The sequence below is a fragment of the Streptomyces sp. NPDC051662 genome, assembly GCF_040681655.1.
In the GTDB taxonomy this organism is placed as follows: Bacteria; Actinomycetota; Actinomycetes; order Streptomycetales; family Streptomycetaceae; genus Streptomyces.
Genome location: NZ_JBFAZD010000002.1, coordinates 1 through 110,709 on the forward strand (window position 1 = coordinate 1; position 110,709 = coordinate 110,709).

The window sequence follows — 110,709 nt, forward strand, 5'->3', positions numbered from 1 at the left end:
CTAATCCACCCCGAAAGGCTTCATCGTTCGACTTGCATGTGTTAAGCACGCCGCCAGCGTTCGTCCTGAGCCAGGATCAAACTCTCCGTGAATGTCTACCGGGTAGTGCTTAATTAAAAGCGCCGGTATCACCACGAGAGCGGAACAGTCGGGAGGAATAATCCCGACCGTTCACAGCGTCCTCGCTGTGTTTACTACAAAGGAACCTCAACCCACCGGATGATCCAGCAGGTCGAGGTATCAACATATCTGGCGTTGACTTTTGGCACGCTGTTGAGTTCTCAAGGAACGGACGCTTCCTTTGTACTCACCCTCTCGGGCTTTCCTCCGGGCTTTTCCCTTCGGTCTTGCGTTTCCGACTCTATCAGATTCATTCGGCGTGTTCCGCCTCAAGAATTCCGATGGCCTTTGGATTGGCCTTTTGCCTTTCGGCTGTTCACTACTTTAACCGAATCCCTGCCCGGCTCATAATCGAGCCATTGAGCCCGGATTTCGGCATGCCGAAATCCGTACCCGTCAGGGTGTTGTCGAAAGTAGTGGGTGGCCGCTTCGGGGACTGCTGAACAGCAGGACCCGTTGAAAGCGGCTCGGGCTACGTTAGGCGGATGAACAGCACGAGTCAAGTTCGACGTTTACGTGGTGCGTGAGCGCGATAGGGGCTCACCGAGGGGTCTCCGTCGATCCAGAAGCGCCAGGGGTGGACCGCGCCGTCGCCGCCGACTCCGGTGCGCGGGCCACTGCGGACCTGGTCAGCCAGGACAGGGGTACCGGTGAGTATCGACAGGGGGGCGCCGGGGCCGGCGCAGACGTCCGCTCCGTTCAGGGAGCGGTCGACATCGAGGGCGGTGGCCAGGCGGGCCGGACCTTTGGCCAGTTCCCTGTCGTGACGGGCCGAGATTCGACGTTTGCGGGCCAGTTCGGCGCCCACGCCGATCTCGCCGGCCCGCAGCAGGACCCCGCTCGCCATGCCCTCGGGGCCGCAGACCAGGTTGAGGCAGTGCCACATCCCGTAGGTGAAGTAGACATACGCGTGGCCGGGCGGGCCGAACATCACCTCGTTGCGCGCCGTGCGACCGCGGAAGGCGTGCGAGCCCGGGTCGACCGCGCCGGCGTACGCCTCTACTTCAGTCAACCGGAGTTCGATGGGACCGTCGTCCGTGTCCCGTATCAGCGTTCGGCCCAGCAGGTCCGGTGCGACCTCAAGGACCGGCCGGTCGAAGAAGTCGCGGGGCAGCGGCCTGTGGTCGGGGCTCTCGGTCATGGCGTATGAGCCTACCGGGGAACCGAATACGGTCGAGGCGCGTATGTACTGGTCAGGACTAGAAGGAGTGAACATGGGGTTCAAGAAGCTGCTCGCGAGCCTGGGCGCCGGTGGCGCGTCCGTCGAGACGGAGCTGACCGAGCTGAACGTCGTCCCCGGCGGGGTCGTCCAGGGTGAGGTACGGCTCCAGGGCGGGTCCGTGAACCAGCGGATCGAAGGGCTCAACGTCGGGCTCCAGGCGCGCGTCGAGGTCGAGGGCGGCGACCAGGAGACCAAGCAGAACATCGAGTTCACCAAGCAGAACATCGGCGGCGCCTTCGAGGTGCAGGCCGGGGCCGTCCATGTGGTGCCGTTCGGTCTGGAGATCCCCTGGGAGACCCCGATCACGACGATCGACGGTCAGTCGCTGCGGGGGATGAACATCGGTGTGACCACGGAGCTGGAGATCGCGCGGGCGCTGGACTCCGGCGACCTCGACCCGATCAATGTCCACCCGCTGCCGGCGCAGCAGGCGATCCTGGACGCCTTCATCCGGCTGGGCTTCCGTTTCAAGTCCGCGGACATGGAACGCGGCCACATCCGCGGGACGCGTCAGCGGCTGCCGTTCTACCAGGAGATCGAGTTCTTCGCGCCGCAGCAGTACCGCGGTCTGAACCAGGTCGAGCTGTCCTTCGTCGCGGACGACCGCGAGATGGACGTCATCCTGGAGATGGACAAGAAGCCGGGGCTGTTCACCGAGGGCAGCGACTCGTTCCGGGCGTTCCAGGTGGGGCTCAACGACTTCCACGGCACCGACTGGTCCGCGTATCTCAATCAGTGGCTCTCCGAGGTCGGTGGCCGTCGTAACTGGTTCTGAGCGCAGGCTCTAGGCTCGGCCCCGGCCCCGGCCGCCCTTTGACCGTTTACCTTTTGTTTGCCCTGCCCTGGTCTTGGAGAGATCAGGGCAGGGCATTTTTTATTGTGTTGTCCCTCTCGGCGTGCCCGGCCAGAGTTGATCCAGGCCCGACGCCTCCCGATGGGGCTCGGGCCGGCACACGGGAGGTGGGCGGGATGCGGGACACGCTGGTACTGAATGCGAGCTTCGAGCCGCTGTCGACGGTGACACTCAACCGTGCGGTGGTGCTGGTGCTGCAGGACAAGGCCGTTGTCGAGCACGCTCATCCCGATCTCCGTGTGCGTGCCGCCGCGGTGGAGCTGCCGGTGCCCCGGGTGATCAGGCTCTGCCGTTACGTACGGGTGCCGTTCCGAAGACAGGCTCCGTGGTCGAGGCGGGGGGTGCTGGTCAGGGACCAGCATCGGTGCGCGTACTGCGGCAGGCGCGCGACGACGGTGGACCATGTGGTGCCGCGCTCCCGGGGTGGTTCGGACAGCTGGCTGAATACGGTCGCTTCCTGTGCGGAGGACAATCACCGCAAGGCCGACCGTACGCCGGAGCAGGCGGGGATGCCGCTGCTGTACCAGCCGTTCGTACCGTCCCCGGCGGACGCCATGCTGCTGGCCCTGCGGGCCGGTGAGCGTTCGGAGCTGCCGCACTGGCTGGTCTCGGTGCCGTCCGCCGCGTAACGCGTGAGAGAGCGTGTCAGAGGAAGCCCGCCGCCCCTCGGGGAGCGGGCTTTCCGGCTGTCCGCGGCCCAGGCCCGTACCACCCGTCTCGTCGCCCCGTGCCGACCCCGTACGGCCCGTGCCGTCTGTGTCAGCCGTACCGGCGGACGAGCAGCTGGACGATGGCGACCACGCCGACCGCCACGACCAGCCCGCGCAGCGCGGCTGGGGGCAGTTTGCGGCCGACCTTGGCTCCGAGCTGGCCGCCGATCGCCGAGCCGACGGCGATGAGGACGACCGCTGTCCAGTCGAACTCGGCGACGAAGAGGAAGAAGACCGCGGCGACGGTGTTGACGACGGCGGCGAGGATGTTCTTGACCGCGTTCAGCCGCTGCATGGTGTCGTCGAGCAGCATGCCCATCAGCGAGAGATAGATGATGCCCTGGGCCGCCGTGAAGTAGCCGCCGTAGACGCTGGCGAGCAGGATTCCGGTGAACAGGAGCGGGCCGCCGTTGGGGCGGGCGGTGGTGCCCTTCCGGGCACGGCGGGCCTGGACGGCTCTGGCCAGCCGGGGCTGGAGGATGATCAGGACGAGAGCGAGGGTGACCAGGACGGGCACGATCGTCTCGAACGCCGTCGACGGCAGTGCCAGCAGCAGTGCGGCCCCGGCGAACCCGCCGACGAGCGCGGCGGCGCTCAGGCGCAGTACGCGGCGGCGCTGGCCGGTGAGTTCGGCGCGGTAGCCGATGGCTCCGCTGATGGCACCGGGTATCAGGCCGAGGGCGTTGGAGACGGTGGCGGTGACCGGTGGGAGGCCCGTCGCGAGCAGGACGGGGAAAGTGATCAACGTGCCGGAACCGACAATGGTGTTGATGGTTCCGGCGCTGATGCCCGCGACGAATACGGCGAGCATCTCCCAGGTGGTCACGGTGCGCTGCCCTCCGGTGATCGGTGCTGGATGCACCGATCATGCACGAAGGGGTCGGACGCTCAGTCCAGCGGGGGGTCCTGCCTGCGCTCCTTGCCGGTGTCGAAGCCCGGCATGCCACCGCCCAGGTTGCCGAAGGCGCCGCTGAGTCCCTTGAGCGCGTCGCCGATCTCGCTGGGCACGATCCAGAGCTTGTTGGCGTCTCCCTCGGCGATCTTGGGGAGCATCTGGAGGTACTGGTACGAGAGCAGCTTCTGGTCGGGGTCGCCCGCGTGGATCGACTCGAAGACCGTACGGATCGCCTGGGCCTCGCCCTCGGCGCGCAGGGCGGCGGCCTTGGCCTCACCTTCGGCGCGCAGGATCGCGGACTGCTTCTCGCCCTCGGCGGTGAGGATCTGCGACTGGCGGATGCCCTCCGCGGTGAGGATCGCGGCGCGCTTGTCACGGTCGGCGCGCATCTGCTTCTCCATCGAGTCCTGGATGGAGGTCGGCGGCTCGATCGCCTTCAGCTCGACGCGGTTGACGCGGATGCCCCACTTGCCGGTGGCCTCGTCGAGGACGCCGCGCAGGGCCGCGTTGATCTCCTCGCGGGAGGTGAGGGTCCGCTCCAGGTCCATGCCACCGATGATGTTGCGCAGGGTGGTGACGGTGAGCTGTTCGATCGCCTGGATGTAGCTGGCGACTTCGTAGGTCGCGGCGCGGGCGTCGGTCACCTGGTAGTAGATGACGGTGTCGATGTTGACGACCAGGTTGTCCTGGGTGATCACCGGTTGGGGCGGGAAAGGGACGACCTGTTCACGCAGGTCGATCCGGTTACGGATCGAGTCGATGAACGGGACGACAATGTTCAGGCCCGCGTTGAGAGTTCGTGTGTAGCGGCCGAACCGCTCCACGATGGCGGCGCTTGCCTGCGGGATGACCTGGATCGTCTTGATCAGGGCGATGAATACAAGCACCACCAGGATGACCAGGACGATGATGATTGATGGCATCGCGTTCCTCGGGCCCTTCGCTGCCGGATGTTCTGATGATCGAGTTTCTCAGACCACGGGCGTACTTGCTTACCGTTCCGCCGGGTTGGCTCACATCACCACGGCTGTGGCTCCGTCGATCTCGACCACATCGACCTGTTGACCGGGTTCGAACGCGGCTCGCTCGTCGTAGGCGCGGGCCGACCAGACCTCACCGGCCAGCTTGATCCGGCCACCTCTGCCGTCGACCCGTTCCAGTACTTCGGCCTGACGGCCTCTCAGCGCGTCGATGCCGGTGGCCGAGCCGGGGTTCGCGCCGCGTTGGCGGGCCGCGTAGGGACGTACGACGGCGACCAGGGCGACGGACACTACGACGAATACGAGGACTTGGGCCACGATTCCGCCGCCGAGCGCCGCGGTGACGGCTCCGGCGACCGCTCCGGCCGAGAACATGCCGAATTCGGGCATCGCCGTTATGACGAGCGGAATGCCCAGTCCGACAGCGCCGATCAGCCACCACACCCATGCGTCGATTTCCACATGGTCATGGTAGGGGCGGGGGTCCCTGTCCCGACAGGGGCGATATCCGGTCAACTGTGGGCCGTTGACCGGCCGGACGTCAGCCGAGGGGCAGGCCCTGCGCGGTCCAGCGGTCGCCGTTGCGCTCGACGACGAGCGGGAGGCCGAAGCAGAGCGAGAGGTTGCGCGAGGTGAGTTCGGTCTCCACGGGGCCGGCGGCGAGCACCTTGCCCTGACGGATCATGAGGACATGGGTGAAGCCCGGCGCGATCTCCTCGACATGGTGCGTGACCATGATCATGGAGGGGGCGTACGGATCGCGGGCGAGGCGGCCGAGTCTGCGCACCAGGTCCTCGCGGCCACCGAGGTCGAGACCGGCCGCGGGCTCGTCCAGGAGCAGCAGTTCGGGGTCGGTCATCATCGCGCGGGCGATCAGGGTGCGCTTGCGCTCGCCCTCGGAGAGCGTGCCGAACCTGCGGTCCAGGTATTCGGTCATGCCGAGGCGGTCGAGGAAGGCGCGGGCGCGCTGCTCGTCGACCTCGTCGTAGTCCTCGTGCCAGGTCGCGGTCATGCCGTACGCGGCGGTGAGGACGGTCTCCAGGACCGTCTGGCGCTTGGGCAGCTTCTCGGCCATGGCGATGCCCGCCACGCCGATACGGGGGCGGAGCTCGAAGACATCGACCTTGCCGAGCCGCTCGCCGAGGATCCGTACCTTGCCCGAGGTCGGGAAGAGATAGCTGGAGGCGAGGTTGAGCAGGGTGGTCTTGCCGGCGCCGTTGGGGCCGAGGATCACCCAGCGCTCCCCCTCCTTGACCGACCAGGAGACATCGTCCACCAGAGCGCGTCCGTCGCGGACCACGGATACGTCCACCAGCTCCAGTACATCGCTCATGAGCGCGTTGTCTCCCCATGCAATCGTCTTGAGGTTTCAGGTACGCCTGTAGGCGCGTCACCCAAGGAAAACCTACGCCACCCATCGGTGGGTCCCGCCGTGAGGTCCGTTCCCTACGCTGGTGCCATGCTTTCGCAACCACGCTCAGGACTGCTGGCCGCTTGGGGAAACGCCCTTCTGGCCGGGTTTGTATCGCCGGACGACGCCGTGACCGCCGTGGTGGGCGACGACGCCGTGCACCGGGTGGAAGGGCTGCCCGGTGAGGCCGGTCCTGTCGGGCTCACGCTGGCGCTGGGCCGGCTGCGGGCGCTCGGGGTGACCGGGTACCGGATCGCGCTGCCCGCGCCGGGCCATCCGCTGGGGCTCAGCGGCCCGCCGGAGTTCAATGCCCGCGCGCTGGAGGCCGAGGAGGCGGTGATCGCCGCCGGGGCGCCGTACGGACTGATCCCCGAGGTCTCCGCGGTGGGGCCGGACGGGGACCAGCATGTCGAGGTCGTGTGGCACTGTCTGCCGGTACGGGAGGCGCCGCCTGCGGACGTGCCCTCGCTGAGCGAGGCGGAGCGCGAACTGGCTGAGGCGCTGCGGGAGGCGACGGACGTGCTCTCGCGGCTTGATGTGGCGGCGTCGGGGCCGGTGGCCGAGGCGGCGCTCGACGCGTACCGGGCACGGTCGGAGCGGGGGCGCGAGGTGCTGGCGCCCGGCTATCCGCCCCGGGCCGTACGGGTGCTCGAACTGGCGCAGCGGATCGCGCTGCTGGTCTCGCTGGCGTACGAGCACGGCCACGGCGGCGCGGTGAGCGCGTCGGAGATGGCGGCGCGGGGCGAGGCGCTGCGGCCGGTGGAGCGGTGTGCGCGGCGGGCGCTCGTGGCGTCCTACAACGCGTATGTCGAGGAGCGGGAGCGGGGCATGCCGCCCGTTTCCTGAGGTCAGGGGGGCGTGAGGGCCCGGCGAACCGGGTGCTGAGGGACCGGCGAAAGGGCCGCCGAGGCCCCGGTACCCACCCGCCAGGGGGTCACCGGGCCTCGGCGGCGCGTGACGCGCTGCGTCAGTGGTTGACCGAGGCGTTGCCCAGCGCCGGGTTCAGCAGGCCGATCACGTTCACGGTGTTGCCGGTGAGGTTCACCGGGATGTGCACCGGGACCTGGACCGCGTTGCCGGAGCCGACACCCGGGGAGTGCTGCGCCACGCCGTTGGCGTGGGCGCCGCCCTCGGTGGCGGACGCGGCTCCGGCGGTGGCACCCGCGGCGAGACCGGCGGTGACGATGACCAGAGCGGCCTTCTTGGCAACCTTCATGGGATGTTCCTTAATCGTGTGATCAACAACAGCGGCGGTACGCCCGCCGCACGCCATGAAGAACGCGCGAAGGACGATCAGGATGCGCCGTGTGGGTGACATACACCCGACGGTATGAATACTCAGACCGGAGTGCGATCATCCGATTCGTTCGGCCGCGTGTGCGCTCAGCCCGTCACCCCATGTCGCACGGCCCAGAGGGCCGCCTGCGTACGGTCCGAGAGATCCAGCTTCATCAGGATGTTCGAGACATGTGTCTTGACAGTCTTCTCGGAGAGCACCAGCGCACGGGCGATCTCCCGGTTGGAGCGCCCGTCGGCGATCAGGCCGAGCACCTCGCGCTCGCGTTCGGTGAGTGAGGTGCCCCTCCCCTGGCCACTGCCCGGCTCGTCCTGGGCCAGCAGCGCTCCCGCGACCTCGGGCTGGAGCAGCACATGCCCGGCGTGCACGGAACGGATCGCGCCGGCCAGCGCCTCGGGATCGACGTCCTTGTATACGTAACCGGAGGCACCGGCACGCAGCGCGGGGACCACCGTGCGCTGCTCGGTGAAGCTGGTGACGATCAGGATCCTGGCCGGATTGTCGAGTTCACGGAGCTTGCGCAGCGCCTCGATACCGTCGGTGCCGGGCATCTTGATGTCCATCAGCACGACATCGGGGCGGAGTTCCTCGGCGCGGGCGATCCCCTCGGCGCCGTCGGACGCCTCGCCCACGACCTCGATGTCGTCCTGGATCTCCAGGAACGTCCGCAGTCCGCGCCTGACGACCTGGTGATCATCCACCAGCAGCACACGAATGGCCCGCCCGTCGGCGCGCTCCGCGCCGCCCATTTCCCGCTCAGCCACCGGGCACCTCCATCTCGATCGTGGTGCCCTGGCCGGGCGCCGAAATCACCCTGAGTCTGCCGCCCACACCGCTCGCCCGGTCGCGCATCGAGACCAGCCCCAGATGGCGGCCGGCCCGGCGCACCGCGCGGGGTTCGAAGCCCGTGCCGTTGTCGGTGATGCCGAGGACCGCGCCCTGGGCCCGGCGGGCGAGGGTGACCTCGACGCGGTCGCCCCCGGAGTGGCGCAGCGCGTTGTGCAGGGCCTCCTGCGCCACCCGTAGCAGCGCCTCCTCCTGAGCGGCCGGCAGCGCCCGTATCCCATGGGTGTCGAAGGTCACCCGGGCGGAGTGGGCCCGGTCCAGGACCTGGATATGCGTACGGAGCGTATTGACCAGGCCGTCCTCGTCAAGGGCGGCGGGGCGCAGCTCGACGACCGCGGCGCGCAGCTCGTCCGCGGCCTCGGCGGCGAGGGCGGCGACCTGCTGGAGCTCGCCCTTGGCCCGGTCCGGATCGCGGTCGACCAGGGCCGCCGCCGCCTGGGCCGTCAGCCGCAGCGAGAAGAGCTTCTGGCTGACGGCGTCGTGCAGCTCATGGGCGAGGCGCGAACGCTCCTCGGCGATGGTGAGTTCGCGGCTGCGCTCGTACAGACGGGCGTTGGTGAGGGCGATCGCGGCGTGCTGGGCGAGGATCGAGAGGAGTTCCTCGTCCTCCTCGGTGAATCCGCAGCGGCCCTCCTCTTTGGGGCAGCGCTTGTTGGCGAGGAAGAGCGTGGCGATGGTCTCGTCGCCGTCCCTGACCGGCAGTCCGAGGAAGTCCGACATCTCGGGGTGGGCGGCGGGCCAGCCCTCGAAGCGCGGATCCTTGCGTACGTCGGCGAGCCGCTCGGCCTTCTCCTCGTGGAGCATGGCGGCGAGGATCCCGTGCTGGCGCGGCAGCGGGCCGATCGCCTTCCACTGCTCATCGCTGACGCCGTCCACGACGAACTGGGCGAAGCCGCCGTGATCGTCCGGCACGCCCAGCGCCGCGTACTCGGCGTCGAGCAGTTCACGGGCCGAGACGACGATCGTCTTGAGGACGTCGCGCACCTCCAGATGCCTGCTCATCGCGAGGAGTGCGGTGCTCACGGCGGCGAGGCCGGAGCGTGGTCGATGGCTCATGGCTTCACCGTACCGGCGGGCGGGGCGGCCCGTATCGGTCCCGGGATCCGCTCCGACCAGGGCCGACGACCTAGGTCCACGGAGGCCGGGAGTAGGACGAAGTGCCCTGGTGGGACGGTCCCGGCGCACGAGGCGTCGGGGGCCGTCCCCTTCCTACGTTGGGCTCGTCGGGCGGGAACGGGCGCGTGCGGGAGAAGGAGCGGAGATCATGCCGGTAGCGATCATCACAGGGGCTTCCAAGGGGCTGGGGCGCGCGCTCGCCGACGCGCTGGCCCGGCGCGGCTGGGATCTGGTGCTGGACGCCAGGACCCCGCGCGTACTGGACGGGACGGCCGCCGAGGTCTCGGCGCACGGGACCCGGGTCACGGCGATCAGTGGCGATGTCACGGACGCCGGGCACCGCGCGGAGCTGGTGGCCGCGGCGGCGGAGCTGGGGGCGCTCGATCTGGTGGTGAGCAACGCCAGCGCGCTGGGCGCCGAGCCGCTGGTACGGCTGGACGCACTGCCGCTCGACGGGCTGCGGACGGCGCTGGAGACCAATGTGGTGGCGGCGCTGGGGCTGGTGCAGGAGGCGCTGCCGCTGTTGCGGGCGAGTGCGGCGGGCGCGGTGATCGCGGTGAGTTCCGACGCGGCGGCGGAGGCGTACGAGACCTGGGGCGGATACGGCGCGTCCAAGGCGGCGCTGGACCATCTCGCCGCCGTGCTCGCGGTCGAGGAACCGGGGCTGCGGGTGTGGACGGTGGATCCGGGCGACATGGGGACGGATCTGTACGCGGCGGCCGTGCCGGACGACCCGGACCCGCGCCCCGAGCCGGCGTCGGTGGTGCCCGGCTTCCTGCGGCTGCTGGAGCGGCGCCCGGTGAGCGGCCGGTACGCGGCCCCCGCGCTGCTGGAGCCGAGGTGAACGTCCTGCCGGCGCTCCGGGTGCCCGAGGAGCTGTCGGCGCGGGTCCCGGCGGAGCAGCGCGGGTCGGGCAGGGACGACGTACGGCTGCTGGTCTCCCGGGGTACGGGCGTCACGCACCACGCCTTCCGGGAGCTGCCCGGGCAGCTGCGGGCCGGGGACGTGCTGGTCGTCAATACGTCCGCGACGCTGCCCGCGGCCGTCAGCGGGCGGCTGGGGCCGGAGCCGGGTGGTGAACCGATCGTCGTGCACTTCTCGACGCGCGGTGACGACGGCCGGTGGGCGGTCGAGCTGCGTTCGCCGCGGCGGGACAGCGGCGGGGGGACCACGCTGCCGCGCGCCGGGGGTCCGGCGGGGGCGGTGGTCCGGCTGCCGGGCGGGGAGCACCTCGTACTGGACGAGCCGCTGGCCCCCGGCGGGTCCCGGCTCTGGTGGGCGCGGGTCTCGTACGCGGATGTACCGAGGCTGCTGAGCCGCCACGGCCGGCCGATCCGGTACGGGTACACGGACCGGGACCAGCCGCTCTCCGCCTATCAGACGGTTTTCGCGCGCCCCTCGCCCGACGGCGCCGGTTCCGCGGAGATGCCGAGCGCGGGGCGGCCCTTCACGGCGCGGCTGGTGGCGGAGCTGAGGAGCCGGGGGGTGCGGTTCGCGCCGATCACGCTGCATACGGGGGTGGCGTCGGCGGAGGCGCACGAGCCGCCGTACCCGGAGCGCTTCGAGGTACCGCGGAGTACGGCCCTGCTGGTGAACGCGGTGACGGCGGGCGAGGGCAGGATCATCGCGGTCGGGACGACGGCCGTACGGGCCCTGGAGTCCGCGGCGGGCCAGGACGGGGTGGTGCGGGCGGCCACCGGCTGGACGGATCTGGTGATCACGCCCCGGCGCGGGGTGCGGGTGGTGGACGGACTGCTGACCGGGCTGCACGAGCCCGAGGCCTCGCATCTGCTGATGCTCGCGGCCATCGCCGGGCGGGCGGCTCTGACCAGGGGATACGAGGAGGCCGTGCGCGGGCTCTACCTCTGGCACGAGTTCGGGGACGTCCATCTCCTCCTCCCGGCGGAGACCGTTCACGGTTCGCATTGCTGAAGCAACAAACGGTGACGTTGCCATGCCCTCGATGTGAGCCCCGGCATAGGACGCACATCACTTACGAACGTCGCTAGTCGACCAAAGAGAGGGGGTGTGAGCTTGACATAAGCGGGGAGCGGGGCGCCATCGAGGCGCCCCGCTCCACTATGCGGGGTCGTACGTCACACCTTTGCCAGAGCATTTTGCGACCGCTAAGAATTGCCGACGTCGCCGCCCGAGCAGGCTGGCCATCCGGCCTCCGCGACTCCCGCTACTCGAAGAGGTTCGTCTCTATGTTCTCGTCACGCACCCCTGGTCTCAGTCGCCTGAACAAGACCCAGAAGGCTTCCATGGCCGGCGTCGCCGCCGCCGGAGTCGCCGCGGTCACGTTCTCCCTGGTTCCCACGACGGCTGTCGCCGCCGAGTCCCAGGCCCCCGTCCAGTCCCGCACCACCTCCACGGTGTCGACGTCGGCGACGGACAGCGCCAAGACCCCCGCCGTGAGCGCGATCATCGCCAAGCAGTTCAGCAGCCCCGACACCGCGGCCAAGGTTCAGTCCGTGGTCCAGAAGACGGCGTCGGAGAAGACGAAGGCCGAAGAGGCCACCAAGAACGAGGCCGTCGCGAAGGCCAAGGCCGACGCGCAGAAGCGCGCCGACGAGGCCGCCAACCGCTCCACCGTCCGTAAGCCCGTCTACAAGAACAACCTGGACGGCTGGATCAAGGAGTCGCTGGCCATCATGAAGAAGCACAAGATCCCCGGCTCGTACGAGGGTCTGCACCGCAACATCATCCGTGAGTCGAGCGGTAACCCGAAGGCGATCAACCTCTGGGACATCAACGCCCGGAACGGCATCCCGTCGAAGGGCCTGCTCCAGGTCATCCCGCCGACGTTCAAGGCGTACCACGTCAAGGGCACCCCGTTCGACATCTACGACCCGGTCGCCAACATCGTGGCCGCGGCCAACTACGCCGCGGACCGGTACGGCTCGATGGACAACGTCAACAGCGCCTACTGAGCCCAGCCGGGCCCGGCGCGCTGAGGCGCACCACACGCGGAACGCCGGAGGGCGGCACCCCATACGCGGGGTGCCGCCCTCCGGCGTGCGTGTCGGACTATGTGTCGGACTACTTGCGCATGACCTCCGGTTCATGGCGGCGCAGCAGACGCGACACCGCGAAGCCGCAGACGACACCGATGAGCAGCAGGACCGAGACGTCGGTGACCCACTGGCCCGCCGTGTGTTCCCACAGCGGGTCCAGATTGGTGGGGTTGTCCGGGTCCCAGGGCGCCATCAGCGTGGAGAGGTTGAGTGTGGCGCCCGCGCCCGCGATGGCCCAGCGCGACGGCATCAGCCAGGCGAACTGCTCCAGGCCGGGTGAGTCGTAGATCTGGAAGATGACGCCGGTGAAGACGATCTGGACGATCGCGAACATGACCAGCAGAGGCATCGTCTTCTCGGCGGTCCTCACCAGCGAGGAGATGACCAGGCCGAACATCATCGAGGTGAGGCCGAGGGCGATCATCACGAGGCACATCTCGATGGCCGGCGGCATGAGCAGGCCCTCCGCGGGCAGCACCCGGGGCGCGAAGCCGATACCACAGATGATCACACCCTGGAGGGCGGTGATCACTCCGAGTGTGATGACCTTGGACATCAGATAGGCGGAGCGGGAGAGGCCGGTGGCCCGTTCCCGTTCGTAGATCACCCGTTCCTTGATCAGCTCACGGACGGAGTTGGCCGCGCCCGCGAAGCACATACCGACCGTGAGGATCAGCAGGATCGTGCCCGCGGCGCTGTTGAACCTGGCGGGCGCCTCGGGCGGGCCGAGGCCGAACTTCGCCGGGACGACGACACTGACCACGCCGAGCACGACGGGCAGTATCACCATCAGTGCCATGAAGCCCTTGTCGGACGCGATCACCGAGACATAGCGGCGTATCAGTGTCAGGAGCTGGGATCCCCAGCTCTGCGGCTTCGGCGGGCGCATCCGCTGCGCCGCAGGCATGGCCACGGACTGCGCGGCGACGGAGTCGATGTCGGCGGCGTACAGCTGGTAGTGCTGCGAGCCGCGCCAGCGGCCCGCCCAGTCGTAGTCGCGGTAGTTCTCGAAGGCCGAGAAGACATCGGCCCAGGTGTCGTAGCCGAAGAAGTTGAGCGCTTCCTCCGGCGGGCCGAAGTACGCCACGGAGCCGCCCGGCGCCATCACGAGCAGCTTGTCGCAGGTCGCCAGCTCGGCCACGGAGTGGGTGACGACCAGGACCGTACGGCCGTCGTCGGCGAGGCCGCGCAGCAGCTGCATGACATCACGGTCCATGCCCGGGTCGAGGCCGGAGGTCGGCTCGTCCAGGAAGATCAGCGACGGCTTGGTGAGCAGCTCCAGGGCCACGGACACGCGCTTGCGCTGGCCGCCGGAGAGCGAGGTGATCTTCTTGTCCTTGTGGATGTCGAGCTTCAGCTCGCCGAGGACCTCGCCGATCCTGGCCTCGCGCTCGGCCTCGGCGGTGTCACCGGGGAAGCGGAGCTTGGCGGCGTACTTGAGCGCCTTCTTCACGGTCAGTTCCTTGTGCAGGATGTCGTCCTGCGGGACCAGACCGATGCGCTGGCGCAGCTCGGCGAACTGCTTGTAGAGATTCCGGTTGTCGTAGAGGACATCGCCCTGGTCGGCGGGGCGGTAGCCGGTGAGCGCCTTGAGCAGGGTGGACTTTCCGGAACCCGACGGGCCGATGACCGCGATCAGCGACTTCTCGGGCACGCCGAAGGAAACGTCCTTGAGGATCTGCTTGCCACCGTCGACCGTCACCGTGAGATGACGGGCGGAGAAGGACACATCGCCGGTGTCGACGAACTCTTCGAGCCGGTCACCGACGATCCGGAAGGTCGAGTGGCCGACGCCGACGATGTCGTTCGGGCCGAGCAGTACGGTGCCGGACTTGGCGATCGGCTGGCCGTTGACGTAGGTGCCGTTGTGGGATCCGAGATCGCGGATCTCGAAGCGGCCGTCGGGCGCCGCCGTGAACTCGGCGTGCAGACGGGAGACCTGGAGGTCGGAGACGACCAACTCGTTCTCCAGGGCGCGGCCGATGCGCATGACCCGGCCGAGGGAGAACTGATGGAAGGTGGTCGGGCTGCGGTCGCCGTGCGCCGACGGGGCCCCCGCGCCCCGCTGGTGCGGTACCTGACCGTGCTGCCGCGGAGGTACGTACCCCTGCTCCTGAACGTGGGCCTGATGCTGTGCTTGGTGCTGTGGCTGTGCTTGGTGCTGGTGCTGTGCTTGGTGCTGGTGCTGTGCTTGGTGCTGTGGCTGTCCCTGGTACGGGTCCTGCTGCCAGCCCTGCTGCTGTGGGGGCTGCTGCTGAGGCTGTTGCTGCTGAGGCGCCCAACCGGGACCGCCCTGCTGCCGCGGCGCCTGCTGAGCCGGGACCTGCTGGGCCGCCGCGCCGGTGAGGCTCAGCCGGGGCCCGTCGGTGGCGTTGCCGAGATGGACGGCGGAACCGGGACCGATCTCCATCTGCTGAACGCGCCGGCCTTGTACATACGTACCGTTGGTACTGCCGTGGTCCTCGATGACCCAACCACGGCTCCCCCAGCTGATGGTGGCATGCCGCCACGAGACCCTGGCGTCATCGATCGCCAGGTCACCCTGCGGATCACGTCCCAGGGTGTATGTCCTGGACGGATCGAGCGTCCAGGTCCTTCCGTTCAATTCCAGTACGAGTTCCGGCACTCCATGCCCCACTTGTTGTCCCCCGATTTCCCCCGTGCAGGGAGTCTAGGGATGGCGAACATCGGGGGGAACTATTTCAGGCACGCAGCCAGGTTTGAAAGCCGGGCCTGGTGCGATACCGGCACAAGCTCGTAACAGCGCACACGGGGCGGCACGGGAAGGACCCGCAACAGGGACAAAGCCAGCGGGAACACCGATCGCGGCCTCGGTGACGGCGGGGTCCACGGTCCGGCCGCGCCGTTCGACGGCACCCCGTGTTCAGCCCTTATAGGTCGTACGGCCACCCGTCGTACGCCGACTTCACGCCACCGCCGGGGCCCCGCGGACGGTGCCGTTCCGGGCGGTGTCCGGTACGCGGGACAGACAGCGCGCACCGGCGATCCGCCCGATACGGTGGAAGCACCATGAGCGCATCTCAGCCCCCTCGGACCGCAGACGTCCCCACCCTCCTCGTCAAGATCTTCGGGAAGGACCGCCCCGGGATCACCGCCGGGCTCTTCGACACCCTCGCCGCCTACTCCGTCGATGTGATCGACATCGAGCAGGTCGTCACCCGTGGCCGGATCGTCCTGTGCGCGCTGATCACCGCGCCGACCGCGGGCGGCACCAGCGAGGGCGAACTGCGCGCGACCGTGCACAGCTGGACGGAATCGCTCAAGCTCCAGGCCGAGATCATCTCGGGCACCGGTGACAACCGGCCGCGCGGCAGCGGCCGTTCCCATGTCACGGTGCTCGGCAACCCACTGACCGCCGAGTCGACGGCGGTCATAGCGGCCACCATCACCGGGACCGGCGGCAATATCGACCGGATCTTCCGGCTGGCGAAATATCCGGTCACCGCCGTGGAGTTCGCGGTCTCCGGGGTGGAGACCGAACCACTGCGCACCGCACTGGCCACCACCGGATCCGAGATCGGCGTCGATGTCGCCGTCGTCTCGGCCGGGCTGCACCGCCGGGCGCAGCGGCTGGTGGTGATGGATGTCGACTCGACCCTGATCCAGGACGAGGTCATCGAACTCTTCGCGGCCCATGCCGGCTGCGAGGCCGAGGTCGCCGAGGTCACCTCCCGGGCGATGCTCGGGGAGCTGGACTTCGAGCAGTCCCTGCACGCCCGGGTGGCGCTGCTGGCCGGGCTGGACGCGTCGGTGGTGGAGAAGGTACGGGCCGAGGTCAGGCTCACCCCCGGCGCCCGCACCCTGATCCGTACGCTCAAGCGGCTCGGTTACCAAGTCGGGGTCGTCTCCGGTGGATTCACCCAGGTCACCGACGCCCTCCAGGAGCAGCTCGGGCTGGATTTCGCCGCCGCCAACACCCTGGAGATCGTGGACGGCAAGCTCACCGGACGCGTGGTGGGCGAGATCGTCGACCGCGCGGGCAAGGCCCGGCTGCTGCGCCGGTTCGCCGCCGAGGCGGGGGTGCCGCTGGCGCAGACCGTCGCGATCGGCGACGGCGCGAACGATCTCGACATGCTGAACGCGGCGGGGCTCGGCGTGGCCTTCAACGCCAAGCCCGTCGTCCGCGAGGCCGCCCACACGGCGGTGAATGTGCCGTTCCTGGACACCGTGCTCTATCTGCTGGGCATCACCCGGGAAGAGGTCGAGTCGGCGGACGGCGAGGACGTCTGACCGTACGCGGAAAGGCCCCGGCGCACGGTGCGTGTGCCGGGGCCTTCTCCATGAACGTGAACGGACAGATGGACGGGCGTACGGGTCGGCCGGTCCGGTCGGACCGGCCGCCGACCGTCGACCGGGTCGGTTCGCCGACCGGTCGGTCGCCGACCGGGTCAGTCGTGCGGGCTCCAGAAATCCACGAGCTTGCCCACGCCGTGCTCCACCGACTTCCAGCTGCCGTTGAGGACGATCACGGCGAAGGACGCGGTCGGGAAGCCGGTCCTGGTCATCCGGGCGATGGTGCCGCCCTCCCCCTCGCCCGAGAGCGCGTCGGCCAGTGCGTGCATACCCGGGTTGTGACCGACCAGTAGCAGATCGTTCACCTCGTCGGGCGTCTCGTTCAGCAGCGCGATCAGTTCACCGAGGCCGGCATCGTAGACCCGGTCCTCGTACACCGTCCTGGGACGCTGCGGCAGCTCCTGCACCGCCAGCTTCCAGGTCTCGCGGGTCCTGAGCGAGGTCGAGCAGAGAGCCAGGTCGACGGAGATACCGGTTTCGGCCAGCCGTCGGCCGGCCACGGAGGCATCCGCTCGGCCGCGATCGGCGAGCGGCCGTTCGTGATCGGACACGTCCGGCCAGTCGGCCTTCGCGTGCCGGAGTAGGACGATCCTGCGGGCTGTTTCGGCGCTCATGCATTCCAGCTTCGCATGAAACGCGCCATCGGGCGCAGGGTGTTGACGCACGGCCCCAGCACGGGTGAACGCTCCCCGCGACGGTCCCGCACTACCGCCCCAAGGTCAGATGAATGTGCTCCAGGATCCGGCCCACCGTGGCGTCGTCGGTCGCGGCGTGCGCCTGGCCGGGATCCGCCATCAGCAGGAACAACACGACGAAGGCGACGACGGGCAGCGCCACGGACCACCACGGCAGCCGGATCTCGACGCGGTCGGAGGAGGAGCGCGGGTGGAACCGGGAGCGGGTTCGGGCCGGCATGGCCGCCTCCGTAGGTCTGCGGTTGTCGAGGTACCTCAAACCTACGGATCATGGCTCCCGGATCCCATCCGGTGACCCACCCACTCGACCCTGACCCTGACCCCCTAGGGGACGGTGGTGCTAGCCCTACCTCTTTGCTTTTTGGGGGCTCGGTTCGCCTCCGGGCGCTTTATGCCCCTGTCGACGGTCGACCGTGCTCGCTCCCTCGTACCTCGGGGCCTGCGCGCGCTCTCCCTTTCGACAGCGGCGCGCCCTTCGGCTCACTCGCCACCGGAAAGACGGCACCCGGAACCGATTGGCACCCAAACCCCCGCCTTTGTGAGCCCCGGAGGCGAAGCGACCCTCGAAGGGATCACGGACTGGCGATGGAGGCGATGATGCTGATGATCACCATGATGCCGATGATCGTGCCGAAGACGAGGAGCAGCTTCCGCTGGCCGTTCTGAGGATTCGGGTCAAGGACTGGCATACGGTCAGTCTCGCATCCGGGCCTCGTCCTCTATCGTCCGGTCCCTGCCCGCCACGACGCCCGCCACCATCTGCGGCAGCAGGAACATCGCCATCAGCGCGATCGGCAGCCCCGAACCACCGGTGTGCTGGTACAACACGCCGACCAGCAGCGGGCCCGGGATCGAGATCAGATAGCCGGTGCTCTGGGCGAAGGCGGAGAGGCGTACGACGCCCGCGCCGGTCCTGGAGCGCATGCCGATCATGGTGAGGGCCAGCGGGAAGGAGCAGCCCGAGATCCCCAGCAGCACGGCCCAGACCCAGGCGCCCTCGGCCGGGGCGAAGTACAGGCCCGCGTAGGCGCCCAGTCCGCAGAGCCCCAGGGCGATGACGATCGGGCCCTGGTTCTTCATGCGCGCGGCCGTCCGGGGGATCACGAAGGCCAGTGGCACCCCCATCACCATGATGACGGCGAGCAGCAGCCCTGCCGTGCCCGCCGAGATCCCCGCGTCGCGGAAGATCTGTGGCATCCAGCCCATGATGATGTACGCGCCGGTGGCCTGGAGGCCGAAGAAACAGGCGAGCCCCCAGGCGGTACGGCTGCGCACGAGGCTCAGCTCCGAAGCCGGGGCCGGGGCCGGGGCCGACGCCGGCGCCGCGGCCGGGAGATCGGACGAGGGAGACGGTGATGTCGGAGCGGACGTCCGAGCGGCGGCGCCGCGAGCGCGGACGACGCCCAGCCAGGGCAGTACCGCGAGCGCGGCGAGTGCGGCCCACACCCCGAGCCCCGTACGCCAACTGCCACCCAGCGCCTCGGTCATGGGAACGGTCACGGCGGCAGCGAGGGCCGTGCCGAGCGCCAGGGCCATCGAGTACAGCCCGGTCATCGTGCCGACGCGGTCGGGGAAGTACCGCTTGACGATCACCGGCATCAGCACATTGCTGACGGCGATACCCATGAGCGCGAGCGCGCTCGCGGCGAGGAAGCCGACCGTGCCGCCGGCGAAGGGACGGATCAGCAGCCCTGCCGTGATCGCCACCATGCCCGCGCAGACGACCGCGCCGGGGCCGAAGCGCCGGGCCAGCCGGGGGGCCGCGAAGCCGAAGAGCGCGAAGCAGAACGGCGGTACGGAGGTGAGGACGCCCGCGACGCTGCCGCTCATGTGCAGCCCGTCCCGTACCTCTTCGAGCAGCGCGCCGAGGCTGGTGATGGCGGGACGGAGATTGAGGGCGGTGAGGACGAGTCCGACGACGAGAAGCCGGGTGAGCCAGGCTCCGGCCGACGGCCCCGGGGAGTCGGCGGACATGGACGGCGTCCGGCTCGGGGTTCTCACAGGCGCCTGAGACCCGGGGGGCGCTGGCGGCGGGAGCTGTATCTGCTGTATCTGTGTCTGCGGCTCGTCGGACATGGAGCCATCATAGAATCATGGGATGATTGGTTGTCCACACCAAGGAGCATCATGCCGCTGAACTCCCCCCGCCGCTCCGCGCTCTCCGACCAAGTGATCAGCGAGCTGCGGAATCAGATCACCTCGGGGGAATGGCCGGTGGGCTCACGTATCCCCACCGAACCCGAGCTGGTCGAGCTGCTCGGGGTGGCCCGTAACACCGTCCGTGAGGCGGTGCGCGCGCTCGCCCACAACGGTCTGCTGGACATCCGCCAGGGCTCGGGGACGTATGTCGTCGCGACCAGCGAACTGGCGGGGGTGATGCACCGCAGGTTCGCGACCGCCGATCCGAGACATGTCCTGGAGCTGCGTTCCACGCTGGAGTCATCGGCCGCGCGAATGGCGGCGGAGCGCCGTACGGAGCGGGATCTGCGGCAGTTGGACACGCTGCTCGCCCGGCGCGAGGAGGCATGGGACTCGGGCGACGCGGAGGTGTTCGTCGGGGCCGACGCGAGCCTGCACATGGCGGTCGTCGCGGCCTCGCACAACGATGTGCTGACGGCCGTCTACGCGGATCTGGGCCATCTGCTGCGCGACCACCTCCGCGACATCGTGGGGCGGGAGCTGCGGCCGGAGAACCATATGGACCACGCGCGGCTGGTGGCGGCGATCCGGGCGGGCGATGTGGAGACGGCGGGGGCCGAGGCCGCCGGCCATGGCCTCGGCTGCCTGGGGGAACGGGTCTGAGCCGGGCCCGGTACGGGCAGCGCGTCAGGGGTGAGCAGGTCAGGGCCGCTCATGGGTGATCCACACCTCGCGTATCTCCTTCCAGCACCGGTTGGTCAGCTCGGCGTACCCGGCCGGTTCGAGATCCACGGGCGCGCTGTCGGCGTCGATGTCCCACCAGCGCGCGCACTCCACGTGCAGCCGTATCCGGTCGGTCTCCGGGTACGGGTTGTGGCAGGACACGGTGGCGCGCGAGCCCTCCACCGTCGTACGGCAGGAGGCGTGGAAGCGGTCGGATTCGCCGGGGTTCGCGACGGCTCCGGCGCTCGGCCCACCGGTCAGGGTGACCGCGAGTCCCGTCGTGAGCAGAGCGGCTGTCGTGAGCGCTGTCGTACGGCGACGCAGCGGGCGCATGCGCACACACCTCCTGGCCCACGATGACCGGACGACCCCGGTTCGCTCAGTGTGCGGTGCGTCGCCGCTCTTTTCGACTCGGGGCGGACGCGGGCGGACGCGGGCGGTCGCGAACGGACGCGGGCTGACTCGGGCGGACGTCGACGTGGCCGGCACGTCCGGGCACGTCCGGGCGCGTCACGCGCGGAAGCCGCGCGCCGTCTCCTGGACGGTCGCGCGGCTTCCGGGGTCCGCGTACGCGGTACGGGCGTCAGGCACCCATCATGTGCACGCCACCGTCGACATGGACGATCTCGCCCGTGGTCTTCGGGAAGAAGTCCGACAGCAGACCGACGACACCGCGGCCGGCCGGCTCCGGGTCGGCCAGGTCCCAGCCGATCGGGGCGCGGTGGTTCCACACGTCCGCGAGCTCCTCGAAGCCCGGGATGGACTTGGCGGCCATCGACTTGATCGGACCGGCCGAGATCAGATTGCAGCGGACGTTCCGCGCGCCCAGGTCACGGGCGAGATAGCGGTTGGTGGATTCGAGCGCCGCCTTGGCGACACCCATCCAGTCGTACTTGGGCCAGGCCACCTGCGCGTCGAAGGTCAGCCCGACGACCGAGCCGCCGCGTCCCATCAGCGGCAGACAGGCCATGGTCAGCGACTTCAGCGAGTACGCCGAGACATGCACGGCCGTGCCGACGTCCTCCCATGAGCCCTCAAGGAAGTTGAAGGCGCCCTGCGGGCCGAAGGCGATCGAGTGCACGATGCCGTCGAGCCCGGCCCCGCCTTCGCCCTGGTACTCACGGATCCGGTCGGCCAGTCCGTCCAGGTGCTCCTGGTTGGTGACGTCCAGCTCGATGACCGGGGCGGGCTTGGGCAGCCGCTTCGCGATGCGCTCGACGAGCGTGAGCCGGCCGAAGCCGGTGAGGATGACCTCCGCGCCCTCCTCCTGCGCCACCTTGGCGGCGTGGAAGGCGATGGAGGACTCGGTGAGAACACCCGTGACGAGAATGCGCTTGCCGGCGAGGATTCCACTCATGTGATCAGTGACCCATGCCCAATCCGCCGTCAACGGGAATGACGGCTCCAGTGATGTACGAGGCGTCGTCGGAGGCGAGGAACCGCACCGTCGCGGCGATCTCCTCCGGCTGCGCATAGCGGCCGAGCGGTACCTGCGAGACGATGCCCGCGCGCTGCTCGTCCGTGAGCACCTTCGTCATATCGGTGTCGACGAAGCCGGGCGCGACGACATTGAAGGTGATGTTCCGCGAGCCCAGTTCGCGGGCGAGGGAGCGGGCGAAACCCACCAGACCGGCCTTGGAGGCGGCGTAGTTGGCCTGCCCCGCCGAGCCGAGCAGCCCGACCACCGAGGAGATCAGCACGACCCGGCCCTTCTTGGCGCGCAGCATGGCGCGGTTGGCGCGCTTGACGACCCGGAAGGTGCCGGTGAGGTTGGTGTCGAGCACGGAGGCGAAGTCCTCCTCGGACATCCGCATCAGCAACTGGTCCTTGGTGATACCGGCGTTGGCCACCAGCACCTCCACGGGACCGTGCTTCTCCTCGATCTCCTTGTAGGCCTGCTCCACCTGCTCGCTGTCGGTGATGTCGCAGCGGACCGCCAGGCAGCCCAGCTCCGTCAGGGCCCGCGGCGGCTCCCCGGACCGGTATGTGATGGCGACCTTGTCACCGTTGTCGGCGAAGGCGCGGGCGATGGCGAGGCCGATGCCCCGGTTTCCTCCGGTAACGAGAACCGAGCGGCTCAACGGATCAGCCTTTCCCTAGCGGTCTTCGAGCTGTCTGGTACATCGAAAACCTATCGGTACCGTGCCCGTCTCGGAGAAGCGACCCCTGACAGCGCCTTGGTGAGGACCCTGTTGGATCCCTACAGAAAATGGTGGGCAAGGAGCCGCCGACACGACATGATCGGGTCGACCAGTCTCGACGACAGGAGACATCAGTGCCTCATTCCATCGACGAAGCCTTCACGGCACTGCCGCTACGGGCGCTCGCCGACGCCGCGCTCGCCCGGGCCCGGGCGCTCGGCGCCGACCATGCCGACTTCCGCTTCGAGCGGGTACGCGGCGCGGCCCTGCGGCTGCGGGACGGCAAGCCCGCCGGCTCGTCGGACACCACGGATCTCGGCTACGCGGTCCGGGTGGTGCACGGGGGCGCCTGGGGTTTCGCGTCCGGGGTCGATCTCTCCATGGACGCCGCGGCGCGGGTCGCGGGACAGGCCGTGGCGATGGCCAAGCTGTCCGCGAAGGTGATCTCCGCCGCCGGTTCCGACGAGCGGGTCGAGCTGGCCGAGGAGCCGGTGCACGCCGAGAAGACCTGGGTGTCGGCGTACGAGATCAACCCGTTCGAGGTACCCGACGAGGAGAAGAGCGGGCTCCTGGCGGAGTGGAGCGGGCGGCTGCTGCGGGCCGAGGGCGTGGCGCATGTGGACGCCTCGCTGCTCACCGTCCATGAGAACAAGTTCTACGCGGACACGGCGGGTACGGTCACCACCCAGCAGCGCGTCAGGGTCCATCCGCAGCTCACCGCCGTGGCGGTCGACGGCGAGAGCGGCGAGTTCGACTCGATGCGCACGATCGCCCCGCCGGTCGGCCGGGGCTGGGAATACCTCACCGGGACCGGCTGGGACTGGGACGCCGAGTTGGAGCGCATCCCCGGGCTGCTCGCCGAGAAGATGCGCGCGCCGAGCGTCGACGCGGGCACCTACGACCTGGTCGTCGACCCGTCCAATCTGTGGCTGACGATTCACGAGTCGATCGGCCACGCCACCGAGCTGGACCGCGCCCTGGGGTACGAGGCGGCGTACGCCGGGACCTCGTTCGCCACGTTCGACCAGCTCGGGAAGTTGGCGTACGGCTCCTCGGTGATGAATGTGACGGGCGACAGGACCGCCGAGCACGGCCTTGCCACCATCGGCTACGACGACGAGGGCGTCGAGGCGCAGTCGTGGGACCTGGTCAAGGACGGCACGCTCGTCGGCTACCAGCTGGACCGCAGGATCGCGAAGCTCACCGGTCTCGGCCGCTCCAACGGCTGCGCGTACGCGGACTCGCCGGGCCATGTGCCCGTGCAGCGCATGGCGAATGTGTCGCTGCGGCCGGATCCGGGCGGGCTGAGTACGGAGGATCTGATCGGCGGGGTGGAGCGCGGGATCTATGTGGTCGGCGACCGGTCGTGGTCGATCGACATGCAGCGCTACAACTTCCAGTTCACCGGGCAGCGGTTCTTCCGTATCGAGAACGGCAAGCTGGCGGGCCAGCTGCGGGATGTCGCGTACCAGGCGACGACCACGGACTTCTGGGGCTCGATGGAGGCGGTCGGCGGACCGCAGACGTATGTGCTGGGCGGCGCCTTCAACTGCGGCAAGGCCCAGCCCGGGCAGGTGGCCGCGGTCTCCCACGGCTGCCCTTCCGCCCTCTTCCGCGGCGTCAACATCCTCAACACCACGCAGGAGGCCGGACGATGAGCGGGACGACCACCATCGGCCGGGGGTCCGGCCCGTGGCGCAGCCGCAATCTGGCGCCGTGCCCCCCGGGACAGCACAGTCTCAACACCACGCAGGAGGCCGGACGATGACCACCAGCCGTATCAGCAAGCCGCACGAGATCGTCGAGCGCGCCCTCGAACTGTCCACCGCCGACGGCTGCGTGGTCATCGCCGACGAGCAGTCCTCCGCCAATCTGCGCTGGGCGGGCAACGCGCTGACGACCAACGGCGTCACCCGGGGCAGGACGCTGACCGTCATCGCGACCGTCGACGGCTCGCAGGGCACCGCGTCCGGTGTCGTGTCGCGCTCCGCCGTCACCGCCGATGATCTGGAGCCGCTCGTACGGGCCGCCGAGGCCGCCGCGCGCGGGGCCGGGCCCGCCGAGGACGCGCGGCCGCTGGTCGACGCGGGGCAGGTGTCGGGAGACTTCACCGACGCGCCCGCCGAGACCACCTCCGCCGTCTTCACGGACTTCGCGCCCGCGCTCGGTGAGTCGTTCGCCCGTGCCCGGGCCGGCGGCCGGGAGCTGTACGGGTTCGCCAACCATGAGCTGACCTCGACCTATCTCGGTACGTCCACGGGCGTACGGCTGCGCCACGACCAGCCGAGCGGCACGCTGGAGCTGAACGCCAAGTCGCCCGACCGCACCCGCTCGGCCTGGGCGGGCCGGTCCACCCGTGACTTCAAGGATGTGGACCCGGCCTCCCTCGACACGGAGCTGGCGCGTCGGCTGGCGTGGGCCGAGCGGAAGACCGAGCTGCCCGCGGGCCGGTACGAGACGCTGCTGCCGCCGACCGCCGTGGCCGATCTGCTGATCTACCAGCTGTGGTCCTCGACCGCCCGTGACGCGGCCGAGGGCCGTACGGTCTTCTCCCGTCCCGGCGGCGGCACCCGGGTCGGCGAGAAGCTCTCCGAGCTGCCGCTGACCCTGCGCAGCGACCCGCACGAGCCCGGCCTGGAGTCGGCGCCGTTCGTGATCGCGCACTCTTCCGGAGATGACGCCTCCGTCTTCGACAACGGGCTGCCGCTGACGGCGACGGACTGGGTACGGGACGGCGAGCTGGCGCGTCTGATCACCACCCGGCACAGCGCGGCGCTGACCGGGCTGCCGGTCGCGCCCGGTATCGGCAATCTGATCCTGGACGGCGGGGGCGAGCGCTCGCTGGAGGAGATGGTCAGCGGCACCGAGCGCGGGCTGCTGCTGACCTGCCTCTGGTACATCCGCGAGGTCGATCCGGCGACGCTGCTGCTCACCGGGCTGACCAGGGACGGCGTCTATCTCGTCGAGAACGGCGAGGTCACCGGCGAGGTGAACAACTTCCGGTTCAACGAGTCGCCGGTCGATCTGCTGTCGCGGGCCTCGGAGGCCGGTCGTACGGAGAAGGCACTGCCGCGCGAGTGGGGCGACTGGTTCACCCGGGCCGCGATGCCCGCCCTGCGTATCCCCGATTTCAATATGAGCTCGGTCAGCCGGGGGGTATGACCCCCATACACTGGCCGGTAGTACATCCCAGTGAACCTGTGAACCGTTCGAGGAGAGAAACGACCGTGACGGACATCGTCGACGAGCTGAAGTGGCGCGGGCTGTTCGCCCAGTCCACTGACGAGGACGCTTTGCGTAAGGCGCTCGCGGACGGTCCCGTCACGTTCTATTGCGGTTTCGATCCCACGGCGCCCAGCCTGCATGTCGGACATCTCGTGCAGGTGCTGACCGTCCGCAGGCTCCAGCGGGCCGGGCACCGGCCGCTGGCGCTGGTCGGCGGGGCCACCGGTCAGATCGGTGATCCCCGGCCGACCGCCGAGCGGACGCTGAACGACCCGGAGACGGTCGCCGGCTGGGTGCGGCGGCTGCGGTCCCAGATCGAGCCGTTCCTGGACTTCGAGGGTCCGAACGCCGCGACCATGGTCAACAACCTGGACTGGACCGCGTCGCTGTCCGCGATCGAGTTCCTGCGGGACATCGGCAAGCACTTCCGGGTGAACAAGATGCTCACGAAGGACTCCATCGCCCGCCGGCTGGAGTCCGACGAGGGCATCAGCTACACCGAGTTCAGCTACCAGTTGCTGCAGAGCATGGACTTCCTGGAGCTGTACCGCCGTTACGGCTGTGTCCTCCAGCAGGGCGGCAGCGACCAGTGGGGCAATCTCACCGCGGGTCTCGATCTGATCCACCGCCTGGAGCCGGGCGCCACCGTGCACGCGCTGGCGACGCCGCTGATGACGAAGGCGGACGGGACCAAGTTCGGCAAGACCGAGGGCGGGGCCGTCTGGCTCGACCCGGAGATGACCACGCCGTACGCCTTCTACCAGTTCTGGCTGAACGTGGACGACCGTGACATCTCCGCGTACAGCCGCATCCTCAGCTTCAAGAACCAGGCGGAGCTGGAGGAGCTGGAGCGGGCGACCTCGGAGCGTCCGCAGGCCCGCGCGGCCCAGCGGGCGCTGGCGGAGGAGCTGACGACGCTCGTCCACGGCGCCGAGCAGTGCGCGGCGGTCGTCGCGGCGTCCCGGGCGCTGTTCGGTCAGGGTGAGCTGACGGGGCTCGACGAGGCGACGCTGAGCGCGGCGCTCTCCGAGCTGCCCCGCGCCGAGGTCACCGAGCCGGCGTCGGTGGTCGATCTGTTCGCCGAGACGGGTCTGGCGCCCAGCAAGTCGGCGGCTCGCCGTACGGTCAAGGAGGGCGGGGCGTACGTGAACAACGTCAAGGTCTCCGACGGGGACGCCGTGCCGGACCGTACGGAGCTGCTGCACGGCCGCTGGCTGGTGCTGCGCAGGGGCAAGAGGAACCTGGCCGCGGTGGAGGTCACCGCCTCCGTCTGAGGCCCGGGAGTCGGCTGCGGCCGGGAACGCGCACGCGTTCCCGGCCGTAACCGTCCCGCCCTGTCCGGACCGGCGCCCGTGTCCGGTGTCCGGTTCAGGCTCTCTGGCGACTGCCCCGTTTGTCCTTGTTGCCGCGAATCGCGTTCCAGAGCCTTTCGCCGAAGAAGACGACGATGACGGCCCCGATCAGCTGAAGCACATGGCGGGTCCAGTCCACTCCCCTGGTCTCCGCGACTCCGATCCAGCCCGCGACCGCGTTGCCGAGGAAGCTGCCCAGAATGCCGCACAGGATCGTCAGCCACAGGGGGATGTGCTGCTTGCCCGGGATGATGGCCCGGGCGATCAGGCCGAGCACCAGCCCCACAATGATGACCCACAACCAGCTCATGGTCGCCTCCTCACGCGGCGCTATCTGCGCGTGATCGCCAGTCTGGGACGTTCCACCATATGGCGCATGTCGGGCACGGCCGTACGTGGCGGGATGGGCGATATCGGCGAGGATGGGAGTGCCCCCGCTCTCGTGGGCGCCGGGGTCCCGGCGTACGGTTGACGGGGTCCGGTCCGGGGAGAGTCCGGCACAGAATCGGGTGGTGGAAACGTGGTGCGCAAGCGGGGCGGCACGGAGGTGTTCCGGATCACGGAGGCCCGGCGGGGGCTTGCCGAGGATGTGAGCGGCCGGCAGCGCCGGTATGTGATCTCGATGGTCGTACGGACGCTCGCGGTGATCGCGACCGTGGCTCTGTGGAATGTGCAGCGGCCGATCGCGATCGTGGCGCTCGTCCTGGGGATGCTGCTGCCGTACGTGGCCGTGGTGATCGCCAACGGGGGCCGGGAGAACGTCACTTCACTGCCTTCGACCCATCTCGACCCGCCGCCCCGTACAATGATCGCGGCCCCTGTGAAACCTGTCGTGGCGGAAACCGGCGCCACGGCCGCCGAGGGGGAGCGGCCAAGCGGTACATAACACTCCGCGAAGCTCAAGAAATGCTCAGATCAATCGTGAAGTTCCGGTGCACGGCACCCCGTTGCCCGTGACATACTTGAAGTGCGCTCCGCATCCCCCGTCGGAGCGACGGACCGACGCCGGGCAGCTCCCCCCGTGGCTGCCCGGCGTCGCCATTTCCGGTTACGGAATGTGTCCTGGGCCGCCGGACAGGGCCCGCGCCGGACACGGGCCGAGACGGGACTTCGGACTTGCTCGTCTAGGGTGGTCTGGTGAACTCCCCCGGCATTCCAGGCTTCCCCGACACTTCCGGCTCCGCCGACGACGCGGCCCCGATCTGTTCCGCGAAGGGGTGCCGCGCGCCCGCCGTCTGGGTCCTCGCCTGGAACAACCCCAAGCTGCACACGCCCGAGCGCCGCAAGACCTGGCTGGCCTGCGACGAACACCGCGAGCACCTCTCCTCGTTCCTGGGGATGCGCGGCTTTCTGAAGGACGTGGTGGAACTGACCGAGTGGGAGCGGAACTCAGCCACCGATCGCTGACATCGGCCGGTCGGGCTGGAGAAACGCCGACGGATCGTCCAGTCCGGATCCCGCCTTCTTGCCCCACATCGCCGTCTTCCAGAGCGCGGCGATCTCCTCGTCGGGCGCGTCGGAGCGCAGCGCGCCCCGCAGATCCGTCTCCTCCTGGGCGAACAGGCATGTACGCACCTGTCCGTCGGCGGTCAGCCGGGTGCGGTCGCAGGCCTGGCAGAACGGGCGGGTGACGGACGCGATCACGCCCACGCGGTGCGGACCGCCGTCGACGACCCAGCGCTCGGCGGGCGCCGAGCCCCGCACGGCGTCGTCCTCCTCGGTCAGCGCGAAGCGCGTACGCAACGAGTCGAGGACGTCACCCGCCGTGATCATGTCGTCGCGCTTCCAGCCGTGCTGCGCGTCGAGCGGCATCTGCTCGATGAAGCGCAGCTCGTAGCCGCGCTCCACGGCCCAGGCCAGCAGCTCGGGGGCCTCGTCGCCGTTGAGCCCCGGCATCAGGACGGTGTTGACCTTGACCGGGGTCAGCCCGGCGTCATGGGCCGCGCTCAGTCCGTCCAGCACGTCCCGGTGCCGGTCACGGCGGGTGAGGGTCTTGAAGACATCGGGGCGCAGCGTGTCGAGCGAGACATTGACCCGGTCGAGACCGGCCTCCCGCAGCGCGGCGGCCGTCCGCTTGAGCCCGATGCCATTGGTGGTAAGCGACATCCGGGGGCGCGGCTCCAGCGCCGCGCACCGCTCCACGATTCCGACGAGTCCGGGCCTGAGCAGCGGCTCACCGCCGGTGAAGCGGACTTCCTTGATCCCCAGCCGTGTCACGGCTATCCGGATCAGCCGGACGATCTCGTCGTCGCTGAGCAGATCCGATTTGGTGAGCCACTGCAACCCCTCTTCCGGCATGCAGTACGTGCACCTCAGATTGCACCGGTCGGTTAGTGATACGCGCAGGTCGGTGGCGACACGACCAAAGGTGTCGACAAGCACTCAGGCCCCCTCCCTGATCGGATCCAACACGATCGAGCCTACGTCAGACCGCTGACATCGCCAGGGCCCGTATGTCACGAGGAGCGGCAAGGCCGCATCGTAGGACTCTACGACGCGGCCTTGGATCTGTATACCGTCTACAGAATTCGGTGTGCTCAGTGCGCTCCCGTACCGGTGAGGGACTTGACCTCCAACTCGGCGTACTTGCCCTGGTCCGGCTCCTCCTTCGACAGCACGGTGCCCAGCCAGCCCAGCAGGAAGCCCAGCGGGATCGAGATCAGCCCCGGGTTCTCCAGCGGGAAGAAGTGGAAGTCGACCCCCGGGAACATCGAGGTCGGCTTGCCCGAGACGACCGGTGAGAACAGCACCAGCAGCACGGACGAGGCAAGACCGCCGTAGATCGACCACAGGGCGCCCTGAGTGGTGAACCGCTTCCAGAACAGGCTGTAGAGGATCGTCGGCAGATTGGCCGAGGCGGCGACGGCGAACGCGAGCGCGACCAGTCCGGCCACATTCAGATCACGGGCGAGTGCGCCGAGCGCGATCGAGACGATACCGATGGCGACGGTCGCCCAGCGGGCCGCGCGGACCTCTTCCTTGTCGGTGGCCTCTCCCTTGCGGATGACATTGGCGTAGATGTCGTGCGCGAACGACGACGAGGACGCCAGGGTCAGGCCCGCGACGACCGCGAGGATGGTGGCGAACGCGACCGCGGAGATCACCGCGAGCAGGATCGCGCCCCCGGTGGAGTCGGCTCCGCCGCCGATCTCCAGGGCGGCCAGCGGAGCCGCCGTATTGCCGGCCTTGTTGGAGGCGGTGATGTCGTCGGGCTTGAGCAGCGCGGCGGCGCCGAAGCCGAGCACGATGGTCATCAGATAGAAGGCGCCGATGATGCCGATGGCCCAGATGACGGACTTCCGCGCGGCTTTGGCGGTCGGCACGGTGTAGAAACGGATCAGGATGTGCGGCAGTCCCGCCGTACCGAGGACGAGCGCGATACCCAGCGAGATGAAGTCCAGCTTCGAGGTCGCGGTGGCGCCGTACTTGAGGCCGGGCTCCAGGAAGGCCGCGCCCTTGCCGCTGTTGCTCGCCGCCGTGCCCAGCAGGTCGGAGAGGTTGAAGTTGAACTTCCACAGGATCAGGAAGGTGATCAGCAGCGTGCCCGCGATGAGCAGCACGGCCTTCACCATCTGGACCCAGGTGGTGCCCTTCATCCCGCCGATCGTGACGTACACGATCATCAGCAGACCGACCAGCGCGACGATCGCGATCTTCCCGGCGTCACTGGTGATGCCGAGCAGCAGGGAGACGAGCACGCCCGCGCCGGCCATCTGCGCCAGCAGATAGAAGATCGAGACCACGATGGTGGAGGTGCCCGCGGCGGTACGGACGGGACGCTGGCGCATGCGGTACGCGAGCACGTCACCCATCGTGTACCGGCCGGAGTTGCGCAGCGGCTCGGCGACGAGCAGCAGCGCGACCAGCCAGGCGACGAGGAAGCCGATGGAGTAGAGGAAGCCGTCGTAGCCGAAGAGCGCGATGGCGCCCGCGATACCGAGGAAGGACGCGGCGGACATGTAGTCGCCGGAGACCGCGAGACCGTTCTGGAAGCCGGTGAACTGCCGGCCGCCCGCGTAGAAGTCCGACGCGTTCTTGGTCTGACGGCCGGCCCAGACGGTGATGACGAGGGTCGCCACGACGAAGAGGGCGAAGAGCGTGATGATCAGCGGCCGGTGCTCGCTGGCGTCCGTGGCGGCGGCGAGCTGCTGGACCGGGTGACTCATGAGTGGCAGCGACTGGCTCACGCGTCCGCCTCCATCCGGGACTTGATGACGTCCGCCTTCGGGTCGAGCTCACGCGACGCGTGCCGCGCGTAGAGCCAGGCGATGAGGAATGTGGTGGCGAACTGGGCGAGGCCGAGGATCAGGGCCACATTGATGTTGCCGAAGAGCTTGGTGCCCATGAAGCCGCCCGCGTAGTTGGACAGCAGGACGTACAGCAGGTACCAGGTGATGAAGGCGATGGTCAGCGGGAAGGCGAAGGAGCGGTACGTACGGCGCAGTTCGCCGAATTCCGCGCTCTCCTGCACCTCGACGTACTGGGCCGTCGTGGGCTGCGCCGTCGCGGACCGGTCCGGCGTTGGCTGGGCGGGGCTGGTGTCCGTACCGCCCTCGGGCGGCGGTGCATCGGTAGCCACGGAATCTCCTCGTGACGCGGGTGCGGTGGGGTGGGTCATCAGGGAAAACCTCACAGGGGGTGCGGATGTGCTGGTCCCCCTGACAACGGCACGGAAGGCGTGGCGACGCGGTTCAACACCGGCCTTTTTCTTCCAGTTTCTTCCAAAAATGATTCGGGAAGTGATTGATGACCGGGGATGATCAGCGATAACTTCACTGGTCATGTACCCGTCCACGCGCACGCCTGCGCGGGGACGGTTCTTTCACGGATGATGTGGAGAACCCATGGCTCATCTGGGATCCAGACGGCGGCGCGCGCTCGCTCTGCCCGCAGGTCTGGCGCTCACCGTCTCGCTCGGCTTCCTGCCGACCGGTACGGCCACGGCCGCGACGGCGGCGGGCAGCGTCCCCGCCGCCGCGGTCGCGACGGACGGCCCGAAGCTGTCGTACGTCGTCAACACCCGCGGTGGACGTTCCACCGCCACGTCGGTCAAGAAGGCGATCGGCGAGGCGGGCGGCACGATCGTGACCTCCTACGACCAGATAGGCGTCATAGTCGCCACCTCGCAGAACCCCGAGTTCGCGAGGACCGTACGCAAGGTCAGGGGCGTCGACTCGGCCGGTGCCACCCGCACCGCTCCGATGGCCGCCAAGTCCACGACGGACATCGGCGCCCCCCAGGTGCTGTCCGCCGAGGAGGTCGCCGCCGCCACGGCGAAGGCGAAGGCGAACAAGACCGCCGACCAGGACCCGCTGGAGCCGTTGCAGTGGGACCTGCCCGCCATCAAGGCGGACAAGGCACACCAGAAGACGCTCGGCAGCAGGAACGTCACTGTCGCCGTCATCGACACCGGTGTCGACGACACCCACCCGGACATCGCGCCGAACTTCGACCGCGCGGCCTCGGTCAACTGTGTCGGCGGCAAGCCGGACACGACCGAGGGCGCCTGGCGGCCGGGCACGGGCGAGAGCCCGCACGGCACCCATGTCGCCGGTGAGATAGCCGCGGCCAAGAACGGCATCGGCGTCACCGGTGTCGCGCCTGGCGTGAAGGTCTCCGGCATCAAGGTGTCCACCCCCGCCGGGTTCTTCTACACCGAGGCCGTCGTCTGCGGCTTCGTATGGGCCGCCAAGCACGGCGTCGATGTGACGAACAACAGCTATTACACCGACCCGTGGTACTTCAACTGCAAGAACGACCCGGACCAGAAGGCTCTGGTCGAGGCGATCTCGCGGGCCACGCGCTACGCGGAGAAGAAGGGCGCGGTCAACGTCGCGGCGGCGGGCAATGAGAACTACGATCTCGCCTCCGACTCGATCACCGACCCGACCAGCCCGAACGACACCACCCCGGGCGACCGGGTCATCGACCCGTCCGAATGCCTCGACATCCCCACCCAGCTCCCGGGTGTGGTGACCGTCGCGTCGACCGGCGCCAAGGGTCTGAAGTCCTCGTTCTCCAACTACGGTCTCGGTGTCGTCGACATCGCGGCCCCGGGCGGCGACTCCACGCGCTACCAGACCCCGGCCCCGCCGGCGGTCAGCGGTCTGATCCTCGGCCCGCTGCCGGGCGGCAACTACGGCTACATGGCCGGTACGTCGATGGCCTCCCCGCATGTCGCGGGCGTCGCGGCGCTGCTGAAGTCGACCCACCCGCACGCCTCGCCGCAGGCGATCAAGGCGCTCCTGTCGGTCCAGGCCGATGACACCGCCTGCCCGGCGCCGTACGACATCGACGGTGACGGAGAGGTCGACGCCGTCTGCGAGGGCGGCAAGCAGTACAACAGCTTCTACGGGGCGGGTCTGGTCGACGCCCTGGCGGCGGTGCGCGGATAAGCACCGCGGATAAGCACCTGGGTGCCTGAGCACCGACCGCTGTACCGAGCATGACCGCTGTACCGAGCGCGGGCCGTCCTCCGGGGCGGCCCGCGTTCGTGCGCCGTACGATTCTGTGCACCGGTCGGCATGGGGGAGGTACGGGCTCGGTGAGCACGGAAGTCGTGGTGGCACGTCTCGCGGGAACGGTGATGGGCGCGATCGCCAAGTCGGTACTGATCCCGAAACCGGGCGCGGGCCTCGTGGACGCCCCCGTACGTCCCCTCCCCAAACCCGCGTCGCCCGACCGGCTGGCGAAGGTACTGGCCCGCCGGCTCAAGGACTCCCACGCACGGCTGCCGGAGAACGAGCGGCTGGCGGCGGTCGAGGCGGTACGGTCCGCCTTCGCGGCGGCGGGCGAGATCGGCGCGGACCGGCTCTTCGCCCTGGAACTGGACCCGGTACGCCTGCGCGAGGAGTTACGGAGATCGCACCCGGGGGTGGGCGAGGATCTGTACGAGGAGCTGCTCGGCCTCTGCTGCGCGCATGTGGTGGAGCAGTTCACGGCACACCCCTCGTTCGCGGCACGGGCCGCGGTGGAGCAGACACGGGCGGCGGGCCGGACACGCGAGCTGGTGGAGGACGTACGGGACCGGGTCGGGCCGCGTCCGGAGGCGGCGGCGCTCGGCTTCGAGCAGCGGTACGCGGACTTCATCACGGCGACCCAGGGCCGGCTGGAACTCTTCGGACTGACGCTGGGCCGAACAGCCAACGACTGGCCGCTCGACACCGCCTACATCAGCCTCGCGGTCAGCGGCGGCGACCACCCCCAGCCCTACCGGGAGGACCTTGGCCTGCCCACGGCCCCGGGCCGGGGCCCGGTCAAGGCCGAGCAGGCCCTGACCGGCGCCCGGCGGGTGGTGCTGCGCGGCCCCGCGGGCTCCGGGAAGAGCACCCTGGTGCAGTGGCTGGCGCTCAACGCGGCCCGGCGCGGCTTCCCGCCCGAGCTGGCCGACTGGAACGCGTGCGTACCGTTCGTCCTGCGCCTGCGCGCGTTCACGACGGCCGACGAACTCCCCCTGCCGGAGGACTTCTTGCGCGCCTCGGGCGTGCCGCTGCACGGTTCCGCCCCGGCGGGATGGGCGGAACGGCTACTGACCGACGGCCGGGCACTGGTGCTCGTGGACGGCGTGGACGAGGTCCCGACGCGGTTGCGCGGCCGTACGGAGACCTGGCTCAGATCGCTCATCGCCGCGTTTCCCGAGGCGCGGTACGTGGTGACGACACGCCCCTCGGCGGTGCCGGAGGACTGGCTGACGGGGCACGGCTTCACGGCGCACTCACTGCTGCCGATGGAACGGGACGACATCCGCGCGTTCGTCGCCCACTGGCACGACGCGGCGCGCCAGGAGTGCCCTCGGGACGCCTCGCTCCTCGACACGTACGAACACTCCCTCAACCAGGCCGTCACGGGACGGCGGGACCTGGGCAGGCTGGCCACCAATCCACTGATGTGCGCGCTGCTGTGCGCACTGAACCGCGACCGCCGGATGCGACTGCCGCGAGCGCGCAAGGAGTTGTACGACGCGGCCCTGGACCTGCTGCTCGTACGCCGGGACACCGAGCGCGAGGTGGTGGGTGTCGAGGGAGTCGACCTGACGCGCGATGAGCAGACGGCGCTGCTCCAGCGGCTGGCGTACTGGCTGATCCGCAATGGCCAGGTGGAGGCGGGCCGTGACGAGACCGTGGAGATGGTGGGCGAATGGCTGGCCGCCATGCCCCAGGTGACGGGCGACGCGGAGCAGGTGTTCGCGCATCTGCTGATCCGCAGCGGGCTGCTGCGCGAACCGGTGCCGGGCGCGGTCGGCTTCGTCCACCGCACCTTCCAGGACTATCTGGGCGCGAAGGCGGCGATCGAGGCGCGCGACTTCGGCGTGCTGGTGCGCAACGCGCATGACGACCAGTGGGACGACGTGGTCCGGATGGCGGTCGGACACGCGCGGACGGACGAACGGGTGCGGCTGTTAAGGCAGTTGCTGCGCCGCGCCGACAAGGTACAGCGCCACCGGAACCGGCTGGTGCTGCTGGCGGCAGCCTCTCTGGAGCACGCGCCGGAGCTGGATCCGGCGATCAGGGCGGAGATCGAGGAGCGGACGGGCGAGCTGGTTCCGCCACGGGGGCTCGATGAGGCGGAGGAACTGGCGAAGGCCGGTGAGCTGGTGCTTGAGCTGCTGCCGGGGCCGGAGGGGCTGGACGAGATGAGTGCGGCGGGGGTGGTACGAGTCGCCGGGCGCGTGGGAGGCGACGCCGCGCTGGAGGTGATCTCCCGGTTCCGGGAGGACGAGAGGCGGGAGGTCCGCTCCCAGGTGTCGGACGCGTGGGGAGCGTTCGACGCTGAGCGTTACGCACGGTCGGTGCTGGCTGCCGGGGACTGGGCGAACTCATACCTGCACGTGCGGACGGACGAACAGTTGCGGGCCCTGCGACTGATTCCCGGAGCCGGTCTCACCCATCTCATCGGGCCCCTCACCGATCTGTCGCCCTTGTGCGCTCTGGATGCCCTCCGCACGCTGTATGTCGCGGACAATCCCTTGCTGACGGATCTCGCCGCGCTGACGGGCATTCCCTCGCTGCGTGGCCTGGTGCTGAGCGACTGCGCGGCGTTGCGGGACCTGTCCCCGCTGGCGGAGACAGGAGTGAGGATGCTCCTCCTCCAAGGTGAGCGCACCGACGTCGCTCTCGACCCACTGCGGCGGATGGATCGGATCACAGGCTTGATGCTCAACTACGCTGTCCCGGCCAGGAGCATTGGGGAACTCCCCCTCAATCCAAGCCTCGACGCACTGCTTCTGTTTCAGGGGGCAAGGCATCTGGCACTCGACGGAATCGACCGCTTGCCGGAACTCCGCAGCCTGACTCTTTCCAGCGAGCGTCAGACCCATGAACTGGCCGGCCTCCCGCGCCCTCTCCCGCTGAACTCGCTCAACCTGCAATGGCTGAGCGCCCTGCGTCTCGACTGGATCAGCAGCTGGGAATCGCTCACCAAGGTCGACTTGGCGGGATGCACTTTGGCCGGAGGCCTCGATCCGCTGGCACAACTCCCAGAGCTCAAGCGTCTCCGCCTATCGGCCTGTACCCACGAGGCAGGGCCGATCGATCTGTCCCCACTGGTCGGTCGGGAGGACCTGGTCATCGCGGTGGCGGACGACTCCCCGGTGCTCGGCGAGGAAGACTTCGCCCCCGGCCGGATCATCCGGGAGTAGCCTCCCCAGCGCCGTAAGGGTCTTGACGGAGCGACGGCCCGGACCCCGCTGTGGCCGGTCCCGGCCGACCGGGCTGCCGGAGTGTCAGTCGCGGCCCGTATTCTCTGTGACCATGCTCGACGACCATACGACTGCAGCGACATGGCCGACCGCCTACCCCGAGGGGTACGCGGTCGTCGACGTCGAGACCACCGGACTCGCCCGCGACGACCGGATAGTGTCTGCTGCCGTCTATCGCCTGGACGCCCGGGGCAATGTCGAGGACCACTGGTACACACTCGTCAATCCGGAGCGCGACCCCGGGCCCGTATGGATCCATGGACTGACGACCGACGTCCTGGAGAGCGCACCGCTCTTTCCCGAGGTCGCCGGTGAGCTGGCCGCGCGGCTCGACGGGCGGGTGCTCGTCGCGCACAACGCGATCTTCGACTGGTCCATGATCGCCAGGGAGTACGCGCGCGCGGAGCGGACCGCGCCCACCCGGCAGCGGCTGTGCACCATCGCGCTCTCCAAGGAGTTGGGCCTGCCGCTGCCCAATCACAAGCTGGAGTCGCTCGCCGCGCACTTCGGCGTCGTGCAGCAGCGCGCGCACCACGCGCTCGACGACGCGCGGGTGCTGGCCGAGGCGTTCCGCCCGAGTCTGCACGCGGCGGCCAGGGACGGCGTACGGCTGCCGCTGCTGGAGTGCCGGCCGCTCACGGAGTGGTCGGACGCCCCTGCGCTGCCCCGGGTCGGCTATCAGTCCTCGTACCGGCAGACGAGCTGGCGGCCCTCGCGCAAGCGGCCCGCGTGCCCGTATCCGAATCCGGGCCGGTATGTGCCGGGCGAGCAGTTGGTGCAGGGGATGCGGGTGGCGTTCTCCGGCGACACCTCCATCGACCGCGAGCTGCTGGAGGACCGGGCGGTGGAGGCGGGGCTGCATGTCGCGACGAGCCTGTCCCGGCTGACCAGCCTGCTGGTGACCAACGACCCGGAGTCCTCGACGTCCAAGACGGTCAAGGCCGCGTCGTACGGAACGCCGGTCATCGACGAGGCCGCGTTCACCCAGCTGCTGCGGGACGTGGCCCCCGCGCCCGGCGCGTCCGTCCCGGCGCCCGCGTCCCCCGCGCCGTCCACCTCCGTCCGCGCCGTCACCCCCGCGGACGGGTGATGGGCGCGCGGCACACCGGCGGGCGCCCGGGGGCCCGCCACCCACCCCCAGTCGGATCCGCCGAGACCCGCCGGGTACCGTCAAAGGCGTGTACCGCTTCCTGTTGTCCCGGCAGTGGGTGATCCTCACCCTCCTCGCCCTCGCCCTCATCCCCGCGATGATCGAGCTGGGTTTCTGGCAGTACCACCGCCATGAGAACAAAGTCGCCCAGAACTCGCTGATCTCCGGCAACCTCGCGGCGAAGCCCGTCCCGGTCACGGATCTGACGTCCCCCGGGCACACCGTCCCGCGCGCCGACTACTGGCGCCGTGTCACGGCCACCGGCACGTTCGACACCGCGCACGAGGTCGTCGTACGCCGCAGGACCTCCACCGACGACCGGGTCGGCTTCCATGTGCTGACCCCCCTCGTCCTGAAGGACGGCCGCGCGCTCATCGTGAACCGCGGCTGGATCCCCTTCGGCGAGGACCAGCGGGCCTTCCCCGACATCCCGGCGGCGCCCAAGGGCGAGGTCACCATCACGGGCCGGCTGAAGGCGGACGAGACGTCGGCGGCCAGCGGTATCAAGGACCTGCGGGATCTGCCGCCCCGCCAGGTCATGCTGATCAACAGCGGACAGCAGCGGGAAGAGCTGGGCCGTACCGTCCTCGGCGGCTATGTCGAGCAGATCTCGCCCGCGGCGGCCGGTGACAGCCCCGAGCAGATCCCGAGCCCCGACGACAGCTCGATCGGCCCCCATATGGCGTATGCGATCCAGTGGTGGCTGTTCGTCGCCGCCGTACCCGTCGGGTGGGTGATTCTCGTACGCCGGGAGCTTCGCGACCGCGCGGCGGCGAAGGCCGGGCGGAGCGCCGCCGAGGCGGAATCCGCGCAGGAACCCGCCGCCGTCTGACAACGCTGCTTAACGCCCGCGCCGTACGGGAACAGCCCTGGCGTGACCCAACGCATCGAGGACTACGCACTTATCGGCGATCTCCAGACCGCCGCTCTGGTCGGCCGGAACGGCTCCATCGACTGGCTGTGCCTTCCTCGCTTCGACTCGGCGGCCTGCTTCGCCGCGCTGCTCGGGGGCGAGGAGAACGGTCACTGGCGGCTCGCCCCCACCGGCGCGCGCGACTGCACACGGCGCGCCTACGTGGGTGACTCGCTGGTGCTGGAATCCGTGTGGGAGACCCGTACCGGCACCGTCAAGGTCATCGACTTCATGCCGCAGCGCGACAAGGCCCCCGAGATCATGCGGATCGTGGAGGGCGTCAGCGGCTCGGTCGACATGAGTGCCACGATGCGGCTGCGCTTCGACTTCGGCTCGGTGGTGCCCTGGATGCGTCGGGCGGAGGGCCAGCGGGTGGCGGTCGCGGGCCCCGACTCCGTCTGGCTGCGCAGTGAGCCCCCGGTCAAGACATGGGGTCAGCACTACAGCACGCGGTCGTCGTTCACCATCGGCGCGGGCGAGAAGGTGGCCTTCGTCCTCACCTGGCACCCCTCGCACAAGCCGCGCCCGCGGCGCGTCGATCCGCACAGGGCGCTGGCGCGCAGTCTGGAGGACTGGCAGAGCTGGGCGGAGCGCTGCCGCTACCAGGGTCCGCACCGCGCGGCCGTCCTGCGCTCGCTCATCACGCTCAAGGCGCTCACGTACGGCCCGACCGGCGGGATCGTCGCCGCCCCCACCACCTCCCTGCCGGAGGAGCTGGGCAGCGTACGCAACTGGGACTACCGCTACTGCTGGCTGCGTGACTCCACGCTGGTGCTCGGGGCGCTGCTGTCGGCCGGCTATCTGGAGGAGGCGGCGGCCTGGCGCGACTGGCTGCTGCGCGCGGTCGCGGGCGACCCGGCCGATCTCCAGATCATGTACGGACTCGGCGGCGAGCGCCGGCTGCCGGAGACCGAACTGCCGTGGCTGCGGGGGTACGCGGGCTCCGCGCCGGTCCGTACCGGCAACAACGCGGTCGACCAGCTCCAGCTGGATGTGTACGGCGAGGTGATGGACTCGCTCAATGTGGCACGGACGGCGGGTCTCCCCGCACAGCCGCACGCCTGGAACCTCCAGCTCAGCCTGTTGGGCTTCCTGGAGTCGAAGTGGCGCGAGCCGGACGAGGGGCTGTGGGAGGTGCGCGGGCCGCGCCAGCACTTCGTGCACTCCAAGGTGATGGCGTGGGTCGCCGCCGACCGTGCCGTGCGGACACTGGAGGACGATCCCTCGCTCAGGGGGGATGTGACGCGCTGGCGCGCGATGCGGGACGAGGTGCACCGGGAGGTGTGCGAACAGGGTTACGACCCCGAGCGGAACACCTTCACCCAGTCGTACGGCTCCGCCGAGCTGGACGCGGCGACGCTGCTGATCCCCCGGGTCGGCTTTCTGCCGCCGGACGATCCGCGGGTCGTCGGCACGGTCGACGCGGTACGGGCCGAGCTGGGGCACGGCGGTTTCCTGCGGCGCTACAGCACGACGGGGCCCTCGGTGGACGGGCTGCCGGGCGGTGAGGGAACGTTCCTGGTCTGCTCGTTCTGGCTGGCCGACGCCCTCCATATGACGGGGCGCACGGCGGAGGCGATGGAGCTGTTCGAGCGGCTGCTCGCGCTGCGCAATGACGTCGGGCTGCTGGCGGAGGAGTACGACCCGGTGACGCGGCGGCAACTCGGCAACTACCCGCAGGCGTTCAGCCATATCGGGCTGGTGGTGACCGCGTTGACCCTCTCCGGGGCCGACACGGCAGGATAGGACCATGGATCTTGGACTGAAGGACCGCGTATACGTTGTCACCGGTGGATCGCGGGGGCTGGGCCGCGCGGCGGCGGACGCGCTCGCCGCGGACGGGGCGAAGGTCGTCATCTCGGGCCGCGACGAGAGGAGCGTCGCCGCGGCGGCAGCGGAGATCGGCCCCGGCGCGTACGGGGTGGCCGCCGACAACGCCGATCCGGCGGTGGCGGCACGGCTGATCGCCACCGCCAAGGAACGGTTCGGCCGCTTCGACGGCGTCCTGATCAGCGTCGGCGGCCCGGCGCCGGGGTCCGCCGCGGACAACACGGACGAGCAGTGGGCGACGGCGTTCGAGTCTGTGTTCCTGGGCGCGGTACGACTCGCCCGCACGGCGGCGGCCGAACTGGGTGAGGGCGGTGTCATCGGGCTCGTGCTCTCCTCCTCGGTGCACGAGCCGGTCCCGGGCCTCACCATCTCCAACGGCCTGCGGCCGGGCCTGGCCGGCTTCGCGAAGTCCCTGGCGAACGAGGTCGGCCCGCGCGGGATCCGGGTGCTCGGCCTGCTGCCGTCCCGTATCGACACGGACCGGCTCCGTGAGCTCGACGCGCTGTCGGGCGACGCGGAGGCGGCGCGGGCGGCGAACGAGTCCCGGATTCCGCTGCGGCGGTACGGGAGGCCGGAGGAGTTCGGGAGGACGGCGGCGTTCTTCCTGTCGCCGGCGGCGTCATATCTGACGGGGGTGATGGTGCTGGTGGATGGCGGGGCGCGGCACGGGTTCTAGGGACGGCCGGGGCGGCGCGTCGGGGGCGGCTCGGCCGCTGCGCGGGGCGTTTCCCCACCCCGCCCCTTCCCGAAACCGGGGCTGCGCCCCGGACCCCGGGGTCTAGCGGCCGGGGGGCGCCGTTGCCGGGCGCACAGCGGCCCGGCACGCCGGGGGGCCGCTCCTACGGACCGCGCCCGCCGGCGACACCGGACCGTGGGGCACGGCGGTCGCCCCGGGCCGTCACGGCGACGCCGGACAGCGGGTCCGGGGCGCAGCCCCGGTTTCGGAAAAGGGCGGGGTGGGGGACACACCCCGCACGGGCGGCACCCGGCTCGGGCGGCACCCGGCTCGGACCGGAGCCCCGGCCGCAAGCCCCCCCCCGGGGTCCGGGGCAGAGCCCCGGTTTCGGGAAGGGGCGGGGCGGGGGGAACACCCCGCGCGGCAGGCCACGGCGTACGCCGTCAGCTCACCCTCTCCGCCCCATGCCGCACCGCCCGCAACCGCACCTCCGCCCCCAGCTCCCCCAGCCCCGCCGACCTCCGCGCACGCTCCAGCGCCTCCGCCGTCAGCACGTTCAGCGTCTCGCCCGGGGCCGCGTGGGGCTCCAGGAGGAGGCGTACGCGGGCGGCGGGGGCGGTGCGGCGGCCTGTGAGGCGTACGCGGGCGCGGGCCACGCCGTCCAGGGACTCCGCGTCGTCCTCGATCGCGCTCTCCAGCGCCCGCGCGCGGAGCAACGCGCCCTCGCCGTCACCGCTGTCGACCAGTATCTCCGCCATCCTGGCCCGGCGAAGCTGGGCGAAGAACCACCACAGGGCCAGCACGATCAGCACCGCGAGCACGGCGATCACGACCGGCCACCACCAGCCCTGATCGCGCCAGCGCTCGCGGGCGGCACGGCTCAGCAGCACATCGCGCTGCCCGCTGTACGGCCACCAGGACGGCACCGCCCAGTCCAGTCCGCGCGCCAGCACCGCGCCGCCCCCGCAGAGCAGCGCCAGACCGAGCAGAGCCAGCAGTACGCGGTTGACGACCCGGATCATCCCCGTCACCTCACCTCTTCTTGACGGGCCTGCGGACCCGCATCGTCAGCGCGGGCGCTCGGTCGAGGCCCAGTTCGCGGATGCCGGCGGTGAGCACCCGGTCCAAGTCGTTCCGTACGTCGGCCAGTTCGCGGAAGTGGGAGAGGGCCCGCACCTTCACCTTGGAGCGGCCCATCCGTACCCGCACGGACCGCACGCCCGAGACCTCCATGGCCCGGTCGCGCAGCGTCAGCGCGGCGGCGGCGCGGTCGATACCGGCCCGTACCAGCGGGGATTGGCGCCGCATGGGGAGCAGTCCACGCAGGCCGGGGGTGAGGGCGAGCGCGAGGAGCCACAGTCCGAGCGCCATCGCGACGCCCGCGGCGACCAGTACCCAGGGATTGTCCAGCGGCTGCCGGGCCAGTTGGACGGCCAGCTCGCGCCGCCAGTACATCGCGGGGCGGCCGGCCCGTACCGCCGCGATGTCGTACAGCAGCAGACCCGCAGCGCCGAGAACGACCAGCGCGGTCAGTGCCGCAGGGACGCGGCGCGTGGACCAGAAGCGCCCGGCACGCCGGCCGTCGTCGTCCGAGAGCGTGGGCCTGGGCTCGTCCCGTGTGGTGGGGTCCGGCGGGTCCCACTCCCCCACGCCGCCGCCCCGCTCCGTAGCCCCGGCTCCCCCCTCGGGCGCGGGTGCGCTCATTGGAGCCTCCCCCGCGCCGCGAGGCGCGACCGGTCGGAGTGCAGCCCCTCCACCCGCACCACCACCTCCGGCACGTCCATGTCCGCCAGCGCCTTCACCCGCTGGGCGACTCGGAGGCGTACGGCGCCGCACTGCCGGCCGATGTCGGTCGGATACTCCAGCTCGACACCGATCCGTACCCGCGCGCTGTCGTGGCGCACCGTGACGGTGGCGTGCGGCGCCGCGCCGCCCTCCGGTACGCGGTCCAGCGCCTCCCGGGCCGCCTGTGCGGCGATCTTCGCGACGACCCGGTCGGCGATCGTGGTCGCCCCGCGCTCGCCGGCCGCTACCCGCTCGACGGCCACGCGCGTCACCGCCGCCGGTCGTCGCGGTCGCGACTGCGGAAGAGGTCGCCGGGTTCCAGATCGCCGTCCAGGAAGCGCCCGGCCACGAACCCGATCACGCCCAGCGCGGCCACCAGCACAAAGGCTCCGAAGCCGCCGAAGTACCCGGCGAATCCGAGCGCCATACCGGCCAACAGACCGACCACCGCCATGCTCATGTGCCGCTCCTCATCCACTCCGCTGCCGGTCGCGTACGGTGCGATACCTCGCGTGGCGCCGGTTGACGCCGCGTACGGACGTTACTGGAGCCGGGTGTCCGACTCTTCGTCATCTTCCTCGTCCGGCAACTTGACGTCGATGACGGCGATGTTGACCTCGACGACCTCAAGTCCCGTCATCCGCTCGACCGCCGAGATGACGTTCTCCCGTACGGCGGCGGCGACTTCGGTGATCGAGACGCCGTAGTCGACGACGAGCTCCAGGTCGAGCGCCGTCTGTACCTCTCCGACCTCGGCCTTCACGCCCCGGCTGACGGACTTGGCGCTGCCGGGGACCCGGTCGCGCACGGCGCCGAAGGTACGGGACATCCCGCTGCCCAAGGCGTGCACACCGAGGACGTCGCGGGCCGCGAGGCCGGCGATCTTCTCCACCACACCGTCGGCGATGGTGGTACGGCCGCGGGAGGCCGGGGGCCCGCCGCCGCGTTTGGTGACAGGGCTGCTTCCCCCCTCGTCGGCCGGAGGCTTCCTGCCTGACGGCGCGGACTGGTTACGGGGTGCGGTGTCTGACATCGCCATTCATTCCTTCCCGGGCGGTGGTGGACTCCGCTGCCCACACTAGGTGCGCTTGCCCCGTCCCGCTCCATGGATGCGGCAGGCTGGAGGAATGACAACTGCGCACAGCTCGGATGGGCTCGGCAGCGGCGGATGGACGGCCGCGGTACGACAGCGGCTCGGCCTGGGCCGGCTGCTTCCGCTTGGCGGGGCGCGGGACGGTGCCTGGCTGTCGGAACGCGCGGCGACGGACGAACTGCGCCGGGCCTCGGCGGAGGTGACCGGCGCCGCGCTCGGCCGGCTGCGGCTCGCCCTGGCCGATCCGGAGGGGGCCGATCGGCCCGCCGTCCCGCCGCCGCCCAGCGCGCTGCCGCCCGGTCCGCTGCGGATCGAAGGCGAGTTCGCGGCGGGTTCGGCCGAGCCGCTGCCCGCCGTGGCGGAGCGGCTGCGCGGGGCGCTGTTCGCCTGTGCGACACAGCGTCTCGGGCTACGGGTCGAGGAGGTCGATCTACGGGTGACGGACCTGCTCGGTCCCTCCGGGGAATCCGAGGAGGCAGCCGCCGCGGGGCCGGACGGGGGACAGCCGGCCGATGTACGGGCCGCCACCCCGCGGGGTGAGCCGGAGCTGCTGGCGGCGGCGGTCCCCGGTGTCGCGTATCCGACCAGAACGCTGGGCGGCGCGGTGGTCACCACTCCGGGACATGTCCGGGTGGAGCTGGCGACGGCGGCCGGGCACCGCCCGCTGGAGGTGGCGCGGGCGGTACGGGCGAAGCTCACGGCGGAGCTGCCGGGCGCGCCTTCGGTGGCCGTGCTGATCACGGCGGTGGGTCGGGACGGCCGAGACAGCACCGCGCCGAAACCGTAGGCCGGCGAGGCAGGGCGCGCGGGGAGGCCCTCAATCCGCCGAACGAGTGGGGCCGAGCGCCGCCGAAGTCCCGTTCACCCGGGAACGGAACGGCCCCCCGTGCGGACGACGCCGCTTCGGAGCTACTCGTCCAGGCCGGCCAGATCGCGCAGCCGGCGTGCCTGTGCGGCGCGCTCGGCGACACGCTGGTTCTCGAAGGTACGACCGGCCGCGCCCTGAAGGAGCGCCTTGGTCTCGATCAACGCGTCCCGCGGCGCGGCCAGCAGGGCGCCCGCCAGATCGCCTACCGCCGCGTCGAGTTCGGCCGCGGGCACCACCAGATTGGCGAGCCCCGTACGCTCCGCCTCCTCGGCCCCGACGAAGCGGCCCGTGGCGCAGATCTCCAACGCGCGGGCGTAGCCGACCAGTCCGACGAGCGGATGGGTGCCGGTGAGGTCGGGGACCAGGCCGAGGCTGGTCTCGCGCATGGCGAACTGGACGTCGGACGCGACGACTCGGAGGTCACAGGCAAGAGCCAGCTGAAAGCCGGCCCCGATCGCATGCCCCTGCACGGCCGCGATCGACACGATGTCGGGGCGGCGCAGCCAGCTGAACCCGTCCTGGTACGCCGCGATCGCCGCATCGAGGTCCTGGTCGGATTCCCGTGCGAGATCCAGGAAGGACGGCTCGCCGTCGAACCCCTCGGGGGTGAACGCCTGCCGGTCGAGCCCCGCGGAGAAGGACTTCCCTTCGCCCCGCAGCACAACGACCCGCACGCTGCCAGGCAGTGACCTTCCGGCTTCTGTCAACGCCCGCCACAGAGCGGGAGACTGGGCGTTGCGCTTCGCCGGATTGGCCAGTGTGACCGTGGCAACCGCGTCCTCGATGGTGAGCCGTACGCCGTCCTTGTCGAGTACTGGTTCGAGCGAAGTCATGGGGCGCCTCCGGTTCGGGCAGTCAAGGAAACCAAGCTAAGTGACTGCACAGTAACCACCTGGGCGATCGTCCGATCGACCCGGGTGGCCACCATCCGAACCGGTGGCCAGGAGGAGTCGCGCTCGGTCGTCAGGCCGATGCGGCCTTCTTGCCTCGCGTCGCTCCGCCGCGTCCCCGCAGCGTGACTCCGGACTCGCTGAGCATCCGGTGGACGAATCCGTAGGAGCGGCCGGTTTCCTCGGCCAGCGCCCGGATGCTCGCACCGTTGTCGTATTTCTTCTTCAGGTCTGCCGCGAGCTTGTCGCGCGCGGCGCCGGTTACCCGGCTGCCCTTCTTCAGAGTCTCGGCCACCCGTGCCTCCTCATGGGAAGTGCGCTCTGGACTTCTCATGATCACCCCTCGCGGGCTTCCTGGCCACCCATTCGGCAAGGTCCGCACGACAAGCTTTACCCGGCTCCAGGGTTGAAGCACGACCGGAATCGCGTATTCCGTACGCGGTAGCCGTCACCTTTGCCCAAAGCTCCGGGCGAAGTGCCAGGTCAGCGCCTCCGCGTCGGAGACGGCGCGGATCATGGGGCGATCGGCCTGTTCCGTCGCGCACCACGCCGTGGTACGAGACGCACTCACACAGATGAGGGATCACGGCTGAGCCGAAATGATCCATATGGAGTCGATCACGCGCGTGGATCATGTGGCGACGGCTCATCACCGGGCCCCGGCACCCCCCGTCCACGAGGGTACTCAGGGCGTGCTCAGGCGAGCGCGACCAGATCCGCGTAGTCAGCTCCCCAGAGGTCCTCGACCCCGTCGGGCAGCAGAATGATCCGCTCCGGTTCCAGCGCGTGCACCGCGCCCTCGTCGTGGGTGACGAGGATGACCGCTCCCTTGTATGTGCGGAGCGCGCCGAGGATCTCCTCGCGGCTGGCCGGGTCCAGGTTGTTCGTCGGCTCGTCGAGCAGCAGCACATTCGCGGAGGAGACGACCAGGGTGGCCAGCGCCAGCCGGGTCTTCTCGCCACCGGAGAGCACGCCGGCCGGCTTGTCGACATCGTCCCCGGAGAAGAGGAAGGAGCCCAGCGTCTTGCGGACCTGGACCAGGTCGAGGTCGGGGGCCGAGGACCGCATGTTCTCCAGGACGGAGCGCTCCGGGTCGAGCGTCTCGTGCTCCTGCGCGTAATACCCGAGCTTGAGGCCGTGACCGGGGGTCACCTGTCCGGTGTCCGGCTTCTCGACCCCGGCCAGCAGCCGCAGAAGCGTGGTCTTGCCCGCGCCGTTGAGGCCGAGGATGACGACCCGGGAGCCCTTGTCGATGGCGAGGTCGACATCGGTGAAGATCTCCAGGGAGCCGTACGACTTGGACAGTCCCTCGGCCGTCAGCGGGGTCTTGCCACAGGGGGCGGGCTCGGGGAAGCGCAGCTTGGCGACCTTGTCGGACTGGCGCACTTCCTCAAGCCCGGACAGCAGCCGCTCGGCGCGGCGGGCCATGTTCTGCGCGGCGACGGTCTTGGTGGCCTTGGCGCGCATCTTGTCGGCCTGGGAGTTCAGGGCGGAGGCCTTCTTCTCCGCGTTGGCGCGCTCGCGCTTGCGGCGCTTCTCGTCGGCCTCGCGCTGCTGCTGGTAGAGCTTCCAGCCCATGTTGTAGACGTCGATGTGCGAGCGGTTGGCGTCCAGGTAGAAGACCTTGTTGACGACGGTCTCGACCAGTTCGACATCGTGGGAGATGACGATGAAACCGCCGCGGTACGTCTTGAGGTAGTCGCGCAGCCAGACGATCGAGTCCGCGTCGAGGTGGTTCGTGGGCTCGTCGAGCAGCAGGGTGTCGGCGTCCGAGAAGAGGATGCGGGCCAGCTCGACACGGCGGCGCTGACCGCCGGAGAGCGTATGGAGGGGCTGGCCGAGCACCCGGTCGGGCAGCCCGAGCGCGGCGGCGATGGTGGCGGCCTCGGCCTCGGCGGCGTACCCGCCCTTGGTGAGGAACTCCGTCTCCAGACGCTCGTACTTGCGCATCGCCTTCTCGCGGGTGGCGCCCTGACCGTTCGCCATCCGGTCCTCGTTCTCCCGCATCTTCTTCAGTACGGAGTCGAGGTCGCGCGCGGAGAGGATGCGGTCCCTGGCGAGGACGTCGAGGTCGCCGGTGCGCGGGTCCTGCGGCAGATAACCCACCTCGCCCGAGCGGGTGATGGTGCCCGCGGCGGGGACTCCCTCGCCCGCGAGGCACTTGGTGAGCGTGGTCTTGCCGGCGCCGTTGCGGCCGACCAGGCCGATGCGGTCGCCCTTGGCGATACGGAAGGAGGCGGACTCGATGAGGACACGGGCGCCGGCGCGCAGCTCTACACCGGTTGCGGTGATCACGGAAAGACTCCAGGGCGGTATGGACGGCGGAAGAGGGCAGGCGGAGGAGATTCTTCGACGCCGGCTAATGCACAAGGAGAAATGCCATACGGGTCAGTCTAACGGGGCCGCGCAACTGCTTTCTCTGGCCGGTCCCCCGGCAGCTGGTCAGGAAGCCGGCGGAAGCTAGTTCGAGACGCCGCTCGGGGGATCGTTCGGAGGAACGTTCGGACGGTCGTTACGGAGCGGGGTGCGGCCCGGCACGATCCGGCCGAGGTCGTCGACCGCCATCAGTTCGGCGGCCCAGTTCGTGTGCCCGGGGCAGGGCTGCGCGACCAGCAGGATCCCGGCCGTACGGACGTACCGGCCCGGCTCGAAGGCGCAGCCGCGGGCGGCGGGCAGCACCCAGCGCAGATCGCCGTCGACCGCCCGGAAGGTGGCGATGCGCTGCGGGGTCACGACGGCGAGCATGCGCGCCCCGGGGGTGAGGGGCTGGAGGACCCCGGCCGCACGGCCGGAGCCCGCGGCCAGCCAGTCGGCGAGACCGGGCAGGGCGCGATGCCAGCGGACGGCGGAGCCGGTGACGCGCTCGGTGTCGGTGACCAGGCCGTCGCTCCAGAGGGCGAAGGCGTGGCCGGGCCCCGAGGCGAGGGCGAGCGGGCGGCTGCCGGTGCGCTCATGGACCCAGCGGAGCGTGCCCGAGCGCGGGTCGCGCGCCTCGACGCGGGGGCCGACGGTGCGCAGGACGGGCTCCTGGGCGGCGGGGGGTCCGGGCGCCGCGGTGGTGTGCACCGTGAGGCGGTCGTCGAAGGGGAGGTGCCGTGACTGCTGGGCGGCGGTCACCAGCGGGACGGCGAGTACGGCGGAGAGGGCCGCGAGGAGGAGGCGGGTGCGCCGTCGTGGGCCGTACCGGGAGCGGCCCTGCCCACCGGACCGGAGGCCGCCCGACCGGGGGCCGCGACGCCCGGAACCGCCGGGCCGGAGGCCGTCGTGCGGGGAATCCGAGTGCGGGGAATCGGTCTGCGGGGAATCGGCGTCGTCCTGGGGACCGCCGCCCTCTCTGGCGCCCGGCAGCAGGTCCGGCGCCGTGGTCGTCGGCAGGGCCGTCACTGTTCTCCCTCGGTACCACTGGTGGGCCACTGGTCTCGATGCAGGCGCGAGCGTAGCCACGGGCCGCGCGGGCGCGGCGGGGGCGCCCCGCGACACGGCGGGCGCGGCAGGGCACATCCCCCGTTCGGCCTCGGACGGCGGCCGTGCGGGGCCGGGACGGCTCGAAGGCCGATTGTCAGTGGCCGGTGCGAGACTGAGATCCGCGTCACAGTCGAGCCCGCGAAGGGGTGATCCGCATGACCGGAGTACCGAGCATCTGCCCGACCATCCTGTACAGGGACGCGAGGGCGGCCATCGGGACGCTGAAGGACGCCTTCGGCTTTACCGAGCTGAGGGCGTACGAGGACGAGGACGGCATGGTGCTCCACGCCGAGCTGGCCTACGGCAACGGCCTGGTGATGCTGGGCTCGAAGGGCCGGGCGGGCGTCTTCGCCAAGACGATGGGCGACGCGGGCCCGGCGGGCGTCTATGTGGTCGTCGAGGACGTCGACGCGCATCACGCGCGGGCGGTGGAGCACGGCGTCGAGATCCTGATGGCGCCCGCGGACCAGGACTACGGCTCGCGGGACTATATGGCCCGCGACGCCGAGGGAAACATATGGAGCTTCGGGACGTACGCACCGGGCGCGGGCGGCTGAGGCTCCACGGGTCACGGGCCGCGGGGCGGCGTCGTCCCGGGCGGCCGGGGCAGGGCCGGCGGGGCCGGTCCCTGCCTCCGTCGCCCGGCGCGCGGCCGGCCGGGTCAGGCTCCTCCGGTGTGCACCTGGAAGGCCGCCCGGCGGACCGCCTTGGCGAGGGCCGGATCCGGATGCGCGGCAGCGAGGGCGACCAGGACCTGGACGGTTCGGGGGTGGCCGACGGCCCGGATCTCGTCGAGGAGCGTGGGCACATTGCCCTGCACCGCGGAGTCCAGATGACGGACCAGCAGATCGCTCTCGCCGTGGTCGGCGACGGCCGCCGCGGTGTCCACCCAGAGCCAGGTGGACTCCTCCCGGGTGAGGACTTCGGCTGCGTCCTCCGGATCGGCGCCCTCGTACTCCGCGAGCCAGAGCAGGGCATAGGGGCGCAGTGAGGAGTCCGTCGCCGCGGCCCGTACCTCACCCTCGGCGGGGGCGCCGACGACACGCAGCGCCTCGAAGGCGAGCCCGCGCAGCAGCGCGTCCTCTCCCCGGGCCACGGCGAGCAGTTCGGTGACCGCGCTGCCGACGGTGCGGGCGGCGAGCCAGGCGCGGTATTCGGCGCGGGCGGGGCCGGGGGTGAGCCGGGCGCAGCCGCGCAGCATGTGCTCGGCGGACTGCTCGATATTGCCCGCGGGGCTCTGGGCGGCGACACAGATCTGCTCCAGCTTGACCCAGACCGCCCAGTTGCCGAGCGGGGTGAGGGTGGCCTGGCCCTTCCCCAGGGTCAGCGCGCCCACGGCGGCGAGCCCTTCCAGGGCCCAGTCGAGGAGCGGGGGCAGGAGGGCGTCGGCGGGCGGCTCGGGCGCCGGGGGCTCGACGGGGGCGGGCCGCGGGCCGCAGGGCACCTCGCAGCGCTCCTCGTGGAGCTCGGCGACCCGCTGCTGGAGCAGGTCGAGCAGGGCCGGTACGAGCACGGGTCCGGCGGAGAGCTGGAGGAGGGAGAGCACCTGGGGGACGGCCTCGACGACCTCGGCGACCGTGGAGGCGGCGACATCCTCGGGGGCCGGGTGCACGAGCGACCAGGCGTCGAAGAGGGCCACCCAGCCGCGCTGGACGGCGCTGTCGTCGCGGTCCCAGGCCTGGAGCCGCCAGCCGGGCCGTACGGCGGTGCCGTGCAGCTCGATGAGTCCGGCCAGCCGGGCGCGGTCCCAGCCCGCGCGTACCTGCTCCGGTGTCAACTCCAGTGCGGTGGCGGCCCGTTCGGCCGTCGCCGCGTCGAGCGGACCCGCGCCGGGGTCCCGGTCGCCGGCCGCCCAGCGGGCGATCCGTACCGCGTCGGCGAGGACCGCTCTCGCCTGACGGGCCAGCTCCGCCGGGGGCGGAGTTCCCTCGGGCGGCCGGGGTGCCGGCCGGCTGCGCCCGTCGGTCACTGCCCGTCGGGCCGTGGTCAATGGCCGCGGGCGGACGAGTCGGAGTCTGGAGTTGCGCGCCAATTGCTCATCAGGCTTTCGGGACGTCACGGGGGCAGTCTTCCCGGTGACCGCCCGAAAGCCCAAACGGAACCTGTTCCGGCGGTACGGGAAGGGCGGAAGGGGCCTGTTCCACGGGGGTGCCGCAGGGCCTGGAAGGGAAGGAAGATGCCTGTTGGAAAGGTACGGGACAGCTGGTGGAGCGCTCTGTGACAGGAGGGCGCGGTGGGCCGCAAGGTGCGCGAAGGAAGCGAAGCGGAGCGTTCGGGGCCGCACCGGATTCCATCGCGGCGGCGCATGCCGGACAGATCCGTCAGACACCCGTAAGGCACCCCAGGGGCACGCGCCCGGTCAGGCGCTCCATCGGGGGCCACATCGGGGGCTACATCAGGGGGGTGAGGAAGCGGCGGAGCACCTCTTCGTAGCCGGCCGGGTCCGCGTTCCACATGGCGGCGTGCGGGGCGTGCGCGACGGCGTGCAGGCTGATCAGACCCGAGCGGTGGGCGGCGAGTTCGCGGGAGGGGTTCCAGGACGCGAGGGTGTCGTCGGGGCCGTGGAAGATCAGCGTCGGGATGTTCAGGTTGCCGGGGTCGGCGGCCTGGCGCAGCCGGTCACCGTCGAGACCGGCCCTGCCCTGGGCCGACCTGACCGCGAGCGGCAGCAGCGGCGCGGGGATCCGGCGGGCGGTGGCCAGCGCCCGCAGGGTGGCCGCCGAGTCCAGCACCGGCGAGTCGAGCACCAGCCCGGCGATCCGGGCGCGGAGCGCGGAGCCGGCCGCCGCGCCCAGGGCCATCGAGGCGCCGGTGGACCAGCCGTGCAGCACCACGCGCTCGGCGCCGTACCGGACCGCGTAGCGGAGCGCCGCGTCGAGGTCGCGCCATTCGGACTCGCCGAGGTGGCCGAGGCCGTCCGGGGAGCGGGGCGCCCCGGGATCGCCGCGATAGGCGAGGTCGAGTACCGGAAGTTCCTGTTCCGCCAGGAACTCCATGATGTTCATGGGGTGCTCGCGGGTGGTGCCGAGGCCATGCGCGGTGATCACCCAGGTGTCGCGCACCCCGGGCACGAACCAGGCGGGCAGCGGCCCGAGTTCGCCCGGGATCGTCACGTCCTTGTGGTCGAGGCCGAGCGCGGAGGTCGGATCGCCGCTGTGGACCTGCGGGGTGAGGCGTACGCGGGAGCCGGGGACGAGCGAGCCGTGGCTGACGCGCTCCAGCCGGCGCACCACGGTGTCCGCGGCGTGCTCGACCTCGTCGAGAACGGGCCCGACGACGGCGTGGACGCCGGGGCCCTCGATCCCGTACGTACCGGGGCGCAGGGAGGCGAGACAGCGGGTCAGCGTGATCTGTCCGGCGGCCGTGGCGTGCACGGTGAGCCGGGGGTCGCCCGGCAGCGGATGGCCCGGTGGCGTCTTGAGCGCGGCGTCGCTCGCGTACCGGCCGGCCGCGAACGCGGCCGCGCCGACGCCGATCAGTGTGGAGACGGCCGCTGCCGTCGCTTTGGCGGGGCGCACGTTCCCAGTGTGGTCACCCCCGCCGGGCTCGGCCAGTCGGCGGCGTCCGCCGGAGTGCCGGGGCCCTGCCGAACGCCCTGCCGAACGCGCTGGTCAGCCCCGCTGTCCATACCCCTTCAGCCGCTGTCCGACCTCGTCGAGCTGGGCCTCGGTCAGCAGCGTGGGGGTACGGCCGGGCAGCGCGCTCGCGGTGAGCCAGAGCCGGCACATCCACTCCAGCTGGGCCGTGCGGTCATAGGCCTGGGCGAGGCTGTCGCCGTAGGCGACCGTGCCGTGGTTCTGGAGCAGACAGGCGTTGCGGTCGCGCAGGGCGTGGAGCATCTGGGCGGCCAGTTCGTCCGAGCCGTAGAGCGCGTAGGGGGCGACCCGGACCGGGCCGCCGTGGGCCGCCGCCATGTAGTGGATCAGGGGCAGTTCGGTGACGAGGGTGGAGACGGCGGTGGCGTGCACCGCGTGGGTGTGCACCACGGCCTTCGCGGAGGTGTTCCGGTAAACGGCGAGGTGCAGCGGCAGCTCACTCGTAGGGATGAATTTTCCGAGTACCTGACGGCCGGCCAGATCGACACCGACGGTGTCCTCGGAAGTGAGCTGGTCATACGGGACACCGCTCGGCGTGACGAGGATCAGCTCGCCGATCCGTACCGACACATTGCCGGATGTGCCGACGACGAGCCCTTCACCTGCTGTTCTCCGGGCAGTCGTGATGAGTTCACGCCAGGCCCCGGCTATCGCGTCCTGGCTCTGCTGATCAGTCATAAGAGAATCCTGTCAGGCGGACATAGCGGCGCGCAGGGCGCTCCGGCAGAACGGGCGGGCGATTTCTCCACACATGGGGACACCGCGAAGACGAGCCCAGTTCATCTTCCGTTTACCCGGACTCCTTACGTTCACCGAGGCCACTGACGTCAAAAGATTGCCTGGGTCCTGGGTCAATGGAACACATCACGCTGCTGCTCGCGATCGTGATCGTGACGGCTCTCGTGTTCGATTTCACGAACGGCTTCCACGACACCGCGAACGCGATGGCGACCACCATCTCGACCGGGGCCCTCAAGCCCAAGGTCGCGGTGGGCATGTCCGCCGTCCTGAATCTCGTCGGCGCGTTCCTGTCCGTGGAGGTCGCCAAGACGATCTCCGGCGGACTCATCAACGAACAGGGCATCAGAACGGAAGTGATCTTCGCGGCGCTCGTCGGCGCCATCCTGTGGAATCTCTTCACCTGGCTGCTCGGCCTGCCGTCGAGCTCCTCCCACGCGCTCTTCGGCGGTCTGATCGGCGCCACGCTGATGTCGGTCGGCGCCTCCGGGGTCAACGGCGGCGTCGTCATCACCAAGGTGCTGATCCCCGCGCTCGCCGCGCCGGTCGTCGCCGGTCTCGCGGCGCTGCTCGCGACGAGGCTGACGTACCGCATCGGGCGCCGTACGGACGACAAGGCGACCGCCAAGGGCTACCGCGCCGGGCAGATCGCCTCCGCCGGGCTCGTCTCGCTCGCCCACGGCACCAACGACGCGCAGAAGACCATGGGTGTCATCACCCTCGCGCTCGTCACCGGCGGCGTCCTCGCCCCCGGCTCCAACCCCCCGATGTGGGTCATCGTCTCCGCGGGACTGGCGATCGCGCTCGGTACGTATCTCGGCGGCTGGCGCATCATCCGCACCATGGGCACCGGCCTCACCGATCTCCGTCCGCAGCAGGGCTTCGCCGCCCAGACCAGTGCCGCGACCGTCATCCTGGCCTCCTCGCACCTGGGCTTCTCGCTCTCCACCACCCAGTCGTGCTCCGGCGCCGTGATGGGCGCGGGCCTCGGCCGCAAGGGCGGTGTGGTCCGCTGGTCGACCGCGACCCGGATGTTCATCGCCTGGGGGCTGACGCTGCCCGCCGCGGGCCTGGTCGCCGCCGGGGCCGAGTTCCTCACCGGCCAGGGCACCTGGGGCATCGCGGTCGTCGCCGTCCTGCTCGTCGGGATCTCCGGGGCGATCTGGCTCGCCTCGCGCCGCCGCCCCGTCGACCACACCAATGTCAACGAGAGCGGGGCCGGAGCCGCCGGCGCGACGGAGGACGCCGGGACCGGCGAGCCCGCGGGCGTCGTCACCAGCGCCATCGCGGCCGTCACCCCGCCGCCCACGGCCGCTGCCGCGCAGGAACTGTCGACCACCATCCCGGCCCCGGGCCCCCCGGACCCCGCGGGCGAGCCCGCGCGAACCGCCACGGTGTAAGTACCGCCACGGTGTAAGGAAGAGAAACCGCATGAACATCGACTGGGCAGCACTCGGTTCCGTCTTCGGGGTCAGTCTCGTGGCCACCGTCGCCCTCGTGGGCCTGTTCACCCTCGGCATCGTGGGCCTCGCCAAGCAGGAGTCGGCGAGCACGCGGGGCGCGACGGGCTCCGTGGCGCTGGCCCGTACGGGCGCGTACACCTGCTTCGCGCTCTGCGTGGCGGCCGTCGCGTACGGGATCTATCTGATCGTCGCCTGACCGGCGACCGGTGACCGGGCGACCGGAACACCCGGACCACCACACCCCCGGCCGGCCCGGGCGCGTCCGTCACGCGCCCGGGCCGGCTCCGTGCCGCCCACGGGACGGGCGTGCCGTGTGGGGCTCGGCACACTGTCCCGTCGCTGGTCAGGGATGAGTTGACGGGTGTTCGCGGGGCGTGGTGGACTTCCGGGGCCATTGAGGTCCTGTCCGGTAGGAGAGGGCCCAGGCGACGGCAGAAGAGGAAGCCGGTGCGAATCCGGCGCGGTCCCGCCACTGTCACTGCGAGCCCCGTCTCCAGGAGCCAGGAACTCTCGCCGCCGCATCACGTCGAGCCGGGGCGCGGACCCTGAGTGAGGACATTTCGCCATGCCTGGCCGCCGTTCGGCCGTCGTGCGCGGCCGGGGTCCGGCCGCCGAGCGTGATTTCGCCTACGGCGCCGCCGTGGGTCTCCTGGGCGACCGGTTGTTCGGCGATCCGCGCCGGGGCCATCCCGTCGCCGCGTTCGGCCGGGCGGCGAAGGCCGTCGAGCGGACGCTGTGGCGCGACCACCGGGGCTGGGGCGCGCTGCACACCGCGGTCTGCGCCGGAGGAGCCGCCGGGATCGCGGCGCTGGCCGCCCGGGGCGTACGGGACCACCGCACCGCCTCCGTGGCACTGACCGCCGCCGCCACCTGGGCCGTGGTCGGCGGCACTTCACTGGGGCGGGAGGCACGGGCCATCGGCGCGGCGCTCGCCGCCGGGGACGTCGAACGGGCCAGGGAGCGGCTGCCTCATCTGTGCGGCCGTGACCCGCAGGCGCTGGACGGACAGCAGATCGCGCGGGCCGTCGTGGAGTCGGTCGCGGAGAACACCTCCGACGCCGTCGTGGGCGCGCTGGTGTGGGGGGCGGTGGCGGGGGTGCCGGGGCTCGCCGGGTTCCGGGCCGTGAACACGCTGGACGCGATGGTGGGTCATCTCTCGCCCCGTTACCGCCGGTTCGGCTGGGCCTCGGCCCGGCTCGACGATGCCGTGGGATGGCCGGGCGCCCGGCTGACCGCCGTACTCGCCGGGGCGCTGGCCGGCGGAGTCGACGGCGATCCGCGCGCGGCCCTGCGGGCGGTACGGCGGGACGCCGGCAGGCATCCGAGTCCCAACGCGGGCCCGGTGGAGGCGTCGTTCGCCGGCGCGCTGGGCGTACGGCTGGGCGGGACACTCGCGTACGGCGGACGGGTGGAGCACCGGCCCGTACTGAACGGCGAGGGGCGGCCGGTCGAGGTCGCGGACATCGAGCGGGCCGTACGGCTGTCGCGCCGGGTGACCGGGGCCGCCCTCGCGGTCTGTGTGGCGGGCCGGTTCGGATTCGGCGCGATACGCCGTACGCCAGGCGCGATACGCCGTACGACAAGCGCGGGCCGTACGACAAGCGCGGGAAAGGGACGTGGATGAGCCGGGGCGGGCGCGGCGGGGGGCTGCTGATAGCCGGCACGACCTCCGACGCGGGCAAGAGCGTGGTCACGGCGGGGATCTGCCGCTGGCTGGTGCGCCGTGGGGTGAAGGTCGCGCCCTTCAAGGGGCAGAACATGTCGCTGAACTCGTTCGTGACCCGCGAGGGCGCGGAGATCGGACGGGCCCAGGCGATGCAGGCGCAGGCCGCCCGGGTCGAGCCGACGGCGCTGATGAACCCGGTCCTGCTGAAGCCCGGCGGTGACCGCACCAGCCAAGTGGTGCTGATGGGGCGGCCGGTGGGGGAGATGAGCGCCCGGGGTTACTTCGGGTCCGGGCCCTCGGCGGAGCCGCGACCGGGCGAGGCGTCCGCCGGAAGGACCCCGCACGGGCGGGAAGCCCTGCTCGGTCCCGTCCTGGAGTGTCTGGAGCGGCTGCGCGGCACCTACGACGCCGTGATCTGCGAAGGGGCGGGCAGTCCCGCGGAGATCAATCTGCGCCGTACCGACATCGTGAACATGGGCATCGCGCGGGCCGCGCGGCTGCCGGTGGTGGTGGTCGGGGACATCGACCGGGGCGGCGTCTTCGCCTCGTTCTTCGGGACGACCGCGCTGCTGTCCCCCGAGGACCAGGGGCTGATCGCGGGCTATCTGGTCAATAAGTTCCGGGGCGATGTCTCGCTGCTCGAACCGGGTCTTGAGATGCTCCGCGGGCTCACCGGGCGGTCCACCTTCGGCGTACTGCCGTTCCGGCACGGTCTGGGCATCGACGAGGAGGACGGGCTGCGCGTCTCGATGCGCGGCGCCGTACGCGAGTCGCCCGCGGCTCCCCCGTACGGCGAGGACGTGCTGCGGGTCGCGGTCTGCGCCGTACCGCTGATGTCGAACTTCACCGATGTGGACGCGCTGGCGGCGGAGCCGGGGGTCGTCGTGCGGTTCGTGGACCGGCCGGAGGAGCTGGCCGACGCCGATCTCGTGGTGGTGCCCGGCACACGCGGCACGGTCAAGGCGCTGGCGTGGCTGCGCGAGCGCGGGCTCGCCGACGCGCTCGCCCGGCGGGCCGCCGAGGGGCGTCCCGTGCTGGGGATCTGCGGCGGCTATCAGATCCTGGGCGAGCACATCGACGACGAGGTGGAGTCCCGGGCGGGCGCGGTGCCCGGCCTCGGACTGCTGCCCGTACGGGTGCGGTTCGCCCGCGAGAAGACCCTCGCCCGACCGGTGGGCCTGGCCCTCGGTGAGGCGGTGGAGGGGTACGAGATCCATCACGGCGTCGCGGAGGTACGGGGAGGCGACACCTTTGTCTCCGACGCGGACGGGCGCGCGCTGGACGGCTGCCGGGTGGGGGCCGTCACGGGCACGCACTGGCACGGGGCGCTGGAGAGCGACGCGTTCCGGAGGCGGTTCCTGACGGAGGTGGCGCGGACGGCGGGCCGGCGTTTCGTCCCCGCGCCCGGCACGAGCTTCGGCGCGCTGCGGGAAGAACAGCTCGATCTGCTCGGTGACCTCATCGAGGAGCACGCGGACACGGACGCGCTGATGCGCCTGATCGAGGAGGGCGCGCCCGAGGGGCTGCCCTTCATTCCGCCGGGAGCGCCATGACGACCATCTTCGAAGGAGCGATCAGCATATGAGCACCCCTTTTCCGTTCACCGCTGTGGTGGGGATGGACGATCTGCGGCTCGCCCTGTTGCTCAACGCGGTGAGCCCCGCCGTCGGCGGTGTGCTCGTCCGCGGTGAGAAGGGGACGGCCAAGTCCACGGCCGTACGCGCCCTTTCCGCGCTGCTGCCGGAGGTGCCGGTCGTCGCCGGCTGCCGGTTCAGCTGCGATCCCGTCGCACCCGATCAGCGGTGCCCGGACGGGCCGCACGGGACGGCGCCGGGTACGGCCAGGCCCGCCCGGATGGTCGAGCTGCCCGTGGGCGCCTCGGAGGACCGGCTCGTCGGCGCGCTGGACATCGAGCGGGCGCTGTCCGAGGGCGTGAAGGCCTTCGAGCCCGGTCTGCTCGCGGACGCCCACCGGGGGGTGCTCTATGTCGACGAGGTCAACCTCCTCCATGACCACCTGGTCGACCTGCTGCTGGACGCCGCCGCCATGGGTGCCTCGTACGTCGAGCGTGAGGGCGTCTCCGTACGGCACGCCGCGCGGTTCCTGCTCGTCGGAACGATGAACCCCGAGGAGGGCGAGCTGCGACCGCAGTTGCTCGACCGCTTCGGGCTGACCGTGGAGGTCGCGGCCTCGCGCGAGCCGGAGCTTCGGGTGGAGGTCGTACAGCGACGGCTGGCGTACGACGACGATCCGGCCGGGTTCGCGGCGCGCTGGGCCGAGGAGGAGACCGCGCTGCGGGACCGGATCGTCGCCGCGCGGGCGCTGCTGCCCGCGGTGCGGCTCGGGGACGGGGCGCTGCTCCGGATCGCCGCGACCTGCGCCGCGTTCGAGGTGGACGGAATGCGGGCGGACATCGTGATGGCGCGGACCGCGACGGCGCTGGCCGCCTGGGCGGGGCGTACGGACGTACTCGCCGAGGATGTACGACAGGCCGCGCTGCTCGCGCTCCCGCACCGGCGGCGCCGTAACCCCTTCGACGCGCCGGGGCTCGACGAGGACAAGCTCGACGACACGCTGGACGAGTTCACGGGTGAGGACGGCGACGGCGGGGACGACGACCCGGGTCCCGACGGGCCGGGCGGTGGCGGTGGTATCCCGCCGCAGCCCGGTCCGGAGGGATCCGAGGGCCCCGACACACCGCCCGAGTCCGGGTCCGGGCCGGACGACACGCCCGTCGAGCACGCCCCGGACGGGCCGGACGACACGCCCGCGGAGCCCGAGCCCCAGGGGCAGCCGCGCCGCGCCGGGGCCGCTGAGCAGTCCGCCGTACGGGCCACCGAGCCGTTCCGTACGAAGACGCTGAGCGTGCCGGGTCTGGGCGAGGGCGCGGCCGGCCGGCGCTCCCGGGCCCGTACCGAGCACGGCAGGACGACCGGGTCCCGGCAGCCCAGGGGCGCGCTCACCAAGCTGCATCTGGCGGCGACCGTCCAGGCGGCGGCGCCGCACCAGCGGGCGCGCGGGCGCAGCGGTCCGGGTCTGGTGGTGCGCAAGGACGATCTGCGGCAGGCGACCCGGGAGGGGCGCGAGGGGAATCTCGTGCTGTTCGTGGTCGACGCGTCGGGCTCGATGGCGGCCAGGCGGCGGATGAGCGCGGTGAAGGGCGCGGTGCTCTCGCTGCTGCTGGACGCCTACCAGCGGCGCGACAAGGTCGGTCTGATCACCTTCCGGGGCACGGAGGCGGCGGTCGCGCTGCCGCCCACCTCGTCGGTGGACGCGGCGGCGGCCCGGCTGGAGTCGCTGCCGACGGGCGGGCGTACGCCGCTCGCCGCCGGGCTGCTCAAGGCGCATGACGTATTGCGGGTGGAGCGGATGCGGGATCCGGCGCGCCGTCCGCTGCTGCTCGTGGTGACGGACGGCCGGGCGACCGGCGCGCGGACGGCGGGCGGCGCACGGGCGGCCGGGGGCGCCGACCCGGTGGCACTGGCGGCGCGCGCGGCGCGGCTGCACGCCTCGGAGGGAACGGCGTCCGTGGTCGTGGACTGCGAGTCGGGTCCGGTACGGCTCGGTCTGGCCGCGTCGCTCGCCGCGTCGCTGGAGGGTACGGCCATCACGCTCGACGACCTGCGCGCGGACAGCATCGCCGGTCTGGTCAGGGACGTACAGCGTGATGTACAGCGGGCACAGGCACACGACGGACGACCCAGGAGGGCCGCTTAATGCCACAGGGACAGCCGGAATCCGTACCGGACGACGGGCTCACCACCCGCCAGCGCCGTAACCGTCCGCTCGTCCTCGTCCATACGGGCACCGGCAAGGGCAAGTCGACGGCGGCGTTCGGGCTCGCGCTGCGCGCCTGGACACAGGGGTGGCCGGTCGGGGTGTTCCAGTTCGTGAAGTCCGCGAAGTGGAAGGTCGGTGAGGAACGGGCGCTGAAGGTGCTGGGGGCGAGCGGCGAGGGCGGTCCGGTCGCCTGGCACAAGATGGGCGAGGGCTGGTCCTGGGTGCAGCGCGACGCGCAGTACTCCAACGAGGAGGCGGCGCGCGAGGGCTGGGAGCAGGTCAAGCGCGATCTGGCGGCCGAGACGCACAAGCTGTACGTGCTGGACGAGTTCGCGTATCCGCTGCACTGGGGGTGGGTGGACACCGACGAGGTGATCGAGGTGCTGCGCGAGCGCCCCGGCACCCAGCATGTGGTGATCACCGGGCGCAACGCCCCGGCGAAACTCATGGACTTCGCGGATCTCGTGACGGAGATGACGAAGGTCAAGCATCCGATGGACGCGGGTCAGAAGGGCCAGAGGGGCATCGAGTGGTGAACGTCCCATGGTGAACGTCCCGCGTCTGGTCATCGCCGCACCCTCCTCGGGGAGCGGCAAGACCACGGTCGCGACAGGGCTGATGGCGGCCTTCTCGGAGCGCGGTCTGGCCGTGTCCCCGCACAAGGTCGGGCCCGACTACATCGATCCGGGCTATCACGCGCTGGCCGTGTCCCCGGGGGCGTCCGGCACCCCGGGAGGGGCCGGCGCGGCGGGGTCGGCCGCCCGTGCCAGGCCGGGCCGCAATCTCGACGCGTACATGTGCGGTCCCGCTCTGATCGGGCCGCTGTTCGCGCACGGCGCGGCGGGCTGTGACCTGGCGGTCGTCGAGGGCGTGATGGGGCTCTACGACGGCGCGTCGGGCCAGGGCGAACTGGCCTCCACCGCACAGGTGTCGAAGCTGCTGCGCGCGCCGGTGGTCCTGGTGGTGGACGCCTCGTCGCAGTCGCGTTCGGTGGCGGCGCTGGTGCATGGCTTCGCCTCGTGGGATCCGGAGGTACGGATCGGCGGGGTGATTCTCAACAAGGTCGCCACCGACCGGCATGAACGGCTGCTGCGCGACGCGCTGGACGAGTCGGGCGTGCCGGTCATGGGGGTGCTGCGGCGCGCCGACGGGGTGACCGCGCCCTCGCGCCATCTGGGTCTGGTGCCGGTCGCGGAGCGGCGCGCGGAGGCGGTCGGATCGATGCGGGAGCTGGCCGCGCGGGTGCGGGCGGGATGCGATCTGGAGGCGCTGCTGGCGCTCGCGCGCAGTGCGCCGGCGCTCGATGTGACGCCGTGGGAGCCGGCGGTCGAGCCGGTCGCTCCCGCGACGGGCGCGGGCCGGCCGGTGATCGCGATGGCCGGCGGGTCCGCCTTCACCTTCTCGTACGCGGAGCACACCGAGCTGCTGACGGCCGCGGGCGCGGACGTCGTCCCGTTCGATCCGCTGCGGGACGAGGAACTTCCGGAAGGCACCGCGGGTCTGGTGATCGGCGGCGGGTTCCCCGAGGTGTACGCGCCGGAGCTGTCCGCCAATGAGCCACTGCGCAAGGCCGTGGCGGAGCTGGCGCACTCCGGCGCTCCGGTGGCCGCCGAATGCGCCGGACTGCTGTATCTGGCGCGCTCCCTGGACGGGGCGCCGATGTGCGGGGTACTGGCGGCGGACGCCCGGATGTCGGGGCGGCTGACGCTGGGCTACCGGGAGGCGGTGGCGGTCGGCGACAGCGCGCTGGCGCGGGCCGGTACGCGCGTACGGGGGCATGAGTTCCACCGGACGGTGCTGGAGCCGGGCGCCGGGGCGGCTCCGGCGTGGGGGGTGGTGCACCCGGAGCGCCGCGTGGAGGGGTTCGTTCAGCAGGGCGTGCACGCGAGCTATCTGCATACGCACTGGGCGGCGGCGCCGGAGCTGGCGCGGCGGTTCGTGGAGCGATGTTCCGTGCAGAGCTGTTCGTGAAGAGCGTTTCGTGAAGAGCGTTTCGTGAAGAGAGGTACGGCGTGATGGACGGGCCCGGCGGGAACGCGTGCCGCGGGTCAGTCGGCCACGCCGACCACCACCCAGATGAAACCCACACCGAGGACCGTGCAGAGCAGCGTGGAGCGCGCCGGATGGTCGTGGTGCGCCTCGGGCAGGATCTCGGCGGCGGCGAGATAGAGCAGGACGCCGCCGAAGAAGCCGAGGTAGCTGCCGAGCGCTTCGGCCGGGAGGGTGAACAGCAGGGTGGACGCGGCGCCGAGCACCGGCGCGATCGCGTCCGCGACCAGCATCGTGATCGCCTTGCGCCGGTCGTTCCCGTACAGGCTGGTGATCGTGTACGTGTTGAAGCCGTCGGCGAAGTCATGGGCGATGACGGCGAGGGCGACGGCGGTGCCCATGCCGCCGCCGACCTGGAAGGCCGCGCCGAGCGCGATGCCGTCCATCAGGCTGTGCCCCACCATGGCGGCGGCGGCCGTCAGCCCCACCTGGGGCACCCGCTCGCCGGGCCGGAGGCCGGAGCCGTGCGGGTCGCCGCCGTGGGACGCGCGGCGCACGGCGAGCAGGCGTTCCACCAGATGGGCTACGAGAAAGCCGCCGACGAACAGCAGCAGCGCCTGGGGCACCCCCAGGAACTCGCCGCCCGCCGCGTGCATGGCCTCCGGCAGCAGATCCAGCCCGACCACGCCGAGCATCAGCCCCCCGGCCAGGCCCAGCACGAGATGGCGGCGGTCGGTGACGCGCTGCGCCGTCCAGCCGCCGAACAGCGTCATGAGGAACGCGCCGAGCGCGACGAACACCGCCATGGGCCCCTGCATAGCCGATCGGACGGGTACTTCGCACATCCGGGGAGCGGGCCGGGAGCTGCGGGGAGCGAGCCCGAACACGCGGGGAGCGAGCCGGAGCCGGAGCCCGCGCTCGGCGGACCCGGCGGGCTCGGCGGGCTCGTTGTCGGGGTGGGTGCGCGCTCCGGGGTGTCCGTGGCGGACGTGCTCTGGCTGATCGAGACCGTGCTGCGGGACGCCGGGCTCTCGCCGCGCTCCCTGGTCGAGGTGGCCACGGTCGACAGCAGGGCCGGCGAGGCGGGGATCGCCGGGGCGGCGGCGCGGCTCGGCGTCCCCCTGCGGGGATACCCGGCCGCGCTGCTGGCCACGGTCGCCGTACCGAACCCGTCCGGTGCGCCGCTGGCCGCGCTGGGGACGCCGTCCGTCGCCGAGGCCGCCGCGCTCGTGGGCGGGGGCGAACTCCTCGTACCGAAACGGAAGTCGGGCTCCGGCGCCGGGCCGGCGTCGGTCACCTGTGCCGTGGCGGATAGGAGCCAGTCGGAGTGGAACCGGCCCGGGCGGAAATGATGTCGGTGGTGACGGTAGAGTGCGGCGGCCTCGCGGCAGCGCCCGGACCGTGTGGTGACGTCCCGGGGCACCGGTGGCGGGAGAAGAGGAAAGGAGCCCGGTGATCCGCGTTGTCCAGCCCATCGAGAACGGTCGGGGAGTGATGCCCCGGCAGCGGGGGTCGGGGCCGCGTCCCTGGTTGGCGCTTCCCCGGTCGGCCCGGCCCCGGGTGGCGCTTTCCCTGCCGCCGTCGGCACCGCCGTACACGCCGGAGGCCATATCCGGCGACAACCTTCATGACTGCCATGTCTACGCGCGCTGACAACCATGATCTGCGCCATCACGGCGATGCCGAGGTGCGGGACGGAGCCGCCGGGCTGATCGATCTCGCCGTCAATGTCCGTACGGACACTCCCCCGGAGTGGCTGCGCGCGCGCATCGCCGACTCGCTGGCCGGGCTCGCCGCGTACCCCGACGGGCGGGCGGCCCGCGCGGCGGTCGCGGCGCGGCACGGACTGCCGGTCGAGCGGGTGCTGCTGACGGCGGGGGCGGCGGAGGCGTTCGTGCTGCTGGCCCGCGCGCTGCCGGCCCGTCGCCCCGTGGTGGTCCATCCGCAGTTCACCGAACCGGAGGCGGCGCTGCGGGACGCGGGGCACGAGGTGCGACGGGTGCTGCTGGGCGCGAGGGACGGCTTCCGGCTGGATCCGGAGGCCGTGCCCGACGACGCGGATCTGGTGGTGCTCGGGAACCCGACCAATCCGACGTCCGTGCTCCATCCGGCCGAGGCGATAGCGAAGCTGGCCCGGCCCGGCCGGACGCTGGTGGTGGACGAGGCGTTCATGGACGCGGTGCCGGGTGAACCGGAGGCGCTGGCCGGGCGTACGGACGTGCCGGGGCTCGTCGTACTGCGCAGCCTCACCAAGACCTGGGGCCTGGCGGGCCTGCGGATCGGCTATGTGCTGGCCGAGCCGGGCACGGTCGCGGCGCTGGAGCGCGCGCAGCCGCTGTGGCCGGTCTCGACGCCCGCGCTGGCGGCGGCGGAGGCGTGCATGTCCCCCGCCGCGCTCGCGGAGGCCGAGCAGGCGGCGTGCCGGATCGCGGTGGAGCGCGCGCATCTGCTGGCCGGGCTCGCGGAGTTCGAGGAGGTGCGGGCGGTGGAGGCGGCGGAGGGCCCGTTCGTGCTCATCCGGGTGAAGCGCGCGGACTCGGTGCGGGCCAGGCTCCGCACGCTGGGCTTCGCCGCCCGGCGCGGCGACACCTTCCCGGGGCTCGACCGCGACTGGCTGCGGCTCGCGGTCCGCGACCGGGCCACGACGAACCGTTTCCTCCAGGCCCTGGACCAGGCACTGACGGCGGTCGGCTGACGGGGGCTGTACCCGGAGCGGGAGCGCGCGCTGTGCGAGGCGTACGAGACGGTGCCCCCATCGACCACACCCACGTCCACACCCACGCCCGCGTCCACGCCCACGCCCGGGGGCCGGAAGCGCCTCCCGCTCCCGGCCCCCGGACCGCGGTCAGCGTCGGCGCGCGGCCCTCGCCAGCAGCAGCGCTCCGCCGCCCGCCCCGAGCAGCGCCACCGCGCCGCCCGCCAGATACGGCGTCGTGGAGTCGCCGCCCGTCTCCGCGAGGTTCTCCTCGGCCGGCTCCACCACGGTCTGCGGCTTCGTATCGGCCTTCGCGGGCGCGGACTTCTCCGGTTCCGGCGTCTCGGTGGCCGCGGGCGCCTTCGGCGACTCGCAGGTGGCCCCGGCGAGCGTGACGGTGCCCTCGACCTCGGCGACATTCAGCTTGAGCGGGTTGATCGACACACGCAGTTCGAGCGCGCTGGCCGCGGCCGTACGGGACGTGGTGTGCGTCTTCGACAGATCGAGCGTGACGGTACCCACACCGGGGACCTCGACACGGGTGGGACCGCCCGCGGAGAGCGTGACGCGCTTGCCGAGCACGGTCACCTGACCGAGCAGTTCCGACTCCGCGACCGGCCGCTTCCCGGCCACACAGACCGCCTTGGAGGTGACCTCCTGGATCTCGATGAGCGAGAGCAGCGGCAGTCCGGGCACATGCACCTTCGCGTGGGCGAGGTTGGTGTATCCCTCCGCCTTGCGCGCGTCGGCCGTCGCCCTCGCGGTGGCCACGTCGGCGCGCAGCACGGTGAAGGCCCTGCCCTGGTCGACCCCGTCCAACTGGACGCTCAGGGTCGTCTTGTCCGCGTTCGCGGGCGCCGACACCTCGTTCAGGGCGGCCCGCAGGGGCACGTTGAGGGTCTTGTTGAGCAGGGACACGTCGAGGCCGGTCCTGAGCACGACCGCGGTCGCCCGCCCGTCGCCCGCGCCCTCGGTGGCCTGCGCCGGAGCGGCGAGGGCCAGGGGGCCCGCCGTCAGTACGCCGGCGGCCATCAGGGCGGCGGCACGGCGTGCGGGCATGCGGAAGGTGTTGCTGTTCAAGATGTGGAACCCCCACAAGAGATTTGGTGTCGCCGGCCCGCCCAACGGGGACACGGGGCGGTGGCGACCGAGACACCGGAATCTTTACGCACGGAGAGTGAACCGGCAGACACCTGAGGTGAGTTCACTCCAAAGTGGGGTTTCCGGGTAGATATTCGATTCTTGTGGCACATGGGTTCCCCGGAGCCCCCGGATGACGGCGCGTCAGGGGCAGGAGCGGCACACCGCCCCTCAATGCCTTGAGCACGTAAGCGAGTTAAACGACCCCGGCCGCCCCGCGTCACGCCTCCGTCAACCGGGCGCCGCCCGGCCCGGCACGGTCACTGCCGCCCGGCCCGGCACGGTCACTGCCGCCCGGCACCGCGCTCCTGTCAGCCGACGATCCGACCGTTCAGCACGATCCGCCGCGGCGCCGCCAGGACCCGTACGTCCGCGCGCGGATCCTCGCCGTACACCACGAGATCCCCGGGGGCGCCTTCCTCCAGCGACGGGCGGCCCAGCCACTCACGCGCTCCCCATGTGGTGGCCGAGAGCGCCTCCACCGGCGGGATCCCGGCCTTCGTCAGCTCCTCGACCTCCCCCGCCACCAGACCATGGGCCAGACCGCCGCCCGCGTCCGTGCCGACGAAGACCGGGACGCCCGCGTCGTACGCCGCGCGCACGGTGTCGTAGCGGCGCTCGTACAGCCGGTTCATATGCGCCGACCAGCGCGGGAACTTGCTCTGCCCGCCCGCCGCGAGCCGGGGGAACGTGGCGATGTTGACCAGTGTCGGGACGATCGCGACACCACGTTCCGCGAAGAGCGGGACGGTGTCCTCGGTGAGCCCGGTCGCGTGCTCGATACAGTCGATGCCCGCCTCGACGAGATCGCGGAGGGAGTCCTCGGCGAAGCAGTGCGCGGTGACCCTGGCCCCGAGCCGGTGCGCCTCCGCGATGGCCTCCTCGACCTCGGCCCGCGGCCAGCAGGCGGTCAGATCGCCCGCGTCGCGGTCGATCCAGTCACCGACGAGCTTCACCCAGCCGTCGCCGCGCCGGGCCTCCCCGGCCACATACGCGACCAGGTCCTCCGGCTCGATCTCATACGCGTAGTCGCGGATGTAGCGGCGGGTACGGGCGATATGGCGGCCCGCCCTGATGATCTTCGGCAGATCCTCGCGGTCGTCGATCCAGTGCGTGTCCACGGGCGATCCGGCGTCCCTGAGCAGCAGGGCGCCCACCTCGCGCTCGTCCAGCGCCTGCTTCTCGGTGGTCGCCTCGTCGACCGCCCCGTGATGGTCGAGGCCGACATGGCAGTGGGCGTCCACCAGACCGGGCAGCGCCCAGCCCTCGACCGTACGGACATCGCGGGCGCCGGCCGGCCGCTCGTAGCTGATCCTGCCGCCCACGACCCACAGTTCGTCCCTGACCTCCTCGGGGCCGACGAGCACCCGCCCCTTCACCCGCAGCACCGTGTGATCACTCATGAGCAGCACTGTACGAGGCCGTGAGTACCCTCGACCGGGGGGTTCCGCACACCGGTCCGATCCCGGCCCCGTACCTCCGCCTCCGGGTCCGACCCCCGGACCGAACCGCTCCGAACCGACCCCGGCCCCCTACCCGACCCGCTCCGGCCCACCCCGATCCGAGCGCCCCACCGAAGAGAGCACCGCCGTGACACACCCGCTGCTGGACCTGCCCCCGCTGACCGCCGCGCACTTCGCCGCCATCGAGCGCCGCGTGGCCTCGCTCCTCGCCACCCGGAACGATGTCGTGATCATGCAGGGTGAGGCCCTGCTGCCGCTGGAGGGCTGTATCCGCGGTGGCGCGGGTCCCGGTTCCACCGCGCTGAACGTCGTCACGGGGCCGTACGGGCAGACCTTCGGGAACTGGCTGCGCGACTGCGGCGCGGTAGTGGTGGATCTGGAGGTGCCGTTCCACACGGCCGTGACCGCGGCGGCGGTCGAACGGTCGCTCGCCGCGCATCCCGAGATCGACTTCGTCTCGCTGGTGCACGCGGAGGCGGCGACCGGCAACACCAACCCCGTCGCGGAGATCGGCGAGGTGGTACGGGCCCATGGCGCGCTGTTCATGGTGGACGCCGTGGCGTCGGTGGCCGCCGAGCCGCTGCTCACCGACGCCTGGGGGGTGGATCTGTGTGTGATCGGCGCGCAGAAGGCGATGGGCGGTCCCGCCGGGGTCTCCGCGGTGTCCGTGAGCGAGCGGGCCTGGGAGCGGTTCGCCGCCAACCCCCGGGCCCCGCGCCGCTCGTATCTCTCGCTCCTCGACTGGAAGGAACGCTGGATCGACGGCGAGCGCCGTGCGCTGCCGCACGCTCCGGCCCAGTTGGAGATGCTGGCGCTGGAAGCGTGTCTGGAGCGCATCGAGGCGGCCGGTCCTGCGACGGTCATGGCCCGGCACGCCTCGGCGGCGGCTGCCACCCGCGCGGGCGCGCTGGCGCTGGGCGGCGGTCTGACGCCGTTCGTCCACGAGGCCGCCGACGCCGCTCCGGTGGCCACCACGCTCCGGATGCCCGCCGGGGTGGACGCCACCGGCGTGGTGGCGAAGGCGCTGGCCGCCGATCCGGCGCTGCCGCTGGTCGCGGGCGGCGGGGCGCTCGCCGCGGAGATGATCCGGGTCAACCACTACGGCGCCGACGCGACCCCGGCCGCCGTACGGTCCTCGCTGCTCGCGCTGGGCGCGGCGCTCGACGGCTCCGGGAGCAGGGTCGACCCGGAGGCGGCGGTGCGGGCGGCCGACGAGGCGTGGCGGGGCTAGACACAGCGGGGCTGGACATACCCGTCCCATGGGGGCGCCGGCCCTGGAATCATATGTGGCCGCAGTATCCATAAATTGAAGAGGTCATTAATTCGCGAATACGGGAAGATGCTTTACCGCGAGCAGCTTCCCGTATTCGTCTGCCCCCGTTTCTCTGCCCTAAACGCCAAGATTTCATCAGGGCCTCCGGTGTGATTCCGGGCGGTCTCCCGAGCGTTACGGATATGTGACCGAGTCCACAAATCCGCCCGTTTCGCCCCAACATATAGCTACATTTTACCCCAGCTTCCGATCGGCGCATCAGGGCCCACATGCCCGCGCGATAACACAGCCCGGCCGCTCACCCAACCCCTGGCCCGGATGCATCTTTTGAATTTGCTGGGTAAATTCAATCCGTATGACCGCCGCACAAGCAGACCTTGCAGGCGCCCGAAGCGAATTCCCCCGATCCTTCACGACCGACGCCCCACGAGTGGAGGACGGAGCCGCGATCTGGCGCATTGCCCGCGACTCCCAGGTCCTGGACCTCAACTCCTCGTACAGCTACCTGCTCTGGTGTCGTGACTTCGCCGCCACCTCGCTCGTCGTCCGTGACGAGACGGGATCCCCGATCGCCTTCGTCACGGGGTACGTACGGCCGGAGCGCCCCGAGGCGCTGGTCGTCTGGCAGGTGGCCGTCGACGCGGCCCACCGCGGCCACGGTCTCGCGGGCACCCTGCTCGACGAGCTGACCGCCCGGGTGGCCGAGGAGCGGGGCATAACGGCCGTCGAGACGACCGTGACCCCCGACAACACCGCCTCGGACCGGCTGTTCACCGCGTACGCCGCACGTCACGGCGCCGCGCTTGAGCGCGAGGTCCTCTTCGACGGCGGACTGTTCCCCGAAGGGGTGCACCAACCGGAGGTGCTCTACCGCATCGGACCGCTCTCGCCCTGAGCACGCCCGCGCCGGAGCCCGACGAGGGCTCCCGCGCCGCCGCGCCCGGGTACGCCCGTGTCACGCCGCGCACGCCACGCAGAGGCGCGCGCCGCGCAGGAGCGTCCGAGCCCCGAGCACACTTCCGTCTCTCCCTCACCCGCACACCCCCATCGGCAGGAGACCCCCATGACCATCACCCCGCCCGCACTGAGCGTTTTCGAGACTCTCGAATCCGAGGTACGCAGCTACTGCCGCGGCTGGCCCGCCGTGTTCGACCGCGCGCGGGGCGCCCGCCTCACCGACGAGGACGGCCATGGCTACCTCGACTTCTTCGCCGGCGCCGGCTCACTCAACTACGGCCACAACAACCCGGTGCTGAAACGCGCGCTGATCGACTACATCGAACGTGACGGCATCACCCATGGTCTCGACATGGCGACGACCGCGAAACGCGCGTTCCTGGAGTCCTTCCAGAACGTGGTGCTCCGGCCGCGTGATCTGCCGTACAAGGTGATGTTCCCCGGGCCCACCGGCACCAACGCGGTGGAGTCCGCGCTCAAGCTCGCCCGCAAGGTGAAGGGCCGCGAGTCGATCGTCTCGTTCACCAACGCCTTCCACGGCATGTCGCTGGGCTCGCTCGCCGTCACCGGCAACGCGTTCAAGCGCGCCGGGGCCGGTATCCCGCTGGTGCACGGCACCCCGATGCCCTTCGACAACTACCTGGACGGCCAGACCCCCGACTTCCTCTGGTTCGAACGGCTGCTTGAGGACCAGGGCTCCGGGCTCAACAAGCCCGCCGCCGTCATCGTCGAGACCATCCAGGGCGAGGGCGGCATCAATGTCGCCAGGCCCGAGTGGCTGCGGGCGCTGGCCGATCTCTGCCACCGCCAGGACATGCTGCTGATCGTCGACGACATCCAGATGGGCTGCGGCCGTACCGGCGCCTTCTTCTCGTTCGAGGAAGCGGGCATCACCCCGGACATCGTCACGCTGTCGAAGTCCATCAGCGGGTACGGGCTTCCCATGTCGCTGTGCCTGTTCACGCCGGAGCTGGACGTCTGGGAGCCCGGCGAGCACAACGGCACCTTCCGGGGCAACAACCCGGCGTTCGTCACCGCCGCCGCGGCGCTCACCACGTACTGGGCCGACGGCCAGATGGAGAAGCAGACCATCGCCCGTGGTGAGCAGGTGGAGCAGGCGCTGTTCGCGATCCGCGCCGAGAGCAGCGGCGATGTCCCCGATGTCAGGGGCCGCGGGCTGGTCTGGGGCCTGGAGTTCGAGGACAAGGGCCGCGCGTCCGCCGTCTGCGCCCGCGCCTTCGAGCTGGGTCTGCTGCTGGAGACCTCGGGGCCGCAGAGCGAGGTGGTCAAGCTGCTGCCGCCGCTCACCATCACCGCGGAGGAGCTGGACGAGGGGCTGCGCACGGTGGAGCGCGCCGTACGCGAAACCGCCTGACCCGCGCGGCACCCGGCAGCCGGCACACCCCACAGGAAAGCGCGTAGCGCGTCCGCAGAAGGCAGCGCGTCCGCAGAAGAGAGAACAGCAGAAGAGAAAGGCGTCAAGGCACCGTGATCGTCCGATCGTTCAAGGACATCGAGAACACCGACCGCCATGTGAAGTCGGCCTCGGGCACCTGGGAGAGCAAGCGCATCGTGCTCGCCAAGGAGAAGGTCGGCTTCTCCCTCCACGAGACCGTCCTGTACGCGGGTACGGAGACCTCGATGTGGTACGCCAACCACATCGAGGCCGTGCTGTGCGTCGAGGGCGAGGCCGAACTCACCAACGACGAGACCGGCGAGACCCACTGGATCTCCCCCGGCACGATGTATCTGCTGGACGGGCACGAGCGCCATACGCTCCGTCCGAAGACCGACTTCCGCTGCGTCTGTGTGTTCAATCCCCCGGTGACCGGGCGGGAGGACCATGACGAGAACGGTGTCTACCCGCTGCTGACAGAGGAGGGCTGACCATGACCACCACCCCCGTACGGACCGATCTGTACCCCACGCGTGGCCTCGGCGAGGTGACCACCCCCCGGCAGGACCCCGTCGTCTGGTCCCCGCCCGACGCGCCGGGCCCGATCGCGCCGGCCGATCTCGGCCGCTTCGAACGGGACGGTTTCCTCGCGGTCGAGCAGCTGATCGGCCCGGACGAGGTGGCGCTCTACCGCGCCGAGCTGGAGCGGCTGATCACCGACCCGGCGGTACGGGCGGACGAGCGCTCGATCATCGAGCCCAAGTCCCAGGACGTACGGTCCGTCTTCGAGATCCACCGCATGAGCGAGATCTTCGCCGGGCTCGTACGCGACGAGCGGGTGGTGGGCCGCGCACGGCAGATCCTCGGCTCCGAGGTCTATGTGCACCAGTCCCGGATCAACGTCAAGCCGGGCTTCGGCGCCTCGGGCTTCTACTGGCACTCGGACTTCGAGACCTGGCACGCGGAGGACGGTCTGCCGAACATGCGGACCGTCTCGGTCTCCATCGCGCTGACCGAGAACTTCGACACCAACGGCGGCCTGATGATCATGCCAGGATCGCACAGGTCGTTCCTGGGGTGCGCGGGCGAGACCCCGCGCGACAACTACAAGCAGTCGCTGAGGATGCAGGACGCCGGTACGCCCTCGCACGAGGCGCTGACGGCCCTGGCCGACCAGCACGGGATCAAGCTCTTCACGGGCAAGGCCGGTTCGGCGACCTGGTTCGACTGCAACTGCATGCACGGCTCGGGCGACAACATCACGCCGTACCCGCGCAGCAATGTCTTCATCGTGTTCAACAGCGTGGAGAACGCTGCGGAGGAGCCGTTCGCGGCGCCGGTGCCGCGGCCTGACTTCATCGGGGCCAGGGACTTCACGCCCGTGCGCTGATTCAGCCGTTACACGCGGGTAGGTCCCCGGGGGCGCGGGGCCGGTCAGGACGACCGGCCCCGCGCCCCTTTCCGCGGGCCGCCGGTCCCGGTCAGCTCTCCAGGGCCGGGTAGTCGATGTAGCCCTTGTCGTCACCGCCGAAGAAGGACGCCGGGTCGGGGGTGTTGTACGGGCCACCCGCCTTGAGCCGGGCCGGCAGATCGGGGTTGGCGAGGAAGAGCGCGCCGAAGGAGAGCAGATCGGCGGTGCCGTCCTCGATCAGCGCCAGCTCGCCTGCGCCGGTGAAGCCCTCGGTGGCCGCGTTGAGGACGAGCGTCCCGGAGAACAGCTTGCGCAGGGTGACGGTCAGTTCGCGGTTGTTCTCGATCAGATGCAGATAGGCGAGGCCGATCGGCTCCAACTGCTTGACCAGCGCGGTGTACACGGGCTCCGGGTCGGGCTCCGACACCCCGTTGTAGGGGTTGCCGGGCGAGATCCGGATCGCGGTCCGCTCGGCCCCGATCTCGGCGGCGACCGCGCGGGTCACCTCGACCGCGAAGCGGACACGGGCCTCGTCGGAGCCACCCCACTCATCGGTGCGCAGATTGGAGTTGGGTGCCAGGAACTGATGGATCAGATAGCCGTTGGCGCCGTGCAGCTCGACCCCGTCGAAGCCGGCCTCGACCGCGTTGCGGGCCGCCTCGGCGAAGTCCGCGATGGTCTCCCGTACCTCGTCGGAGGTCAGCTCGCGCGGGACGATGAAGTCCTTGGGGCCGTCATGGGTGAAGACCTGCCCCGGCGCGGCGACGGCGGAGGCGCTGACCGGGACCAGGCCGTCCGGCAGCAGGACCGGGTGGCCGATCCGGCCGGCGTGCATGATCTGCGCGAAGATCTTGCCGCCCTTGGCGTGTACGGCGTCGGTGACCTTCCGCCAGGCCGCGATCTGCTCCGTGCTGTGCAGTCCGGGGGTGTCGGGGTAGCCCTGACCGACCACGGAGGGCTGGGTGCCCTCGGTGATGATCAGACCCGCCGAGGCCCGCTGCGCGTAGTACTCCACCGTCGAGTCGGTGGGCGAGTTACCGGCGCCGAAGGCGCGGCTGCGGGTCATCGGGGCCATGGCGATGCGGTTGGCGAGCTGCGTACCCGACAGGTCGATCGGGTCGAACGCGGTGGTCATGGGGGCTCCCATAGCGGTCGTGGGTTCGGAACGAGGGCAAGGTGAACGAGGGCAACGCGACATACGGCCGAAACATTATGTGGTCGGCCAAGTAATCAACCGCGAGTCACCCTAGTCCATTCCCCGGGTCGATTATTGGCCGACCAAGCTAAACTCGGAGGCATGACCTCGGACCCGCCCGCGACCGCCGACAACCCCGCCTGTCCCGTCGAACCGCCCGGCGCCGCGCGCGGCGGCCCGGTCAGCCACGCCCTCTCCCGGGTCGCCCGGCTGCATCGCATCGCCGCGGGGAAACTGCTGCGGCGCTCCGGCCTCTATCCGGGCCAGGAGTTTCTGATGATGCATCTGTGGGACGCGGACGCGGTACGCCAGTCCGAGCTGATCAAGTCGATGGATCTCGACCCCTCCACGGTCACCAAGATGCTCCAGCGGCTGGACCACGCGGGGTACGTGCGGCGCACCGCCGACCCCCAGGACCGGCGCGCCGTACTGGTGCGGGCCACCGGCGACAGCTGCGCGCTGCGCTCCGAGGTCGAGGGCGCCTGGACGGAGCTGGAGGAGCACACCCTCGCGGGCCTCGACGACACCGAACGCGCGGAGCTGGCCCGGCTGCTCGCCAAGGTCGAGGCCAATCTCTGCACCGAGACGGCGGACTGTCCGCGACAATCGCCCGGAGGGGAATGGTCTGCCGAGGGGGACGAACATGCCGTACGGGCCGCTGAACCGACTGGGTGAGTACTGCGCCGAGGCGTTGGCGGAGCACGGCTGTCCGTCGGTCTCGGTCGCCGTGGCCGAGCGCGGCGAGGTGGTGCTCGCCGAGGCGTACGGAGTGGCGGATGTGGCGCGGGGCCGCCCGGCCACGCCCGCCACGGCCTACGGACTGGCTTCCGTCACGAAGCCGGTGACGGCGACCGCCGTCTGTCTGGCGGCCGACGAGGGGCTGCTCGACCTGGACGCGCCCGTGCCCCTGCCGGGGGAGCACCGGTGGCCGGCGCCGACGGCTCGTCAGCTGCTGCGGCACCGGGGTGGTTTCGCGGCGTTCTACGCCTGGGACTACGGCGACGACGAGAGCCGGATCGACGCGTCCCGCTACGCGTCGCCGTACCGGGCGCCGGGCACGGGATTCGAGTACGCCAACCTCGGCTACCGGGCCCTGGGCCTGCTGCTGGAGGCGGCCACCGGGCAGGAGTTGAGCGCGTTCGTCCGGGAGCGGGTGTTCGAGCCGCTCGGGCTCACCGGCTGTCATGTCGGACCGGGCTACCCGGGCCCCGCGCCATCGGCGGTGCGGTACACACCCGACGGCCGCGCGTACCCGGACTACGACTGCGATCACCCCGGTGCCACCCTCGGCTGGGCCCCGGCCGATGAGCTGGCGCTGTTCGCGCAGTCCTGCGAACGCCTGCTGAAGCCGGAGACGGCCGCGGCCATGAACGACGCGGTGCCGGTCAACGCCCTGGTCGGCTATGGGCTCGGCTGGTGCGTGTCGTACGGCGACGGTCCCGTGGTGCGCAGCCATGGCGGCGGCGGGGGCGGGGTCGCCGCGATGACCGCGGCCGTGCCGGCGCGGGACCTCTCGGTCGCGGTGCTCACCAACTCCACGGACAAGGCCGCCCGCGACGCGATCGTCCACTACGTGCTGGACGCCCTGGTTCCCGGATACCGGCCCGAGCTGATCGACCCGGGGATCCAGGAGCCGGAGCGCCCCACGGATCTGCCGGAAGGTCTCTGGGCCGGCCGGATCGGGACGCCGGAGGGCGATGTCCCGGTGGAGCTGCGGACCCGGCCGGACGGCGGGGTCGAGCTGCTGCTCGACGGCGTGCGCACGGACTCCACGGCCATCGCTTCCGAGTCCTGGGATCTGCGGGCGGTCTTCTCCGCGCAGCTGCCGACCGCCGACGCGCGCGTCAACAGCCCCAGCCTGCTGCTGAGCCTCCGCCGGGAACGGGCTCTCGGCCGGGGACCGGGCGCGGAGCGGCTGACCGGCGTCGCCCACGCGTTCAAGGACGGCGGCGATCGCGAGGGGCGGCTCGGGAACTTCCTCTGCCACCCCTGCGAGCTGATCGCTCAGCCGGCGAGCACGTCCAGCGCCCGGTCCACGTCGGCCGTGGTGTTGTAGAGGTGGAACGCCGCCCGCACATACCCGGCGCGCACCGACACCGCCACCCGCGCCCGCCGCAGATCGGGGTGGCGGTGTGCCAGTCCGGGGACGGACACGATCGCCGACTCGCCGGGTACCGGTTCATGGCCGAGCCCGGTCAGTCCCGTCCGGAAGCGGGCCGCCAGCGCGGTGTCATGGGCGTGGATCGCGTCGATGCCGATCTCCTCCAGCAGCGCGAGGGACGGCTCGGCGCCGTGGTACGAGAGGAAGGCCGGGGGCTCGTCGAAGCGGCGCGCGGAAGCGGCCAGCCGCTCGACGGGACCGTACGTACTGCCCCATGTGTCCTCGGCGGCCACCCAGCCCGCGTGCCGCGGCGTCAGTGACCGCTGCGCGTCCTCGGTCACGGTGAGGAAGGACGTACCGCGCGGGCAGAGCAGGAACTTGAACCCGCCGGTGACGGTGTAGTCGTACGCCCCGGCGTCCAGCGGCAGCCAGCCGGCCGACTGGGTCGCGTCCAGCAGCGTACGGGCGCCGTGCGCCGCCGCGGCGGCCCGGATCGCGGGCAGATCGGCGACCCTGCCGTCCGCGGACTGGGCCACCGAGAAGGCCACCAGCGCGGTGCCCGCCCGTACCTCCCCGGCCAGTTCCGCCAGCGGCGCGTACCGGAGCACGAGGTCGCCGCGTACGGCGAAGGGGGTGATGACCGAACTGAACTCGCCCTCGGGGAAGAGGACTTCGTCGCCCGGCCGCAGGGAGGACGCGATCAGTCCGACATGCACCGCGACCGAGCCACCCACCGCGACCCGCTCGGCGGGGACCCCGGCCAGCCGGGCGAAGGAGTCGCGCACGGCGTCCACGGTCTCGAAACTGCCCGCGCCCTCACCGCCCCGGCCGGTCGCGTTCTCCCGCGCCAGCGCCTGTACGGCGGCGACCGACCTACGGGGCAGCAGACCGCAGCTGGACGTGTTCAGATATGTCATGTCCGGCGCGAATTCGGCGCCTCCCAGGGTGTCCATGAACCCACCCTGGAACCCGGCCACCTCGTAGTCAATCGCACATTGCTGAAGGGAACGCCCAAGCGATCCTTATGAATGGGCTCCGGCCTGCGGAATCTCGCACGAGCCGTCGGTGTCACAGACCGCGGCGTCCGGCGAGGAAGCCCGGACGGGCGTGATCGTACGGCCCTGCCACGCCTGCTCCAGCGCCTGCGTGAACACCTCGGCGGGCTGCCCGCCGGAAACGCCGTAGCGCCGGTCGAGTACGAAGAACGGCACCCCGTTCGCGCCCAGTTCGGCGGCCTCGCGCTCATCGGCCCGTACCTCGTCGGCGTACGCGTCCGCGTCGGCGAGCACCCCGCGGACCTCGGTCTCGTCCAGACCGGCCTCGACGGCGAGCGTCACCAGGGTCTCCTCGTCGTAGACGGAGCGTTCCTCGGCGAAGTTCGCCCGGTAGGCGAGGTTCAGCAGCTCGTCCTGGCGGCCCCGGGCCTTGGCGAGGTGCAGCAGCCGGTGGATGTCGAACGTACTGCCGTGATCGCGCCCCTCCAGCCGGTAGCCGAGCCCCTCGGAGCGCGCGTTCGCGGCGACGCCCTCCTCCATGGCGAGCGCCTCCGTACGACTGCGCCCGTACTTGGCCGCCAGCATGTCGACGACCAGCCCGGTCTCCCCCTTGGCATGCCCCGGATCCAGCTCGAACGACCGGTGCACCACCTCGACGTCGTCCCGGTGGGCGAAGGCCGCGAGCCCCTTCTCGAACCGGGCCTTGCCGATGTAGCACCAGGGGCAGGCGATATCGCTCCAGATCTCGACGCGCATGTTTCCGCTTCTCTCCAGGGTCGTGGAATGGGTGGGCCAGGATGACCGGAGGCAGCCTCCACCCTTCGACAACGACAACGCGTCCACGCCCCGTGGGATTCCCGGCCCTCACATGAGGTGGTGCGGCACCTGGTGGATGTAGAAGGCACCGCAGGCGTGGCAGAGGGGCAGCCCGGCGGGCGTGCCCCACGCGTCCGCCGTCTGTCTGACGGCGTCCGGAGCCAGCTCACGCCCGCACAGCGCGGTCGTCTCGCCCAGCCGTGTCATGTGCCATACCTCGAATCGGGGTTCCGGGTCACGGGGTGAGGTCCCCTCCGCGTACTCCGCGCGCATTTCGTATTCCATGCTGAGTCTCCTGATCGGCGTCATGGCCCACGGAACGTATTGGCCCACGGAACGACGCCGCATGATTGCCCGCTTTCCCGGACGGTTGAAACAGGGCTCTCCCCCTCCCCTCTTGAACAGAGAAATGCCCCGCCCGACTCGGGGAGCCGAACGGGGCGGGGCGGTGTCCTTCAGCAACGCTCAAGCGCGTTCGACAGCGTGCGGTCGCGTTCAGGCGAGTTCAGGTGCGTTCAGGCGCGTTCAGGAACGTTCGAAGAAAAGGACGGACCGCAGCTTGTGATGCTCGCTCGCCGAGCCGCCGGGGCGGAGGGTGTACTCCTCGCCGTCGCAGTCCGGTCCGGTGAAGACGAGCGCGGTGGCCTTCGTGTGGTTGCGCGGCGTGTGCGCGGGCGGTACGTATTCACCGGCCGCTTCGGGGATCGTGACGCAGACCCAGCTGTCGGGATCCACCAGTCCGCCCACCCGCGGCTTTCCCGCGATGTCCGTATAGACATAGGTGAATTCACCTTCCGCCGCCGAAGCCGAGCCGGGTACGGAGACAAGCAGGGCGAGGGCGCCGACGGCGGCGGCCAGAGTGCTGCGAAGACGCATGCGGATGACTCCTTTGTCGTGACGCCATGAGGCTCCACGACAGGGCCCGGACGCGGAGCCGCAAAGGCGGGTGCGTCACCCGAAAGCGGTCGGGGAATCGCTCTCCTGTCGGCTACAGGGAGCACACGTGCGACAGCCGGCGCGCTTTCCGGCGCGGTGGTCACCGTATTCCCTCTCTCCATTCACGGCTGAGCCCCTGGGTACCGGTAGCGGTGCCGGTACCGGTGCCGGTATCCACGGGGAGCCGGTCGAGCCGGCGCAGGCAGGTGCCGTGCCAGCTGAGCTCACCGAGGGGGACGGCGAGACTCAGCCCCGGGAAGCGGCGGAAGAGGCCGGTCAGCGCCTCGCGCACCAGCTGACGTCCGAGCGCCGCGCCGAGGCAGTAATGGGGGCCGTGCCCGAAGGAGAGATGACCGGGCGCGGTACGCCGGGGCCCGGCCACGCGCGGTGGATCGGCACGCGGTGGATCGGTTCGTAACGTTTCGGCCCGTAAGGGGTCGGATCGTAACGGATCGGCCCGTAACGGGTCGGCTCGTAGCGGATCCGGCCAGGTGGCGGAGTGGAGATTGGCGGCGAGTACGGACGTGACGACCACGGCGCCGCGCGGCAGCGGGACACCCGCGAGGGCGCAGTCGTCCCGGGTGAACCGCCAACCCGTGTGCTGGAAAGGCGGATTCAGCCGCAGGATCTCCTCGGTGACCGCCGTGGTGTACGCGGGGCCGCGGCCATGACCGTCGCCGAGGCCGTGCCGTACCTCGGGGCGCCGCAGGGCCATGAGGGCGCCCGCCGGGACGACGGTGGACAGCGAGTCGACCGTACCGATCAGCAGCATGCCGAGCATCCCGGCCAGTTCGGCGTTGCCGATCCGCCCGCTCTGCCGGGCGCCCAGCAGGGCCGTGGCGGCGGTGGGGACCGGGGAGCGACGCGCGGCGCCGATGATGTGCAGGACGGTCTGGGCGAAGACGCGGTGTGCCGACCGGGCCTCTTCGGTGCCCGGGACCGCCCCGCTGGCGGCGAGGGCGGCCGTCACCGCCGCGTCGCACCGCTCGGGCACGATGCCGAGGATCTCCCCGGCCGTCGCCCCGGCCAGGGGCAGCGCGAGATCGGTGACGAGGTCGATCCGGTCGCGTCCGGCCAGCGAGCCGATGATCCGGGCCATGACGTCCCGCAGCCGCGCGCCCGTACGCTCCGTCGCGGCGGCGGTGAAGTACGGGGCGACGATACGGCGCAGCCCGCGGTGGCGTTCCCCGGACGCGGAGAGCAGCTGTGGCGCGTGGGCGAAGAAGTCCTCGGGGTAGCGGCGGTCGGGGAAGCCCTGCACCGGCCCGCCCAGCTCACCGATGTCGTTGGTCAGTCGCGGGTCGGTGAGGACACCGCGCGCCAGGGCGGGGTCCGTGGCGGCCCACGCGCGCAGACCGCCGCCGAGCGTGACCGGGCGCAGGGCGGGCCCGTCCGGTGTGGTGAGGCGCCGCGCGGCGGCGGTGAATCCGTGCTCGTGCAGGGCCGGACAGGCCAGCGGGACCGAGGCCGGGACCGGAGCCTGAACGGGGACGGGGACGGGGACGGGGGCATGGGCCGGGACCGGGACCGGGACCGGCGACTGTGCGCCCGTCATGCGGTAGCGAGGACGACGGCGGTGTTCTGCCCGCCGAAGCCGATGGAGGTGCCGGCCACAGCGCTCATCCGGTGCCGCCGGGGCACTTCACCGACGCCGGCGGTGATCCGGTCTTCCATCGAATCGCTGATGGTCTCTCCTCGGGTCGATGGCCGCGTCAGCGAGCCATGAGGGGTGGGGTGAGTGCCGCGTCCAGGTACGGGTTGTCGACCGGGGCCGGCGGGCGGACCAGTCTGCGGCGCTCCAGCTCGCACAGGCTGGTGCGTTCATAGCGCCGCCGCAGCCCGAGATAGGCCGTGGCCTCGGCGCCGTACAGATCCACGGCACGCTCCAGCCCGCTGGGGCTGGGCCGTTCGGGGACCAGCGCGAGACGCAGCCAGGGGATGGACCGCTGAAGCGCCTCGTTCACCCGGGTCACCGATGTCTCGGTCGGGTGCACGATGTGGTGGACGCGCGCCCCGGGCGGTACGTCCGGCCCGTTCGCGGAGGACACCCGCGTGGCCGCCTCCTCGGCGATGCGCAGCATCGCGCGGGCCGCGGCGTCGACCTGAAGGAGGTTGATGCTGGCGTCCGGAGCACCCAGCAGCCGGACGGTCAGTCTCCCGGCGGCGTCCAGCGGAACGGAGGAGGCGTCGACGAGGGCCCGGGGGCCGTGCCTCAGAAAGAGGGCGAGCTTGGCCGCCAGTACGGCGTAGGTGTGCTGGGGCGCGCGTGGCAGGGCGGCCCGGTCGCTGATCAGCACACTGGGTCGGAAGACCGTGGCGCCCCGGCCCTGGGTACGCGCCCAGTCATGGACCAGCCGTTCGGCGTGGTGCTTGGACTCCTCGTACGGCGTGAGAAAGCCGTCGGCCTCCAACTGCCGCTCCGGTACGACGCCGTCGTGGCGCGCTCCGGCGACGAACGCGGTACTGACATGGAACAGATGCGGGGCGCGACGGCCGGCCGCGGCCAGCGCGAGAATCTGCCGGGTGCCCTCCACATTGGTGCGGTGCAGTTCCCGGGCGTCTCCGTGCAGTTTGGTCAGCGCGGCACAGTGCAGAACGGCGTCCACGCTGTCCGCGACGGCCTGGAACTCGCCCTCGGACAGGCCGAGTCGGGGGCGGTCGAGGGTGATCTGGACGGCGTGTACCTGACGCGCCACCCGCTGTACGGTCTCGGCCGGCGCCCCGGCCGAGCGCAGGGCCAGCGCGAGAGAGGCCATGGCCCGGTACGGGGGTTCGCGTACCAGCGCCACCACCCGGGTGCCCTGCGGCAGCAGACGCAGCAGCAGATACGAGGCGAGGAAACCGGTGGCTCCGCTGACGGCGATCGTGGAGTCGGCCAGGGCGGGGGTGGCCGAGTCGGCTCCGGGGCCCGGGACTTGAGGTGCGGGGGCGGCCTCTTGGCCTGCTGGGCCGGGCGCGTCGGACTCGGGTTCTGGTTCGGGGTCGGGCAATTCGGCGTCGGGCATGCCGTCTCTTCACATTCTTCGCGGGGAGCGTCCATTCGCTCGGAGACCCACTCATCGCCCCGGAGTTCACCGGAACCGGCTCACGAGGAGACCGAACTTATCCCGGCCGACCGGCTTTAACCGCTCCTTATGCGCGACACGAGGGCTATCCACCCCATCGAGTGACCCCCCGCTTTTCGTATCGCGGTCGGTCAGTGGAGGTCACGCCGCGGGCGCCGCGTCCTTCTTGTCGGCGTACCCCGGGGCGGCGTCCGCCGTGTCGGCGGGGCCCGGCGCCCGGAGGGAGCGGATCTGGGGCGAGAGCAGCGCCGCGCCCGTGGCGAGGATGACGAGGGCCCCGCAGCCGACCAGCGCGGGACCGGTGCCGACGCGCTCGGCGACGGGTCCCGCGACCAGCAGGCCGAGCGGGGCGAAGGCCAGGGATCCGAACAGGTCGTACGCGCTGACGCGGGACAGCGCCTCCTCGGGGACCTCCCGCTGGATGGTGGTGATCCACAGCACCCCGAAGATGTCATTGGCGAAGCCCGAGCAGAACATGGCGACGGCGATCGACCAGATGGGCGCGTGCACGCCGAGCAGGATCATGGGCGCGGCGAACGGGAAGGTGGCCAGCACCGCGACCAGCAGCGGTCTGCGCACCCGGATACGGGTGGCGAAGCCCGCGCCCGCGAGCATCCCCAGCGCCTGGGCGGCGACGATCAGCGACCAGGCACGCGCGCCACCCAGATGGTCGTTGGCCGCCAGCGGGCCGAAGACCCCGACCGTGGCATTGACCGCGGCGACGACCACCGTGTACTGCGCCACGACGACCCAGAGCCACTGCCGTGAGAAGAACTCGTGCCAGCCGTCCCGCAGATCGGCCCAGCCGGAGGACGCGGCGCGGGGCCGCCTCGCGAGCCGCAGACCGTTCACGAGCACCGCGCTGAGCACGAAGGAGAAGGCGTTCAACGCCAGGGCCCAGCCCGCCCCGACGAAGGCGACGGTCACCCCGGAGAGCGCCAGACCGAGGAGCGTCGCGCTGTTCGTGCCGATCCGCAGTATCCCGTTGGCGCGCTGCAACGCGCTCTCCGGAACGATGAGCGGTACGACCCCCTCCAGGGCCGGCATGAACAGCGCGGTGGCCGTTCCCGCCAGGACCGCCAGCGCGCACAGGGCCCACAGCGGCGCGTATCCCGTGAGGATCATCGCGGCCAGTCCCGCGTAGGCGGCGGCGCCGACGACATCGGCGAGCACCATCAGCCGCGAGCGCGACATCCGGTCGGCGATCACCCCGCCGACGAGAATGAACAGCAGCATCGGCAGCGCCTGGCAGGCCAGCACCAGCGACAACTGCCCCGGCCCGGCCCCGGGCAGGGCGAGAACGGCGAAGGCCAGGGCGACCCGGGCGAACGCGTTGCCCAGAACGGAGATGGTGCGTGCGGCGGCGAGCAGCAGAAACCGCCGGTCACGCAGGAGCGGCGGCGCCGCCGCCTGAGCTGCAGTCATGGCCCGTGACCCTAGGGCATGTCTTCAAAGTCCCGCCTGCCCGGCGACGCCCGGCACGCACGCTCGCCGCGTTGTCGGATCACCCCAGTACGTCCAGTACTGGGGAGACCCTCCGCCTTGCGATCGCACGCACCGGACGCCGCCGGGCCCGCCCTTCGGGCGGACGGCGCTACTTTGAAGACACGCCCTAGGCCCCGCTCCAATGACCGGTGTGCCTTTCAGGACGGGGACACACCCGGCGGGATCGCCCGGGTTCCGCGGCGCCACGCCCGCGCCGGGCGGCGGAATCTCAGCTACCGTCCCGCGTGTCCGTGAGTCCCTTCGGCCGGAAGACGATCCTGTCGTACGTCACCGCGCACCCCTCGCCGGTGGGTGACTGCGCGAGGAAGCCGACGCGCGCCGCCGCGGCCCGCGCGGGCGTGCCCAGGGTGAAGACGCGGACGAAGGTCCACCGCTCGCCGTCCGGGGAGGCGTGGAAGGCGAACGCCCGGCCGGTGCGGCTGATCCGCAGCCAGTAGCTGTCGCCCTCCATCACGAAGGAGTTGGCGTCGTCGGAGTGGCCGCGGGTGACGACCGTACAGATCGTCGGGCGCTCCGGCGACAGCTCAAGACAGAGCTTGGCCCAGTGCTGTTCGTCCGCCTCCAGAGTGAGCACCCCCGCGTCGAAGGCGGCGGCGAAGCCGACCGTGACACGGGCGATCAGCTGGAAGTCGCCCTCCGGGGTGCCGAGCAGGCGCGGCGCGTCGGAGGCCGGCTCCAGGGACGCGCCCGCCGGTGGTACGAAGCGGTCCTGCCGGGCACCCGCCCGGCCGGTGAGCGCTCCGTCCGTGTAGCGCCACGCGCCCTCGGGGCCGTACGGCCGCAGCGGGAACGGCAGTTCGGGGAGGTCGATCCGATCACTCATCAGCTCGGCTCGCCGTTCTTCCGTCTCGGGTCTCGGATCTCAGTTCTCCGGACGGCCGTCGACCCGGCGCGGCAGGTCCAGGGGGTTGTCGTCACGCAGCTCGGGCGGGAGCAGCGCGGCCGGGGTCGACTGGTACGAGACAGGGCGCAGCCAGCGCTCGATCGCCGTGGCGCCGACCGATGTGGAGGTGGAGGTGGTCGCCGGGTAGGGGCCGCCGTGGTGCTGTGCCGGGGCGACGGCGACACCGGTCGGCCAGCCGTTGACCAGGACGCGTCCGGCCAGCGGGGTCAGTTCCGCGAGCAGCCCGGCGGCGCCGGGCGCGGTCCCGTCCGTCTCTTCCTCGGCGAGCTGGAGGGTGGCGGTGAGATTGCCGGGGAGGCGGGAGAGTACGGCCGTGATCTCGGCCGGGGAGCTGTACCGCGCGACCACGGTCACCGGGCCGAAGCACTCCTCCAGCAGCAGATCGTGTGCGCCGTCGGCGGTCAGCAGCTCCGCGTCGAGGGTCAGGAAGCCCGCGCTGACGGTGTGTTCACCGCCCGCGCCGGGGGTGATCGGGGCGTCCACCCCGGGCAGCGCGGCCCGTTCGCGTACGCCCGCGACGAAGGCGTCCCGCATCCGGTGGTCCAGCATCACGCCGGGCTCGGTCTCGCTGACGGCCGCCGTCAGGGACTTCACCAGCCGGTCGCCCGGCTCACCGGCGGGGGCCAGTACGAAACCGGGCTTGGTGCAGAACTGCCCCTCCCCCAGCGTCATCGAGCCGGCCAGCCCCGCACCGATCTGCTCGGCGCGTTCGGCCGCGGCGGCCTCGGTGATCACGACGGGGTTGAGGGAGCCCAGCTCGCCGTGGAAGGGGATGGGCGTGGGCCGGGCGGCCGCGGCGTCGAAGAGCGCCCGTCCGCCCCGTACGGAACCGGTGAAGCCGGCCGCCGACACCAGCGGGTGCCGTACCAGCTCGACGCCGGCCTCGAAGCCGTGCACCAGATTCACCACGTCCTCGGGCAGCCCCACCGCCGCGGCGGCCCTGCGCAGCACGGAGGCGCACAGCTCGGAGGTGGCGGGGTGGTCCGGATGCGCCTTGACGACGACGGGGCAGCCCGCCGCGAGCGCGCTCGCGGTGTCACCGCCGGGCACGGAGAAGGCGAGCGGGAAGTTGCTCGCGGAGTAGACGGCGACGACGCCGAGCGGCACCTTCCAGCGGCGCAGATCGGGCCAGGGCGGGGTGCGGTCGGCGTCGGCGTGGTCGATCCGTACATCGAGGAAGGCTCCCTCCTCGACCACCTCGGCGAAGGCCCGCAGCTGGGCGGTGGTACGGGCCAGCTCGCCCGTGAGCCGGACGGGGCCGAGCGCGGTCTCCGCGTCCGCCGCCTCGATGACATGCTCGCCGGCCTCGTCGAGCAGATCGGCCGCCGTACGGAGCAGAGCGGCGCGCGCGGTACGGTCGGCGAGGGCGGCCCGTGCGGCGTGCGCACCGCGTACCGCGCGGTCGACCTCCTCCGCCGTCGCCTCATGCGCGACCTGCTCGCGCTGCTTCCCTGTTCGGGGGTCGACACTCCAGACTGGTGCTGCTGCCACAGCGACTTCCCTTCCCGACGTACCGACGTACCGACGTACCGACCGACCGAGCGAGCGACGTACCGACCGCTGACACCTCTCGGAACTTGTTCGGTATTCTGAACAGAGTTCCTGATAGTGAATCGCTAAGGACTCTATTTCCGCGCGTTCCGTGCGGTCAAGAGTGGTCAGGAGAGCAAGTCAAGTGGGCGAGAAGGGGCGAGGGACGATGTCGACCGCGGAGACCGGTGGCGCACAAGTGAAGTCCGCTGTGCGGACGGTGGAACTGCTGGAGTACTTCGCGGGACGCCCGGGCATGCACTCGCTCGCCGCCGTCCAGGAAGCGGTCGGGTACCCCAAGTCCAGCCTCTACATGCTGCTGCGCACGCTGGTTGAGCTGGGCTGGGTGGAGACGGACGCGACGGGCACGCGGTACGGCATCGGCGTACGGGCCCTGCTGGTCGGCACCTCGTACATCGACGGCGACGAGGTCGTCGCCGCCGCCCGCCCCACACTGGACCGGCTCTCCGACGACACCAGCGAGACCATCCACCTCGCGCGGCTCGACGGCACGAATGTCGTCTATCTCGCCACCCGCCAGTCCCAGCACTATCTGCGGCCCTTCACCCGGGTCGGCCGGCGGCTGCCCGCCCACTCCACCTCGCTCGGCAAGGCGCTGCTGGCGACCCACAGCGACGAGCAGGTGCGCAAGATGCTGCCGGAGACCCTGCCCGCCCTGACCGAGCACACCATCACCGACCGCGAGAAGCTCATCGAGGAGCTGCACACCGTACGCGAGCAGGGCTACGCGGTGGACCGCGAGGAGAACACGCTCGGGCTGCGCTGCTTCGGTATCGCCATCCCGTACCGGACACCGGCGCGTGACGCGATCAGCTGCTCGGTACCGGTGGCCCGGCTCACCCCCGGTCACGAGCAGATGATCAAGGACACGCTGTTCGACGCGCGCGACCGGCTCACCCTGGCCACGCGGCGGCTCTGACCGGACGGGGATGAGGAATTCCTGAGAAGCGAGCGGGGCGGGAACGCCGTCCGCGCCGCCGCTCGTCCCTCATATGGGATGAACAAGACGATCAGACACACGGCGGTCATCTGTCTGCTGCTGGTGCTCGCCCTGCTGGTGCGGGCCACCTGGGTGCAGGCGTACGAGGCCAGAGCCCTCGCGGACGACAAGCACAACCGGCGGAACATCATGGCGCAGTACGCGCAGCCGCTCGGTGACATCATCGTGGCCGGCTCGCCGGTCACGGGCTCCAGAAAGACGGCGAGCGGCGATCTGGCGTACGAGCGCACCTACACGGACGGCGCGCTCTACGCACCCGTCACCGGCTACAGCTCACAGGCGTACGGCTCGACCCAGCTGGAGGGCATCTACTCCGATGTCCTGGACGGGACGGACAGCCGGCTGAAGAACCCGCTGGACGCGATCATGGGCAAGCAGACCGCGCCCGGCGATGTCCTGACGACGATCGATCCCGCCGTGCAGGAGGCCGGATACCGCGCGCTGGGTGGCAAGAAGGGCGCCGCCGTGGCGATCGACCCGACGACCGGCCGGGTGCTCGGGGTGATCAGCACCCCCTCGTACGACCCCACGAGGATCAGCGGCACCACGGACGGCGACGCCTGGCAGCAGCTGACCGGGGACGCGGAGAAGCCGATGGTCAACCGCGCGCTGCGGCAGCCGTTGCCACCGGGCTCGACATTCAAGCTGGTGGTCGCCGCGGCGGCGCTTGAGGACGGTCTGTACGGCTCCGTCGACGAACGGACCGACAGCCCGGATCCGTACACCCTGCCGACCACGACCACCGTCCTGCGCAACGAGAACAGCTCCGCGCCCTGCGAGAACGCCACCATCCGCACCGCGCTCGAATACTCCTGCAACACGGTCTTCGCGAAGATGGCCGACGAACTCGGCCAGGACAAGGTCCGGGCGATGGCGGAGAAGTTCGGTTTCAACGACGCCACGCAGGAAATGCCGGTGCGCGCCTCGCAGAGCGTGTATCCGTCCGGCATGGACCGGGCGCAGACAGCGCTGACGGGGATCGGCCAGTTCGATGTGACCGCGACCCCGCTCCAGATGGCCATGGTCTCGGCGGCCCTGGCCAATGACGGGCTGCTCGCCGCGCCGCACATGGTGTCGAAGGTGGTCGACGCGAGCGGCGACACCCTCCAGTCGTACCAGGACGGCGATACGCGGCGGATCGTCTCCTCGTCGACGGCCGAGCAGCTGCGCAGCGCGATGGTGACGGTCGTGCGGGACGGTACGGGGACGAACGCGCGGATCGACGGCGCCGAGGTGGGCGGCAAGACGGGCACCGCGCAGCACGGCGTGGACAACGTCAACACGCCGTACGCGTGGTTCACCTCGTACGCGAAGGACTCGTCCACCGGCAAGGAGGTGGCGGTGGCGGTCGTCGTGGAGGACTCGGGCGCGGCGCGTTCGGAGGTCAGCGGGAACGGTCTGGCCGCGCCGATCGCGCAGAAGATGATGGCGGCGGCGCTGAGATGACCCGGCCGTCCCGCTGCCGGTGACCGGGGCGGCCGGGCTGCCCGACGCACTGACTCCGGCCGCCCCGCGTCACACGCGGAAGAGGATCCTCAGGCGACATCCGCCGGGGTCAGCCGCCGAGAGCTGACAGCGCCTTCGCGACGGCCTTCAGATCCGTGTCCGAGGCCAGTCCGGCGTGATACAGCCGCAGTTCGGTCGCCCCGAGCGCTTTCGCCCGCGCGGCGTCGTCGGCGAGGGCGGCCGGGTTGCCGCCCATGCCGGTGACGACCGTGAAGTTCGCGGCCAGCACGGAGGCTTCGGTGCCGTGGCCCGCGAACGGACTCAGCATCGCCTGTGCCGCGCCCCCGGTGCAGGGCAGGACGACCCCGTCCGCGACCCCGAGGATGTGCGCCGGGTCCACCCCGGCGTTGGCGCCGACGTGGTACGACACGGGGTCGGCGTGCAGCAGCACCTGGAAGCCGGGCCCGGCTTCCGCCCGTACGGCCGCGACCGCCCGCTCCTGGAGCGTACGGGCGACCGAGCCACGCCACTCGGCGGTGACGGCGGCGAGATCCGCGCCGAGGAGTTTCTCGACCGCGGACCAGCCCGCCTCGGCGGAGCCGGCGGCCCAGAGGGGTCCCAGCGCGCGCCGCACGGCGGCGGCCAGTTCGTCGGGCGGGGCCCCGAGGCCGGCGTACCCCTCCCGGCACACGGCGCAGAAGCAGACCGACATCAGATACTGCGCCGCGTCACCGAGGCCGACGCCCGCGATCTTGTCGTGGGCGTGCAGATGCGCGAGCCCGTACCAGCCGCAGGACTCCAGCTCGGTGCCGCGCGCGCCGGGCCGTACGGCGGCCTCGGCCGCCAGCTCCACCAGATACGCGCCGACCGCGGGCCGGGCGATACAGGGCGCCCAGGGGTAGCGGTCCCCGTAGGCGTTCACCACGGAGGTGTCGGGACGCTCGGCGCCGAGACGGGAGTTGTGCGCGAGGACCACCCAGCTGTGCACATCGAGACCGGCGTCCGCCAGCGCCGCCGCGGCCTCGCCGTACGCGTCGCCGGGTGCCCAGGACCCTGCGGTGTACGGACGCGCCTCGTGGCGCGCCCAGCGGGCGTCGTCCACCGGGTAGAGGACCGCGGCATGCTCGGCGGTGACCACGCGGTGGCGCGGATGGCGCGGGGTCAGCGCGCGGGTGGAGTGGTAGGCGGAGGCGAGGGTGACCTGCCGGACGCCGAGGTCCGCGATCCTGGCGGGGGCGTCCGGGTCGCCCACCACGTCCCAGGGGTAGAGGAAGGCCGAGGTCTTCACGCGGCGCCACCCTCCGTACCGGTCCCGGCGCCCGCGCCGTCCCGGTCGTCGTCCCCGTCGTCGCTCCGCAGCACGGCCCGGCCCCGCTCGATGATCTCGGCCAGCTCCTTGATGTGCGCGGGCCCCGGCTCGCTCAGCGGCGGCCGTACCTCCCCGACGTCCAGTCCGCCCAGCCGGACGCCCGCCTTGACGAGCGAGACGGCGTATCCACGTCCCTTGCCGCGCAGTTCGACCAGGGGGCGGTAGAAGCCGTCCAGCAGACGGTTCACGGTCGTGTCGTCGCCGGTGGCCAGGGCCCGGTGGAAGGCGAGGGCGATCTCGGGGACGAAGCAGAAGACGGCGGAGGAGTAGAGGGTGACGCCGATGCCCCGGTAGGCGAGACCGGTGAGCTCGGCGGTGGGCAGGCCGTTGAAGTAGAGGAAGTCGCGGTCCGGCTCCTCGCTCCGTACGGCGCTGATGATCCGCTGCATCAGTTCGAGGTCGCCGTATCCGTCCTTGAGGCCGACGATGCCGTCCACGCGGGCCAGTTCCACGACGGTCTCGGGGGTGAAGACGGCGTTGTCGCGCTGGTAGACGATCGTCTCCAGCGAAGTGGCGCCCGCCAGCGCGGTGTAGTGGCGCAGCAGGCCCTCCTGGTCGGCGACGACCAGATAGGGCGGCATCGCGAGCAGTCCGTCCGCGCCGGCCTGCTCGGCCAGCCTGGCGTACTGGACGGCGAGCGCGGTGCCGTAGCCGGCGCCGGCCACGACCGGGACACGGCCCGCGGTCACCTCGACGGCCGTGGCCACGCAGACGAGGAACTCCTCCGGGGTGAGGGCGTGGAACTCGCCGGTGCCGCAGCAGGCGAAGACAGCGGCGGCTCCCGCGGCGACGCCTTCGCGGACATGCGCGCGGTACGCGTCGAGGTCGAGCGCGCCATCGGGCCCGTACGCGGTGACGGGGAAGAACAGCGGCCCGGCCACATGAGTCAGGCGGGCGGCGAGCGGGGCTGAGGTCACGGGCGCTCCCTGGGCCATGCGTCGAGCGACGACCGCTCGTGCACAATTATGATCGATGTCCATATCCCTGAACGACGCCACGCTAGGGCAGCCGCGCACCACGGGTCAAGACGGAAAACCGCAACCCAGAGACGGATTTCCGCACTCCGGGCGACACTTGACGCGACTTCGGCACACTCTCTAGGTTGTCCACGCATGTGAATTGTATCTACGGATCTGAGTCTGCATCCGTGCGCCCGGTTCCGAGCCGCGAGGAGATCTCCCCCATGCCCGCACCCCGTACCGTCCTGCTCACCGGCGCCGCCGGCGGCCTCGGCACCCTGATGCGGGGCCTGCTGCCCGCGTACGGCTACGAGCTGCGGCTCTTCGACGCCACCCCCATCGAGGGCGAACCCGACGCCATCACCGCCGATCTCGCGGACAGGGAGGCGCTGCGCGAGGCGGTCCGGGGGGTCGACGCGATCATCCATCTCGCGGGCATCTCGCTGGAATCCACCTTCGACAAGATCCTGCGCGCGAACATCGAGGGGACGTACAACCTGTACGAGGCGGCCCGCGCCGAGGGCGTCGGACGGACACTCTTCGCCTCCAGCAACCACGCGGTCGGCTTCACGCCGCGCCCGCGGGGGGACGACCCGCTGATCCCGGTCGACACCCCGCGCCGCCCCGACACGTTCTACGGACTCTCCAAGTGCTTCGGCGAGGACCTGGCGCAGCTCTACTGGGATCTGCACGGCATGGAGACCGTCTCCGTACGGATCGGTTCCTGCTTCCTGGAGCCGAGCACGGTCCGCATGCTCTCCGTCTGGCTGAGCCCCGGCGACTGCGCGCGGCTCTTCCACGCCGCCCTCACCGCCGAGGACGTCGGCCACAGCGTGGTCTACGGCTCCTCCGCCAACACCCGGCTGTGGTGGGACCTCACGAGCGCGCGGGCGCTCGGCTACGAGCCGCGTGACGACTCGGAGCAGTACGCCGCGAAGCTCATCGCGGAGCAGGGCGAACTCGACCCGGACAACCGGGACCACGCCTTCCTGGGCGGCACGTTCGCCACCGACCCGCCGCGCTGGCCGCACTGAGACGCGCCGGACCCGATCGGCGGAAGGTAAGGGAACGGCAAAGCGGGGTCGTTCGTTACGTCTGTCATGACAGCTATGACCCCCGGCTCGAACATCCCTCTTCCCACCGCCCATGTGACGGTGGACGTCGCCGCTCCCGTGCGGCTCGACGTATCGGGCCTGCTGCTCACCGCCGACGGCAAGGTGCGCTCAGACGACGACTTCATCTTCTACAACCAGCCGACGGGCCCCGGCGTGAGCTACCGCTCCGGCGGCGGCACGGCACCCGACGCGATCGTCGTCGACACCAGCGCCGTGCCCGCCGGTATCGAGAAGATCGTCGTCACGGCGAGCCCGGACGCGGCGGGGCAGAGCTTCCAGGGCATCGAGCCCACGGCCACCATCCGCGACGCGGGCAGCGGCGGCGCGCTGGCAACCTTCACCCCGCCGCGGCTCGGTACCGAGACCGCCCTGGTGATCGTGGAGATCTATCTGCGCAACGGCGCGTGGAAGGTCCGCGCGGTGGGCCAGGGGTACGCCAATGGACTGGCCGGGATCGCCACCGACTTCGGTGTCTCCGTGGAGGAGCCCGCCCCGGCCGCGGCCCCCGTCGCGCCTCCGGCGCCCGTGGCGGCCCCTGAGCCCGCCCGTGCCCGCGCGGGGGCCGACCCGCGGATCCCCGCTCCGCCGGTCCCCGCCACGCCGCCGGCCGCTCCCCCGGCCCCCGCCGCCGCACCCGGCAGCGGCAAGATCAATCTGGACAAGGGCAAGGTCAGCCTCCAGAAGAACCAGACGGTGTCCCTGGTCAAGGGCGGCCGTCCGCTGCTCACCCAGGTCAAGATGGGCCTCGGCTGGGAGCCCGCGTACCGCGGCAAGGACATCGACCTCGACGCGTCCGTGATCGCCTACGGCCCGAACCGCAACCATCTGGACAGCTGCTACTTCGGCAAGCTCTCGATCCTCAACGGGGCGATCAAGCACTCCGGCGACAACCTCACGGGCGAGGGCGCCGGCGACGACGAGGTGATCATGGTGGACCTCGGCCGGATCCCCGCCGAGGCGAGCGGTCTGGTCTTCACGGTCAACTCCTTCACCGGTCAGAAGTTCACCGAGGTCGCCAAGGCGTACTGCCGGCTGATCGACGCGGCCACGGACGAGGAGCTGGTGCGCTTCGATCTGACCAGCGCCGAGCCGCAGACCGGCGTGATGATGGCGAAGCTGATCCGGCAGTTCTCCGGCGAGTGGGAAATGACCGGTCTGGGCGAGTTCGTCAAGTCCCGTACGGTCCGGGGCATGGTCAAGCCCGCCGCGAAGGTCCTCTGACCGGCGCCCGGGGCCGCCCCAGGAGGGCGGCGCGTGGGCGGATGGCACGATGCCCCCGCACCGCCGCGGGTCCTGAAGGTCCGCGACGGCCCGGGGGCCGTGTCCGCAAGCTGCCGGTTCGGGACCTCAGAGCTTGGTCAGCTTGGCGAAGGGGCTCAGGATCCTCCCCTGTCGCCCCGAGAAATCGATGAGCACGGCATGGTCGCCCTCGACTCCGATGACTCTTCCCAACCCGAACTGATCATGGGAGACACGGTCTCCCACATCGAACTGCTCGGGCGGGGGTGAGGCCGGGGCCTGGCGGTTGAAGGGACTGGACGGCAGGTGGCGCCGGGATCCGGCTGACTTTGTCATTACTTGGAGTATGGGCCCAAGAAGCCCCGACGCGCCATGCCCGACCACCGACGGACGCCCGGATCACCCCTGCCAGGGCCAGCGAGCGTCCCGTCCCGCCTCCAGCAGCGGGACCATCCTGAAGGCCGCGTCGGTCAGCCCGCCGAACGTGTGCCGGCCGGCCTCGCCGGACGGGCCGTGCCCGGCGCGGTACCCCGCGAGGTTCCAGGTATAGACCGGGACACCGGCCGGAACCTGTGCCGTCGGGCCACCGCGGGAGCTGTACGCGGCCTGCTCGTCGGTGACGATCAGCACCCGGTCGTGGTCCCGGTAGTGGGTACGGACCGCCTCGGCCGTGTTCGTACCACCGAGGTCGCCGAAGCGTTCCAGCACCTTCAGCACGGACTCGCCCCGCCGGTACCTCACCGGAGCGCTGCGGGTACCGAACTCCACCAGATCCGCGTCCGCCGCCCGCATCGCCACGGCCGTTCCGAAGATCGCCGCGGCGTCGGCGCGGTTCAGCTCGGAGCGGTCGGAGAGCGGGGACCACATCGAACCCGAACGGTCGACCAGGATCAGCGACCGGCCGCGCAGCGAGGGCACGTTGGCCAGCGAGTGGCCGAGCGCCCGCTCCAGCGGATACGACCAGCGCAGCGACGGCGCGTGCTGGTACGCGGCGAGATAGCGGAACGGGAACTGCCGCGCCTTCGCCACCGCTTCGGGATCCGCGATCCTCTCGGCCACCCGGGCCGCGGCCTCGTCGCTGACACCCGCCTGATCGAAGTTCCGCAGATTGCGCAGCAGGGCCATCGCGCCCATCGACGGAATGACGGCCTCCCAGCCAGCCGCGTCCATCGGCCCCTGGAGCCAGCCGGCCAGCGCCTCCCAGGTCATCCCCGCCTCGGCGAGCCGCGCCGCCCCGTCGGGCGCGGTGAGCACCGCGCGCCGCCGCTCGACCGGCACCTCCATCAGGGCCCGGTGGGCGATGAGCGTACGGTTCGACCGCGGCGGAACAGCCGCCTCCGGGTGGTGCCTGCGATCGAGCGCGTACCGGAACAGCTCGCCCTGCCACGCCTTCGCCGGGTCGGGCGAGGCATGCACCAGATTGAGGATGTCGCCGAATCGATAACCCTTCGCGGCGGTGTCGTACTTCAGCAGCGACTTTCCGTTGTAGAGCCGCCGGACGGCGTCCGCGACTCCGCGCTTGACGGGCTTGGGCACATTGCGGCCGTATCGCGAGATCCAGTAACCGAGCAGTTCACCGGGCTCGTCCGCGCGCAGCAGAACGGAATCGACGACCATCCGGTTCGCCGGACCGTCCGTGGCGCCCGCGTCGAGCCGTGCCTTGACGTATTCGGCGGCGCCCACGATCGACGCGGTACGCAGCTGCCCCTCACCGCGCAGCCAGCCGAGCAGCCCGGCGGTCCACTCCGGCTCAGCGACCGCGAGCTTCCGCACGAGCGCGCGGAACCGCCCGTCGCGCGCCTCGCCCGACTCGTACGCCGTCTGCTGGGAAACGAAATTGGCGACCGCGAGCAGGAACAGCTCCGACTTCGCGTCGCGCAGGACACCCACGCCGCCCTCATGGGTACGGGTGACGGCGACCGACCGCACGGGCGAGGCCGGACGGGCCTTGGCCGCACGCGTATTGAAACGGGACATCAGAATTCCCCCGAATTCCGGAAATGGATTCCAGGGAGGGCACGACGGAACAGCGGCGGCCTCGCCTCCGCACGCCGCGCCTCCCGAGATCAGAATCGGCGGCGGCATGAATTCACCAAAGAAGTAGCCGCTGCCCGCGCACCGGGAGGTGCGAAGTGGTGTGTCCAGAGATCAAGGCCGGCGGAACCAACAGATGGTGCTCTGCCACTGAGCTACACCGGCATGAGTACCGATGGCGGGATTCGAACCCGCGGCCTCCCCATTATGAGTGGAAGTAGGTCCTGCCTGTCGCACCTGGACACGCATGACTCTAGGGAGGCAACGGGCCCGTCCGCCACAGGTTTTCAGTCCCGGGGAGAGCGCCGCCACGGGCCGGTGATGGCCAGCATGATGCCCGGCTCCTGGATATTGGCGAACAGGGTGCGGCCGTCCGGCGAGAACACGACACCCGTGAACTCGCTGTCGTTCAGGTCGTTGCGCGCGATGGGGTACGTACGTCCGCGCTCCGTCGCCCCGAAGAGATGCTGGAGGCCCTCGCCGTCCTCCGCGATGACCAGACCGCCGTACGGCGAGACCGTGATGTTGTCCGGTCCGTCGAAGGCGCCGTCCTTGCCCGGGTCGGCGTTGACGCCCAGCAGCACCTTCAGCGTCAGCGTGCGGCGGCGCGGGTGGTAGAACCACACCTGACCGTCGTGCGGCACGCCGGGGCTCTCGTCACGGGCGTACGAGGAGACGATGTACGCGCCGCCGTCCGCCCACCACATGCCCTCCAGCTTCCTGGCGCGGGTGACGTCCTCGCCGTCGAACTGCTTCCGTACGGGCACGGTCTTCCCGTCCCGGTCCGGTACGTCCACCCAGTCCACGCCGTAGACCGTGCCGATCTTCGTGGCGCGCGAGAGGTCGTCCACGAACCGGCCGCCCGCGTCGAAGCAGCGGGGCGCCTGGAGCACACCCGCGTCGTCCGCGAGCCTGCGCAGCTGCCCCCGCCCGTGCTTGAAGCCGTGCGGCGGGACCCAGCGGTAGAGGAGCCCGTTGGGCTCGGAGTCGTCCTCCGTCAGATAGGCGTAGCCGGTACGGGGGTCGATGACCACGGCCTCGTGGTCATAGCGGCCGAACGCCTTGATGGGCTTGGGGTTCCGGTTGGCCCGGCGGTCGTACGGGTCGACCTCGAAGACATAGCCGTGGTCCTTGGTCATCCCGTTCTGCCCGGCCCGGTCGGAGTTCTCCTCGCAGGTGAGCCAGGTGCCCCACGGGGTGCGTCCGCCCGCGCAGTTGGTGGAGGTACCGGCGATACCGACCCACTCCGCGGTACGGCCGTCGCGGTGCGTCTCGACGACCGTGCAGCCGCCGGCCGCGGCGGGGTCGTAGACCAGCCCCTCGGTGAGCGGCACCGGGAACTCGTAGTCGCCCCTGGGACCGTCCAGCTCATGGTTGTTGACGAGCAGCGTCACCCCGCGCGGCCCCTCGAACGTGGCGGTGCCGTCGTGGTTGGACGGGGTGTCCTCACCGGACTCCAGCTTGGTCACACCACTGTGCGTGATGACCCGGTACGAGAAGCCGGCCGGCAGCGCGAGCATGCCCCGCGGGTCGGGCACGAGCGGCCCGTAACCGGGCGCCGGCACGGGCCCGGAGGCGACCTCGGGAGCGTCCTCCGCCGCCAGCGCGCCGGGCGCGGTGGCGAGCGCTCCGGCCGCGCCGGTGAGGACGAGTCCCGCCCCTGTCAGTGCGGATCTTCCGGTGAATTCCCTGCGGCTCAGCGGCATCGCGGTCTCCTGAAGGGGCACGTGTGTCGGGGGTACGCTCCCGACGCTCCCGCCCGCGGACAAACAGCGCCTGAACACCGCCCGACATCGAGAGGCCCGCTTTCCATGAATCTGCCGCCCACCGGCCGCCGCGTCCTCGTCACCGGCGCCTCCCGCGGCCTCGGCCGCGCCGTCTCCCGCGCCTTCGCGGCGCAGGGCGACCACGTCGCCGTCCACTACGGCAGCCGCGCCGCGGATGCCCGCCACACCCTGGAGTCACTGGCCGGCACCGGCCACACGCTGGTGGGCGGCGACATCTCCGACCCGGCGGGCGCGGCACGGGTCGCGGACGAGGCGGCCGATGCCCTCGGCGGGATCGACGTCCTCGTCAACAACGCGGCGGTCAACGAACCCCACCCGCTGCCCACCACGTCGTACGACGACTGGGCGGCGGCCTGGCAGCGCCATCTGTCCGTCAACCTCCTGGGCACGGCCCTGCTCAGCCATCGCGCCGCCCGCTCCATGATCGACCGCTCGACGCCCGGCCGGATCATCAACATCGGCTCCTGCGGCGCCTACCGCGGCGAGCCCGACCACCCGGCCTACGGCGCGACGAAGGCGGCGGTCCACGCCCTGGGCCAGTCCCTGGCGGTCTCCCTGGCCCCGCACGGCATCGCCGTCGCGTCCGTGGCCCCGGGCTTCTTCACCACGGAACGCGTGGCGTCCCGCCTCACGGGCGAGGAGGGCGAGTCGATCCGCGCGCAGAGCCCGTTCGGGCGGGTGGGGACGGCGGAGGAGATCGCGGGGGCGGTGGTGTGGCTGGCTTCGCCGGGGGCGGAGTGGTCGTCGGGAACGATCCTGGACCTCAACGGAGCGTCGCACCTGCGGTGAGCAGACGGGGTTACGGTCCGTTTCGGCTCGGGCCGGTTTTCGTGTGCGGGTGCGTCGTGGTGCCGGGTGCCGGGGCCTCCGGAGGTCCGTGTCCGGACTGCTTTCCTCACCGTGCTTCGCACGAGCTGCGACGCTTTACGTCCGGACACGCACCTCCTCCGACCCCGACCCCCTCGCGTCACCGACCACGCGGCCGTGCCCGGGGCGGGCGAATCCTCACCCACTCACCCCGCCGGGACGGCGAATGGCCGGGGCCACCGGGCCGCACCCGCCCCCAACACCCCGCCGAGGCGGCGCTTGGAGGCGACCACCGGGGGGAGGGGGTCGGGGTCGTAGGAGGTGCGTGTCCGGACACTAAAGCGTGATTTGTGGCGCGCGTACGCCCGAACCAACGACAGGGCAGAGTCGCGCCGTAAATCATGCCGTCCGGACATGTACCTCCGGAGGCCCCGACCCCCGGCACCACAACGCACCCCGCGCCACGACCCCCCGCCGGAGGCGCACCGCACCCCCGCTACCGCGACCTCGCCTTGAACGCCGCCTTGCGCGCGTCCTTCGACGCCGTCCTGTCCCGATGCAGCCGCCCCATCGCCTCCAGCACCTCCGCCGTCGCCGGGTGCTCCACCCGCCACGCCGCCTCGAAGAACCCGCTGTGCTGCCCCACCAGGCCCTCGACCAGCTCCTGGAGCTCGTCCGGCTCCCCCTCCGCGTCCAGCTGCGCGGCGATCGTGTCGATGGCCAGCCAGAAGATCATCGACTCGGGCGGCGGCGGCACATCACCCGCGCCCAGCTCGGCGAGCCAGACACGTGCCAGGCCGCCCAGTTCGGCGTCGTCCAGGACCTCGCGCACCGCCGACTCCGCCTCCGCGCCGACCAGGGACAGCGCCTGCTGGCAGTGCAGGCGGCGCAGTGGCGCGCCCGGGTCCGTGCCGCGCGCGGCGGCCAGGAGTTCGCGCGCCGCGTCGGCCGGCGCGCGCCGGGTCAGCCACTGTTCCGTCTCCACGCGCGCGGACAGCTCGGGGAAGTGCGCCACGCCGTCCAGCAGCGCGTGCGCGTCCTTGTCCGCGAGATCGCCCACCGCGGGCGCGTCGACCCCGGCCTCCAGCATCCGGGACCTGATCCCGTAGAGCCCGAGCGGCGTCAGCCGGACCATCCCGTACCGGGTGACGTCCTCCTCGTCGACGGGCAGCGACGCCTCGGGCGTGTCCTCCGCGTCCTCCATCATCAGCGCCTCGTCGACCGGTACGTACGAGACGAGCCCGATGGGCTCCAGCAGCCGGAACTGGTCGTCCAGCCGCATCATCGCCTCGGACACCTGCTCCAGGACGTCGTCGGTGGGCTCGCCCATGTCGTCGGGCACGATCATCGACGCGGCGAGGACGGGCAGCGGGACCGGCCCTTCGCCGCCGCCCTCCGCGAGGGTGAGGATGTAGAGGTTGCCGAGGACGCCCTCCAGGAACTCCGCCTCCAGCTCCGGGTCCCAGTCCAGCGATTCGAGATCGATCTCGCCGTCGTCGCCGATGGCCGCGGCAAGATCGTCCAGTACGGGCGCGGTCGCGTCGGCGAAGACGACGTCCAGGGCGTCCAGCCAGAGCGACAGGATGTCCTGCGGGCTGCCGGAGGTGAGCACTCCGAGCTGTTCGCCGGTGGTGACGTGGCCCTCCTCGTCGGGAGCGGCATCGTCCGGGTCGTCGACCTCGACGAGGCCCGTGTCGACCGCGACCCGCCATGCCTCGCTGGCGTACGCCTCGCCGTCGCCCTCGGAGAGCTCGTCACCGAGGTCGAGGAGTTCCGCGGCGGCGGGCAGCTGCTCGTCGACCAGCTCGCCGCCGGGTCCCACCCGCGTCGCCGGCCCGGCCCAGCGGGCGAGGCGGACCGCGCGGGTGAGCAGTGGCGCGGCGAGGGCGTCCCGCGCCAGCTCCGCTTCCGAGGGCAGTCGCACCGGCGGCAGGGTGGGGCGGTCTCCGGGCATCTGGTGGTTCTCCTTGTGGCGTACGCGGTCGATGCGGCCTCCCAGCGTAGACGTATTTGGACCCATGCCACCCGGTTCATGTACTCGACAACCGACGGACGCCCAGGGGCTCTTGACAACTGACCGCCGCAGCCAAGAGATTGACGCGCGTAGAACACCCCCTCCCTCATCACCGGAGTGCCTTCATGCCTTCATCCGTACCGAGAACGGCCGCTGTCCCGGCGCTCGTCGCCCTCGCCATGGCCTCCGGGCTGCTCGCGGGCGCGGGTGCCCCCGCCTCCGCCGCCTCCGGGATCCGGATCCATGGCATCCAGGGAACCGGCCGGATATCCCCGCTGGTGGGCACCCCGGTGGCGGACGTGCCCGGCATCGTCACCGGCGTACGGACCACCGGTTCCCGGGGGTTCTGGATCCAGGACCCGAAGCCCGATCATGACGCCGCCACGAGCGAGGGCGTCTTCGTCTTCACCAACTCCGTGCCGACCGTCGCCGTGGGCGACTCGGTGAAGGTCTCCGGCACGGTCGGCGAGTACATCCCGGGCGGCGCCGCCTCGGGCAATCAGTCGGTCACCCAGATCGCCTCGCCGACGGTGACGGTCGTCTCCTCCGGCAACCCGCTGCCCGCGCCGGTCGTGATCTCGGAGAAGTCGGTGCCCTCGGCGTACGCCCCGAAGGGTGACCCGGCGGCGGGCAACAGCGTCAACGGCCTGCGGCTGAAGCCCCGCGACTACGCGCTGGACCTCTACGAGTCGCTGGAGGGGATGAACGTCCGGATCGGCGGGGCACGGGTGGTCGGCGCGACCGATCCGTACGCGGAGCTGTGGGTGACGGTGAAGCCGCGGGAGAACGACAACCGCCGCGGTGGCACGGTCTACGGTTCGTACACCTCGCAGAACACCGGCCGGCTCCAGATCCAGCAGCTCGCGCCCGTCGCGCAGCACCCGTTCCCGGCGGCGAACGTCGGCGACACGCTGACCGGTATCACCGAAGGTCCCCTGGATTACAACCAGTTCGGCGGCTACACACTCGTCGCCCGGACGCTGGGGACGGTCACGGACAAGAAGCTGAGGCCCGAGACCACCCGCCCGCAGCGCGAGAGCGAGCTGGCCGTCGCCACGTACAACGTCGAGAACCTCGACCCCTTCGACCCCCAGGAGAAGTTCGACGCGCTCGCGGGCGCGGTCGTACGGAACCTCGCCTCGCCGGACATCCTGGCGCTGGAGGAGATCCAGGACAGTACGGGCGCCGAGGACGACGGCACGGTCTCCGCCGAGGAGACCATCGCGAAGTTCACGGCGGCGATCAGCGCGGCCGGCGGTCCCTCCTACGCCTGGCGCACGATCGACCCGGAGGACAAGAAGGACGGCGGTGAGCCCGGCGGCAATATCCGCCAGGTCTTCCTCTACAACCCGGCGCGGGTCTCCTTCACCGACCGTCCGGGCGGGGACGCGACGACGGCGACGGATGTCGTCCGTACGCAGGGCCGCGCGGCCCTGACGCTCTCCCCGGGCCGGGTGGACCCCGCCAACGCGGCCTGGACCAACAGCCGCAAGCCGCTCGCCGGGGAGTTCACCTTCCGCGGCCGTACGGTCTTCGTCATCGCGAACCACTTCGCCTCGAAGGGCGGGGACGAGAGCCTGACCTCGCACCACCAGCCGGTGAACCGCTCCTCCGAGGTCCAGCCGCTCCAGCAGGCCCGCTCGGTGAACGCGTTCGTCAAGGACATCCTCGCGGCGCAGCGCGACGCGGACGTACTCGTCGTCGGTGACATCAACGACTTCGAGTTCTCGGCCACGGCCAAGGCGCTGGCCGACGGCCGCGCGCTGTATCCGGCGATCAAGTCCCTGCCGGCCGCGGAGCGTTACTCGTATGTCTACCAGGGCAACTCGCAGGTCCTGGACCAGATCCTGACCAGCCCTTCGATCACCTCCGGTGCGTTCGACTACGACAGCGTGCACATCAACGCGGAGTTCGCCCGGCAGAACAGCGACCACGATCCGCAGGTCCTGCGGTTCCGCCCCTGAGAAGCCGCGGTGGTCCGGCCCGACCCCACACGCGGCCGGGCCACCGCACTCGGCGCCGCCGCGCTCACCCTCCGCTGAGGCTGATCGCGGGGGTGTACCACGTCACCGTGCTGTCCTTCACCCCGGGATAGGACTGCACCCGCTTCCACTGCTCGGTGGCCGAACCGACCCCGTTCCCCGGGGCGTTGAGGGCGTCGATATGCGCCTGCTCGCTCTCCCACTCCGCGTAGTTGAGTACGCGCGTGCCGTCGGTGCTGAGATGGAAGTGTGCGGAGATCCCGCCGGGGGGCGTGGCCGGGTCGGTACCGAGAGCCTCGAAGACCGCGTCGACCCAGCCCTTCTGACGGTCGGTGTCGGGCCCCTCGAACTCCACCTCCACGAGCACGACGCAGCCGGGCACCCGGGTTTCCGCCTCCGCCAGGGCCCCGCTGCGGTACAGCTCGTACGAGCGCAGCCCCACGCGCTCGATCCCGGGCACGGCGGCGTCGATCTCGGCGTTGCGCTCGTTCCGGAAGGTGCGCGCGAACGCGTCGTACGCCTCCCGGTCGCGCCACTGCGAGTAGTGCCGCAGGGTGTCTCCGTCGTTTCCGGTGGAGACGCTGTAGGAGAGCAGCCCGACGTCCGGCCACTCCCTGCTCCGCCAGGCCCGGCTGATGGCGTCGACCGTGGCCCGTTGCCGCTCGGGCGTGCCGACGCGCCAGGTGCTGATGAGGACGAGCCCCACGCCGGGGCGGGTGATCTCCGGCACGGTGCTGAGGCGCACGGACATGGTGGAACCTCCTTGTGGCGCACCCCCGCGGTGCACCCGTGACCACCATGCTCAAATATGAAGTGCGGTTGAGGTCAACAAGCCGTGGCCCCGCCGAGCCGCCGCCTCGTCACCCCGTCACCCCGTCACCCCGTCAGACCACGACGTCGAACCACGGCCGGCGCGTGGTGGCCCAGTGCGCCACCCAGCCCGCGAACCCCTCTTCCGCGGTGGTGTGTCCGAAGGCCACCCCGAACGGCGCCGCGCCCACATCGCTGATGTTCCAGATCCGCCCCCGGTGCGCGCCGCTGACGACCAGATGCCAGTACATGCCGCAGCCGTCCGTGCCCAGCACCACGCTCCCGTAGTTGTAGACCTCGTCGATGAGCGGCTCTATCTCCTCGTACGGACGGGGGTCGTCCTCCCACACCCAGGCCTCGGTGAGCGGGAACGGCTTCGCGAGATCCCGCTGTGTCTGGTCGCATCCCCAGTCGGCGGGCAGCGCCGCCAGAGGTATCAGCCCGTCGATATCGGCGGGCCCGTCGCTGCAGCCGTCACATATCTCCGCGACCAGCGTGCGGTACGGCTCGGGCAGGACGATGCCGTGCGCGCTCTCGAAGGCGCGTACCCCGTCCCAGCCCAGCGGCGGCAGGCAGCGCTCCGACGGGAAGGCGGCGCGCAACGCGTCGAGTTCGCCCCCGTCGGCGTCGCCCTGGTCGGCGTTCTCGGTGTCCATGCTCTCCATGCCCTCCATGTCCTCCATTGCACCAGTACCCACTGACAGTCCGGCCTCTGCTACCCCGAAGCACGCCATTCCGAACGGACCGCCGGTCAATCTTCGATGCCGATGTACGGGCTCCTCGCCCGTCCGTTCACGACGGGTCCGCGGTCCGCCCGGCCGCCCACGCGGTGACCCGCAGTTCGGCGTCCGTGCCGATGTCGACGAGCAGCGGGAATGTGTCGCGTTCCTCGCCAGGCGCCGCCGCGACGACCACGTGGGCGCCGGTCGAGTGGGCCCCGGACTCGGTGATCCGGTTGTTCCACTGCAATACCGACTCCACGGACTCCCCGGGCTCCATCGTCAGTTCGCGCGGGCCCTGGTCGTCGGCGGCGCCCGTGCTCTCGTTCCCCTGGACCAGCTTCAGGCCGACCGGCTCGCGGTCCTCGTCCAGGACGCCGATCTCCGGGTAGCCGTTGACGCGGTAGGGCTTGGTCCCGCAGTTCCGCAGGACGATCGATACGGCCCGGATCCCCATGGCGGCGTCCACCTCGCCATGGCTGACGGCCACACCCGAGGCGAGACAGCGGCCGGGACCGGTGGCGTCCACCCGCTCGGGGCCCTCGGGCCGGCCGGCGGGCGGCTCGCTCGGCAGCGCCGCCGACGGCTCGGAAGCCGTCGCGGCCGGCGTCCCCGCGCCCGCGCCCCGCGCGGCGTCGATCTCGTTCTGGATGTCGGAGCATCCGGTCGCTCCCGCCATCACGGCCAGCGAGCCCGCCATCAGCGCGGCCGTTCGGCGTACCCGTGCCATACGATTTCCTCCCCCGCCCGGCCCACTGCGGGGCACTCGCCGATCATGCCAGACGGCCCGGGACCACTGCTCTTTAGTGGTGCTTCATCCTCACCCGAAGCAGATCTAAGTAGACCTTCACAGTCGCTCGGCGGACACTGCCGGTATGAGCACTCCTCGCCCCTTCGGCCGCGCCCTCTGCGCGATGGTCACGCCCTTCACCGCCGAGGGAGAGCTGGATCTGCCCGGCGCCCGCGAACTCGCCGGCCGGCTGGTGGCCGAGGGGTGCGACGGGCTGGTGCTGAACGGCACCACCGGGGAGTCGCCCACCACCACGGACGCCGAGAAGACCGCTCTCGTGCGCGCGGTGTGCGACGAGGTGGGCGGTCGGGCGGCCGTCGTCGCGGGCGTCGGCAGCGCGGACACCCGGCATACCCTCGCCCTCGCGCGGGCGGCCGAAGAGGCCGGAGCCGACGGCCTGTTGGTGGTCACCCCGTACTACAGCCGCCCGCCGCAGTCCGCCGTGGAGGCGCATTTCCTGCGGATCGCCGACGCGTCGGGCATCCCGCTGATGCTGTACGACATCCCGGGCCGCACCGGCACCCGTGTCGAGCCCTCGACGCTGCTCCGCCTCGCCGCGCACCCACGCGTCGTCGCCGTGAAGGACTGCGCGTACGACCTGCTCGGCAGCTCCACAGTGATCGCCCGCACCTCGCTCGCGTACTACTCCGGCTGCGAGGAGCTGAATCTGCCGCTGTACGCGGTCGGCGCCGCGGGATTCGTCAGTACGGTCGCCAACGCCGCGCCCCGCCCGCTGCGCGCCGCGCTCGACGCGTATGACGCGGGCGCGGTCACCGAGTCCGTACGGCTCAACCAACTCACGCTTCCCCTGGCCGAGTTGATGATGGCCTCGGGGCTGCCCGGTACGGTCACCGCGAAGGCGCTGCTCGGCGCGCTCGGCCGGCCGGGCGGACCGGTGCGTGAACCGCTGCGGCCCGCCGGCCGGGAGACGGCCGACGGGCTGCTGAAGGCGTACGGAGAGCTTGTCGGAGCCACCGCCGCGCCGCTGTGATCAGCGGGTACCGACCAGCCGTGGGGCTGGGTCAGTTGTGGCTGTGGAGCACCTCGTTCAGACCGTCCCAGACCGCGTTGTTCGGGCGGGCCTCGACGGCGCCGGTGACCGAGTTGCGGCGGAAGAGGATATTGCTCGCACCGGACAGCTCACGGGCCTTGACGATCTGGCCGTCGGGCAGCGTGACGCGCGTACCGGCCGTGACATAGAGCCCCGCCTCCACGACACACTCGTCGCCCAGCGCGATCCCGATGCCCGCCTCGGCGCCGATCAGGCAGCGCTCGCCGATCACGATGCGCTCCTTGCCGCCACCGGAGAGGGTGCCCATGGTGGAGGCGCCGCCGCCGATGTCCGAGCCGTCACCGATGACGACGCCCGCCGAGATCCGGCCCTCGACCATGGAGGTACCGAGGGTGCCCGCGTTGAAGTTGACGAAGCCCTCGTGCATCACGGTGGTGCCCTCGGCGAGATGCGCGCCGAGCCGTACACGGTCCGCGTCGGCGATCCTGACCCCCTTGGGGGCGACGTAGTCGGTCATCCGCGGGAACTTGTCGACCGAGGTCACCTGGAGGTGCAGCCCCTCGGCACGGGCGTTGAGCCGTACGGTCTCCAGCGTGTCGACGGCGACCGGGCCGAGCGAGGTCCAGGCGACATTGGCGAGCAGACCGAAGATGCCGTCCAGGCTCTGGCCGTGCGGCTGGACCAGCCGGTGGCTGAGCAGATGCAGCCGCAGATATACGTCGTGCGTGTCCAGCGGCTTGTCGTCGAGCGAGGTGATGACCGTACGGACGGCGACGATCTCGACCCCGCGACGGGCGTCGGGGCCGATCGCCTTGGCCGCGCCTTCTCCGAGCAGTTCCACGGCCCGCTCGGCGGTCAGCCGCTCGGTGCCGGCCGGTCCGGGCTCGGCGGCGAGCGCGGGGGCGGGGAACCAGGTGTCGAGGACGGTGCCGTCCTCGGTGAGGGTGGCGAGGCCGGCGGCGACGGCGCCGGTGGTGCGGGGGGAACTGGGGGAAGACGTGTCGGTCATGCTCCGAACTTAACGGTCCCGGCGGGGCGCGGGCGAACCGGTCCCAGGTGACGGGCGCGGGGAAGGGATCAGCCGCGTCAGCATCGCGCGGGTGTTCTCGACGTCGTACACCGCGTCCGTGAGCAGCACGTGAAGACAGATCCCGTCCAGCAGCGCGACCACCGCCCGCGCGGTGTCGGGATCGGTGCGCCTGGTCACCTCGTCCCCGAGCGCGGCGCACCACTCCCCGGCGACCGGGCGCAGCGCGGGCCGCCGCAGCGCCGCGAGATACAGCTCGTACTCCAGCGCCACCCCGGTACGGTCCCCGGCCAGCCACTCCCCGGTGATCCGGGCCAGCTCACCGGCGATGTCGCACCCCGGATCCGCGAGAGCGCCGCTCTCCCGCACGGCCGCCGCGAAGCTCTCGTTGGTCTGCCGCAGCGCGGCGATCAGCAGTTCGTCGAGCGAGGCGAAGTGGTACGTGGTGGAGCCGAGCGGCACATCGGCCTCGGCGGCGACGGTGCGATGGCTCAGTCCGGCGATACCACCGCGCCCGACCACCCGGATCGCGGCGTCGATGATCCGCTGGCGCCGTTCGGGGTCGTAACGACGGGTCATCAGTGGGCTCCTCCGAGGTTGAGCACGACGACGCCCGCGATCACGAGGGCGATACCGAGCAGCTTCGTCGGCGCCATCGACTCGTTCATGAAGACCATGCCGATGGCGGCGATGGCGGCCGTGCCGACGCCGGCCCAGATCGCGTAGGCGGTGCCGATGGAGATGGTCTTGAGGGTCTGCGCGAGCAGCGCGAAGGCGATGACATAGCCCACCACGGTCACCAGCGAGGGCCACAGCCGGGTGAAGCCCTCGCTGTACTTCATGGCCGACGTGGCGGCCACCTCCGCCGCGATCGCCGCGGCCAGCAGTCCGTATCCCATGCGTACGAGAGTACACATCGATGCGTACGGCCGTACATACCCGCTGCTCACACCCACCGGTTACGGTGTGCCGTCCGGATCGGAGCGACGGGGAGCGGAGCAGAGCGGTGGCGCACGGCACGACGGGGTGGGGCGGCGGTGGCGGGTACGGAGGCGGTCCCGGCGGGCCGCACGGAAGCGGGCCGTACGGGAGCGGGCCCTACGGCTGGGGCGGCTGGACGCCTCCCCCGTCACCCCCCAAGCCCGGGGTGATACCCCTCGGCCCGCTCGGCCTGGGCGAGATACTCAACGGCGCGTTCGCCACGATGGGCCGCTACTGGAAGCAGCTGTTCGGGGTGGCCGCGGTGGTGTACGGCGCGGCCACGGCAGTCGTCGCGATCGCGCTGGCCGTCGCCTACGCCATCGTCGGCGACCGGCTCCGCGCGGTCATCGACACTCCGCGGGGCGCGGATCCGTCCTGGGCCGAGGTCCGGCCGCTGCTGATCGCGTTCGGCTGTGTCTGGCTCTTCGGCATGCTGGTGCTGCCGACCGCCAACGCGTTCGTCCAGGCCGCCTGCCCCTCGGTCGTCCAGAGCGCCGTCCTGGGCCGCCCGACCACCTTCGGCGCGGTCTGGCGCCGGGCCCTCGCCCGGTTCCCCGCGGTCCTGGGCGCCGTCCTCCTCAGCGGGCTGATCGCCGTCCTGCCGGGGGCGCTGCTCCTCCTGGGCTTCGTCGCCACGCTGATCACCTACATCACCATGGACGGCTCCCCCGGCCATCTCTTCTGGCTGATCCCGCTCGGCTTCCTTGGCGCCCTGGCGCTCGTCCCGCCGGCGGTCTGGCTCTGGGTCCGCCTCAGCCTGGCCCCGGCGGTCGCCGTCATCGAATCCCGTGGCCCGCTCGCGTCCCTGCGCCGCTCGGCCGAGCTGGTACGGGGTGCCTGGTGGCGGATCTGCGGCATCTCACTGCTGGCCTTCGCCATGGCGGCCCTCGCGGGTCTCGTCCTCCAGCAGCTGGTCAACGCGCTGACGGCCGTCGGGAGCCTGCTGACCCCGTCCACCCTCGGCGGCGACCCGACAGCCGGTCAGATCCTGGTGGCCGTGAGCGGCTATCTGGTGCTGTTCATGGTCGCCCAGCTGATCATGCAGTTCATCACGACGACCTTCCCCCAGCTGGTGCTGAACCTCCTCTACGTCGACCGGCGCATCCGCACGGAGAATCTGGCCCCCACCCTCGCCGAGGCCGCCGCTGCACCGGCCTAGCGGCCTGCCCGGACGCCCCACGAGTAAGTCCCAAGTCCCGTGGAGACACGAGAGGGCCCCATGATCCGGCCGGGATCACGGGGCCCTCTCGCACGGTCCGACGCTCAGACGTTGAAGCCCAGCGCGCGCAGCTGCTCGCGGCCATCGTCGGTGATCTTGTCAGGACCCCACGGCGGCATCCAGACCCAGTTGATCTTGAGTTCGTTGACGATGCCGTCCGTCGCCGCCTTCGCCTGGTCCTCGATCACATCGGTCAGCGGACACGCCGCCGAGGTCAGGGTCATGTCCAGGGTGGCGATATTGGAATCGTCGATATGAATGCCGTAGATCAGACCGAGGTTGACGACATCGATGCCCAGCTCGGGGTCGACGACGTCGTACAGCGCCTCGCGGACCTCGTCCTCCGAGGCCGGCTTGATCGTCAGGGTCTCGTTCTCGCTCATGCCGTCTCCTTCGTCGCGCTGTCGCCCAGGGCCTGGGCCGTCGCGTCCTTCCACGCCATCCAGCTCAGCAGCGCGCACTTCACGCGGGCGGGGTATTTCGAGACGCCGGCGAACGCGACCGCGTCCTCCAGCACCTCTTCCATCGCGTCGTCGGGTTCGAGCTGACCCTTCGACTGCATCAGCTCCAGGAAGGTGCCCTGGATCTTCTGTGCCTCGGCCAGCTCCTTGCCGACGAGGAGGTCGTTCAGTACGGATGCGCTGGCCTGGCTGATCGAGCAGCCCTGGCCCTCGTACGACACATCCGCGATCCGCGAACCCTCGTACCGCACACGCAGCGTGATCTCGTCACCACACGTCGGATTGACGTGGTACACCTCGGCATCGCCGTCCCGGAGACCGCGCCCGTGCGGGTGCTTGTAGTGGTCCAGGATGACGTCCTGGTACATCGAATCCAGCTTCACGAACTGCCCTGCCCCTCAGGTCCTCATCCGAAGAAGTTACGGACGTGCTCAAGCCCTTCGGCCAGAGCGTCGACCTCGGCCGGAGTGGAGTACAGATAGAAAGACGCTCGCGTGGTCGCGGGAATTCCGTACCGCAGGCAGACCGGGCGCGCGCAGTGGTGGCCGACCCGGACCGCGATGCCCTGTTCGTCGAGGACCTGGCCCACATCGTGGGGGTGGATGTCGCCGAGCGTGAAGGAGATCGTGGCGCCACGGTCCTCGGCCGTCTCCGGGCCGATGATCCGCAGGTCGGGGACCTCAAGCAGCCGCTTCACCGCGTACTCGGTGATGGCGTGCTCATGCGCGGCGATCTTGTCCATGCCGATCGCGGTGAGATAGTCCACGGCCGCGCCGAGGCCGACGGCCTGGGCGATCGGGGGCGTACCCGCCTCGAACTTGTGCGGCGCCGGGGCGTAGGTCGACGAGTGCATCGACACGGTCTCGATCATCTCGCCGCCGCCCAGGAACGGCGGCAGGTCCTCCAGCAGCTCCTGGCGGCCCCAGAGCACGCCGATCCCGGTCGGGCCGACCATCTTGTGGCCGGTGAAGGCGACGAAGTCGGCCTGGAGCGCCTGTACGTCGAGTACCTGGTGCGGCGCCGCCTGGGAGGCGTCGACGCAGACCAGCGCGCCGACCTCCTGCGCGCGCCGGATGATCTTCTCGACCGGGTTCTGGGTGCCCAGGATGTTGGAGACCAGTACAAAGGAGACGATCTTCGTCTTCTCCGTGATGATCTCGTCGATGTTGGACAGATCGAGCCGGCCCTCGTCGGTGATGCCGAACCACTTCAGCTTCGCGCCCGTGCGCTGCGAGAGCAGCTGCCACGGCACGATGTTGGAGTGGTGCTCCATCTCCGTGATGACGATCTCGGTCTCGTGGTCCACCCGGTAGGGCTCGTCCGCCCAGCCGAGCATGTTCGCCACGAGGTTGAGCGACTCGGAGGCGTTCTTGGTGAAGATCACCTCGTCACGGCTCGGCGCGTTGATGAAAGCGGCGACCTTGTCACGGGCGCCCTCGTACAGCGCCGTGGCCTCCTCGGCGATGGTGTACACGCCGCGGTGGACATTCGCGTTGTGCCGCTCGTAGTACGCGTTGAGCGCGTCGAGCACCTGGCGCGGCTTCTGCGAGGTCGCCGCGGAGTCCAGGTACACGAGCTTCTTGCCGTCGTGGATCACCCGGTCGAGGATCGGGAAATCCTTACGGATCGCCTCGTCGAGCAGACGGTCCGATGGTGTGAGAAGGCCCGGCAGCTGTGTCACGCGACATCCTCCTCCGAGTTCACCCCGCTCACGGGGCCGCCCTTCGCGTATGCCTCGTAGCCCTCGTTCTCCAGCTTGTCCGCCAGCTCCGCACCGCCGGACTCGGCGATCCGGCCCTGTGCGAAGACATGCACGAAGTCGGGCTTGATGTAACGGAGAATCCGCGTGTAGTGCGTGATCAGCAGCGTGCCGACCTCG

The 110,709-nt window shown here is 71.0% G+C and carries 106 protein-coding genes, 1 rRNA gene, 1 pseudogene and 1 riboswitch (1 of these 109 only partly in view); of the genes and pseudogenes, 45 read left to right on the forward strand and 63 right to left on the reverse strand.

Annotated elements, in window-relative coordinates:
* Together AB0M67_RS02670 and AB0M67_RS02675 are read right to left on the reverse strand one after the other, a co-directional pair.
* Positions 1–92: ribosomal RNA gene (locus AB0M67_RS02670) — 16S ribosomal RNA — on the reverse strand; the annotation flags it as partial.
* 527 nt (positions 93–619) lie between these two features.
* Positions 620–1,261: a DNA-3-methyladenine glycosylase gene (locus AB0M67_RS02675; RefSeq protein WP_365741868.1), complete on the reverse strand. Its 642-nt coding sequence runs from the start codon at positions 1,259–1,261 to the stop codon at positions 620–622.
* Positions 1,262–1,334: 73 nt separating this feature from the next.
* Between AB0M67_RS02675 and AB0M67_RS02680 the strand changes: the two genes are divergently transcribed.
* Positions 1,335–2,117 carry a sporulation protein gene (locus tag AB0M67_RS02680; RefSeq protein ID WP_365741870.1) on the forward strand — a complete coding sequence of 261 codons (783 nt, stop codon included), beginning with the start codon at positions 1,335–1,337 and terminating at the stop codon, positions 2,115–2,117.
* A 194-nt stretch (positions 2,118–2,311) separates the two neighbouring features.
* Positions 2,312–2,824 (forward strand): HNH endonuclease, encoded by a 513-nt coding sequence (locus tag AB0M67_RS02685; RefSeq protein ID WP_365741872.1) that lies wholly within the window; start codon positions 2,312–2,314, stop codon positions 2,822–2,824.
* Between the two features lie 130 nt (positions 2,825–2,954).
* On the opposite strand, the gene AB0M67_RS02690 is transcribed toward AB0M67_RS02685, so the two are convergent.
* From AB0M67_RS02690 to AB0M67_RS02705, 4 genes are all read right to left on the reverse strand, one after another.
* Entirely contained in the window at positions 2,955–3,731 is a 777-nt protein-coding gene (locus tag AB0M67_RS02690) for a sulfite exporter TauE/SafE family protein (protein WP_365741874.1), read from the reverse strand.
* A gap of 62 nt (positions 3,732–3,793) precedes the next feature.
* On the reverse strand, positions 3,794–4,723 hold the full coding sequence (locus AB0M67_RS02695) for an SPFH domain-containing protein (RefSeq protein ID WP_129769718.1): 930 nt from the start codon (positions 4,721–4,723) through the stop codon (positions 3,794–3,796).
* A 90-nt stretch (positions 4,724–4,813) separates the two neighbouring features.
* Positions 4,814–5,242, reverse strand: coding sequence for an NfeD family protein (locus tag AB0M67_RS02700; RefSeq protein WP_365741877.1), 429 nt, complete (start codon positions 5,240–5,242; stop codon positions 4,814–4,816).
* 79 nt (positions 5,243–5,321) lie between these two features.
* Positions 5,322–6,113: an ABC transporter ATP-binding protein gene (locus tag AB0M67_RS02705; RefSeq protein WP_365741879.1), complete on the reverse strand. Its 792-nt coding sequence runs from the start codon at positions 6,111–6,113 to the stop codon at positions 5,322–5,324.
* Between the two features lie 126 nt (positions 6,114–6,239).
* On the opposite strand from AB0M67_RS02705, the gene AB0M67_RS02710 reads away from it, so the two are divergent.
* Positions 6,240–7,037: a hypothetical protein gene (locus AB0M67_RS02710; protein WP_365741881.1), complete on the forward strand. Its 798-nt coding sequence runs from the start codon at positions 6,240–6,242 to the stop codon at positions 7,035–7,037.
* A gap of 121 nt (positions 7,038–7,158) precedes the next feature.
* On the opposite strand, the gene AB0M67_RS02715 is transcribed toward AB0M67_RS02710, so the two are convergent.
* The 3 genes from AB0M67_RS02715 to AB0M67_RS02725 all read right to left on the reverse strand — a co-directional run bounded on the left by AB0M67_RS02715 (position 7,159) and on the right by AB0M67_RS02725 (position 9,390).
* Positions 7,159–7,407: a chaplin gene (locus AB0M67_RS02715; protein ID WP_249950544.1), complete on the reverse strand. Its 249-nt coding sequence runs from the start codon at positions 7,405–7,407 to the stop codon at positions 7,159–7,161.
* Positions 7,408–7,574: 167 nt separating this feature from the next.
* Complete coding sequence (locus AB0M67_RS02720; RefSeq protein ID WP_365742832.1) at positions 7,575–8,237, reverse strand: response regulator transcription factor; 663 nt, start codon at positions 8,235–8,237, stop codon at positions 7,575–7,577.
* A gap of 7 nt (positions 8,238–8,244) precedes the next feature.
* The gene (locus AB0M67_RS02725; protein WP_365741884.1) at positions 8,245–9,390 is read right to left on the reverse strand and encodes a GAF domain-containing sensor histidine kinase; all 1,146 of its coding nucleotides are present in this window, start codon (positions 9,388–9,390) and stop codon (positions 8,245–8,247) included.
* Between the two features lie 208 nt (positions 9,391–9,598).
* Between AB0M67_RS02725 and AB0M67_RS02730 the strand changes: the two genes are divergently transcribed.
* The 3 genes from AB0M67_RS02730 (at position 9,599) to AB0M67_RS02740 (ending at position 12,383) form a co-directional block, all read left to right on the forward strand.
* Positions 9,599–10,294 (forward strand): SDR family oxidoreductase, encoded by a 696-nt coding sequence (locus tag AB0M67_RS02730; RefSeq protein ID WP_365741886.1) that lies wholly within the window; start codon positions 9,599–9,601, stop codon positions 10,292–10,294.
* Entirely contained in the window at positions 10,291–11,382 is a 1,092-nt protein-coding gene (locus AB0M67_RS02735) for an S-adenosylmethionine:tRNA ribosyltransferase-isomerase (protein WP_365741888.1), read from the forward strand. The genes AB0M67_RS02730 and AB0M67_RS02735 overlap by 4 nt, the downstream gene beginning before the upstream one ends.
* Before the next feature lie 275 nt (positions 11,383–11,657).
* Positions 11,658–12,383 (forward strand): transglycosylase SLT domain-containing protein, encoded by a 726-nt coding sequence (locus AB0M67_RS02740; RefSeq protein ID WP_365741891.1) that lies wholly within the window; start codon positions 11,658–11,660, stop codon positions 12,381–12,383.
* A gap of 109 nt (positions 12,384–12,492) precedes the next feature.
* On the opposite strand, the gene AB0M67_RS02745 is transcribed toward AB0M67_RS02740, so the two are convergent.
* A complete protein-coding gene (locus AB0M67_RS02745; RefSeq protein WP_365741893.1) occupies positions 12,493–15,093 on the reverse strand; it encodes an FHA domain-containing protein in 2,601 nt (866 codons plus the stop codon).
* A gap of 404 nt (positions 15,094–15,497) precedes the next feature.
* On the opposite strand from AB0M67_RS02745, the gene serB reads away from it, so the two are divergent.
* Positions 15,498–16,718: a phosphoserine phosphatase SerB gene (gene serB / locus AB0M67_RS02750; protein ID WP_365741895.1), complete on the forward strand. Its 1,221-nt coding sequence runs from the start codon at positions 15,498–15,500 to the stop codon at positions 16,716–16,718.
* Positions 16,719–16,876: 158 nt separating this feature from the next.
* Here serB and AB0M67_RS02755 read toward each other — a convergent pair whose 3' ends face one another.
* From AB0M67_RS02755 to AB0M67_RS02770, 4 genes are all read right to left on the reverse strand, one after another.
* Positions 16,877–17,395, reverse strand: a complete 519-nt coding sequence (locus tag AB0M67_RS02755; RefSeq protein WP_365741897.1) for a histidine phosphatase family protein — start codon at positions 17,393–17,395, stop codon at positions 16,877–16,879.
* 91 nt (positions 17,396–17,486) lie between these two features.
* On the reverse strand, positions 17,487–17,696 hold the full coding sequence (locus tag AB0M67_RS02760; protein ID WP_365741899.1) for a hypothetical protein: 210 nt from the start codon (positions 17,694–17,696) through the stop codon (positions 17,487–17,489).
* Between the two features lie 352 nt (positions 17,697–18,048).
* On the reverse strand, positions 18,049–18,165 hold the full coding sequence (locus AB0M67_RS02765) for an SGM_5486 family transporter-associated protein (RefSeq protein ID WP_365741901.1): 117 nt from the start codon (positions 18,163–18,165) through the stop codon (positions 18,049–18,051).
* Positions 18,166–18,169: 4 nt separating this feature from the next.
* Positions 18,170–19,450: a CynX/NimT family MFS transporter gene (locus tag AB0M67_RS02770; RefSeq protein WP_365741903.1), complete on the reverse strand. Its 1,281-nt coding sequence runs from the start codon at positions 19,448–19,450 to the stop codon at positions 18,170–18,172.
* 153 nt (positions 19,451–19,603) lie between these two features.
* Between AB0M67_RS02770 and AB0M67_RS02775 the strand changes: the two genes are divergently transcribed.
* Positions 19,604–20,278 carry a FadR/GntR family transcriptional regulator gene (locus AB0M67_RS02775; protein WP_365741905.1) on the forward strand — a complete coding sequence of 225 codons (675 nt, stop codon included), beginning with the start codon at positions 19,604–19,606 and terminating at the stop codon, positions 20,276–20,278.
* Positions 20,279–20,317: 39 nt separating this feature from the next.
* Here the strand turns inward: AB0M67_RS02775 and AB0M67_RS02780 are convergent, their stop codons facing one another.
* The 3 genes from AB0M67_RS02780 to fabG form a co-directional block, all read right to left on the reverse strand.
* Positions 20,318–20,671 carry a hypothetical protein gene (locus AB0M67_RS02780; RefSeq protein ID WP_365741908.1) on the reverse strand — a complete coding sequence of 118 codons (354 nt, stop codon included), beginning with the start codon at positions 20,669–20,671 and terminating at the stop codon, positions 20,318–20,320.
* Positions 20,672–20,921: 250 nt separating this feature from the next.
* Entirely contained in the window at positions 20,922–21,695 is a 774-nt protein-coding gene (gene fabI, locus AB0M67_RS02785; protein WP_365741910.1) for an enoyl-ACP reductase FabI, read from the reverse strand.
* Between the two features lie 4 nt (positions 21,696–21,699).
* Positions 21,700–22,419, reverse strand: a complete 720-nt coding sequence (gene fabG / locus AB0M67_RS02790) for a 3-oxoacyl-[acyl-carrier-protein] reductase (protein ID WP_249950557.1) — start codon at positions 22,417–22,419, stop codon at positions 21,700–21,702.
* A gap of 194 nt (positions 22,420–22,613) precedes the next feature.
* Here fabG and AB0M67_RS02795 point away from each other — a divergent pair, with 194 nt between their 5' ends.
* From AB0M67_RS02795 to tyrS, 3 genes are all read left to right on the forward strand, one after another.
* Entirely contained in the window at positions 22,614–24,137 is a 1,524-nt protein-coding gene (locus AB0M67_RS02795; protein WP_365741913.1) for a TldD/PmbA family protein, read from the forward strand.
* A gap of 106 nt (positions 24,138–24,243) precedes the next feature.
* Positions 24,244–25,641, forward strand: coding sequence for a TldD/PmbA family protein (locus AB0M67_RS02800; protein WP_365741915.1), 1,398 nt, complete (start codon positions 24,244–24,246; stop codon positions 25,639–25,641).
* A 65-nt stretch (positions 25,642–25,706) separates the two neighbouring features.
* Positions 25,707–26,978, forward strand: a complete 1,272-nt coding sequence (gene tyrS / locus AB0M67_RS02805; RefSeq protein WP_365741917.1) for a tyrosine--tRNA ligase — start codon at positions 25,707–25,709, stop codon at positions 26,976–26,978.
* A 94-nt stretch (positions 26,979–27,072) separates the two neighbouring features.
* Here tyrS and AB0M67_RS02810 read toward each other — a convergent pair whose 3' ends face one another.
* Entirely contained in the window at positions 27,073–27,366 is a 294-nt protein-coding gene (locus tag AB0M67_RS02810; protein ID WP_365741918.1) for a GlsB/YeaQ/YmgE family stress response membrane protein, read from the reverse strand.
* 213 nt (positions 27,367–27,579) lie between these two features.
* Between AB0M67_RS02810 and AB0M67_RS02815 the strand changes: the two genes are divergently transcribed.
* On the forward strand, positions 27,580–27,942 hold the full coding sequence (locus tag AB0M67_RS02815) for a DUF3099 domain-containing protein (protein WP_365742834.1): 363 nt from the start codon (positions 27,580–27,582) through the stop codon (positions 27,940–27,942).
* Positions 27,943–28,193: 251 nt separating this feature from the next.
* On the forward strand, positions 28,194–28,463 hold the full coding sequence (locus AB0M67_RS02820; protein WP_365741920.1) for a hypothetical protein: 270 nt from the start codon (positions 28,194–28,196) through the stop codon (positions 28,461–28,463).
* Here the strand turns inward: AB0M67_RS02820 and moaA are convergent.
* The 3 genes from moaA to AB0M67_RS02835 all read right to left on the reverse strand — a co-directional run bounded on the left by moaA (position 28,446) and on the right by AB0M67_RS02835 (position 31,635).
* Positions 28,446–29,438 carry a GTP 3',8-cyclase MoaA gene (gene moaA / locus AB0M67_RS02825; RefSeq protein WP_365741922.1) on the reverse strand — a complete coding sequence of 331 codons (993 nt, stop codon included), beginning with the start codon at positions 29,436–29,438 and terminating at the stop codon, positions 28,446–28,448. The genes AB0M67_RS02820 and moaA overlap by 18 nt on opposite strands.
* A gap of 155 nt (positions 29,439–29,593) precedes the next feature.
* Positions 29,594–31,222, reverse strand: coding sequence for a cation acetate symporter (locus AB0M67_RS02830; protein ID WP_365742836.1), 1,629 nt, complete (start codon positions 31,220–31,222; stop codon positions 29,594–29,596).
* Positions 31,223–31,239: 17 nt separating this feature from the next.
* Positions 31,240–31,635, reverse strand: a complete 396-nt coding sequence (locus tag AB0M67_RS02835) for a DUF485 domain-containing protein (RefSeq protein ID WP_365741924.1) — start codon at positions 31,633–31,635, stop codon at positions 31,240–31,242.
* A 265-nt stretch (positions 31,636–31,900) separates the two neighbouring features.
* Between AB0M67_RS02835 and AB0M67_RS02840 the strand changes: the two genes are divergently transcribed.
* The 6 genes from AB0M67_RS02840 (at position 31,901) to AB0M67_RS02865 (ending at position 41,322) form a co-directional block, all read left to right on the forward strand.
* Positions 31,901–33,451, forward strand: a complete 1,551-nt coding sequence (locus AB0M67_RS02840; protein WP_365741926.1) for a S8 family serine peptidase — start codon at positions 31,901–31,903, stop codon at positions 33,449–33,451.
* 149 nt (positions 33,452–33,600) lie between these two features.
* Complete coding sequence (locus AB0M67_RS02845) at positions 33,601–36,693, forward strand: NACHT domain-containing protein (RefSeq protein ID WP_365741928.1); 3,093 nt, start codon at positions 33,601–33,603, stop codon at positions 36,691–36,693.
* Between the two features lie 106 nt (positions 36,694–36,799).
* Positions 36,800–37,843: a DEDDh family exonuclease gene (locus tag AB0M67_RS02850; RefSeq protein WP_365741931.1), complete on the forward strand. Its 1,044-nt coding sequence runs from the start codon at positions 36,800–36,802 to the stop codon at positions 37,841–37,843.
* A gap of 88 nt (positions 37,844–37,931) precedes the next feature.
* Positions 37,932–38,735, forward strand: coding sequence for an SURF1 family protein (locus tag AB0M67_RS02855; protein ID WP_365741933.1), 804 nt, complete (start codon positions 37,932–37,934; stop codon positions 38,733–38,735).
* Between the two features lie 42 nt (positions 38,736–38,777).
* Complete coding sequence (locus tag AB0M67_RS02860; protein ID WP_365741935.1) at positions 38,778–40,562, forward strand: glycoside hydrolase family 15 protein; 1,785 nt, start codon at positions 38,778–38,780, stop codon at positions 40,560–40,562.
* Between the two features lie 4 nt (positions 40,563–40,566).
* Positions 40,567–41,322, forward strand: coding sequence for an SDR family oxidoreductase (locus tag AB0M67_RS02865; protein WP_365741937.1), 756 nt, complete (start codon positions 40,567–40,569; stop codon positions 41,320–41,322).
* Positions 41,323–41,765: 443 nt separating this feature from the next.
* Here the strand turns inward: AB0M67_RS02865 and amaP are convergent, their stop codons facing one another.
* From amaP to AB0M67_RS02890, 5 genes are all read right to left on the reverse strand, one after another.
* A complete protein-coding gene (gene amaP, locus AB0M67_RS02870; RefSeq protein WP_365742838.1) occupies positions 41,766–42,344 on the reverse strand; it encodes an alkaline shock response membrane anchor protein AmaP in 579 nt (192 codons plus the stop codon).
* A gap of 10 nt (positions 42,345–42,354) precedes the next feature.
* On the reverse strand, positions 42,355–43,026 hold the full coding sequence (locus AB0M67_RS02875) for a DUF6286 domain-containing protein (RefSeq protein ID WP_365741939.1): 672 nt from the start codon (positions 43,024–43,026) through the stop codon (positions 42,355–42,357).
* Positions 43,023–43,370 (reverse strand): hypothetical protein, encoded by a 348-nt coding sequence (locus tag AB0M67_RS02880; RefSeq protein WP_365741941.1) that lies wholly within the window; start codon positions 43,368–43,370, stop codon positions 43,023–43,025. The genes AB0M67_RS02875 and AB0M67_RS02880 overlap by 4 nt, the downstream gene beginning before the upstream one ends.
* 5 nt (positions 43,371–43,375) lie before the next feature.
* Complete coding sequence (locus tag AB0M67_RS02885) at positions 43,376–43,567, reverse strand: hypothetical protein (RefSeq protein WP_030353762.1); 192 nt, start codon at positions 43,565–43,567, stop codon at positions 43,376–43,378.
* Positions 43,568–43,648: 81 nt separating this feature from the next.
* Entirely contained in the window at positions 43,649–44,140 is a 492-nt protein-coding gene (locus AB0M67_RS02890; protein ID WP_365741943.1) for an Asp23/Gls24 family envelope stress response protein, read from the reverse strand.
* A gap of 94 nt (positions 44,141–44,234) precedes the next feature.
* Between AB0M67_RS02890 and AB0M67_RS02895 the strand changes: the two genes are divergently transcribed.
* Positions 44,235–44,987, forward strand: a complete 753-nt coding sequence (locus tag AB0M67_RS02895; RefSeq protein ID WP_365741945.1) for a hypothetical protein — start codon at positions 44,235–44,237, stop codon at positions 44,985–44,987.
* Between the two features lie 122 nt (positions 44,988–45,109).
* Here the strand turns inward: AB0M67_RS02895 and AB0M67_RS02900 are convergent, their stop codons facing one another.
* The 4 genes from AB0M67_RS02900 to AB0M67_RS02915 all read right to left on the reverse strand — a co-directional run bounded on the left by AB0M67_RS02900 (position 45,110) and on the right by AB0M67_RS02915 (position 49,342).
* A complete protein-coding gene (locus tag AB0M67_RS02900) occupies positions 45,110–45,901 on the reverse strand; it encodes an enoyl-CoA hydratase/isomerase family protein (RefSeq protein WP_365741947.1) in 792 nt (263 codons plus the stop codon).
* A gap of 130 nt (positions 45,902–46,031) precedes the next feature.
* On the reverse strand, positions 46,032–46,253 hold the full coding sequence (locus AB0M67_RS02905; RefSeq protein WP_030753304.1) for a helix-turn-helix domain-containing protein: 222 nt from the start codon (positions 46,251–46,253) through the stop codon (positions 46,032–46,034).
* A gap of 401 nt (positions 46,254–46,654) precedes the next feature.
* The gene (locus AB0M67_RS02910; protein ID WP_030353757.1) at positions 46,655–48,253 is read right to left on the reverse strand and encodes an ABC-F family ATP-binding cassette domain-containing protein; all 1,599 of its coding nucleotides are present in this window, start codon (positions 48,251–48,253) and stop codon (positions 46,655–46,657) included.
* A gap of 165 nt (positions 48,254–48,418) precedes the next feature.
* The gene (locus tag AB0M67_RS02915; protein ID WP_365741950.1) at positions 48,419–49,342 is read right to left on the reverse strand and encodes a hypothetical protein; all 924 of its coding nucleotides are present in this window, start codon (positions 49,340–49,342) and stop codon (positions 48,419–48,421) included.
* 236 nt (positions 49,343–49,578) lie between these two features.
* Here AB0M67_RS02915 and AB0M67_RS02920 point away from each other — a divergent pair, with 236 nt between their 5' ends.
* The gene (locus AB0M67_RS02920; RefSeq protein ID WP_365741953.1) at positions 49,579–49,980 is read left to right on the forward strand and encodes a VOC family protein; all 402 of its coding nucleotides are present in this window, start codon (positions 49,579–49,581) and stop codon (positions 49,978–49,980) included.
* A gap of 104 nt (positions 49,981–50,084) precedes the next feature.
* On the opposite strand, the gene AB0M67_RS02925 is transcribed toward AB0M67_RS02920, so the two are convergent.
* From AB0M67_RS02925 to AB0M67_RS02935, 3 genes are all read right to left on the reverse strand, one after another.
* The gene (locus AB0M67_RS02925) at positions 50,085–51,392 is read right to left on the reverse strand and encodes a hypothetical protein (RefSeq protein WP_365741955.1); all 1,308 of its coding nucleotides are present in this window, start codon (positions 51,390–51,392) and stop codon (positions 50,085–50,087) included.
* A 421-nt stretch (positions 51,393–51,813) separates the two neighbouring features.
* Positions 51,814–52,941: a hypothetical protein gene (locus AB0M67_RS02930; protein ID WP_365741957.1), complete on the reverse strand. Its 1,128-nt coding sequence runs from the start codon at positions 52,939–52,941 to the stop codon at positions 51,814–51,816.
* A gap of 93 nt (positions 52,942–53,034) precedes the next feature.
* A complete protein-coding gene (locus tag AB0M67_RS02935) occupies positions 53,035–53,697 on the reverse strand; it encodes a class II aldolase/adducin family protein (RefSeq protein WP_365741959.1) in 663 nt (220 codons plus the stop codon).
* A gap of 176 nt (positions 53,698–53,873) precedes the next feature.
* Here AB0M67_RS02935 and AB0M67_RS02940 point away from each other — a divergent pair, with 176 nt between their 5' ends.
* The 7 genes from AB0M67_RS02940 to AB0M67_RS02970 all read left to right on the forward strand — a co-directional run bounded on the left by AB0M67_RS02940 (position 53,874) and on the right by AB0M67_RS02970 (position 62,637).
* The gene (locus AB0M67_RS02940) at positions 53,874–55,157 is read left to right on the forward strand and encodes an inorganic phosphate transporter (protein ID WP_365741961.1); all 1,284 of its coding nucleotides are present in this window, start codon (positions 53,874–53,876) and stop codon (positions 55,155–55,157) included.
* A 31-nt stretch (positions 55,158–55,188) separates the two neighbouring features.
* Positions 55,189–55,416 carry a hypothetical protein gene (locus tag AB0M67_RS02945; RefSeq protein ID WP_365741963.1) on the forward strand — a complete coding sequence of 76 codons (228 nt, stop codon included), beginning with the start codon at positions 55,189–55,191 and terminating at the stop codon, positions 55,414–55,416.
* A 201-nt stretch (positions 55,417–55,617) separates the two neighbouring features.
* Positions 55,618–55,750, forward strand: a riboswitch (cobalamin riboswitch).
* A 35-nt stretch (positions 55,751–55,785) separates the two neighbouring features.
* On the forward strand, positions 55,786–56,844 hold the full coding sequence (locus tag AB0M67_RS02950) for a cobalamin biosynthesis protein (protein ID WP_365741965.1): 1,059 nt from the start codon (positions 55,786–55,788) through the stop codon (positions 56,842–56,844).
* The gene (locus AB0M67_RS02955) at positions 56,841–58,439 is read left to right on the forward strand and encodes a cobyric acid synthase (protein ID WP_365741967.1); all 1,599 of its coding nucleotides are present in this window, start codon (positions 56,841–56,843) and stop codon (positions 58,437–58,439) included. The genes AB0M67_RS02950 and AB0M67_RS02955 overlap by 4 nt, the downstream gene beginning before the upstream one ends.
* A gap of 28 nt (positions 58,440–58,467) precedes the next feature.
* Positions 58,468–60,603, forward strand: a complete 2,136-nt coding sequence (locus AB0M67_RS02960) for a putative cobaltochelatase (protein WP_365741968.1) — start codon at positions 58,468–58,470, stop codon at positions 60,601–60,603.
* The gene (gene cobO, locus AB0M67_RS02965) at positions 60,603–61,202 is read left to right on the forward strand and encodes a cob(I)yrinic acid a,c-diamide adenosyltransferase (RefSeq protein WP_365741970.1); all 600 of its coding nucleotides are present in this window, start codon (positions 60,603–60,605) and stop codon (positions 61,200–61,202) included. The genes AB0M67_RS02960 and cobO overlap by 1 nt, the downstream gene beginning before the upstream one ends.
* A 7-nt stretch (positions 61,203–61,209) precedes the next feature.
* The gene (locus AB0M67_RS02970) at positions 61,210–62,637 is read left to right on the forward strand and encodes a cobyrinate a,c-diamide synthase (protein WP_365741972.1); all 1,428 of its coding nucleotides are present in this window, start codon (positions 61,210–61,212) and stop codon (positions 62,635–62,637) included.
* Between the two features lie 77 nt (positions 62,638–62,714).
* Here the strand turns inward: AB0M67_RS02970 and AB0M67_RS02975 are convergent, their stop codons facing one another.
* A complete protein-coding gene (locus AB0M67_RS02975) occupies positions 62,715–63,461 on the reverse strand; it encodes a ZIP family metal transporter (RefSeq protein ID WP_365741974.1) in 747 nt (248 codons plus the stop codon).
* Positions 63,462–63,599: 138 nt separating this feature from the next.
* Here AB0M67_RS02975 and AB0M67_RS02980 point away from each other — a divergent pair.
* Positions 63,600–63,962: pseudogene (locus tag AB0M67_RS02980) on the forward strand (cobalamin biosynthesis protein); the annotation flags it as partial.
* Positions 63,963–64,282: 320 nt separating this feature from the next.
* The gene (gene cobC / locus AB0M67_RS02985) at positions 64,283–65,350 is read left to right on the forward strand and encodes an Rv2231c family pyridoxal phosphate-dependent protein CobC (RefSeq protein WP_365741977.1); all 1,068 of its coding nucleotides are present in this window, start codon (positions 64,283–64,285) and stop codon (positions 65,348–65,350) included.
* A gap of 150 nt (positions 65,351–65,500) precedes the next feature.
* Here the strand turns inward: cobC and AB0M67_RS02990 are convergent, their stop codons facing one another.
* Together AB0M67_RS02990 and AB0M67_RS02995 are read right to left on the reverse strand one after the other, a co-directional pair.
* Positions 65,501–66,430, reverse strand: a complete 930-nt coding sequence (locus AB0M67_RS02990; protein ID WP_365741978.1) for an SCO1860 family LAETG-anchored protein — start codon at positions 66,428–66,430, stop codon at positions 65,501–65,503.
* Between the two features lie 371 nt (positions 66,431–66,801).
* Complete coding sequence (locus tag AB0M67_RS02995; RefSeq protein WP_365741980.1) at positions 66,802–67,893, reverse strand: amidohydrolase family protein; 1,092 nt, start codon at positions 67,891–67,893, stop codon at positions 66,802–66,804.
* 187 nt (positions 67,894–68,080) lie between these two features.
* On the opposite strand from AB0M67_RS02995, the gene AB0M67_RS03000 reads away from it, so the two are divergent.
* From AB0M67_RS03000 to thpD, 5 genes are all read left to right on the forward strand, one after another.
* Positions 68,081–69,184 carry an aminotransferase class V-fold PLP-dependent enzyme gene (locus tag AB0M67_RS03000; RefSeq protein WP_365741982.1) on the forward strand — a complete coding sequence of 368 codons (1,104 nt, stop codon included), beginning with the start codon at positions 68,081–68,083 and terminating at the stop codon, positions 69,182–69,184.
* Positions 69,185–69,581: 397 nt separating this feature from the next.
* Positions 69,582–70,121, forward strand: coding sequence for a diaminobutyrate acetyltransferase (ectA, locus tag AB0M67_RS03005; protein WP_365741984.1), 540 nt, complete (start codon positions 69,582–69,584; stop codon positions 70,119–70,121).
* Between the two features lie 168 nt (positions 70,122–70,289).
* Positions 70,290–71,558: a diaminobutyrate--2-oxoglutarate transaminase gene (gene ectB / locus AB0M67_RS03010; protein ID WP_365741986.1), complete on the forward strand. Its 1,269-nt coding sequence runs from the start codon at positions 70,290–70,292 to the stop codon at positions 71,556–71,558.
* Positions 71,559–71,671: 113 nt separating this feature from the next.
* Positions 71,672–72,070 carry an ectoine synthase gene (locus AB0M67_RS03015; RefSeq protein WP_365741988.1) on the forward strand — a complete coding sequence of 133 codons (399 nt, stop codon included), beginning with the start codon at positions 71,672–71,674 and terminating at the stop codon, positions 72,068–72,070.
* 2 nt (positions 72,071–72,072) lie between these two features.
* The gene (gene thpD, locus AB0M67_RS03020; protein WP_365741990.1) at positions 72,073–72,969 is read left to right on the forward strand and encodes an ectoine hydroxylase; all 897 of its coding nucleotides are present in this window, start codon (positions 72,073–72,075) and stop codon (positions 72,967–72,969) included.
* 91 nt (positions 72,970–73,060) lie between these two features.
* Here thpD and AB0M67_RS03025 read toward each other — a convergent pair whose 3' ends face one another.
* Entirely contained in the window at positions 73,061–74,125 is a 1,065-nt protein-coding gene (locus tag AB0M67_RS03025) for an alkene reductase (protein ID WP_365741991.1), read from the reverse strand.
* A 162-nt stretch (positions 74,126–74,287) separates the two neighbouring features.
* On the opposite strand from AB0M67_RS03025, the gene AB0M67_RS03030 reads away from it, so the two are divergent.
* Together AB0M67_RS03030 and AB0M67_RS03035 are read left to right on the forward strand one after the other, a co-directional pair.
* Complete coding sequence (locus AB0M67_RS03030) at positions 74,288–74,860, forward strand: MarR family winged helix-turn-helix transcriptional regulator (RefSeq protein WP_365741993.1); 573 nt, start codon at positions 74,288–74,290, stop codon at positions 74,858–74,860.
* Positions 74,829–76,241 (forward strand): serine hydrolase domain-containing protein, encoded by a 1,413-nt coding sequence (locus AB0M67_RS03035; RefSeq protein ID WP_365741995.1) that lies wholly within the window; start codon positions 74,829–74,831, stop codon positions 76,239–76,241. The genes AB0M67_RS03030 and AB0M67_RS03035 overlap by 32 nt, the downstream gene beginning before the upstream one ends.
* Here AB0M67_RS03035 and AB0M67_RS03040 read toward each other — a convergent pair.
* The 10 genes from AB0M67_RS03040 to AB0M67_RS03085 all read right to left on the reverse strand — a co-directional run bounded on the left by AB0M67_RS03040 (position 76,190) and on the right by AB0M67_RS03085 (position 85,999).
* Complete coding sequence (locus AB0M67_RS03040) at positions 76,190–77,239, reverse strand: aminotransferase class V-fold PLP-dependent enzyme (RefSeq protein WP_365741997.1); 1,050 nt, start codon at positions 77,237–77,239, stop codon at positions 76,190–76,192. The genes AB0M67_RS03035 and AB0M67_RS03040 overlap by 52 nt on opposite strands.
* Before the next feature lie 69 nt (positions 77,240–77,308).
* Complete coding sequence (locus AB0M67_RS03045) at positions 77,309–78,037, reverse strand: DsbA family oxidoreductase (protein WP_365741999.1); 729 nt, start codon at positions 78,035–78,037, stop codon at positions 77,309–77,311.
* A gap of 108 nt (positions 78,038–78,145) precedes the next feature.
* Positions 78,146–78,382: a hypothetical protein gene (locus tag AB0M67_RS03050; RefSeq protein WP_365742000.1), complete on the reverse strand. Its 237-nt coding sequence runs from the start codon at positions 78,380–78,382 to the stop codon at positions 78,146–78,148.
* Positions 78,383–78,622: 240 nt separating this feature from the next.
* Complete coding sequence (locus AB0M67_RS03055) at positions 78,623–78,973, reverse strand: hypothetical protein (protein ID WP_365742002.1); 351 nt, start codon at positions 78,971–78,973, stop codon at positions 78,623–78,625.
* Positions 78,974–79,133: 160 nt separating this feature from the next.
* Positions 79,134–80,588: a cytochrome P450 gene (locus tag AB0M67_RS03060; RefSeq protein WP_365742004.1), complete on the reverse strand. Its 1,455-nt coding sequence runs from the start codon at positions 80,586–80,588 to the stop codon at positions 79,134–79,136.
* Entirely contained in the window at positions 80,585–80,707 is a 123-nt protein-coding gene (locus AB0M67_RS03065; RefSeq protein ID WP_365742006.1) for a hypothetical protein, read from the reverse strand. The genes AB0M67_RS03060 and AB0M67_RS03065 overlap by 4 nt, the downstream gene beginning before the upstream one ends.
* Before the next feature lie 38 nt (positions 80,708–80,745).
* The gene (locus tag AB0M67_RS03070) at positions 80,746–82,038 is read right to left on the reverse strand and encodes an SDR family oxidoreductase (protein WP_365742008.1); all 1,293 of its coding nucleotides are present in this window, start codon (positions 82,036–82,038) and stop codon (positions 80,746–80,748) included.
* Between the two features lie 201 nt (positions 82,039–82,239).
* The gene (locus AB0M67_RS03075; protein ID WP_365742010.1) at positions 82,240–83,523 is read right to left on the reverse strand and encodes an MFS transporter; all 1,284 of its coding nucleotides are present in this window, start codon (positions 83,521–83,523) and stop codon (positions 82,240–82,242) included.
* Positions 83,524–83,812: 289 nt separating this feature from the next.
* Positions 83,813–84,427 carry a DUF1349 domain-containing protein gene (locus AB0M67_RS03080; protein WP_365742012.1) on the reverse strand — a complete coding sequence of 205 codons (615 nt, stop codon included), beginning with the start codon at positions 84,425–84,427 and terminating at the stop codon, positions 83,813–83,815.
* Between the two features lie 39 nt (positions 84,428–84,466).
* A complete protein-coding gene (locus tag AB0M67_RS03085) occupies positions 84,467–85,999 on the reverse strand; it encodes an aldehyde dehydrogenase (NADP(+)) (protein WP_365742014.1) in 1,533 nt (510 codons plus the stop codon).
* Positions 86,000–86,207: 208 nt separating this feature from the next.
* On the opposite strand from AB0M67_RS03085, the gene AB0M67_RS03090 reads away from it, so the two are divergent.
* Both AB0M67_RS03090 and AB0M67_RS03095 read left to right on the forward strand, forming a co-directional pair.
* Entirely contained in the window at positions 86,208–86,978 is a 771-nt protein-coding gene (locus AB0M67_RS03090) for an IclR family transcriptional regulator (RefSeq protein ID WP_129769650.1), read from the forward strand.
* A 78-nt stretch (positions 86,979–87,056) separates the two neighbouring features.
* Positions 87,057–88,505, forward strand: coding sequence for a penicillin-binding transpeptidase domain-containing protein (locus AB0M67_RS03095; protein ID WP_365742016.1), 1,449 nt, complete (start codon positions 87,057–87,059; stop codon positions 88,503–88,505).
* A 109-nt stretch (positions 88,506–88,614) separates the two neighbouring features.
* Here the strand turns inward: AB0M67_RS03095 and AB0M67_RS03100 are convergent, their stop codons facing one another.
* Together AB0M67_RS03100 and AB0M67_RS03105 are read right to left on the reverse strand one after the other, a co-directional pair.
* Entirely contained in the window at positions 88,615–89,793 is a 1,179-nt protein-coding gene (locus AB0M67_RS03100) for a hypothetical protein (RefSeq protein ID WP_365742018.1), read from the reverse strand.
* On the reverse strand, positions 89,790–90,791 hold the full coding sequence (locus AB0M67_RS03105) for a 5-dehydro-4-deoxyglucarate dehydratase (RefSeq protein WP_365742020.1): 1,002 nt from the start codon (positions 90,789–90,791) through the stop codon (positions 89,790–89,792). Before AB0M67_RS03105 ends, AB0M67_RS03100 begins: the two co-directional genes overlap by 4 nt.
* A gap of 266 nt (positions 90,792–91,057) precedes the next feature.
* Here AB0M67_RS03105 and AB0M67_RS03110 point away from each other — a divergent pair, with 266 nt between their 5' ends.
* Positions 91,058–91,867 carry an NAD(P)-dependent oxidoreductase gene (locus tag AB0M67_RS03110; protein WP_365742022.1) on the forward strand — a complete coding sequence of 270 codons (810 nt, stop codon included), beginning with the start codon at positions 91,058–91,060 and terminating at the stop codon, positions 91,865–91,867.
* 66 nt (positions 91,868–91,933) lie between these two features.
* Positions 91,934–93,169: a TerD family protein gene (locus AB0M67_RS03115; protein ID WP_365742024.1), complete on the forward strand. Its 1,236-nt coding sequence runs from the start codon at positions 91,934–91,936 to the stop codon at positions 93,167–93,169.
* Positions 93,170–93,295: 126 nt separating this feature from the next.
* Here AB0M67_RS03115 and AB0M67_RS03120 read toward each other — a convergent pair whose 3' ends face one another.
* The 3 genes from AB0M67_RS03120 to AB0M67_RS03130 form a co-directional block, all read right to left on the reverse strand.
* Entirely contained in the window at positions 93,296–93,523 is a 228-nt protein-coding gene (locus AB0M67_RS03120; RefSeq protein WP_046495701.1) for a hypothetical protein, read from the reverse strand.
* Between the two features lie 63 nt (positions 93,524–93,586).
* Positions 93,587–95,164, reverse strand: coding sequence for a TROVE domain-containing protein (locus tag AB0M67_RS03125; RefSeq protein WP_365742026.1), 1,578 nt, complete (start codon positions 95,162–95,164; stop codon positions 93,587–93,589).
* A 344-nt stretch (positions 95,165–95,508) separates the two neighbouring features.
* Positions 95,509–96,927 carry an alkaline phosphatase PhoX gene (locus AB0M67_RS03130; protein ID WP_365742840.1) on the reverse strand — a complete coding sequence of 473 codons (1,419 nt, stop codon included), beginning with the start codon at positions 96,925–96,927 and terminating at the stop codon, positions 95,509–95,511.
* A 105-nt stretch (positions 96,928–97,032) separates the two neighbouring features.
* Between AB0M67_RS03130 and AB0M67_RS03135 the strand changes: the two genes are divergently transcribed.
* Positions 97,033–97,797, forward strand: coding sequence for an SDR family oxidoreductase (locus tag AB0M67_RS03135; protein WP_365742028.1), 765 nt, complete (start codon positions 97,033–97,035; stop codon positions 97,795–97,797).
* A gap of 514 nt (positions 97,798–98,311) precedes the next feature.
* Here the strand turns inward: AB0M67_RS03135 and AB0M67_RS03140 are convergent.
* Positions 98,312–99,769: a hypothetical protein gene (locus AB0M67_RS03140; protein WP_365742030.1), complete on the reverse strand. Its 1,458-nt coding sequence runs from the start codon at positions 99,767–99,769 to the stop codon at positions 98,312–98,314.
* Between the two features lie 185 nt (positions 99,770–99,954).
* Here AB0M67_RS03140 and AB0M67_RS03145 point away from each other — a divergent pair, with 185 nt between their 5' ends.
* Positions 99,955–101,793: an endonuclease/exonuclease/phosphatase family protein gene (locus tag AB0M67_RS03145; RefSeq protein WP_365742033.1), complete on the forward strand. Its 1,839-nt coding sequence runs from the start codon at positions 99,955–99,957 to the stop codon at positions 101,791–101,793.
* 64 nt (positions 101,794–101,857) lie between these two features.
* Here AB0M67_RS03145 and AB0M67_RS03150 read toward each other — a convergent pair whose 3' ends face one another.
* The 3 genes from AB0M67_RS03150 to AB0M67_RS03160 form a co-directional block, all read right to left on the reverse strand.
* Positions 101,858–102,562 carry an antibiotic biosynthesis monooxygenase gene (locus tag AB0M67_RS03150; RefSeq protein ID WP_365742035.1) on the reverse strand — a complete coding sequence of 235 codons (705 nt, stop codon included), beginning with the start codon at positions 102,560–102,562 and terminating at the stop codon, positions 101,858–101,860.
* 133 nt (positions 102,563–102,695) lie between these two features.
* Positions 102,696–103,304, reverse strand: coding sequence for an SMI1/KNR4 family protein (locus AB0M67_RS03155; RefSeq protein WP_365742038.1), 609 nt, complete (start codon positions 103,302–103,304; stop codon positions 102,696–102,698).
* 109 nt (positions 103,305–103,413) lie between these two features.
* Positions 103,414–104,070: a DUF4232 domain-containing protein gene (locus AB0M67_RS03160; protein ID WP_365742040.1), complete on the reverse strand. Its 657-nt coding sequence runs from the start codon at positions 104,068–104,070 to the stop codon at positions 103,414–103,416.
* Positions 104,071–104,215: 145 nt separating this feature from the next.
* Here AB0M67_RS03160 and dapA point away from each other — a divergent pair, with 145 nt between their 5' ends.
* Positions 104,216–105,121 (forward strand): 4-hydroxy-tetrahydrodipicolinate synthase, encoded by a 906-nt coding sequence (gene dapA, locus AB0M67_RS03165; RefSeq protein ID WP_365742042.1) that lies wholly within the window; start codon positions 104,216–104,218, stop codon positions 105,119–105,121.
* 31 nt (positions 105,122–105,152) lie between these two features.
* Here dapA and dapD read toward each other — a convergent pair whose 3' ends face one another.
* Genes dapD through AB0M67_RS03180 form a run of 3 tightly spaced genes read right to left on the reverse strand, consistent with a single transcriptional unit; the run spans position 105,153 to position 107,068 of the window.
* Complete coding sequence (dapD, locus tag AB0M67_RS03170; protein ID WP_365742044.1) at positions 105,153–106,151, reverse strand: 2,3,4,5-tetrahydropyridine-2,6-dicarboxylate N-succinyltransferase; 999 nt, start codon at positions 106,149–106,151, stop codon at positions 105,153–105,155.
* Positions 106,152–106,160: 9 nt separating this feature from the next.
* Positions 106,161–106,748, reverse strand: a complete 588-nt coding sequence (locus AB0M67_RS03175) for a TetR family transcriptional regulator (RefSeq protein WP_365742046.1) — start codon at positions 106,746–106,748, stop codon at positions 106,161–106,163.
* The gene (locus AB0M67_RS03180; RefSeq protein ID WP_365742048.1) at positions 106,748–107,068 is read right to left on the reverse strand and encodes a multidrug efflux SMR transporter; all 321 of its coding nucleotides are present in this window, start codon (positions 107,066–107,068) and stop codon (positions 106,748–106,750) included. The genes AB0M67_RS03175 and AB0M67_RS03180 overlap by 1 nt, the downstream gene beginning before the upstream one ends.
* A gap of 107 nt (positions 107,069–107,175) precedes the next feature.
* Here AB0M67_RS03180 and AB0M67_RS03185 point away from each other — a divergent pair, with 107 nt between their 5' ends.
* A complete protein-coding gene (locus tag AB0M67_RS03185; RefSeq protein ID WP_365742050.1) occupies positions 107,176–108,309 on the forward strand; it encodes a hypothetical protein in 1,134 nt (377 codons plus the stop codon).
* A gap of 104 nt (positions 108,310–108,413) precedes the next feature.
* On the opposite strand, the gene AB0M67_RS03190 is transcribed toward AB0M67_RS03185, so the two are convergent.
* The 4 genes in view from AB0M67_RS03190 to sufC are tightly spaced (at most 23 nt apart) and all read right to left on the reverse strand, a layout consistent with a single transcriptional unit that may run on beyond the window.
* Positions 108,414–108,752: a metal-sulfur cluster assembly factor gene (locus tag AB0M67_RS03190; RefSeq protein WP_129769630.1), complete on the reverse strand. Its 339-nt coding sequence runs from the start codon at positions 108,750–108,752 to the stop codon at positions 108,414–108,416.
* Complete coding sequence (sufU, locus tag AB0M67_RS03195; protein WP_365742053.1) at positions 108,749–109,213, reverse strand: Fe-S cluster assembly sulfur transfer protein SufU; 465 nt, start codon at positions 109,211–109,213, stop codon at positions 108,749–108,751. The genes AB0M67_RS03190 and sufU overlap by 4 nt, the downstream gene beginning before the upstream one ends.
* A gap of 23 nt (positions 109,214–109,236) precedes the next feature.
* On the reverse strand, positions 109,237–110,511 hold the full coding sequence (locus AB0M67_RS03200; protein ID WP_365742055.1) for a cysteine desulfurase: 1,275 nt from the start codon (positions 110,509–110,511) through the stop codon (positions 109,237–109,239).
* On the reverse strand, positions 110,508–110,709 hold the 3' end of the coding sequence (gene sufC / locus AB0M67_RS03205; protein WP_356517190.1) for a Fe-S cluster assembly ATPase SufC. 590 nt of this gene lie beyond the right edge of the window; 202 of the gene's 792 nt are visible here — the last part of the coding sequence; its start codon lies off the right edge, out of view; the stop codon is at positions 110,508–110,510. Before sufC ends, AB0M67_RS03200 begins: the two co-directional genes overlap by 4 nt.

What these genes read in the sequence shown, in the direction of transcription:
- AB0M67_RS02800 (WP_365741915.1), top strand. Translation starts at nt 24,244, where the DNA reads ATGACCACCAGCCGTATCAGCAAGCCGCACGAGATCGTCGAGCGCGCC.
- AB0M67_RS02950 (WP_365741965.1), top strand. Translation starts at nt 55,786, where the DNA reads ATGCCTGGCCGCCGTTCGGCCGTCGTGCGCGGCCGGGGTCCGGCCGCC.
- AB0M67_RS03120 (WP_046495701.1), bottom strand. Translation starts at nt 93,523, where the DNA reads ATGACAAAGTCAGCCGGATCCCGGCGCCACCTGCCGTCCAGTCCCTTC.
- AB0M67_RS02970 (WP_365741972.1), top strand. Translation starts at nt 61,210, where the DNA reads ATGGTGAACGTCCCGCGTCTGGTCATCGCCGCACCCTCCTCGGGGAGC.
- AB0M67_RS03035 (WP_365741995.1), top strand. Translation starts at nt 74,829, where the DNA reads ATGCCGTACGGGCCGCTGAACCGACTGGGTGAGTACTGCGCCGAGGCG.
- AB0M67_RS02770 (WP_365741903.1), bottom strand. Translation starts at nt 19,450, where the DNA reads ATGTCCGCCGACTCCCCGGGGCCGTCGGCCGGAGCCTGGCTCACCCGG.
- AB0M67_RS03080 (WP_365742012.1), bottom strand. Translation starts at nt 84,427, where the DNA reads ATGAGTGATCGGATCGACCTCCCCGAACTGCCGTTCCCGCTGCGGCCG.
- AB0M67_RS03060 (WP_365742004.1), bottom strand. Translation starts at nt 80,588, where the DNA reads ATGACGGGCGCACAGTCGCCGGTCCCGGTCCCGGTCCCGGCCCATGCC.
- AB0M67_RS02680 (WP_365741870.1), top strand. Translation starts at nt 1,335, where the DNA reads ATGGGGTTCAAGAAGCTGCTCGCGAGCCTGGGCGCCGGTGGCGCGTCC.
- AB0M67_RS02830 (WP_365742836.1), bottom strand. Translation starts at nt 31,222, where the DNA reads ATGAGTCACCCGGTCCAGCAGCTCGCCGCCGCCACGGACGCCAGCGAG.
- AB0M67_RS03175 (WP_365742046.1), bottom strand. Translation starts at nt 106,748, where the DNA reads ATGACCCGTCGTTACGACCCCGAACGGCGCCAGCGGATCATCGACGCC.
- AB0M67_RS03135 (WP_365742028.1), top strand. Translation starts at nt 97,033, where the DNA reads ATGAATCTGCCGCCCACCGGCCGCCGCGTCCTCGTCACCGGCGCCTCC.
- AB0M67_RS02920 (WP_365741953.1), top strand. Translation starts at nt 49,579, where the DNA reads ATGACCGGAGTACCGAGCATCTGCCCGACCATCCTGTACAGGGACGCG.
- AB0M67_RS02720 (WP_365742832.1), bottom strand. Translation starts at nt 8,237, where the DNA reads ATGGGCGGCGCGGAGCGCGCCGACGGGCGGGCCATTCGTGTGCTGCTG.
- AB0M67_RS02760 (WP_365741899.1), bottom strand. Translation starts at nt 17,696, where the DNA reads ATGCCGGCCCGAACCCGCTCCCGGTTCCACCCGCGCTCCTCCTCCGAC.
- AB0M67_RS03125 (WP_365742026.1), bottom strand. Translation starts at nt 95,164, where the DNA reads ATGTCCCGTTTCAATACGCGTGCGGCCAAGGCCCGTCCGGCCTCGCCC.
- ectB (WP_365741986.1), top strand. Translation starts at nt 70,290, where the DNA reads ATGACCATCACCCCGCCCGCACTGAGCGTTTTCGAGACTCTCGAATCC.
- AB0M67_RS02705 (WP_365741879.1), bottom strand. Translation starts at nt 6,113, where the DNA reads ATGAGCGATGTACTGGAGCTGGTGGACGTATCCGTGGTCCGCGACGGA.
- AB0M67_RS03040 (WP_365741997.1), bottom strand. Translation starts at nt 77,239, where the DNA reads ATGGACACCCTGGGAGGCGCCGAATTCGCGCCGGACATGACATATCTG.
- AB0M67_RS03155 (WP_365742038.1), bottom strand. Translation starts at nt 103,304, where the DNA reads ATGGAGGACATGGAGGGCATGGAGAGCATGGACACCGAGAACGCCGAC.
- AB0M67_RS03030 (WP_365741993.1), top strand. Translation starts at nt 74,288, where the DNA reads ATGACCTCGGACCCGCCCGCGACCGCCGACAACCCCGCCTGTCCCGTC.
- AB0M67_RS02895 (WP_365741945.1), top strand. Translation starts at nt 44,235, where the DNA reads ATGACAACTGCGCACAGCTCGGATGGGCTCGGCAGCGGCGGATGGACG.
- AB0M67_RS02755 (WP_365741897.1), bottom strand. Translation starts at nt 17,395, where the DNA reads ATGAGCGCCGAAACAGCCCGCAGGATCGTCCTACTCCGGCACGCGAAG.
- AB0M67_RS02935 (WP_365741959.1), bottom strand. Translation starts at nt 53,697, where the DNA reads ATGACTGATCAGCAGAGCCAGGACGCGATAGCCGGGGCCTGGCGTGAA.
- cobO (WP_365741970.1), top strand. Translation starts at nt 60,603, where the DNA reads ATGCCACAGGGACAGCCGGAATCCGTACCGGACGACGGGCTCACCACC.
- AB0M67_RS03095 (WP_365742016.1), top strand. Translation starts at nt 87,057, where the DNA reads ATGAACAAGACGATCAGACACACGGCGGTCATCTGTCTGCTGCTGGTG.
- AB0M67_RS02780 (WP_365741908.1), bottom strand. Translation starts at nt 20,671, where the DNA reads ATGCGCCCGCTGCGTCGCCGTACGACAGCGCTCACGACAGCCGCTCTG.
- AB0M67_RS02765 (WP_365741901.1), bottom strand. Translation starts at nt 18,165, where the DNA reads ATGCCAGTCCTTGACCCGAATCCTCAGAACGGCCAGCGGAAGCTGCTC.
- AB0M67_RS02995 (WP_365741980.1), bottom strand. Translation starts at nt 67,893, where the DNA reads ATGAGTGATCACACGGTGCTGCGGGTGAAGGGGCGGGTGCTCGTCGGC.
- AB0M67_RS02810 (WP_365741918.1), bottom strand. Translation starts at nt 27,366, where the DNA reads ATGAGCTGGTTGTGGGTCATCATTGTGGGGCTGGTGCTCGGCCTGATC.
- AB0M67_RS03160 (WP_365742040.1), bottom strand. Translation starts at nt 104,070, where the DNA reads ATGGCACGGGTACGCCGAACGGCCGCGCTGATGGCGGGCTCGCTGGCC.
- amaP (WP_365742838.1), bottom strand. Translation starts at nt 42,344, where the DNA reads ATGATCCGGGTCGTCAACCGCGTACTGCTGGCTCTGCTCGGTCTGGCG.
- AB0M67_RS02940 (WP_365741961.1), top strand. Translation starts at nt 53,874, where the DNA reads ATGGAACACATCACGCTGCTGCTCGCGATCGTGATCGTGACGGCTCTC.
- AB0M67_RS02675 (WP_365741868.1), bottom strand. Translation starts at nt 1,261, where the DNA reads ATGACCGAGAGCCCCGACCACAGGCCGCTGCCCCGCGACTTCTTCGAC.
- cobC (WP_365741977.1), top strand. Translation starts at nt 64,283, where the DNA reads ATGACTGCCATGTCTACGCGCGCTGACAACCATGATCTGCGCCATCAC.
- AB0M67_RS02715 (WP_249950544.1), bottom strand. Translation starts at nt 7,407, where the DNA reads ATGAAGGTTGCCAAGAAGGCCGCTCTGGTCATCGTCACCGCCGGTCTC.
- AB0M67_RS03130 (WP_365742840.1), bottom strand. Translation starts at nt 96,927, where the DNA reads ATGCCGCTGAGCCGCAGGGAATTCACCGGAAGATCCGCACTGACAGGG.
- AB0M67_RS03110 (WP_365742022.1), top strand. Translation starts at nt 91,058, where the DNA reads ATGCCCGCACCCCGTACCGTCCTGCTCACCGGCGCCGCCGGCGGCCTC.
- AB0M67_RS03055 (WP_365742002.1), bottom strand. Translation starts at nt 78,973, where the DNA reads ATGCGTCTTCGCAGCACTCTGGCCGCCGCCGTCGGCGCCCTCGCCCTG.
- AB0M67_RS02710 (WP_365741881.1), top strand. Translation starts at nt 6,240, where the DNA reads ATGCTTTCGCAACCACGCTCAGGACTGCTGGCCGCTTGGGGAAACGCC.
- AB0M67_RS02725 (WP_365741884.1), bottom strand. Translation starts at nt 9,390, where the DNA reads ATGAGCCATCGACCACGCTCCGGCCTCGCCGCCGTGAGCACCGCACTC.
- AB0M67_RS02840 (WP_365741926.1), top strand. Translation starts at nt 31,901, where the DNA reads ATGGCTCATCTGGGATCCAGACGGCGGCGCGCGCTCGCTCTGCCCGCA.
- AB0M67_RS03050 (WP_365742000.1), bottom strand. Translation starts at nt 78,382, where the DNA reads ATGGAATACGAAATGCGCGCGGAGTACGCGGAGGGGACCTCACCCCGT.
- AB0M67_RS02685 (WP_365741872.1), top strand. Translation starts at nt 2,312, where the DNA reads ATGCGGGACACGCTGGTACTGAATGCGAGCTTCGAGCCGCTGTCGACG.
- ectA (WP_365741984.1), top strand. Translation starts at nt 69,582, where the DNA reads ATGACCGCCGCACAAGCAGACCTTGCAGGCGCCCGAAGCGAATTCCCC.
- AB0M67_RS02695 (WP_129769718.1), bottom strand. Translation starts at nt 4,723, where the DNA reads ATGCCATCAATCATCATCGTCCTGGTCATCCTGGTGGTGCTTGTATTC.
- serB (WP_365741895.1), top strand. Translation starts at nt 15,498, where the DNA reads ATGAGCGCATCTCAGCCCCCTCGGACCGCAGACGTCCCCACCCTCCTC.
- AB0M67_RS03065 (WP_365742006.1), bottom strand. Translation starts at nt 80,707, where the DNA reads ATGGAAGACCGGATCACCGCCGGCGTCGGTGAAGTGCCCCGGCGGCAC.
- AB0M67_RS03150 (WP_365742035.1), bottom strand. Translation starts at nt 102,562, where the DNA reads ATGTCCGTGCGCCTCAGCACCGTGCCGGAGATCACCCGCCCCGGCGTG.
- AB0M67_RS03075 (WP_365742010.1), bottom strand. Translation starts at nt 83,523, where the DNA reads ATGACTGCAGCTCAGGCGGCGGCGCCGCCGCTCCTGCGTGACCGGCGG.
- dapA (WP_365742042.1), top strand. Translation starts at nt 104,216, where the DNA reads ATGAGCACTCCTCGCCCCTTCGGCCGCGCCCTCTGCGCGATGGTCACG.
- AB0M67_RS02875 (WP_365741939.1), bottom strand. Translation starts at nt 43,026, where the DNA reads ATGAGCGCACCCGCGCCCGAGGGGGGAGCCGGGGCTACGGAGCGGGGC.
- AB0M67_RS02885 (WP_030353762.1), bottom strand. Translation starts at nt 43,567, where the DNA reads ATGAGCATGGCGGTGGTCGGTCTGTTGGCCGGTATGGCGCTCGGATTC.
- AB0M67_RS02955 (WP_365741967.1), top strand. Translation starts at nt 56,841, where the DNA reads ATGAGCCGGGGCGGGCGCGGCGGGGGGCTGCTGATAGCCGGCACGACC.
- AB0M67_RS03145 (WP_365742033.1), top strand. Translation starts at nt 99,955, where the DNA reads ATGCCTTCATCCGTACCGAGAACGGCCGCTGTCCCGGCGCTCGTCGCC.
- AB0M67_RS03180 (WP_365742048.1), bottom strand. Translation starts at nt 107,068, where the DNA reads ATGGGATACGGACTGCTGGCCGCGGCGATCGCGGCGGAGGTGGCCGCC.
- AB0M67_RS02975 (WP_365741974.1), bottom strand. Translation starts at nt 63,461, where the DNA reads ATGGCGGTGTTCGTCGCGCTCGGCGCGTTCCTCATGACGCTGTTCGGC.
- AB0M67_RS03070 (WP_365742008.1), bottom strand. Translation starts at nt 82,038, where the DNA reads ATGCCCGACGCCGAATTGCCCGACCCCGAACCAGAACCCGAGTCCGAC.
- AB0M67_RS02740 (WP_365741891.1), top strand. Translation starts at nt 11,658, where the DNA reads ATGTTCTCGTCACGCACCCCTGGTCTCAGTCGCCTGAACAAGACCCAG.
- AB0M67_RS02960 (WP_365741968.1), top strand. Translation starts at nt 58,468, where the DNA reads ATGAGCACCCCTTTTCCGTTCACCGCTGTGGTGGGGATGGACGATCTG.
- AB0M67_RS03190 (WP_129769630.1), bottom strand. Translation starts at nt 108,752, where the DNA reads ATGAGCGAGAACGAGACCCTGACGATCAAGCCGGCCTCGGAGGACGAG.
- AB0M67_RS02775 (WP_365741905.1), top strand. Translation starts at nt 19,604, where the DNA reads ATGCCGCTGAACTCCCCCCGCCGCTCCGCGCTCTCCGACCAAGTGATC.
- AB0M67_RS03025 (WP_365741991.1), bottom strand. Translation starts at nt 74,125, where the DNA reads ATGACCACCGCGTTCGACCCGATCGACCTGTCGGGTACGCAGCTCGCC.
- AB0M67_RS02865 (WP_365741937.1), top strand. Translation starts at nt 40,567, where the DNA reads ATGGATCTTGGACTGAAGGACCGCGTATACGTTGTCACCGGTGGATCG.
- AB0M67_RS02890 (WP_365741943.1), bottom strand. Translation starts at nt 44,140, where the DNA reads ATGTCAGACACCGCACCCCGTAACCAGTCCGCGCCGTCAGGCAGGAAG.
- AB0M67_RS03045 (WP_365741999.1), bottom strand. Translation starts at nt 78,037, where the DNA reads ATGCGCGTCGAGATCTGGAGCGATATCGCCTGCCCCTGGTGCTACATC.
- AB0M67_RS03115 (WP_365742024.1), top strand. Translation starts at nt 91,934, where the DNA reads ATGACAGCTATGACCCCCGGCTCGAACATCCCTCTTCCCACCGCCCAT.
- thpD (WP_365741990.1), top strand. Translation starts at nt 72,073, where the DNA reads ATGACCACCACCCCCGTACGGACCGATCTGTACCCCACGCGTGGCCTC.
- dapD (WP_365742044.1), bottom strand. Translation starts at nt 106,151, where the DNA reads ATGACCGACACGTCTTCCCCCAGTTCCCCCCGCACCACCGGCGCCGTC.
- AB0M67_RS03090 (WP_129769650.1), top strand. Translation starts at nt 86,208, where the DNA reads ATGTCGACCGCGGAGACCGGTGGCGCACAAGTGAAGTCCGCTGTGCGG.
- AB0M67_RS03140 (WP_365742030.1), bottom strand. Translation starts at nt 99,769, where the DNA reads ATGCCCGGAGACCGCCCCACCCTGCCGCCGGTGCGACTGCCCTCGGAA.
- fabI (WP_365741910.1), bottom strand. Translation starts at nt 21,695, where the DNA reads ATGAGTGGAATCCTCGCCGGCAAGCGCATTCTCGTCACGGGTGTTCTC.
- AB0M67_RS02730 (WP_365741886.1), top strand. Translation starts at nt 9,599, where the DNA reads ATGCCGGTAGCGATCATCACAGGGGCTTCCAAGGGGCTGGGGCGCGCG.
- AB0M67_RS02945 (WP_365741963.1), top strand. Translation starts at nt 55,189, where the DNA reads ATGAACATCGACTGGGCAGCACTCGGTTCCGTCTTCGGGGTCAGTCTC.
- AB0M67_RS02900 (WP_365741947.1), bottom strand. Translation starts at nt 45,901, where the DNA reads ATGACTTCGCTCGAACCAGTACTCGACAAGGACGGCGTACGGCTCACC.